Source organism: Streptomyces sp. 4N124 (genome assembly GCF_052245395.1).
In the GTDB taxonomy this organism is placed as follows: domain Bacteria; phylum Actinomycetota; class Actinomycetes; order Streptomycetales; family Streptomycetaceae; genus Streptomyces.
Map to the genome: position 1 here is coordinate 112,595 of NZ_JBQQBS010000004.1, position 115,343 is coordinate 227,937.

At 71.4% G+C, this 115,343-nt stretch carries 85 protein-coding genes and 2 pseudogenes (2 of these 87 running past the window's edge); 42 read left to right on the top strand and 45 right to left on the bottom strand.

Going from position 1 to position 115,343, the window contains the following annotated elements; genetic code table 11:
* From ACTWQO_RS05695 to ACTWQO_RS05745, 11 genes and pseudogenes are all read right to left on the bottom strand, one after another.
* Positions 1-850 carry the 5' portion of an SMP-30/gluconolactonase/LRE family protein gene (locus ACTWQO_RS05695; protein ID WP_443236104.1) on the bottom strand. Its footprint begins 14 nt before the window's first position, so the window shows 850 of its 864 coding nt (coding positions 1-850); its start codon is at positions 848-850; its stop codon lies off the left edge, out of view.
* Positions 847-1,479, bottom strand: coding sequence for a bifunctional 4-hydroxy-2-oxoglutarate aldolase/2-dehydro-3-deoxy-phosphogluconate aldolase (locus ACTWQO_RS05700; protein WP_443236105.1), 633 nt, complete (start codon positions 1,477-1,479; stop codon positions 847-849). Before ACTWQO_RS05700 ends, ACTWQO_RS05695 begins: the two co-directional genes overlap by 4 nt.
* A 26-nt stretch (positions 1,480-1,505) precedes the next feature.
* Positions 1,506-2,285: a hypothetical protein gene (locus tag ACTWQO_RS05705; RefSeq protein ID WP_443236106.1), complete on the bottom strand. Its 780-nt coding sequence runs from the start codon at positions 2,283-2,285 to the stop codon at positions 1,506-1,508.
* Positions 2,282-3,427 (bottom strand): annotated as a pseudogene (dgoD, locus tag ACTWQO_RS05710) (galactonate dehydratase). The gene ACTWQO_RS05705 and the pseudogene dgoD overlap by 4 nt, the downstream one beginning before the upstream one ends.
* The gene (locus tag ACTWQO_RS05715; protein WP_443236107.1) at positions 3,424-4,155 is read right to left on the bottom strand and encodes a FadR/GntR family transcriptional regulator; all 732 of its coding nucleotides are present in this window, start codon (positions 4,153-4,155) and stop codon (positions 3,424-3,426) included. Before ACTWQO_RS05715 ends, dgoD begins: the two are co-directional and overlap by 4 nt.
* A gap of 34 nt (positions 4,156-4,189) precedes the next feature.
* Complete coding sequence (locus tag ACTWQO_RS05720) at positions 4,190-4,963, bottom strand: SDR family NAD(P)-dependent oxidoreductase (RefSeq protein WP_443236108.1); 774 nt, start codon at positions 4,961-4,963, stop codon at positions 4,190-4,192.
* Between the two features lie 55 nt (positions 4,964-5,018).
* On the bottom strand, positions 5,019-7,082 hold the full coding sequence (locus ACTWQO_RS05725) for an alpha-galactosidase (protein ID WP_443236109.1): 2,064 nt from the start codon (positions 7,080-7,082) through the stop codon (positions 5,019-5,021).
* Positions 7,079-7,927 (bottom strand): carbohydrate ABC transporter permease, encoded by an 849-nt coding sequence (locus ACTWQO_RS05730; protein WP_443236110.1) that lies wholly within the window; start codon positions 7,925-7,927, stop codon positions 7,079-7,081. Before ACTWQO_RS05730 ends, ACTWQO_RS05725 begins: the two co-directional genes overlap by 4 nt.
* Positions 7,927-8,862: a carbohydrate ABC transporter permease gene (locus ACTWQO_RS05735; protein WP_443236111.1), complete on the bottom strand. Its 936-nt coding sequence runs from the start codon at positions 8,860-8,862 to the stop codon at positions 7,927-7,929. The genes ACTWQO_RS05730 and ACTWQO_RS05735 overlap by 1 nt, the downstream gene beginning before the upstream one ends.
* 1 nt (position 8,863) lies before the next feature.
* Positions 8,864-10,153 (bottom strand): ABC transporter substrate-binding protein, encoded by a 1,290-nt coding sequence (locus ACTWQO_RS05740; protein ID WP_443236112.1) that lies wholly within the window; start codon positions 10,151-10,153, stop codon positions 8,864-8,866.
* A 29-nt stretch (positions 10,154-10,182) separates the two neighbouring features.
* Positions 10,183-12,204, bottom strand: coding sequence for a glycoside hydrolase family 27 protein (locus tag ACTWQO_RS05745; RefSeq protein WP_443236113.1), 2,022 nt, complete (start codon positions 12,202-12,204; stop codon positions 10,183-10,185).
* Positions 12,205-12,468: 264 nt separating this feature from the next.
* Here ACTWQO_RS05745 and ACTWQO_RS05750 point away from each other — a divergent pair, with 264 nt between their 5' ends.
* The 8 genes from ACTWQO_RS05750 to ACTWQO_RS05785 all read left to right on the top strand — a co-directional run bounded on the left by ACTWQO_RS05750 (position 12,469) and on the right by ACTWQO_RS05785 (position 20,907).
* A complete protein-coding gene (locus tag ACTWQO_RS05750) occupies positions 12,469-12,651 on the top strand; it encodes a hypothetical protein (protein WP_443236114.1) in 183 nt (60 codons plus the stop codon).
* A gap of 43 nt (positions 12,652-12,694) precedes the next feature.
* Entirely contained in the window at positions 12,695-13,933 is a 1,239-nt protein-coding gene (locus ACTWQO_RS05755; protein ID WP_443236115.1) for an ROK family protein, read from the top strand.
* 25 nt (positions 13,934-13,958) lie between these two features.
* Positions 13,959-14,765, top strand: a complete 807-nt coding sequence (locus tag ACTWQO_RS05760; protein WP_443236116.1) for an ABC transporter permease — start codon at positions 13,959-13,961, stop codon at positions 14,763-14,765.
* On the top strand, positions 14,762-15,574 hold the full coding sequence (locus ACTWQO_RS05765) for an ABC transporter ATP-binding protein (protein ID WP_443236117.1): 813 nt from the start codon (positions 14,762-14,764) through the stop codon (positions 15,572-15,574). Before ACTWQO_RS05760 ends, ACTWQO_RS05765 begins: the two co-directional genes overlap by 4 nt.
* Positions 15,575-15,615: 41 nt before the next feature.
* Entirely contained in the window at positions 15,616-16,599 is a 984-nt protein-coding gene (locus ACTWQO_RS05770) for an aliphatic sulfonate ABC transporter substrate-binding protein (protein WP_443236118.1), read from the top strand.
* The gene (locus tag ACTWQO_RS05775; RefSeq protein ID WP_443236119.1) at positions 16,596-18,047 is read left to right on the top strand and encodes a sulfatase-like hydrolase/transferase; all 1,452 of its coding nucleotides are present in this window, start codon (positions 16,596-16,598) and stop codon (positions 18,045-18,047) included. The genes ACTWQO_RS05770 and ACTWQO_RS05775 overlap by 4 nt, the downstream gene beginning before the upstream one ends.
* A 25-nt stretch (positions 18,048-18,072) precedes the next feature.
* Positions 18,073-20,367, top strand: coding sequence for a family 43 glycosylhydrolase (locus ACTWQO_RS05780; RefSeq protein ID WP_443236120.1), 2,295 nt, complete (start codon positions 18,073-18,075; stop codon positions 20,365-20,367).
* Positions 20,368-20,439: 72 nt separating this feature from the next.
* The gene (locus ACTWQO_RS05785) at positions 20,440-20,907 is read left to right on the top strand and encodes a DUF6069 family protein (RefSeq protein WP_443236121.1); all 468 of its coding nucleotides are present in this window, start codon (positions 20,440-20,442) and stop codon (positions 20,905-20,907) included.
* A gap of 69 nt (positions 20,908-20,976) precedes the next feature.
* Here the strand turns inward: ACTWQO_RS05785 and ACTWQO_RS05790 are convergent, their stop codons facing one another.
* The 4 genes from ACTWQO_RS05790 to ACTWQO_RS05805 form a co-directional block, all read right to left on the bottom strand.
* Positions 20,977-21,678, bottom strand: coding sequence for a lysostaphin resistance A-like protein (locus ACTWQO_RS05790; RefSeq protein WP_443236122.1), 702 nt, complete (start codon positions 21,676-21,678; stop codon positions 20,977-20,979).
* Between the two features lie 41 nt (positions 21,679-21,719).
* A complete protein-coding gene (locus ACTWQO_RS05795; protein ID WP_443236123.1) occupies positions 21,720-22,526 on the bottom strand; it encodes an SAM-dependent methyltransferase in 807 nt (268 codons plus the stop codon).
* 83 nt (positions 22,527-22,609) lie between these two features.
* Positions 22,610-22,861 (bottom strand): DUF397 domain-containing protein, encoded by a 252-nt coding sequence (locus ACTWQO_RS05800; RefSeq protein WP_155059665.1) that lies wholly within the window; start codon positions 22,859-22,861, stop codon positions 22,610-22,612.
* Complete coding sequence (locus ACTWQO_RS05805) at positions 22,858-23,733, bottom strand: helix-turn-helix domain-containing protein (RefSeq protein WP_443236124.1); 876 nt, start codon at positions 23,731-23,733, stop codon at positions 22,858-22,860. Before ACTWQO_RS05805 ends, ACTWQO_RS05800 begins: the two co-directional genes overlap by 4 nt.
* 269 nt (positions 23,734-24,002) lie before the next feature.
* Here ACTWQO_RS05805 and ACTWQO_RS05810 point away from each other — a divergent pair, with 269 nt between their 5' ends.
* From ACTWQO_RS05810 to ACTWQO_RS05825, 4 genes are all read left to right on the top strand, one after another.
* Positions 24,003-24,443 (top strand): ATP-binding protein, encoded by a 441-nt coding sequence (locus tag ACTWQO_RS05810; RefSeq protein WP_443236125.1) that lies wholly within the window; start codon positions 24,003-24,005, stop codon positions 24,441-24,443.
* A 48-nt stretch (positions 24,444-24,491) separates the two neighbouring features.
* Positions 24,492-25,199 carry a class E sortase gene (locus ACTWQO_RS05815; protein ID WP_443236126.1) on the top strand — a complete coding sequence of 236 codons (708 nt, stop codon included), beginning with the start codon at positions 24,492-24,494 and terminating at the stop codon, positions 25,197-25,199.
* A 73-nt stretch (positions 25,200-25,272) separates the two neighbouring features.
* Positions 25,273-26,256 carry a S1C family serine protease gene (locus ACTWQO_RS05820; RefSeq protein ID WP_443236127.1) on the top strand — a complete coding sequence of 328 codons (984 nt, stop codon included), beginning with the start codon at positions 25,273-25,275 and terminating at the stop codon, positions 26,254-26,256.
* A gap of 86 nt (positions 26,257-26,342) precedes the next feature.
* On the top strand, positions 26,343-26,840 hold the full coding sequence (locus ACTWQO_RS05825; RefSeq protein ID WP_443236128.1) for an AMIN-like domain-containing (lipo)protein: 498 nt from the start codon (positions 26,343-26,345) through the stop codon (positions 26,838-26,840).
* Positions 26,841-26,858: 18 nt separating this feature from the next.
* On the opposite strand, the gene ACTWQO_RS05830 is transcribed toward ACTWQO_RS05825, so the two are convergent.
* Together ACTWQO_RS05830 and ACTWQO_RS05835 are read right to left on the bottom strand one after the other, a co-directional pair.
* Positions 26,859-27,314, bottom strand: a complete 456-nt coding sequence (locus ACTWQO_RS05830) for a (2Fe-2S)-binding protein (RefSeq protein ID WP_443236129.1) — start codon at positions 27,312-27,314, stop codon at positions 26,859-26,861.
* Between the two features lie 10 nt (positions 27,315-27,324).
* The gene (locus ACTWQO_RS05835; RefSeq protein ID WP_443236233.1) at positions 27,325-29,391 is read right to left on the bottom strand and encodes a molybdopterin cofactor-binding domain-containing protein; all 2,067 of its coding nucleotides are present in this window, start codon (positions 29,389-29,391) and stop codon (positions 27,325-27,327) included.
* A gap of 325 nt (positions 29,392-29,716) precedes the next feature.
* Here ACTWQO_RS05835 and ACTWQO_RS05840 point away from each other — a divergent pair, with 325 nt between their 5' ends.
* Positions 29,717-31,249 carry a carboxylesterase/lipase family protein gene (locus ACTWQO_RS05840; protein WP_443236130.1) on the top strand — a complete coding sequence of 511 codons (1,533 nt, stop codon included), beginning with the start codon at positions 29,717-29,719 and terminating at the stop codon, positions 31,247-31,249.
* A gap of 12 nt (positions 31,250-31,261) precedes the next feature.
* On the opposite strand, the gene ACTWQO_RS05845 is transcribed toward ACTWQO_RS05840, so the two are convergent.
* Positions 31,262-32,779 (bottom strand): serine/threonine-protein kinase, encoded by a 1,518-nt coding sequence (locus ACTWQO_RS05845; RefSeq protein WP_443236131.1) that lies wholly within the window; start codon positions 32,777-32,779, stop codon positions 31,262-31,264.
* 209 nt (positions 32,780-32,988) lie between these two features.
* Between ACTWQO_RS05845 and ACTWQO_RS05850 the strand changes: the two genes are divergently transcribed.
* The 3 genes from ACTWQO_RS05850 to ACTWQO_RS05860 all read left to right on the top strand — a co-directional run bounded on the left by ACTWQO_RS05850 (position 32,989) and on the right by ACTWQO_RS05860 (position 38,537).
* Positions 32,989-34,599, top strand: a complete 1,611-nt coding sequence (locus ACTWQO_RS05850) for a flavin monoamine oxidase family protein (protein WP_443236132.1) — start codon at positions 32,989-32,991, stop codon at positions 34,597-34,599.
* Positions 34,596-35,237 carry a Rid family hydrolase gene (locus tag ACTWQO_RS05855; protein ID WP_443236133.1) on the top strand — a complete coding sequence of 214 codons (642 nt, stop codon included), beginning with the start codon at positions 34,596-34,598 and terminating at the stop codon, positions 35,235-35,237. The genes ACTWQO_RS05850 and ACTWQO_RS05855 overlap by 4 nt, the downstream gene beginning before the upstream one ends.
* A 117-nt stretch (positions 35,238-35,354) precedes the next feature.
* Positions 35,355-38,537 (top strand): amidohydrolase family protein, encoded by a 3,183-nt coding sequence (locus tag ACTWQO_RS05860; RefSeq protein ID WP_443236134.1) that lies wholly within the window; start codon positions 35,355-35,357, stop codon positions 38,535-38,537.
* On the opposite strand, the gene ACTWQO_RS05865 is transcribed toward ACTWQO_RS05860, so the two are convergent.
* Positions 38,538-39,257 carry an FAD binding domain-containing protein gene (locus tag ACTWQO_RS05865; RefSeq protein ID WP_443236135.1) on the bottom strand — a complete coding sequence of 240 codons (720 nt, stop codon included), beginning with the start codon at positions 39,255-39,257 and terminating at the stop codon, positions 38,538-38,540. It abuts the gene before it with no gap.
* 123 nt (positions 39,258-39,380) lie between these two features.
* Positions 39,381-40,286 (bottom strand): MurR/RpiR family transcriptional regulator, encoded by a 906-nt coding sequence (locus tag ACTWQO_RS05870; RefSeq protein ID WP_443236136.1) that lies wholly within the window; start codon positions 40,284-40,286, stop codon positions 39,381-39,383.
* 118 nt (positions 40,287-40,404) lie between these two features.
* On the opposite strand from ACTWQO_RS05870, the gene ACTWQO_RS05875 reads away from it, so the two are divergent.
* The 9 genes from ACTWQO_RS05875 (at position 40,405) to ACTWQO_RS05915 (ending at position 49,061) form a co-directional block, all read left to right on the top strand.
* Entirely contained in the window at positions 40,405-41,562 is a 1,158-nt protein-coding gene (locus tag ACTWQO_RS05875; protein WP_443236137.1) for a C45 family autoproteolytic acyltransferase/hydolase, read from the top strand.
* 70 nt (positions 41,563-41,632) lie between these two features.
* Complete coding sequence (locus ACTWQO_RS05880) at positions 41,633-43,276, top strand: ABC transporter substrate-binding protein (protein WP_443236138.1); 1,644 nt, start codon at positions 41,633-41,635, stop codon at positions 43,274-43,276.
* A gap of 5 nt (positions 43,277-43,281) precedes the next feature.
* Complete coding sequence (locus ACTWQO_RS05885; protein ID WP_443236139.1) at positions 43,282-44,235, top strand: ABC transporter permease; 954 nt, start codon at positions 43,282-43,284, stop codon at positions 44,233-44,235.
* Positions 44,232-45,083 carry an ABC transporter permease gene (locus ACTWQO_RS05890; protein WP_443236140.1) on the top strand — a complete coding sequence of 284 codons (852 nt, stop codon included), beginning with the start codon at positions 44,232-44,234 and terminating at the stop codon, positions 45,081-45,083. Before ACTWQO_RS05885 ends, ACTWQO_RS05890 begins: the two co-directional genes overlap by 4 nt.
* A gap of 6 nt (positions 45,084-45,089) precedes the next feature.
* Positions 45,090-46,112: an ABC transporter ATP-binding protein gene (locus tag ACTWQO_RS05895; protein ID WP_443236141.1), complete on the top strand. Its 1,023-nt coding sequence runs from the start codon at positions 45,090-45,092 to the stop codon at positions 46,110-46,112.
* Between the two features lie 5 nt (positions 46,113-46,117).
* The gene (locus ACTWQO_RS05900; RefSeq protein WP_443236234.1) at positions 46,118-46,918 is read left to right on the top strand and encodes an ABC transporter ATP-binding protein; all 801 of its coding nucleotides are present in this window, start codon (positions 46,118-46,120) and stop codon (positions 46,916-46,918) included.
* 181 nt (positions 46,919-47,099) lie between these two features.
* On the top strand, positions 47,100-47,732 hold the full coding sequence (locus tag ACTWQO_RS05905; RefSeq protein WP_443236142.1) for a hypothetical protein: 633 nt from the start codon (positions 47,100-47,102) through the stop codon (positions 47,730-47,732).
* A gap of 120 nt (positions 47,733-47,852) precedes the next feature.
* Positions 47,853-48,542, top strand: a complete 690-nt coding sequence (locus ACTWQO_RS05910) for a class F sortase (protein WP_443236143.1) — start codon at positions 47,853-47,855, stop codon at positions 48,540-48,542.
* A 105-nt stretch (positions 48,543-48,647) separates the two neighbouring features.
* The gene (locus ACTWQO_RS05915; RefSeq protein WP_443236144.1) at positions 48,648-49,061 is read left to right on the top strand and encodes a VOC family protein; all 414 of its coding nucleotides are present in this window, start codon (positions 48,648-48,650) and stop codon (positions 49,059-49,061) included.
* Positions 49,062-49,172: 111 nt separating this feature from the next.
* Here the strand turns inward: ACTWQO_RS05915 and ACTWQO_RS05920 are convergent, their stop codons facing one another.
* Together ACTWQO_RS05920 and ACTWQO_RS05925 are read right to left on the bottom strand one after the other, a co-directional pair.
* On the bottom strand, positions 49,173-49,841 hold the full coding sequence (locus tag ACTWQO_RS05920) for a DUF4328 domain-containing protein (RefSeq protein ID WP_443236145.1): 669 nt from the start codon (positions 49,839-49,841) through the stop codon (positions 49,173-49,175).
* A gap of 96 nt (positions 49,842-49,937) precedes the next feature.
* Positions 49,938-51,383 (bottom strand): glyceraldehyde-3-phosphate dehydrogenase, encoded by a 1,446-nt coding sequence (locus tag ACTWQO_RS05925; protein WP_443236235.1) that lies wholly within the window; start codon positions 51,381-51,383, stop codon positions 49,938-49,940.
* A gap of 220 nt (positions 51,384-51,603) precedes the next feature.
* Between ACTWQO_RS05925 and ACTWQO_RS05930 the strand changes: the two genes are divergently transcribed.
* Positions 51,604-52,740: a GNAT family N-acetyltransferase gene (locus ACTWQO_RS05930; protein WP_443236146.1), complete on the top strand. Its 1,137-nt coding sequence runs from the start codon at positions 51,604-51,606 to the stop codon at positions 52,738-52,740.
* Between the two features lie 32 nt (positions 52,741-52,772).
* On the top strand, positions 52,773-53,990 hold the full coding sequence (locus tag ACTWQO_RS05935; RefSeq protein ID WP_443236147.1) for a DegT/DnrJ/EryC1/StrS family aminotransferase: 1,218 nt from the start codon (positions 52,773-52,775) through the stop codon (positions 53,988-53,990).
* Between the two features lie 3 nt (positions 53,991-53,993).
* Here ACTWQO_RS05935 and ACTWQO_RS05940 read toward each other — a convergent pair whose 3' ends face one another.
* Positions 53,994-55,061 (bottom strand): glycerophosphodiester phosphodiesterase family protein, encoded by a 1,068-nt coding sequence (locus tag ACTWQO_RS05940; RefSeq protein ID WP_443236148.1) that lies wholly within the window; start codon positions 55,059-55,061, stop codon positions 53,994-53,996.
* A gap of 106 nt (positions 55,062-55,167) precedes the next feature.
* Positions 55,168-57,396, bottom strand: a complete 2,229-nt coding sequence (locus ACTWQO_RS05945) for a heavy metal translocating P-type ATPase (protein ID WP_443236149.1) — start codon at positions 57,394-57,396, stop codon at positions 55,168-55,170.
* Between the two features lie 154 nt (positions 57,397-57,550).
* On the opposite strand from ACTWQO_RS05945, the gene ACTWQO_RS05950 reads away from it, so the two are divergent.
* On the top strand, positions 57,551-58,483 hold the full coding sequence (locus ACTWQO_RS05950; protein WP_443236150.1) for a hypothetical protein: 933 nt from the start codon (positions 57,551-57,553) through the stop codon (positions 58,481-58,483).
* A 50-nt stretch (positions 58,484-58,533) separates the two neighbouring features.
* Here ACTWQO_RS05950 and ACTWQO_RS05955 read toward each other — a convergent pair whose 3' ends face one another.
* The 4 genes from ACTWQO_RS05955 to ACTWQO_RS05970 all read right to left on the bottom strand — a co-directional run bounded on the left by ACTWQO_RS05955 (position 58,534) and on the right by ACTWQO_RS05970 (position 64,535).
* Entirely contained in the window at positions 58,534-59,595 is a 1,062-nt protein-coding gene (locus ACTWQO_RS05955; RefSeq protein ID WP_443236151.1) for an iron-siderophore ABC transporter substrate-binding protein, read from the bottom strand.
* Positions 59,595-61,406 (bottom strand): ABC transporter ATP-binding protein, encoded by a 1,812-nt coding sequence (locus tag ACTWQO_RS05960; RefSeq protein WP_443236152.1) that lies wholly within the window; start codon positions 61,404-61,406, stop codon positions 59,595-59,597. The genes ACTWQO_RS05955 and ACTWQO_RS05960 overlap by 1 nt, the downstream gene beginning before the upstream one ends.
* Positions 61,403-63,097: an ABC transporter ATP-binding protein gene (locus ACTWQO_RS05965; RefSeq protein ID WP_443236153.1), complete on the bottom strand. Its 1,695-nt coding sequence runs from the start codon at positions 63,095-63,097 to the stop codon at positions 61,403-61,405. The genes ACTWQO_RS05960 and ACTWQO_RS05965 overlap by 4 nt, the downstream gene beginning before the upstream one ends.
* A gap of 70 nt (positions 63,098-63,167) precedes the next feature.
* Positions 63,168-64,535, bottom strand: coding sequence for a lysine N(6)-hydroxylase/L-ornithine N(5)-oxygenase family protein (locus ACTWQO_RS05970; RefSeq protein ID WP_443236154.1), 1,368 nt, complete (start codon positions 64,533-64,535; stop codon positions 63,168-63,170).
* An 85-nt stretch (positions 64,536-64,620) separates the two neighbouring features.
* Between ACTWQO_RS05970 and ACTWQO_RS05975 the strand changes: the two genes are divergently transcribed.
* On the top strand, positions 64,621-65,568 hold the full coding sequence (locus ACTWQO_RS05975) for a methionyl-tRNA formyltransferase (protein ID WP_443236155.1): 948 nt from the start codon (positions 64,621-64,623) through the stop codon (positions 65,566-65,568).
* A 13-nt stretch (positions 65,569-65,581) separates the two neighbouring features.
* Here ACTWQO_RS05975 and ACTWQO_RS05980 read toward each other — a convergent pair whose 3' ends face one another.
* From ACTWQO_RS05980 to ACTWQO_RS05990, 3 genes are read right to left on the bottom strand one after another with little or no spacing between them, the layout of a single operon-like run.
* On the bottom strand, positions 65,582-66,418 hold the full coding sequence (locus tag ACTWQO_RS05980; protein WP_443236236.1) for an ABC transporter ATP-binding protein: 837 nt from the start codon (positions 66,416-66,418) through the stop codon (positions 65,582-65,584).
* 49 nt (positions 66,419-66,467) lie between these two features.
* A complete protein-coding gene (locus ACTWQO_RS05985; protein WP_443236156.1) occupies positions 66,468-67,550 on the bottom strand; it encodes a FecCD family ABC transporter permease in 1,083 nt (360 codons plus the stop codon).
* Positions 67,551-67,552: 2 nt separating this feature from the next.
* Positions 67,553-68,578 (bottom strand): FecCD family ABC transporter permease, encoded by a 1,026-nt coding sequence (locus ACTWQO_RS05990; protein ID WP_443236237.1) that lies wholly within the window; start codon positions 68,576-68,578, stop codon positions 67,553-67,555.
* A gap of 186 nt (positions 68,579-68,764) precedes the next feature.
* On the opposite strand from ACTWQO_RS05990, the gene ACTWQO_RS05995 reads away from it, so the two are divergent.
* Positions 68,765-90,625 carry a non-ribosomal peptide synthase/polyketide synthase gene (locus ACTWQO_RS05995; protein WP_443236157.1) on the top strand — a complete coding sequence of 7,287 codons (21,861 nt, stop codon included), beginning with the start codon at positions 68,765-68,767 and terminating at the stop codon, positions 90,623-90,625.
* Between the two features lie 35 nt (positions 90,626-90,660).
* Positions 90,661-90,870 (top strand): MbtH family protein, encoded by a 210-nt coding sequence (locus tag ACTWQO_RS06000; RefSeq protein WP_210571459.1) that lies wholly within the window; start codon positions 90,661-90,663, stop codon positions 90,868-90,870.
* Between the two features lie 2 nt (positions 90,871-90,872).
* Here the strand turns inward: ACTWQO_RS06000 and ACTWQO_RS06005 are convergent, their stop codons facing one another.
* Positions 90,873-92,708, bottom strand: coding sequence for a glycoside hydrolase family 15 protein (locus ACTWQO_RS06005; RefSeq protein ID WP_443236158.1), 1,836 nt, complete (start codon positions 92,706-92,708; stop codon positions 90,873-90,875).
* A gap of 226 nt (positions 92,709-92,934) precedes the next feature.
* Positions 92,935-93,714 (bottom strand): DeoR/GlpR family DNA-binding transcription regulator, encoded by a 780-nt coding sequence (locus ACTWQO_RS06010; protein WP_443236159.1) that lies wholly within the window; start codon positions 93,712-93,714, stop codon positions 92,935-92,937.
* A 124-nt stretch (positions 93,715-93,838) separates the two neighbouring features.
* On the opposite strand from ACTWQO_RS06010, the gene ACTWQO_RS06015 reads away from it, so the two are divergent.
* Together ACTWQO_RS06015 and ACTWQO_RS06020 are read left to right on the top strand one after the other, a co-directional pair.
* On the top strand, positions 93,839-94,720 hold the full coding sequence (locus ACTWQO_RS06015; protein WP_443236160.1) for an SIS domain-containing protein: 882 nt from the start codon (positions 93,839-93,841) through the stop codon (positions 94,718-94,720).
* A 12-nt stretch (positions 94,721-94,732) separates the two neighbouring features.
* Positions 94,733-95,587: a class II fructose-bisphosphate aldolase gene (locus tag ACTWQO_RS06020; RefSeq protein WP_443236161.1), complete on the top strand. Its 855-nt coding sequence runs from the start codon at positions 94,733-94,735 to the stop codon at positions 95,585-95,587.
* Here the strand turns inward: ACTWQO_RS06020 and ACTWQO_RS06025 are convergent.
* Together ACTWQO_RS06025 and ACTWQO_RS06030 are read right to left on the bottom strand one after the other, a co-directional pair.
* The gene (locus ACTWQO_RS06025; RefSeq protein WP_443236162.1) at positions 95,562-96,332 is read right to left on the bottom strand and encodes a class I SAM-dependent methyltransferase; all 771 of its coding nucleotides are present in this window, start codon (positions 96,330-96,332) and stop codon (positions 95,562-95,564) included. The genes ACTWQO_RS06020 and ACTWQO_RS06025 overlap by 26 nt on opposite strands.
* Before the next feature lie 5 nt (positions 96,333-96,337).
* Complete coding sequence (locus tag ACTWQO_RS06030) at positions 96,338-97,471, bottom strand: methyltransferase (protein ID WP_443236238.1); 1,134 nt, start codon at positions 97,469-97,471, stop codon at positions 96,338-96,340.
* A 164-nt stretch (positions 97,472-97,635) separates the two neighbouring features.
* On the opposite strand from ACTWQO_RS06030, the gene ACTWQO_RS06035 reads away from it, so the two are divergent.
* Complete coding sequence (locus ACTWQO_RS06035; RefSeq protein WP_443236163.1) at positions 97,636-98,277, top strand: alpha-ketoglutarate-dependent dioxygenase AlkB family protein; 642 nt, start codon at positions 97,636-97,638, stop codon at positions 98,275-98,277.
* Positions 98,278-98,313: 36 nt separating this feature from the next.
* The gene (locus ACTWQO_RS06040; RefSeq protein ID WP_443236164.1) at positions 98,314-99,558 is read left to right on the top strand and encodes an ROK family protein; all 1,245 of its coding nucleotides are present in this window, start codon (positions 98,314-98,316) and stop codon (positions 99,556-99,558) included.
* 10 nt (positions 99,559-99,568) lie between these two features.
* Here the strand turns inward: ACTWQO_RS06040 and ACTWQO_RS06045 are convergent, their stop codons facing one another.
* The gene (locus tag ACTWQO_RS06045; protein ID WP_443236165.1) at positions 99,569-100,408 is read right to left on the bottom strand and encodes a helix-turn-helix transcriptional regulator; all 840 of its coding nucleotides are present in this window, start codon (positions 100,406-100,408) and stop codon (positions 99,569-99,571) included.
* A gap of 101 nt (positions 100,409-100,509) precedes the next feature.
* Between ACTWQO_RS06045 and ACTWQO_RS06050 the strand changes: the two genes are divergently transcribed.
* Positions 100,510-101,217, top strand: a complete 708-nt coding sequence (locus tag ACTWQO_RS06050) for an SDR family oxidoreductase (protein ID WP_443236166.1) — start codon at positions 100,510-100,512, stop codon at positions 101,215-101,217.
* Between the two features lie 18 nt (positions 101,218-101,235).
* Here ACTWQO_RS06050 and ilvY read toward each other — a convergent pair.
* Positions 101,236-102,083 (bottom strand): annotated as a pseudogene (ilvY, locus tag ACTWQO_RS06055) (HTH-type transcriptional activator IlvY).
* Between the two features lie 88 nt (positions 102,084-102,171).
* Here ilvY and ACTWQO_RS06060 point away from each other — a divergent pair.
* The gene (locus tag ACTWQO_RS06060; protein WP_443236167.1) at positions 102,172-103,641 is read left to right on the top strand and encodes a ketol-acid reductoisomerase; all 1,470 of its coding nucleotides are present in this window, start codon (positions 102,172-102,174) and stop codon (positions 103,639-103,641) included.
* Here the strand turns inward: ACTWQO_RS06060 and ACTWQO_RS06065 are convergent.
* Genes ACTWQO_RS06065 through ACTWQO_RS06080 form a run of 4 tightly spaced genes read right to left on the bottom strand, consistent with a single transcriptional unit; the run spans position 103,638 to position 106,107 of the window.
* Positions 103,638-104,027 (bottom strand): tautomerase family protein, encoded by a 390-nt coding sequence (locus ACTWQO_RS06065; protein ID WP_443236168.1) that lies wholly within the window; start codon positions 104,025-104,027, stop codon positions 103,638-103,640. The genes ACTWQO_RS06060 and ACTWQO_RS06065 overlap by 4 nt on opposite strands.
* Before the next feature lies 1 nt (position 104,028).
* Positions 104,029-104,949 carry a phosphotriesterase family protein gene (locus tag ACTWQO_RS06070; RefSeq protein ID WP_443236169.1) on the bottom strand — a complete coding sequence of 307 codons (921 nt, stop codon included), beginning with the start codon at positions 104,947-104,949 and terminating at the stop codon, positions 104,029-104,031.
* Positions 104,946-105,530, bottom strand: coding sequence for a DUF4865 family protein (locus ACTWQO_RS06075; protein WP_443236170.1), 585 nt, complete (start codon positions 105,528-105,530; stop codon positions 104,946-104,948). The genes ACTWQO_RS06070 and ACTWQO_RS06075 overlap by 4 nt, the downstream gene beginning before the upstream one ends.
* 10 nt (positions 105,531-105,540) lie before the next feature.
* The gene (locus ACTWQO_RS06080) at positions 105,541-106,107 is read right to left on the bottom strand and encodes a TetR/AcrR family transcriptional regulator (RefSeq protein ID WP_443236171.1); all 567 of its coding nucleotides are present in this window, start codon (positions 106,105-106,107) and stop codon (positions 105,541-105,543) included.
* Between the two features lie 178 nt (positions 106,108-106,285).
* Here ACTWQO_RS06080 and ACTWQO_RS06085 point away from each other — a divergent pair, with 178 nt between their 5' ends.
* From ACTWQO_RS06085 to ACTWQO_RS06095, 3 genes are read left to right on the top strand one after another with little or no spacing between them, the layout of a single operon-like run.
* A complete protein-coding gene (locus ACTWQO_RS06085; RefSeq protein ID WP_443236172.1) occupies positions 106,286-106,579 on the top strand; it encodes an SHOCT domain-containing protein in 294 nt (97 codons plus the stop codon).
* Positions 106,576-107,325 (top strand): ABC transporter ATP-binding protein, encoded by a 750-nt coding sequence (locus tag ACTWQO_RS06090; protein WP_443236173.1) that lies wholly within the window; start codon positions 106,576-106,578, stop codon positions 107,323-107,325. Before ACTWQO_RS06085 ends, ACTWQO_RS06090 begins: the two co-directional genes overlap by 4 nt.
* On the top strand, positions 107,322-109,883 hold the full coding sequence (locus ACTWQO_RS06095; protein ID WP_443236174.1) for an ABC transporter permease: 2,562 nt from the start codon (positions 107,322-107,324) through the stop codon (positions 109,881-109,883). The genes ACTWQO_RS06090 and ACTWQO_RS06095 overlap by 4 nt, the downstream gene beginning before the upstream one ends.
* Before the next feature lie 301 nt (positions 109,884-110,184).
* On the opposite strand, the gene ACTWQO_RS06100 is transcribed toward ACTWQO_RS06095, so the two are convergent.
* Together ACTWQO_RS06100 and ACTWQO_RS06105 are read right to left on the bottom strand one after the other, a co-directional pair.
* Positions 110,185-110,694, bottom strand: a complete 510-nt coding sequence (locus ACTWQO_RS06100; RefSeq protein WP_443236175.1) for an ATP-binding protein — start codon at positions 110,692-110,694, stop codon at positions 110,185-110,187.
* 182 nt (positions 110,695-110,876) lie between these two features.
* Positions 110,877-111,200: a hypothetical protein gene (locus tag ACTWQO_RS06105; RefSeq protein WP_443236176.1), complete on the bottom strand. Its 324-nt coding sequence runs from the start codon at positions 111,198-111,200 to the stop codon at positions 110,877-110,879.
* A gap of 367 nt (positions 111,201-111,567) precedes the next feature.
* Between ACTWQO_RS06105 and ACTWQO_RS06110 the strand changes: the two genes are divergently transcribed.
* Positions 111,568-112,692 carry a PLP-dependent cysteine synthase family protein gene (locus ACTWQO_RS06110; protein WP_443236239.1) on the top strand — a complete coding sequence of 375 codons (1,125 nt, stop codon included), beginning with the start codon at positions 111,568-111,570 and terminating at the stop codon, positions 112,690-112,692.
* A gap of 197 nt (positions 112,693-112,889) precedes the next feature.
* Here the strand turns inward: ACTWQO_RS06110 and ACTWQO_RS06115 are convergent, their stop codons facing one another.
* Together ACTWQO_RS06115 and ACTWQO_RS06120 are read right to left on the bottom strand one after the other, a co-directional pair.
* A complete protein-coding gene (locus tag ACTWQO_RS06115; protein ID WP_443236177.1) occupies positions 112,890-113,363 on the bottom strand; it encodes an SRPBCC family protein in 474 nt (157 codons plus the stop codon).
* Between the two features lie 97 nt (positions 113,364-113,460).
* Positions 113,461-114,291 (bottom strand): DeoR/GlpR family DNA-binding transcription regulator, encoded by an 831-nt coding sequence (locus ACTWQO_RS06120; RefSeq protein ID WP_443236178.1) that lies wholly within the window; start codon positions 114,289-114,291, stop codon positions 113,461-113,463.
* A gap of 293 nt (positions 114,292-114,584) precedes the next feature.
* Between ACTWQO_RS06120 and ACTWQO_RS06125 the strand changes: the two genes are divergently transcribed.
* On the top strand, positions 114,585-115,343 hold the 5' end (the start) of the coding sequence (locus ACTWQO_RS06125) for a hypothetical protein (protein WP_443236179.1). The gene runs 1,584 nt beyond the window's last position; the window shows 759 of its 2,343 coding nt (coding positions 1-759); it begins with the start codon at positions 114,585-114,587; its stop codon lies beyond the right edge, outside the window.

The following is a 115,343-nucleotide window of genomic DNA, read 5'->3' on the forward strand; positions in this document are numbered from 1 at the left end:
CCCGACGGTAGGAGGCCGCCGGTGTTCCCGGCACGTCGACGCGGGCGGTGAACAACGCGCCGTCCAGGGGGCCGGAAGCGGTGAGCCCCACCCGGGCCGTGGTGATGTGGAGGGTGTCCGACTCCAGGCACACACCGGCGGGCTGTCGTGCGGGCAGCCGCAGCACACGGTCGGGGCGGCCGTCGGGCAGATACCGGCGTACGGTCCCGGTGCCCCACACCGCGACCCACACGGCACCCTCGACGTCGACCACCATGCCGTCGGGACTGCCCTCGTCCAGCACGGCGAAGGTCTCAGCTGCTCCGAGACCGCCCGTCACCGGGTCGACCGTATGCCGCCGGACGATGCCCCGCGCGCTGTCGGCCAGGTACATGGTGGTGCCGTCGGCCGTGAACGCCGGTCCGTTCGGCACGGTGAGGCCGTCGAGGACGCGGACCACCGTGCCGTCGTGGTCGACGCGGTAGAGCGAGCCGGTGCCGTCGTCGGCGTCGTAGGACATGCTGCCCGCCCAGAACCGGCCGGAGGGGTCGGCGGTGGCGTCGTTCATGCGCATCGGCAGGGGAGCGCCCGACTCGGGCCGCGCGAGCCACCGTGTCGACCCGTCGGGGGCGATGAGGCAGATGCCGGTGCCCGCGGCGGCGATCCAGGTGCCGGGGGAGTCGGACACGGGGGCCACCGCCCCCAGGGGAACGGGCAGTTGGGCCAGCTGCTTCAGCGGAGCGGTGGGGTCTTCGGGGGCGGTGAGCAGGCGGCCCGCGAGGATGTCCACGAGCACGAGGGCGCCACCGGTCCAGCGGATGCCCTCGCCGAGTTCCAGGCGGTCGGGGCGGCGGACGGCGACTTCGGTCACGGCGTGGCCTTCTGTACGGCGGCACGGAAGACGCGGGCGCGCTCCCGCAGGGCGCTCACACTTCCGCCGTCGGCGGCGTCGCCGACCAGGGGTGAGCCGACGCCCACCGCGGTCGCTCCGGCCGCCAGATACGCGCGGGCGGCCGCCTCGTCGACGCCTCCCACCGGCACGAACAGCTCGTGCGGGAACGGTCCGCGCAGGGCCTTGAGATAGCCGGGCCCGCCGGCTTCGGCGGCCGGGAAGATCTTCAGCGCGGCGGCGTCATAAGCGCGCGCGGCCACGATCTCGGTCGGGGTCATCACACCGGCGAGCACCGGCATGCCCAACTCCCGTGCCGTGCACACTCCTTCGCCCAGCGCGGGGGTCACGGCGAAATCCGCGCCGGCCCGGTGCGCGGCGCGGGCGTCGTCGGCGGTCAGGACGGTACCGGCGCCGAGGGGGCGGTCGGGGCCCAGGGCCTGCCGGGCGCGTTCGATGACGGTGAGGGCGTCCTTGGCGGTCAGCGACACCTCGATCAGCTCGATGCCCTCCGCGGCCAGGGCCAGTACGGTGCTGAGCGCGGCTTCGGGGTCGTCTCCGCGCACGATGGCGACGAGGCGGTGGGTGGTCAGGGCCGCTCGCAGATCCATGAACGGGTGCTCCAATTCCAGGTGATTCAGGGACAGTCGCAGTCCGGGGTGAGCGTCAGCCGCCAGCGCACCTCACCCGAGGCCGGTACGCGCCCGGCGTCCCCCGGGCCCGCTTCGGCGAGGTCGAAGACGCGGCCGATCATCGGCTCGACGCCCGTGCTGCGGTAGGGGTGTTCGGCGGGAAAGCCGCCGAGGTTGCGCCACAGGGCGATCGACACCGGCTGTCCGTCGGCTTCCAGGGCGAACGCCAGGCGGTCCGCGTCATCGTGGACGCAGCAGCGGGAGGCGTCGACGACCGCCCCGACCGCGGTGCCGTCGTCCGGACCGAGCCGGTCCAGACGCACATCCCCTGCGACGGGCCAACTGCCCGTCACACAAGGGCCCGCATCCGGGTAGAGGCGGGTCCGCGCTCCCTCGGCCATGTGCACCGTGGCCCGCCGGGAGAGATCGAGCAGCGCGTGGGCGGCCCAGACGAAGCGGAAGCCCGAGTCGGCTGTCAGGACGTAGTCGACCTCCGCTCCCGCGCGCATCGTCCGGGTCAGACGGAAGCGCTCGCAGTCGACGCTCTCCGTGCCCTTCCCGTCGCTCGTCCACGGGCGTGACCAGGCGTCCCCGTGATCGGGAGTGCCCCGCACCGTCGGCACGCACTCCTCCAGCCCGCCCGCGTCGACGAAGGCGTCACCCGGCGACACGTCCTCGCGGGCCGCGCCCTCCCGGCGCCACAGCCACTCACGGCCACCGGCACGCAGCGAGGTCCAACGACCGCCGTGGGCCGGATCGGTGACGACCGTCAAAGGAACCGTCACCACTCCGCGAACGACCCGTCGGCATGCCGCCACACCGGATTGCGCCAGGCGTGACCGCTGCGGTCGGCGGCGCGCACGGCAGCCTCGTCGACCGTGATGCCCAGGCCGGGTGCGTCGCCGCGGGGCGCGTGCCCGGCCACGAAGCGGAACGGCTCGGGATCGACGACGTAGGAGAGCAGGTCGGCGTCCTTGTTGTAGTGGATGCCCCGACTCTGCTCCTGGATCAGGAAGTTGGGCGTGGCGAACGCGATCTGCAGGCCGGCCGCCAGCGCGATCGGGCCGAGCGGACAGTGCGGGGCGAGCTGGGCGCCGTACGTCTAGGCGAGCGAGGCGATGCGATGCACCTCGGAGATGCCGCCGGCGTGCGACAGGTCCGGCTGTGCGACGGCGACCCCCGCCTGGAGGACGGGCAGGAACTCGGCGCGCCCGTAAAGGCGTTCGCCGGTGGCCACCGGTACGTCGGTTCCCGCGACGAGGCCGGGCAGCAGATGGCTCTGTTCGGGAACCACCGGCTCCTCCACGAACAGTGGGTGCAGCGGCCCGAGTCGAGCCAGCACGCGCCGGGCTCCGGCGGCGGTCAGCCGGCCGTGGAAGTCGACGGCGACATCGCGGTCAGGGCCGAGCGCCTCGCGGGCTGCGGCGACGCGGGCGACGACCGCCGCGGTCTCGGCGGCGGTCGGCACCGGCGAGACGGCTCCGGCGGCATTCATCTTCACCGCGGTGAAACCGGCCTCCACCTGGGCGGCGATCTGCTCGGTGAGTTCGGCGGGCTCGTCGCCGCCGACCCACGCGTAGACCCGGACCCGGTCGCGCACGGGGCCGCCGAGGAGGGCGTGCACCGGGGCGCCGTACGTCTTGCCCGCGATGTCCCACAGGGCCTGGTCGAGGCCGGCGACCGCGCTCGACAGCACCGGCCCGCCCCGGTAGAAGCCGCCCTTGGTGAGCACCTGCCAGTGGTCCTGGATGCGCAGCGGATCCTGGCCGACGAGGTACTCGGCCAGCACGTCGACGGCGGCCCGGACGACCTCCGCGCGTCCCTCGACGACGGGTTCGCCCCAGCCGACCACGCCGTCGTCGGTCTCCACGCGGCAGAACAGCCAGCGCGGCGGGACCAGGAACGTTTCGATGCGAGTGATCTTCAACGGGGGCCTTCCGTCTCGTCGGAGCGGTCGACCCGGTCCAGGTCGCGTACTGCCTGATCGAGCAGCGCCCGCATGGCGGCCTCGGCGGCCTGCGGCTCCCGGTCGCGTACGGCGTCCAGGACGGCGCGGTGCGCCGGCACCGGATCCTCGCCGTGCGGGGAGCTGTGCACGATGCGGTCGCGGTGGGCGAGGCCGGACTCGATCACCATCTCCATGCGTTCGAGCAGTTCGTTGTGGGTGGCGGTGAGCAGGGCACGATGGAAGGCGAGGTCGGCCTCGACGGCATGGGCGGCGTCGGTACCCTGCCGTCCCATCGCGTCCACGGCCGCGTCCAGGGCGGCGAGGTCGGCGTCGGTGCGCCGCTGCGCCGCGAGCCGGACGGCGGCCGGTTCGATGATGGCGCGCACCTCCGCCAGGTTGCGCAGCAGCGCCTGGTCGGCCTCGCTGGTGCGGCCGCCCTCGAACTGCCAGCGCAGGACGTCGGCGTCGAGCAGGTTCCAGTCGGCCCGGGCCCGGACGAAGGTGCCGCGTTTCTGGCGGGCGTCGACCATCCCCTTCGCGGCGAGCACCTTGAGCGACTCGCGCAGCGCGGTGAGGCTCACGTCCAGCTCGCTCTGCAGCGCCGCCAGATCGAGCGTGGCGCCCTCGGGGATCTCACCGCCCAGGATGCGGCGGGCGAGGGCTTCCACCGTCTGGCCGTGCACGCCGCGGCGGGCGTAGGGCGTCATGTCGTACAGCCTTTCTTCTCATGCGACGAGAGCGTCATGCGGACGCCTTGACGACGCTCCAGCCGCCGTCCACGAGGAGACTGGTCCCGGTGATGTACGAGGCTTCCTCGGCGCTGAGGAAGGCGATGGCCGCGGCGACCTCCTCGGGGGTGCCGAAGCGCCGGGCCGCCGTCTCGGCGACGCTGCGCTCGCGCTCCTCGGGCGGCACCCTGTCCCAGGCGCCGGTGAGGATCGGACCCGGCACGACCGCGTTGACCCGCACCTCGGGCCCGTACTCCACGGCGAGCTGCCCGCACAGCGACAGCAGGGCGCCCTTGGAGGCGGCGTAGGCGGGATGCCCGGGGATGCCCCGGTGCGCGTGGACGGAGGAGGTCAGCACCACCGCGCCGCGCCGGGCCCGTAGATCCGGCAGGACCGCCCTAAAGCCCAGGAAGCCGCCGGTGAGGTTGACGTCGAGCTGCCGCCGCCACGACGGCAGGGTCAGCTCGTGCGCGGGCCGCACGTCGACGGTGAAGGCGTTGCTGACCAGGACGTCCACGGGCCCGAAGGCGTGGGCCGCGACCACGATCCGCGTCCAGTCGTCCTCCGCCGCCACATCGGCTCTCACGAACCGCGCCCGGCCGCCGTCCTTGGCGATCCGCTCGGCCACCGCCTTGCCAGGCTCCTCCGCGATGTCGGCGACCACGACAGCGGCTCCCTCCTGCGCGAGGCGTACGGCGGTGGCGGCTCCGATGCCGGAGGCCGCACCGGTGACGACGGCCGTGCGGCCGGTGAACCGGGCGCCGGTCCGGCGTGCGGGCTGGTCCATCGTGGGTTTCGACTCCTTCACCGGGAGGACGGGCCGTACGGGAAACATATGCGCCTCACTCACGCATCAGCACCACGAGGTCGGCGTCGTGATCGGCGCTCCATGCGAACGGCAGCCCGTGGTGGAGCAGATGAGCTCCGCTGTACGTCGTCCCCGTCGCCGTGTCCCGGAAGCGCGCCGCCGGGTCCAGCGCCCGCAGCCGGAGCCGGTCGGGGCGGCCGGGGACGAGCGGGGCACCGTCGAGGCGGCCGGTACTCAGCGCGGCGACGACCGTGCGGTCGGCCGCGTCGAACTGCACGCCGAAGGTGCTGTCTTCGGGGGAGCCGAGCAGCCTTGCCTCCCCGTGGTGTGTGACATGGCACACCTCCTTGTAGCGGACGATCCACCGCCTGGCCTCGGCCCGCTGCTCCGGAGTCCACCTCCGCAGGTCGGCCCCGACACCCAGCACGCCGCACATCGCGTTCACGAACCGGAAGGCCAGACTGCGCGGGCGCGGATCGAACACGCCGGGTGCGTCGGTGACCCAGGAGCTCATGACGTGCGGCGCGTGGGCGTGCAGGAAGCCGTACTGGATGGACAGCCGGTCCAGCGGGGCGGTGTTGTCGCTGGGCCAGACCACGTCCGTGCGGGCCAGCGTCGCGTGGTCGACGCGGGCGCCGCCGCCCGCGCAGCCCTCCACGGTGACGTCGGGGTGGGCGGCGCGCAGATGGTCCAGGACGCGCAGATAGCCGGCGGCGTGCTCCGCGTCCAGATCGACGGGACCGGAGCCGGGGCGGCCGCGCTCGGTGGGCGGCCGGTTCATGTCCCACTTCAGATAGCTGATGTCGTAGTCGCCGAACAGCCGGTCGAGCGTGCCGATCACGAAATCCTGGACGTCGGTCCGCCCGAGGTCGAGCAGCAACTGGTTGCGGACGAGCGTGGCCGGGCGGCCGTCGATCCGGTAGACCCAGTCGGGGTGCTCGGCGTACAGCCGGCTGCCGGGACTGACCGCCTCGGGCTCCACCCACAGGCCGAAGTCCAGGCCCAGCCCACGGACGTCGGCCACGAACCGGTCGAAGCCGGCCGGGAAGGCCTCCGGGTCCGGATACCAGTCGCCCAGCCCGCCGGTGTCGTCACCGCGGCCCGTGAACCATCCGTCGTCCACGACGAACAACTCGGCTCCGATCTCCGCGGCGGCCTTGGCCAGCTCCAGCTGACCGGCCGCGTCGACGTCGAAGCCGGTGGCCTCCCAGGAGTTGTAGAGCACCTTGCGGGGACGGTTGAGCCGCTCCCCGGCCAGCCGTCGCTCGTAGCCGTGCCAGACGCGGGACAGCCCGTCGAGTCCGTCGGGACTGAACGCGCAGGCCAGACGAGGGGTGACGAGGGTTTCGCCGGCAGCCAGGACCACGGCGCCCTCGTGGGGGACCCGGCCCGCCCGGACACGCACGATGCCGCCGGGTTCCGTGTCCGCGGTGATGTGCCAGTTGCCCGGCCAGTCGAGAGCGACACCGTAGGCCGCCGCCGAGTCTCCGTCCTGGACGGCGAGCCAGGGAGCGTACGCGTGCCCGGGCACGCCCTGCGTGCTGCCGATGGTGAACGTGCCCCGCTGAAGGTCGAGTCGGGTGCGCTGGAACTCCTGCGACCACTGACCCGCGAGGTAGGTCAGCCGTGCCGTGCCGCCGACGGGGATGTTCACGGCGGCCGAGTCGAACCGCTCCAGGCGCAGCTCTTCCGTGGCGGTGAGCTCGGTCCAGCGCAGGATCACGTCGGTGCCCGGCACGGTCTCGTAGCACAGGACCGCACGGAGGCCGACGACGTGGTCCGTGAAGGCGAGCCGCAGCGTCCCCTCACTCTCCTCCGCCCCGGCGAAGTCCCACCACACGCCCCGCTCCTCGCCCGATCGCGAGGCCACGAGCTCGGAACCGGTGAACGGCCTGAGTCCGTACGGCAGATACTCGGCGGGCGCGGCGTCGGCGGGCGTGATGAAGTGCGTGCGCCGCGACCAGTCCAGGGCGGAGGGGCCGTGCTCCACGCCGTGCGGTCCCCAGGCGTCGAGTTCGGCCCATGGGCCGTCGGGGGAGAGCCGTACGGCGTACGTGGTGTGGTCGGTGCGCAGGATCCAGCGCTCGTACGACGTCACTTCACCGCTCCCAGGTTGAGGCCGGCCACGAAGTGGCGCTGGAACCGCAGGAACACGGCCACGGTGGGCGCCGCGGCGATGACGGACCCGGCCGCGATCACGTTCCACATCGACACGTACTGCCCCTGAAGTCCGATGAGGGCGGCGGTGATCGGCATCTTGGTGTCGCTGCGCAGGACAGTGATCGCCCAGAGCAGGTCGTTGAAGATCCACGTGAACGACAGCGCGCTCAGTGCGGCCAGGGCCGGTCTCGTCAAGGGCAGGATGATCCGCCAGAAGATCTGCCAGGGCCCGGCGCCGTCCACGACCGCGGCCTGCTGGATCTCCGCGGGTATCGCCCGCATGAACCCGTGCAGGACGAAGACGTAGAAGCCGACGCCGAAGCCGATCTGCACGCCGATCAGCGCGGGCAGGGTGTCGTAGACGCCCATCAGCTCGCTGAGCTTGGACACCGGGATGAGCAGGATCTGCGGCGGGAGCAGGTTGCCGCCGAGCATGAGCAGCAACAGGGAACGCCGGAAGGGCAGTTCGTAGCGGCTGAGGGCGAACGCGGCCATGGCGGCCAGCGCCAGCGTCACGAGGACGCACGGCACGGTGACGACGAGGCTGTTGATCAGGGCGCGCTGCTGGCCGCCGTCGACCCAGGCCTGACGGAAGTTGTCGAGGGTGAAGGAGCGGGGCCAACTGCCCAGGCCGTGGGCTGCGACGTCGTCGAAGGAGCGCAGGCTGGTCACCAGGACCAGGGCGATGGGCAGCAGCCACAGGATCGCCAACGCACCGGCGGACAGGTGGAATCCGGCGGTCGCGGCACGCCTGCGGCGCAGGGCCGTGGAGGTGGCGGACATCAGTCGGCCTCCCGGAACGCGCGGACGAGATAGGAGCAGATGACGCCGAAGGCCAGCACGAAGATGACGACCGCCAGCGCCGAGCCGTAACCCAGGCGCAGAGACTGGAAGGCGGTGGAGTACATGTACGTGCTCAGCAGCTCGGACGAGTGGTAGGGGCCGCCGCGGGTCAGTGACCACACGACGTCGAAGGAGCGCAGCGAGTCGATGACGATGACGGACAGAACGACCGCGTTGACACTGCGCAGTTGGGGGAGAGTGACATGCCGGAAGCGCTGCCACGCACCGGCACCGTCGACCTTGGCCGCCTCGTACAGCGCCGGGTCGATGCCCTTGAGGCCGGCGAGGTACAGCACCATGACGTAGCCGATCTGCCGCCACAGTGCGGGCACGATCACGGCGTAGAGGGCGGTGTCCTGGTCGGCGAGCCAGGCGTGGCGCAGGCTGTCGAGGCCGACGGATCCGAGGAGTTGGTTGAGGACGCCGTCCGGTTGATAGATCGCCTGCCATACGAGGGCGGTGGCGACCAGCGAGAAGACGACGGGCAGGAACAGGGCGGCCCGGTAGAAGCCGACGCCGCGCCGCTCCTGCTGCAGCAGCAGCGCGGCGGCCAGGCCGAGCAGGGCGGACAGGCCGCCGAAGAGCACCAGCCACAGCACCGTGTGCCAGGCCGCGCTGCGGAAGACCTCGTCGTGCGCCATCTCCCGGAAGTTGTCCAGGCCGACGAACTGCGGCGCCGAGACGCCGTCCCAGCTGGTGAGCGCGAGGTAGAAGCCCTGGAGGGCGGGCCAGAACACCCACAGCGCCTCGGCGAGCAGCGGTACGAGCACGAACGCGAGCACCAGCGGGGGAGTGCGGCGCGGGCCCCGGCCCCGACCGCCACGGGACGGCGCCGGGACCGGGAGTTTGCGGTGGGGAGCGGTCAGGACGGCCATGTCAGGCGGTCCAGATCTTCTCGGCGTCCCGCTGCCAGTCGGTGAGGATGCTCCCGATGTCCTTCGGCTTGGCGAGGAACTTGGTCAGCGCGTTGTCCGCGGTGGGCTGGAGGGCGTCGCTGGAGTCCCGGTTGAAGAACTGGGTGATCTCGGCGGCCTCCTCCACGTGCTTGCGGCCCTTCTTCACCAGCGCCGTGCCGGCGTCCTTCGCGTCCGGGTGGCACGGCAGGACGGTGCCGGAGGAGCCTTTGATGTAGATCTCCTGGGCTTCGGCGGTGGCGACGTAACTCAGCAGGTCGGACACCTGCTCACGGCGGCCGGTGCGGGCGCTGGCGAAGCAGCCGTCCGTGGGCGCCTCTTCGGCGAGCGGAACCTTCGAGTCGATGACCGGGAAGCGGAAGAAGTCGATGTCGTCGAGGGCGTCCTTGGGCGCCGCGTCGGCGAAGAAGGTGCCGATCAGCATCATGCCGCTGCGGCCGTTGAGCAGGGAGGTCGTGGCGTCCTGGAAGGGGATGGCGGTGCCGTCCGGGTCGAAGTACGGCAGCACCTCCTGCCAGCGGTCGAAGACCTTGCGCACCTCCGGGTCGTCGAACCGGTGCTTCCCGGCGAGCAGTTGGCGGTGATACTCGGCGCCGTTGATGCGGATGTCGAGATAGTCGAACCAGGCCGAGGCGACCCAGGGGGTGTTGCCGCCCGCACCGAGTCCGATCGGCGCGACGCCCTTGCTCTTGAGCTTGTCGCACAGGTCGAGGAAGTCGTCCCAGCTCTCCGGCTCGCTCACGCCCCACTTGGCGAAGTTCGACTTCCGGTAGAACATGCCCCACCAGTAGTAGGTCATGGGCACGAAGACCTTCTTGCCGGAGCTCGCCGTGCACAGGGAGTTCAGCGCCTTCGAGTACTTCTTCAGATCGGGCGACGAGGCCCAGACGTCGTCGAGGTCGAGCAGCAGGTTCTTCTTGGCGTACGCGTCCGCGACCGAGCCCGGGTACCAGGTGTAGATGTCGGGCGGGTTGGCGGAGGTGAGGTACGTCGGCAGCTGGGTGCGGAAGGTCTCCGCGGCGACTGTGTTGAGGGTGGCCTTCCCGTTGCCCTGCTTGCCGTAGGCGGCGACGAGGTCTTCCATCGCGGCCTTGGCCTGCGGGGCGGAGAGGTTGGACTGGAGGGTCACCGCGCCTTTCGAGGAGCTGTTGCCCGAGGATGTCGAGGTGACACAGCCGCTGAGCAGTGCCGTCGTCCCGGCGGCACCGAGTCCGGCGAGGAACCGGCGTCGACTGGGCTGGTGATGCGTCATGAAGGACTCCGTGGCGGATACGTGCTGATTCATCGGAACTGGGTTCGGTGGACGTAGCCGTCGACTCCGCGGAACACCGCGTCGACCGTGCCGTCCGGCCCGCCCACCGCTCCCAGCGCGCCGTCGAACGCGGCGCTCGGGAACTCCTGCCGCTTGCTCCAGCCCTGCCAGGCACCGTTGTCGTACCGCTGCTGCCAGAGCGTGTAGTCCCCGGCCCGCGCGTACAGCACCACGGCGCCACCCACGGCGACCAGCGTCGGGCTGCCGCTGACGGTTCCGCCGAGCGAGGCCCACGGCGACCAGGCACCCGCCGTGTCCCGGGACCGCGTCCACACGTCGTCCGCCGCCGTGCGCACGGCGACATGGACGCGCCCCTGGGAGTCGACGACGGCGGACGGACGGCCGTACGTCGTGCGGTCGCCGGGCGCACCGAGGGACGACCAGGCGGACGAGGGCCCGCGCTGCACGATCTGTCCGTCGGCTCCCCGGGCGAACAGCGTCCAGTGGCCGGGGTCGGTGAAGGCCACCGACGGTGCGTCGGTCAGCCGGCCGCCGAGGCTCTGCCAGGCGCCCCAGCGCCCGTCGGTGAAGACCCGCCGGTAGGCCCGGGAGTCCGCGCCACGCACGAACACGTCGATACGGCCGCCTGCGGAGGCGTACGCGGCGGGCTGGCCCAGGATCCGGCCGCCGAGGTCCTTCCTTCTGCCGTCTGCCAGTTGGACGAGGGAGCCGTCCGGCCCACGGAAGAAGGTGTCACCGTCCGGCAGCACGGCCGGGCTCGCCGTGGCCTTCACATCCAGACTCGTACCGGGCAGGTCCTCCGCGCCGGTCAGCTTCAGGAATGCCGTGCCGTGCGCGGGAACCTCGACCGTGTACGACGTGGTGTGCGTCCCGCGATCCGCACGCGCCCGAAGGTCACGCACCCGCACCGAGCCGCCGAGCCCCGCGTCGGCGAACCGCACGGTGCGCTCGGCGGGTTGATCGGAACGGTTGAGCAGCACGACCGCCCGCTGCCCGCGTCCGTTCAGGACCTTGCTGTACACGTCGCCGACCGAGTCGGTCGCCACCCGTACGCCCTGAATGCCCAGTGGATCCTGGTCGACGGCGATGATCTCCGGGTTGCGCAGCGTCTTGATCATCGAGTCCGACAGGGTGCGCGGGTCGGAGCCGAGGACGAGGGGCGAGCCCATCTCGGCCCACATCACGAACTGGGTCGTGGACTCCTCCTGCGTCAGCTCGTACGACCCGTCGGTCATCCGGCGCATCGGGATGAGGTAGTCGGGGTCGTTGTAGTGGCCGGGGCCCTGCGCCTCGGGGTGCCAGGCGTTGGCGTCCATGTTGCGCAGCACGTTGGGCCACTGTCCGGGGCTCGGGGTGCCCCAGGCGATGTCGGTGCCGGTGCGCCAGGAGTCCGCGATCGTCGGCGCGAACACGTAGGTGTTGTGCGCGTCCTGCTCGGGGGTGTGGGGCAGACCCCAGTCGTCGGTGAGCGGGTTGCACAGGTTCAGCAGCATCTTGCGGCCGGATTTGGCCACCGCGTCGCTGAACTCCTTGAAGGCGGGGCCGGGATCGAGCTTCGCGCCGATCCCGCACAGGAAGTCGACCTTGATCGCGTCGACCTTCCAGCTCGCGAACTGCCGCGCGTCCTGCTCGTAGTATCCGCGGCTGCCCAGGCCGCAGCTCTTGCCGCCGTCGTAGGTGCCGGCGTCGGTGTAGATGCCGGCCCGCAGACCGCGCTGGTGCAGATAGGAGACCAGGGCGGGAATGCCGGACGGGAAGCGCTCCGGGTGCGCGGCCAGCCGTCCCTGGGCGTCGCGCGGGTTGTCGGCCTGCCAGCCGCCGTCGAGCCACACGATGTCGTAGCCGCTGTCCCGCAGACCGCTGCTGACCAGCCTGTCGGCGACCGCGCGGACCTCGTTCTCGGTGGGCGCGCCCAGCCCGTAGTAGGTGTTCCAGCCCATGTAGGGCGTCGGTGCGAGGCCGCTGTCGTAGTAGTCGGGCGCGCCCTGGTCCTCGGCGGTCCGCGCGTCGGCCGTGGGGGCGGCGGTCACGGCCAGCACCGTGGCCACGGCGACCGTGACGGCTCGGCGCGGGAGTCTGTGACCTGCGGCCTTGCGACCATCGGGGTGTGAAGTCACGTGCCTCTCCGGGTGGTTGGGAAGCGTCCTGGCGAAGACTGTGGCGCGTGGCCGAAACGCTGTCAATATTAATTACTAATTTATCTAAAGAGGCCTCGCTTGCAGGGCCCTGCTCTTGGGGAACATCGCTGTCTCGCCAGGAGTTGGACGGGTGACAGTCGAAACGGGGAGGGTGAGATGAGCCAGGAACAGATGAACGCGGACGCGGCCGCTGCCGAGACGGCGCGCCGGGCGCGGTTCGGCACACTGCCGGAGCGGGTTCGGTTGGAGGACACGGTCGAGGAGCGCCCCGCCACGGCGCCGGATCCGGCGCGAGACGCGTACAACGAGGACGAGTGGCTCGTCCGCTACGCCCTCTGATTTCTTTTTTCCGGACTGTTGACGAAAAACGCGGGCCGTCCGCATGCTGTGGTCCATGCCACAGCATCACGACGGCCCGCTGGCACGGCTGCGCCGGGGGCACGAAGAACTCGTACTCGATCTGCTGCGCAGGCACGGTCCGCTCAGCCGGGCCGAGTTGGGCGGACACAGTGGGCTGTCCCGGACGACGCTGTACGACATCATCGCCGCGCTCGTCGACAGCGGAGCCGTCGTGGCGTCGGCTCCCGCTCCCGCCGAGCGCAGGCGGGGACGGCCGGTCGAGAAACTGACGCTCCGCCCCGAGGCGGGGCAGGCGATCGGCATCGACTTCGCCCGGCGTGCGGTGCATGTCGCCGCGGTCAACGTCGCCCATGAGGTGATCGGTTCGGCGAGCGAGCCGCACGCACCTGGCCTTCCCTGGGAGGAGCGGGTGGACCTCGCCGAGCGGCTGGTGGGTTCGCTGGCCGGCGGCTCGCTGCGGCTCGGCGCGCTGAGTGCGATCGGCGTGGGTGTGGTCGGGCCTGTCGAGGATGTGGCGGCCGGTCCCCCGGACGCGCCGGTTGAGGCCCACCCCGAACAGCCCGACACCGCCCCCGGCCCTCAATCCCCCCGCACCGACCTCGCCCTCCTCCTCCGTAAACGCTTCGGCGTCCCCGTCCTCGTCGACAACAACACCCGCCTCGCCGCGCTCGCCGAGGCGACCTGGGGAGCGGCCGCCGGCGACCAGGACGTGCTCTATCTGCGGCTGTCGCACGGCGTCGGCGGCGGGCTCGTCGTGGGTGGCTCACTGCACCGGGGCGCGCACGGGCTGTCCGGCGAGTTCGGGCACATCACCGTCGAGCCGGACGGGCGCCGATGTTCGTGCGGCGGGCGAGGGTGTCTGGAGACGGTGGCCTCCGTCGGCGCCGTACTCGACGCGTACGGCAGGGCGGACGACCTGCCCGCGCTGCTCGCGGCCCTCCCCGCCGACCCCGCCGCGCGGCGTGCGCTGGACGCGGCCGGCTCCCGTGTCGGCACCGTACTGGCCGCCGTGTGCAACGCGATCGGACCCGGCGTCATCGTGCTCGGCGGCGCACTGGCCGCGGCCGGCGACGTCCTGTTCGAGTCCGTCGAGCGGGCGTTGACCGCCGACCTCATGCCGATCTCACGGCACCGCGTCGACCTGCGCCCCGCCACGCTCGGCGAGTCCGGCGGCGCGCTCGGCGCCATCGCCCTGGTCCTGCACGAGTCGCCCCTGCTCGCCCGCTACCCCGCACCCCCGGATCCCCTGGAGGACACATGACACCCCTCGACCGGGCGAGGCCGCCATGGCCGTGATCACCGCGCCCGACAAGACCCCCACGACGTCCGCGCCCCGCCGCGGCAGGCGGACCGTCCCCGCACTCCTGCTCAACCTGATCGCCCTGGTCGTCGGCGTCGCCGTCTGGGCCGTGGCCGCCTCGACCGGCCTCGTGGACGTCCCCGGCCCGCTGTCCGTGGGCTCCAGGGCCGTCGACCTGCTGAAGGACGGCACCCTCGTCGAGGACGCGCTGGCCAGTCTGCGCCGGGTGTTCCTCGGATTCGCGCTCGGCACCCTGCTCGCCGTTCCGGTCGGGTTCCTGATGGGCTGGTACCCGGTGGCCCGCGGCCTGCTCGAACCGTACGTCCAGTTCTTCCGCACCGTCCCACCGCTGGCGATCATCCCGCTGGCCATCGTGCTGATGGGCATCGGCGAGACACCGAAGATCTTCGTCATCTTCCTGGCGGCGTTCCTCTCCAGCGTGGTGGCCGCCTTCCAGGGCGTGATCGGCGTGGACCGAACACTGATCAACGCCGCCCGTGTGCTCGGCGCCCGGGACCGGGTCATCTTCCTCAAGGTCGTGATCCCGGCGGCCACCCCGTTCCTGCTCGTCGGCATGCGGATCGGCCTCGGTGCCGCCTGGGCGACCGTCGTGGCCGCCGAACTCATCGCCGCCGACAAGGGATTGGGCTACGAGATGATGCACGCCCAGACCTACTACGACATCCCCACGATCTTCGTCGGCCTGGTCACCATCGGCGTGATCGGGCTCCTCATGGACCGGCTGCTGCTGCTCGCCGAACGGCGTCTGACCGGATGGCAGGAGCGGCGATGAGCACGGACCTCCACAAGGCGACCGCACAGGGCGCCACCGCACAGGCCAAGATCGCCTTCCGGGACGTCGTCCGGACGTTCCCCATGAAGGGCGGCGACTTCACTGCCCTCGACCAGGTCTCGCTGGACGTGGGAGACCGGGAGTTCGTCACGGTCGTCGGGCCGTCCGGCTGCGGCAAGTCGACGCTGCTCAACCTGGCCGGGGGACTGGACGAACCGACGGCGGGTCAGGTCCTCGTGGACGGCGCGCCCGTCACCGGGCCCGGTCCCGAACGCGGTGTGATCTTCCAGCAGTACGCGCTCTTTCCCTGGCTCACGGTCCGCGGCAATGTCGAGTTCGGGCTCAAACTCACCTCCCTGCCGGCTTCCGAGCGCAAGCGGCGCGTCGAGCAGGCGATCGACCTGGTCGGGCTCTCCGACTTCGCCGACGCCCTGCCCAAGACGCTCTCCGGCGGGATGAAGCAGCGGTGCGCGATCGCTCGCGCGTACGCGGTCGACCCCGAAGTGCTGCTCATGGACGAGCCGTTCGGAGCGCTGGACGCACTGACCCGGGTGCAGCTCCAGGACCAGCTGCTTGAGACGTGGACGCGACAGAAACGCACGGTCATGTTCGTCACGCACGATGTCGACGAAGCCGTCTATCTGGCGCGCCGCGTCGTCGTCATGGCTGCCCGGCCGGGCCGGATCCACCGCATCGTCGACGTGGATCTGCCGTATCCGCGGACCGAGGAACTGCGGCTGTCGCCGGAGTTCGCCCGGATCCGCAACGAGGTCTGGCACTCCGTCTACCACCAGGCACCGGCTGCCTGAACTCCCGTATCACTCAAGGACGTTCAAAGGAATCGCATGTCATGAGCATGACCCGACGTGGCTTCATATCCGCACTCTCCGTCACCTCACTCTCGCTTTCCGTGTCCGCATGTGGCTCGTCCGACTCCGACTCCGGCAGCGGTGCGGGCATCCGGTTCGGCTACATCGCCGACTACAACGGGGCGAGCCTGCTGGCCATCGCCGACGAGCGGGGGCTGTGGAAGAGGCACGGCATCTCGGCCTCGTACAAGACCTTCGTCAACGGGCCGATCCAGATCCAGGCGCTCGGCACCGGAAATCTCGACTACGGCTATATCGGCCCGGGTGCCATGTGGCTGCCCGCGTCCGGCAAGTCGAAGATCGTCGCGATCAACACGCTGACGTATGCGGACCGGGTCATCGCCAAGCCCGGCATCACCTCCCTCACCGGCCTGAAGGGCAAGAAGGTCGGCGTGCCCGAGGGGACGTCCGGCGAGATGGTGCTCAATCTGGCGCTGCAGCAGGCCGGGATGACGATGGACGACATCGACAAGGTGGTGATGGACGCGCCCACCGTCGTCTCCGCGTTCGCGTCCGGACAGATCGACGGCGCCGGGATCTGGTATCCGCTCATCGCCACCATCAAGGAGAAGGTGCCCGGCCTGGTCGAGGTGGCGAGCACCCGTGAGATCGGCGGCAGCTTCCCCACCGCCTTCGTCGCCGGGAACGAGGTCGAGCCCGCGACCAACGAGAAGGTCGTCAAGGTGCTGCAGGAGGCCAACGACTGGCGGGCCGCGCACCCCGAGGAGTCGGTCTCCCTCGCCGCGAAGCTGCTGAAGGTCCCCGAGGACAAGGTCAAGGCGGATGCCGACAACGTGGAGACGATGACGACCGCCGACCTCGTCGCCAAGACGAAGGACGGGACCGTCGGCAAGTGGCTCGACGGCATGAGCGACTTCTTCGCCCGCACCGGACAGCTGGGGCAGGCGCCCGCCGCCGACACCTTCTACACGGCCGACGTCTACACGAAGGCGGCCACCCGGTGAACGTCCTGTTCCTGATGACCGACCAGCACCGCGTCGACACGCTGGGCTGTTACGGCAACCCGCACATCAACACCCCCCACCTCGACCGGCTCGCGGCCACCGGCACCCGTTTCGACCGCTTCTACACGCCCACCGCCATCTGCGCCCCGGCCCGTGCCAGCCTGCTCACCGGCCAGGCCCCGTTCCGGCACCGGCTGCTCGCCAACTACGAACGCAACGTGGGCTACCTGGAGGACCTGCGCGAGGACGCCTTCACCTACCCCGCCGCCCTCGCCGAACGCGACCACCAGCTCGGCCTGATCGGCAAGTGGCACGTCGGCACCCACCGAAGCGCCGCCTCGTACGGCTTCGACGGCCCCGACCTGCCCGGCTGGCACAACCCCGTCGACCACCCCGACTACCTCGCCTACCTGGAGGAGCGGAACCTGCCGCCGTACCGCATCACCGAGCCGGTACGCGGCACCACCCCCAACGGCAACCCCGGCAACCTGCTGGCCGCCCGCCTCCAACAGCCCGTCGAAGCCACCTTCGAGCACTACCTCGCCACCCGCGCCATCGAGCAGCTGGAGAAGTACGCGGCGGACGGGCGCCCGTTCTTCCTGGCCACCCACTTCTTCGGCCCGCACCTGCCCTACCTGCTGCCGGACGCCTACTACGACCTGTACGACCCCGAACTCGTCGAACTCCCGCCCTCGATCGCCGAGACCTTCGAGGGCAAACCCCCGGTGCAGCGCAACTACAGCGCCCACTGGGCCTTCGACACCATGCCGCTGGAGGCCACCCGCAAGCTGATCGCCGTCTACTGGGGCTACGTCACCCTCATCGACGCACAGATCGGCCGGATCCTCACCCGCCTCGACGAACTCGGCCTCACCGACGACACATCCGTCTTCTTCACCGCGGACCACGGCGAGTTCACCGGCGCCCACCGGCTGCACGACAAGGGCCCGGCGATGTACGAGGACATCTACCGCATCCCCGGGATCATCCGGGTCCCCGGCCAACCACCCCAAGTACGGCAGGAGTTCGTCACCCTCACCGACTGCACCGCGACCATCCTCGACCTCGCGGGCTGCGACACCTCACCCGCCACCGACAGCCGCAGCCTGCTGCCCCTGGTGCGCGGCGAACACCCGCAGTGGCCCGCCGAGTTGCTCGCGGAGTTCCACGGCCACCACTTCCCCTACCCGCAGCGCATGCTCCGCGACGACCGCTACAAGCTCGTCGTCAACCCGGAGTCGGTCAACGAGCTCTACGACCTGCGCGCCGACCCGCACGAACTCGTCAACCGGTACGACCGTCCCGAACTGGCCGATGTGCGCCGCCGCTTGATGCGCCGCCTCTACGACCTGCTCCGCGAGCGCGGCGACAACTTCTATCACTGGATGACATCGATGGTCGACATCGGCGCCTTGGACCACGACCCGACCCTGAGCTCCTTCGAATAGCTTCGAGCAGAGAGGTCACTCCCGCATGAGTCGCAGACGCAAAACCCTCGCCACGCTGTCCGGCGTGCTCCTCGCCGCGCTCCTGTCGCCCACCGGCAACGCGACAACCCAGCCGCCCACCTATCAGAACCCCGTGACCGCCGATGTCGTCGACACCTTCCCCGACCCCGTGATGATCCGCGGCAAGGACGGCTACTGGTACGCCTACGGCACCCAGAACCCGGTCTTCCAGAGCAAGGGCGAGACCGGTGAACGCATGCTGCCGATCCTGCGGTCGGCGGACATGACGCACTGGGAGTACGCCGGTGAGGTGTTCACGCCCGAGACCCAGCCGGCCTGGCACGAGGGCTCCCGGCTGTGGGCACCCGACATCCGCTACACCGACGGCCGCTACCACCTCTTCTACTCGGTGCCGGGCCAGGACACCGTCGGCGTGGCCACCGCGCCCACGCCCACCGGACCGTGGACCGACCGGGGCGCCGTCCTGCCCGCCGCGAGCGGCTGCGCCACCGGCGACATCGACCAGGCCCAGTTCACGGACGTGGGCGGACAGCCGTATCTCTACTGGGGCAGCTACGACACGATCTGCGTGGCGCGGATGAACGGCGACCGCACGCGGATCGAGGGCCCGGTCACCCAGGTCGCCCAAGGACGCCGTATGGAGGGCGGGTTCGTCGTCCGGCGGGGCGGCTACTACTACCTCTTCTACTCGGACGCGGGGTGCTGCGACGGCGCCTACAGCGGCTACCAGGTCAAGGTCGGCCGCGCCACCAGTCCCACCGGCCCCTTCACCGACGACCGGGGCGTCGACCTGATGGCACCCACCAGCAAGGGGGGAGTGGTGCTCGGCGCGAGCGGCAACCGGTGGATCGGGCCGGGACACAACGCCCTGCAGACCGATCTGTCGGGCCAGGACTGGCTCGTCTACCACGCCATCCCGGCGGACGATCCGGACCTGAAGCCCGTGCCCGGCATCGACCGCACGCTCAGCAAGCGACCCATGCTCATCGACCGGCTCGACTGGATCGACGGCTGGCCGGTCGTGCGGGCCGGCGCCGGCCCGTCGGAGGGTGCCGAGCGGGCGCCGGTCACCACCTGGGACGTCGGCAGCACCTTCAACGACGGCTCGCTGTCCGGCTGGCACGGCGAGGGCGGCTGGGTGACAAGGACCGAACAGGACGCGGGCGGTTTCGTCACCCCCACCGGCGGCACCTCCGCCCGCCTGGTGTCGGACCGCACCGCCCCCGCGGCCCTGCGCGCCGAGGCCGACCTGCGTGTGACGTCCGCGTTCGGAGCCGCCGGGCTCCTCGTGGACTACGTGGACCCGGACAACCATGTCGTCGCCTGGCTGGACAAGGACCGGAACGCGCTGGTCACCGACGTACGGATGAAAGGCGTCAGCGTCGGCGAGCAGGTGACGGCCCTCCCGTCCGGTTTCCGGTGGAGCGCCTGGCGCAACGTCGCCGCCGAGATCCGCGGCACCCGGCTGACCGTCGAGGTCAGCGCCGACCGGCTGCGCGACGCCGTGGCCACGCAGACGCGCACCCTGCCCGCGGCGGCGGCACGTGCGGGCAAGGTCGGCATCGCCGCCCGCGGTACGGGTGCGCAGGCCGACAACGTGGGCGCCGCCCGCCTCCACACACCCGTCACCGCCCGCGTGCCCGCCCCGAGCCCGGGACGCCAACTGCCCGCCCACAGCGATGAGTTCGACGGTTCCTCCCTGTCGCCCGAGTGGACCTGGGTCCGCGGCCCGGCCGCCGGAGCCGCGACCGGCGACGGGGTGCTGTCCTGGCCGACCCAGAACGCCGAGCTCTACCTCGGCACCAACACCGCCTCCGTGCTCACCCGGCCCGCACCTCCCGGCGACTTCACCGTGGAGACCAAGCTCCGGCTCACCTCCGGACCGGCCAACCAGCAGGCGGGCCTCGTGCTGTACGGAAGCGACGACCGGTACGTCAAACTCGTGCACTCCGTGCTGCCGTTGAGCCACACCGGCGGCAAGGTCACCCACGTCACCGAGTTCGGCAAGGAGGGCGCACGCCCCACCACCACGCCGCCGACACCGGTGGCGTACGGCCCGATGTTCGGCGGTCCTGCCGCGGACACGGTGTGGATGCGCCTGTCGTACCACGCCGACTCCGCCCACGACGAGCACGAGGTGCGGGCCGCCACGAGCACGGACGGGCGGCACTGGACCTGGACCGGGGTGTGGACGCTGCCCGACGAGCAGCCGCTCAGGATCGGCCTGGTCTCCCTGAACACGGCCGGAGCCACCGCACGCTTCGACTACGTACGCACTTCGCAGAACTTGCCCCGGTGACCGCTTAGTTCTGCGGTGTCGCGCGGTCTAACTCCATGAAAGGCATACCGAACCCGAACAGGAGACCTTCCCATGAGCGTGACCGCGCCCCAGACCCAGACCCTCGCCCAGTCCCCGTCCACGACCCGCTCTGCCGACACACGCCCCGTGTGGCTGGTGGGTGTCCTGGCGACCCTCGCGGGCGCCGTCGTGACAGAGGTGTTCGGCCTCGTCTGCCGGGCGGCGGGCGTCCCGATGGACGCGGCCAGTCCCGGCGCGAAGGAGGCCGCGGAGATCCCGGTGGGCGGCTTCGCCGGCGGCGTGCTGTTCTGGGCGGTCGCCGGGATCGTCCTGGCTGTGGTCCTGGCCCGCTGGGCCAAGCGTCCCGCCCGTACGTTCGTGGTGATCACGGTCGCGCTCACGGCGCTGTCCCTTGTCGGCCCCGCAGCCGCCCCGCACACGGCCACCTCCACCCAGATCGTCCTGGCCGTGTCGCACGTCGTGGCCGCTGCCGTGATCATTCCCCTGCTTGCGCGGCGCCTTGCCCGCCGGTCTCGGTGACTCGGCCGAGGCCGAGCCCGAAGCCGCCCGACCAGCCCTGCCCTCAGGAATCCGCCGAGGGCAGGGCTGTCAGCCGTCGAGCCACCACCGTGCCGCCGCCCAAGCGAGCGCGTAGCTGAAGCCGTTGACCGACCAGTGCAGGGCGACGGGCGCCAGGAGACTGCCCGAGCGACGGCGCAACTCGCACAGGACGACCCCCGCGACGGCGGTGACGGCGATGGCCACGGCGACGGTTGCCGCCACGGCTGCCGAGCCCTCCCCGAACGCCGCGCCGACAGCGGCATTGGAACGGTTGAGGCCGCGGGAAGGCAGCAGATGCCAGAGCCCGAACAGCAGCGATGACACCGTCGTGGCCCACACGGTGCCGCGGCGGCGCCGGATCATGGCCCACAGCACGCCACGAAACGCGGCCTCCTCCAGCAGCACGGTGCCGAACGGCACCCGTACCAGCACGCCCCACAGCAGCCGTCCCACGGACAGATCGGCCGCCCGGGCGTCCCGGAACGCCTCCCGGCCCGCCGGAACCGCCAGGGCGACCAGCAGGACCAGGAGCACGACTCCCGCCAGGACAGGGGCCCATCGCAGTCCCCGGCGGATCCCCGCCTTGTCCAGTCCCAGCTCGGCCGGGGTGAGACCGTCCCAGCGGGCGATCATCAGCAGGACGGCCGTGGCGGTCACGCAGGTGATCACGTACATGACGGGATTCCGCGCGAGCCAGTTGTTGAGCAGGTTCGCGACGGCCAGGACGGCGACGGCACACACGATCGGCATCGGCTACAGAATCCACCACAGCCGTGCCGCTCGCCGCACAGTTACGGCTTGATGCCCACCCCGGTCCACAGGCTGACCTCGGCGTCCGAGGCACTGGGCTCGTCGTCCGGGCGCCAGCGGTGGCCGACCGTGATGCCGGGTTCCAGCAGGTCGAGGCCGTCGAAGAAGCGGGCGACGTCCTTCTGGGCGCGGAACTGCACCGGCGTGCCGGCATTGGTGTAGATGTCGGTGACCTTCTGCCAGGTGTCCGGATCGAAGTCGGGTGTGCAGTGGCTCAGGGCCAGCGCGCTGCCCGAGGGGAGAGCGGCCAGCAGACGGTTCACGATGCCGTACGGGTCCTGGGCGTCCGTGACGAAGTGCATCAGGGCGTTGAGGGACAGTGCCACGGGCCGGTCCAGATCGAGGACCTCGGCCAGCTCGGGGGCGCTCAGCAGCGCGTCCGGGCTGTTGACGTCGGCCTCGATGTAGGTGGTGCGGCCCTGGGGCGTGCTGCGCATCAGGCGCTCGGCGTACTTGAGGACGAGGGGATCGTTGTCGGCGTAGACGACGCGGGCCTCGGGGACCGCGGACTGGGCCACCTGGTGCAGGTTCGGCTCGGTGGGGATGCCGGTGCCGATGTCCAGCCACTGGCGGATGCCGTGCTCCTGGGCGAGGACACGGGTGGCGCGGTGCATGAAGGCGCGGTTCTCGCGGGCGCAGACGAAGATGCCGGGGTAGGCCGCCGCCACGGTCTCGGCCGCCTTCTTGTCCACCTCGAAGTGGTCCTTGCCGCCGAGGTAGTAGTCGTACATCCGGGCAGAGTGGGGCCTGCTGGTGTCGATGTCCCGGGCGGCGTGGGGGTTGGTCATCCTGTCCCTTTCGGAGTTGTGCGTGGGGGCGTCGGGCAGGTCGTGGCCGGGGCGGCTCGGGTCCTTCCCGCTGGTGAGAGGGTTCAGCCGGCGGCCAGATGGTCGGCGAGGCCGCGCTTGACTCCCGCGACGAACGCGGCGATCTCGGCCGGGGTGTAGATCAGCGCGGGACCGGCGGGATCGGTCGACTGCCGCAGCGCCACGCGGCCGTCGGCGAGTTGCTTCGTCTGCACGCACTGGCCCCCGTTGGGGCCGCTCCACGGAGACTCCCAGCCCTGCTCGCCGAGGTCCGACGCGGGCATTCCGTTGTAGACGTGACCATCGATGGTCGTCATGAGTACTCCTTGCGCATGCGGTTCAGGAGTGCCCTGCTGTCCGCGTCGGACGTCAGCAGGGACATGCGGTTGTGCGCCTCGAGATGCGCCGCGACATCGGAGCGCTGGTCCAGGTACATGGCACCGGACAGGATCTCCGTGTAGACGATGTCGGGCAGTTCCGGCTCCTCGAACCGGAAATACGTGTACGGGGCGCACACCCCGACATGGGCACCGGCGGCGAAGGGCACGACATCGACGCTGACGTGCTCCCACTCCGAGACCTCCAGGAGCCGGTCGATCTGCTCCCGCATGACCTCGGGGCCGCCGACCACCCGGTGCAGTACGGCTTCCTCCATGACCACCCACAGCGTGGGTGCGTCGGGTCTCTCCAGCAGGCCCTGGCGACGTAACCGCAGGTCCACTCTGCGCTGCAGGTCCTCGTCGCCGGCGCCCGGGAAACCCCCGCTCAGCACTTCTCGTGCGTACCGGCCCGTCTGCAGCAGCCCGGTGACGTAGTGCGGCTCATAGGTGCGCAAGGTCTTGGCGCCGGTCTCCAGACTCACGTAGGCGCTGAACCAGTTGGGCAGCACATCGCGGTACGCATGCCACCAGCCGGGCTCGTTGGCCCGCTCGGCGAGGACGACGAACTCGTCGATCTCCTGCCGGTCGGCCCCGTAGGTCTCGAGCAGCTTCTCCACGTAGAGCGGCTTGAGAGCGACCTCGGCCTTCTCCAGCCTGCGGATGGTCAGCGGCTTCACACGCAGGGCCTTCGCGGCGTCCTCCAGCGACGCGCCGGCCCCCAGCCGGCGCTCTTGCAGCCGTCGGCCGAGGATCATGCGGAGAACGGTGGGGGCACCCGTGGCGCCCGTGCCCGAACGACCTTCGCTCACGCCCTACCTCCTGAGGGACTGTCACCAGTTCGAGTCTGACAGTGACTTGATGATGCGGCCAGACCGATACCGGCTGACTGAAATTATCAGGGAGCCGGTTGCAGCTTGAACCAGGGTGCGAGCATAGTTACTTGTGTGATCCGTCTCGCCACCCGCGAGGCGCTTCACCGCCGATCTCCCATGTCCCCCAGGGGAGTTGGTACACGCCGCTACCCACGGCGACCTTCCTCCGCTCCTCGCGGCGCCCGCCCCCCACGGAAGGCGAACCCGTGTCCCCCAACACGACCTCTTCCCCCCAGTCCTTAGCCGCCGTCGGCCCGGACCGGACCCACTGGCTCGAACTCCCGGCGCACCGCTCCAGCGTCGGAGTGGCCCGCCGCGCGATGAGCGAGCGGCTGACCGCGTGGGAACTTCCGGGCGAGCTGTGCGCGGACGCCGTCCTGCTCCTGTCCGAGCTGGCCACCAATGCCGTACGGCACACCCTCAGTACACGCTTCCTGTGCGGCGTCGGGCTCATCGAGGACGGGTGCCTCCGTGTCGAGGTGCACGACCGCAACCACGTCCGCCAAGGTCTGCCCCCGTGCGCGCCCGGCCCCGACGACGAGGGGGGCCGCGGACTGTTCCTGGTGGATCAGCTGGCCGAGACCTGGGGAGTCGATCGGTCCGGACTCACCGGTGGCAACGCGGTGTGGGCGACGTTGCGGGCCTGAGCGCGCGGCGGGAACGACTGGCCGGCCCTCGTTCGTTTCCCGGGTGCCATGGCCCGCTCCCGAGTTCGTCCCGCCTTCCTGACCGGCGTCGGCATCGCCGTGATCCTCGGCTGCTCCGGCGGCGGGGGCACGACCGGCGAGTCCACGCGGGCCAAGGAGACGACGCCCTCTGCGACGAAGTCGGCGCAGCCCTCATCGCCGTCCCCTTCGGACCGGCCCACCGCCCCCAAGACCGGTAACCAGCGTCAGAGCGCGTGGCTGACCATCGAGGCCATCGGCCTCAAGAACCTGCGTGTCGTCCCGTACGAGGGCACGACGGACGACTGGCCGGGCACACGCATCCAGAACCGCGGCTTCGCCGCCAGCCCGTACGGCCAGCGGGGCGGGGTCGGCCCCGGCGACATCGGCAACTACCTCGTCACGGCCCACCGCCTCTCCGCCGGCGGCCCACTGCGCCTGCTCCCGAGCCTTGACGAAGGGGAGCGGGTCTTCGTCACATCGGCCGGAACGCGGTACGAGTACGAGATCACCGACACGCGGGAAACCTCCTTCCGTTCCGCGCGCTCCCTCGCCGAACAGCGTGCAGCCGTGCCGGGCCTCCCCGGTGAGCGCCCCACTCAGGCCATGATCACCATCTCCACCTGCCTGACACCCGAGGACAACGCGGCCGGGAACTACTGGCGCGACGACAGGGGCAACCCCGAGCACCGCGTCGACAAGATCGGCGTGCTGACTTCGGCGCAGTCGGCGGAGTGAGGTGGGGTCCCCTTTCCGGGGGGCAGGGTGTAAGCATGTAATCAATCCTGTGGACCAGCGGAAGGATCCGCTCGTGGCCGAGACAGTCTCCGAGCCCGACCGCTCCGGCATGGAGCAGTCCGCGCTCGACGCCTACTCCCTGACCGTCACCTCGGTCGCCGCCGAACTCACGCCGAAGGTGGCGGCCGTGAACGTCGCGCACCGCAGGTTCAGAGGGCGCTTCGTGGTCGGCACCGGCTCCGCGGTGGTGTTCACCGACGACGGCTTCCTGCTCACCAACGCCCATGTCGTCGGGCACTCCGACGCCGGTACGGCGTCCTTCGCCGACGGCACGACCACCCCCTTCCACGTCATCGGCGCCGATCCGCTGTCCGACCTCGCGGTGATCCGCGCCGACGGTCCGACTCCGTCCCCGGCCAGGCTCGGCGAGGCCAACGGGCTGCGCGTCGGGCAGCTGGTGGTGGCCGTCGGCAACCCGCTCGGACTGGCCGGCAGCGTCACCGCCGGTGTGGTCAGTGCCCTGGGGCGGTCGCTGCCCACGAGCGCCGGGGCCGCCACCCGCATCATCGACGACGTCGTCCAGACCGACGCCACGCTCTACCCGGGCAGTTCGGGCGGCGCACTCGCCACCGCCGACGGGAGGGTCGTCGGCATCAGCACCGCGATCGCCGAGGTCGGCCTCGGCCTCGCCATCCCGATCAACGCGAACAGCCGCCAGATCGTGGCTGCCCTGCTCTCGGACGGGAGGGTCCGCCGCGCCTGTCTCGGTGTCGCCGGGACCCCCGCACCGCTGCCACCGTCGCTACGGCAGCGGACCGGCCGGCGCACCGGCCTGCGTATCGTCGAGGTCGTACCCGCCTCTCCCGCCGCCCGCTCCGGGCTGCGCACCGGTGACCTGCTGATCACCGCCGGCGGTGAGCCGGTGACCAGTGCGCAGACGCTCCAGCGCCTGATGCTGGAGGACGCCATCGGGCGCCCGCTCGCGCTGACCGCACTGCGCGGCGGCGCCCTCGTGGACGTCATCGCCATGCCCGTGGAACTGCCCGCGGACGACTGAGGGGAGCGGCACAACCCTGGGCCCCACTCGGGTGTCACCACTGATGAGAATCCTCTGTCCCCTCAAGAGAAAGATCGGGGGGCGTCATGTTCAACCGTCCAAGAGGTACCGCCATAGCCGTGGGCGTCCTGCTCACCGCCGCCGGCACCACGATTCCCGCCTCGGCCTCCGCCCAGGCACCGCCCGTCGCGCTCGTCGTCAACGCACGATGGGGCGGGCACTGCACCTACGACCGGCTGGTCATCGACGTCCGGGGCACCATGCCCCCGGTCACCGTGAAGCCGGTGAAGGAACTCCGGTACGACGGCTCCGGGAAGAAGGTCCCGCTCGCCGGGAAGTACTTCCTCGAGATCAAGCTCTCTCCCGCGGCCGCCCACAACGAGGCGGGCCAGTCGGTCTACCGCGGACCCAAGCTGCTGAAGATCCATCTGCCCAAGCTCAAGGGGCTCGCCCTGACCGGTGACTTCGAAGCCGTGGTCACCTTCGGAGCCGCCTTCAACTCCAAGCCCGTCTACAAGACCTTCAAACTGCACTCCCCGGAGCGCTTCGTCCTCGACATCAGGCACGCCAACCGGTGTGCCTGACCACGGCGCCGGCCGCGGTCAGTCCTCGGCGGCAGCCTTCTTGATCGCTTCACGGATCCGGGAGTAGGTGCCGCAGCGGCAGACGTTCTCGATCCGGTCGATGTCCGCGTCGCTCGGATCGGTCGTCCGCTTGAGCAGGGCGGCCGCGGTCATGATCTGGCCCGGCTGGCAGAAGCCGCACTGCGCCACGTCCATGTCGAGCCAGGCCTGCTGGACGGGGTGCAGCCGGTCACCGTCCGCCAGGCCCTCGATGGTGGTGACCTCACGCTGCGCGCAGTCGGCCACGGGGACGACGCAGGGCTGGATCTCCGCGCCGTCGAGATGGCTGGTGCAGGCACGGCAGACACCGACCCCGCAGCCGTACTTGGGGCCGGTCACCTCCAGCAGATCGCGCAGCACCCACAACAGCGGCATGTCGGCCGGTGCCTCGACGGTGACCGGCTTGCCGTTGAGGACGAAGGAGTAGGACGGCATCGGCACCTTCTCAGAAGTTGATCGGGAAGCGGCGGGGCCGGGTCCCGGTCGCGCGGGCGTAGGCGTTGGCGACGGCGCCGGCCGCGGCCGGGACACCGAGTTCGCCGGCTCCGCCGGGCTCCCGGCGGGAGGGCAGGATGTGCGCCTCGAAGTGGAGAGGGGCGTCCTGCTGGCGTGCGTAGCGGAAGTCGGCGAAGCTGTCCTCGCGGACGGCGCCCCGGTCGATGTGCAGTCCGGCCCGCAGCACGGTGGAGATGCCGTCGATCGCGGTTCCCATGAGCTGGGCCTCGAGGCCGCGCGGGTTGACGGCCGTACCGACGTCGGCCGCCATGACGACCTTGGTCACCCGGGGCTGCTTCGGATCGGTGGCGTCGATCTCGACCAGACAGGCCACACAGGAGCCGTACTCCTCGTGCACGGCCACACCCTGGGCCCGGCCGTCCGGCAGGGCCCTGCCCCATTTCCCGGCGGCGGCGACCTTGTCCAGTACGGCTTTGACGGACTTGCTCCTGAGTGTCGTACGACGGAAGGCGACCGGATCCTTGCCCAGGCTCCTGGCGATCTCGTCGACGACGATCTCCTCCGCGGTCCGCGTCGTCCCGGAGTCCACCGAGCGCCAGGCGCCCAGCGGCATCGCCAGCTCCACCGAGCCCGAATCCCCTGAAATACGCCCGAAGTTGTAGAGGCCGCTGTCGCTGGGGAGCGGGGCCGCGGCGCCCTGCGTGGAAAGTCCGTCGTACGACTCGCTCACCGACGCCGTCGCATGGGCGAAGGCCACCACCCGGCCCCGTGCGTGGCTGGCGCGGATCCGGTGGTGGGAGGCCGGGCGCATCCTGCCGTGCCGGATGTCGTCGGCGCGGCTCCACATCAGCTTCACCGGCCGGCGGGCGGCCTTCGAGATCAGGGCCGCCTCGATCGCGAAGTCGTAGTTCAGCCGCCGCCCGAACGAGCCGCCGCCCCGCAGGACATGGACCTTGACCTTCGACGCCGGCAGGCCGACGGCGGAGGCGATGCTGTCCCGTGCGTCCATGGGGGTCTGGGAGGAGAACCAGAGCTCGGCGCGATCGGCCCGCACATCGGCCACCGTGGTCAGTACCTCCATCGGCGCATGGCTGACGAAGGCGAACTCGAACTCGCCCGCCACCTGCGCCGATCCCCGGGGCGGAGCCCCGAGCGCGGGGACGGCGGCCCGCAGCCGGGCGCGGATCGCGGCGTCGGACAGCCGGGCCAGCGGACCAGGAGCCCAGGTGATGCGCAGGGCGTCCCTGGCCTTGAAGGCGTGATGGAAGGAGTCCGCCACGACGGCGACACCGGTGTCGACCTTGACGACCTTCAGGACACCCGGCATCGCCCGCGCCACCCGCGAGTCCACCGAGACGACCTTCCCCCCGATCGTCGGCGGCCGGGCCACCACGGTCGGCTTCGCTCCGGCCACCGACAGGTCTCCGGTGTACTTCGCCTTGCCTGTGACGATGTCCCGCGCGTCGATCCGGGTCGCCGGCCGCCCGATCACCCGGTGCCGGGACGCCGGTTTTGGCTTGCTGGAGACCGCCGGCCGACGGATTCCGGCCGCGCTCGCGGTCAGGGAGCCGTACGTGGCCGTACGTCCGTCCGGCGCGATGACCATGGTGTTCCACGTACGCAGGGTGCGGGCCGGAAGGCCCCAGCGCCGGGCCGCCGCGGTCACCAGCCGGGCCCGTGCGGTGGCGGCCAGGTTGCGCGCGGGGCCGTACAGCGAACTGACCGAGTTCGAACCGCCCGTGTACTGATTGCCCTTGCTGCGGGCGTCGGCGAGCGGGATGCGCACATCCACCAGCCGGGCGTCCAGTTCCTCGGCGATCATCATGGCGACCGCGGTGGTGATGCCCTGGCCGACCTCGACCCGCGGCAGCCGTACGACCACCTTGTTCGCCTCGGTGACCTCCAGGACGAGCATCTCCTCGTCGGTGCCCCGCACGACGACGTCGGATGCCCCGCGCGCGCCCTGAGCCCTCGGCTCCGCACCTTCGGCCCGGGGCGCGTCGCAGCCGAGGGGAGCCGCGACGGTCAGCGTGGACGCGGCGAGCGAATAGACCATGAACCCCCGGCGCGACACCCCCCGCCGATCCGGCCCGTCCTTGGACGTGTCGGCGCCCATGGCGGAAGTCTCGATACCGTCCAACGAACACTCCTCTCCGTGCGCTCGCCCCCTTGCCCTGATATGAGGGTCCGGATCGCCTGGAGGTTGCATGGCACGGCAGTTGAAACCACGGCCCGCGCGCTGGGCGGGCAGGGCGGGCCGGACGAATTGAATTTCGTGCCCGCGGGCCCTTCCTCGGTTCGCGAAGCGAAGTATTGTTCACAGGCCAGAAACACTTCCGGCTGCTCCAGAAGCCGGACGGAGGTCCCTCGAGGAGTCGGCTATGAGCAGTGGCGAGTTTCCGGAGGCCATGACCGCGGCGGGTGCGGTCCGCGGTCGCCGTGAGGAGGGCCTCGCGGTCTTCCGTGGCATCCCGTACGCGCAGCCGCCGGTGGGCGCGGCGCGCTTCGCGGCGCCCAGGCCGGCGGACCGCTGGGACGGGGTGCGGGAGGCGTTCGTTTTCGGGCCGCCTCCGCCGCAGGAGCCGATGGGGCCCGTGCCCGTCGCCGCCGTGGACCCCGCCGCCGGGGACGAGTGGCTGACGGTGAATGTCTGGACGCCCGACGCGGATCCCGCGGCCCGCCGGCCGGTGATGGTGTGGATCTACGGCGGTGCCTACAAGATGGGCTCCGCCGACGATCCCGCCTACGACGGCAGCCGCCTTGCCCGCGACGGTGACCTCGTCGTGGTCACGCTCAACTACCGCGTCGGCATCGAGGGATTCCTCGAGATCGAGGGCACCCCCGCGAACCGGGGGCTGCTGGACCAGGTCGCCGCCCTGGAGTGGGTGCGCGAGAACGTCGCCGCGTTCGGCGGCGACCCCGGCCAGGTCACCGTCTTCGGCGAGTCGGCCGGCGCCGGATCCATCGCCGCGCTGATGACCATGGACCGGTCCCGCGGCCTGTTCCACCGGGCGATCGCCCAGAGCGTGCCCGGCACCTACTTCTCAGCCGCGCTCGCCCGGGACATCGCCGAGGCCCTGGCCGGTGAACTGGGGCTGCGTCCGACGGTCGCCGACCTGTCCGGCGTGGACCCGCGCAAGCTGCCCGAGGCCGGGGCCGCGCTGACCGCCCGCATGCGCGAGTACGTGCACCGGTGGGGCTCCGTCGCCCTCACCCCCACACCCTTCTCGCCGGTGGTCGACGGTGACGTTCTGCCCACCACACCGTGGGAGGCGCTGGCGAGCGGTGCCGCGCGCGACGTGGAGCTGATCACCGGGCACAACCGGGACGAGTTCCGCCTCTTCCTCCTGCTCGGCGGGATGCTCGGCCGGGTCGACGAGGGGCTGGCGTCCATGGCTCTCGGCATGTTCGGGCCGACGCCGGACGCCGAGCGGGACTACCGCGCCGCGTTCCCGGAGGCCTCCGCGGAGTACCTCTTCGAACTCGTCCAGTCCGACTGGCTGTTCCGCATGCCCTCACTGCACCTGGCCCAGGCACAGGCCGCGGGCGGCGGCCGGGCCCACCTGTACGAACTGACCTGGCCGGCCCCGGCGAACGGCGGCGCCCTGGGCGCCTGCCACGGCCTCGACGTGCCGCTGACCTTCGGCATCTACGGCGGCCTCGGCCAGCTGCTCATCGGGACCGCGCCGACCCCCGAGACCGAGGCCCTCTCCGCCCGCTTCCGCTCCGCGTGGACCGACTTCGCCACCACGGGCGACCCGGGCTGGCCCGCGTACGACCCCCAGCAGCGCCTCGTGCAGCTTCTCGACGTCGAGGCGCAGGTCACCGCCTACCCGGAGGAGGCCTCCCGGCGCCTGTGGGAGCAGCACACGTTCGCCGCGCTGCCCCTGACGACACCGTCGGCCGACCGGTAGTGAGGCCGCCCGTCAGCCGGAGGCGCGGGTGCAGCGGCCCGTAGGGCTCGTCGCCGGCGGTCGGCACTGGAGAGCGAAGTCGGCCGGGCTGGTGCTCAGATAGCGGCCCATGCAGGTGTTCGGCGTCGTCCGCCCGCGCTCGGCGCAGAAGGACAGTGCCGCCCGGCCGTCGGCGAACGGGCCCGGGGCGTAGAACACCCAGTAGCCCGGGCGGAGCGAGGCGAAGTCGTCACTGCGCACGTAGACGGCCTCGGGCACCGACTCGCGGATCACGGCGAGGCGTTGATCGCGGGCCGCGGTGCCCGTCGAGACCGGTTCGGAGTGGAGCTGGGCGACCCAGCCGCCGTCGCCGGCCGGTCTGGAGGACGGCGCGGACTCGGGCGGCGCGGCTGACGGTGTGCGTTCGGGCGTCTCAGTAGGGCTGGGACTGGTGCGGGCGTCCGGAGCGGAGGGCGTGCTCGCGGTGGCGTCGCGCTCCGCGCCCGCCTTCTTCTCCTTGTCGCCGGAGCCGGAGCCGGGCAGGGCGAGGGCGAGAGCCACCGCCGCACCGACGGCCACGACGGCGGCCACGGCGACGAGGACCGGAGTACGGCGGCGGCCCGACAGCTGAGGGCGGGTGGGGTCCTGCGGTGCGGGCGTCACCACAGGCGCCGGCGGCGGAGGCGGAGTTGGAGTAGTGGTCGGCGTCGGTGCCGCGACGAGTGTCGGCTGCGCCCAGTGCGGTGCGGTACCGGACTCGACCTGCGCCAGCATCGCGTCCAGCTGCTCGGCGCGGGGGCGTGCCGCCGGGTCGCGTACCAGGAGGGACTGGAGCACGGGGGCGAGTGGGCCGGAGCGCACGGGCGGGGGCACCGGGTCCTCGAGCACCGCGGCCAGCGTGCCGAGCGTGCTCGTGCGGCGCAGCGGACTCACGCCCTCCACGCACACGTACAGGACCAGCCCCAGGGACCACAGATCGGACGCCGGGTCGTTGTCGCGCCCGCGGAGGCACTCGGGAGCGATGTACTCGGGCGAGCCGACGAATTCGCCCGTGGCCGTCAGCGCGGTCGCCCCCTGGAGGGCGGCGATGCCGAAGTCGGTGAGCACGGCGGTGCCGTCGGGGGAGAGGAGGATGTTCGCGGGTTTGACGTCCCGGTGCCGGATGCCGGCCGCGTGCGCGGTGCGCAGGCCGGAGAGCACCTGACGGCCGATGCACGCCGCCTCCACCGGGACCAACGGGCCGTCGGCCAGCCGCTGTTGGAGCGAAATGCCCGGCACCAGCTCCATCACGATCCACGGGTGGGGGTCCGCCTCGATGATCTGATGGACCGTCACCACATGCGGGCTGTTGAGCCGCGCCAGTGCCCGCGCCTCGCGCATGACCCGCTCGCGTACGACGGGAGAGTTCTCGGCGTCCGGGCGTACGGCCTTGAGGGCGACCTCGCGATGCAGCACGGTGTCCCGGGCCCGCCATACCGTGCCCATCCCCCCGCTGCCGAGCCGCCCGAGCAGTTCGAAGCGTCCGTCGACCATGTCCCCTGGTGCGTTCACCCGCCAAAGGTTAAGGCAGTGGCCGGCTCCCGATCGCGTCCACCCCACTCGCATGCTCATGCCACGGATACGTCATTGGTATGGAGCCGTAACACCCCTGACGGACGCTCATGGGGTTCCTCCGGTCTCAGCGACAACTCGCCCCCCACGTGACCGGGTTGATCGGACGATGACGCGTCCGGACAGCGGGCGCGGATGTGGAGGAGTGGATGGCTGAACAGAGATCCGCGGCATCCAGGCGCGACTTCCTGCGTTCCGTGGGGGTCGCCGGGGGCGCGGGGGTGCTCTACTCGGCGATGGGCGCGCTGGGACTCGCGCCGGTGCCGGACGTACGGGCAGCGGAGTACCGGGCACCCAGCGGGAGCGACTTCGCACTCAGTGGCCACAGCGCCAAGAAGGTCCTGGTGCTCGGCGGTGGCATCGCCGGCCTGGCCACCGCGTTCGAACTGCGCAAGGCGGGATACGACTGCCGGATCCTGGAGGCGAAGGACCGGCCCGGCGGCCGCAACTGGACCGTGCGCGGCGGCACCACCCTGACCGATCTGGACGGCCGGAAACAGACAGCGTCGTTCTCCAAGGGCCAGTACATGAACGCGGGGCCCGCCCGGCTGCCCCAGTCGCATGTCACGCTCGAGTACTGCCGTGAACTCGGCGTCCCCGTCGAGGTGTTCACCAACCAGAACGCCAACGCGTACATCTACCACGAGAACAGCGCCGCCCTCGCCGGACAGCCGATCCGCTGGCGCACCGCGAAGGCCGACGTCTTCGGCTACGTCTCCGAACTCCTCGCCAAGGCCACCGACCAGGGCGCCCTCGACGCGCGGCTCACCGCCACCGACAAGGAGCGGCTGATCGCCTTCCTGCAGAACTTCGGTGCCATCAAGGGCAAGGCGGACGGCTTCGCCTACACGGGCACCGACCGGCGCGGTTACTCCGTAGAGCCGGGGGCCGCGTTCGAGGCGGGCACAGTCCTGGGGTCGGTGCCCTCGCTGTCGGACGTCATCGCGAGCGGTGTCGGGCAGCGCTTCTCCTTCGAGTTCGGCTATGACCAGGCCATGCTCATGTTCCAGCCCGTGGGCGGCATGGACGCCATCCCCCACGCCCTCGCCGAGGCGATCGGACGGGACCGGATCACGTACGGCGCCGAGGTGCTGGAGGTGAAGAACCTGGCGGACGGCGCCGACGTCACCTACAAGGACGCGCAGGGCCGTACCCGCACCCGTCACGCCGACTTCGTGGTGGCCGCCGTGCCGCCCATGGTCATGGCCCGCATCAAGCACAACCTCGGCGCCGACGTCACCGCCGCGCTGAAATACCCGAGTCCGACACCCGTCGGCAAGATCGGCCTGGAGTACCGCAGCCGCTGGTGGGAGACCGACGAGCACATCTACGGAGGGATCACGCCCACCGATACGGACCTGGCCACCATCTGGTATCCGTCCCACGGCCACTTCGGCCGCCGCGGCACCCTCATCGGCTACTACAATTTCGGCGCGAACGCCCTCGCGTACAGCGCCCTGCCGCACAAAGAACGCGTCGCGCGGGCGGTGAGCCGCGGTGTGAAGATCCACGGCGAGAAGTACCGCACCGAACTCGACCGCTCCTTCAGCGTGGCCTGGCACCGCACCCCGCACATCGAGGCCGGCTGGGTGGGCTGGCCCTCGCAGAACGGACCCGAGTACCGGCTTCTCAACCAGCCCGCAGGACACGTGTACTTCGCCGGCGACTGGCTCAGCCACGTCATCGCCTGGCAGCACGGCGCGTTCACCTCGGCCCGCAAGGTCGTGACCGACATCCACGAGAGGGTGATGGCCGCATGAAGCGGCGTACGAAGGCAGTCATCGGTACGGCGCTGACCGCGTCGCTCCTCACCGGCGGCACCGCGCTCGCCGACGCCCGGGGCTGGTGGCCCGGCGCCAAGGAGGTGCGCGTCATGCTGCCCGAGGGCCAGTCCAACCCGGCCATCGCGAACGGCGTTGCGATGGGCGGGGAGGTGGCCGTGTACCAGAGCAGCGGTCTCGGGCCCTCCGCGCTCAACCCCTCGGCGCCGCAAGGCACCCCGGAGTACTACACCGACCCGTCCCTCACCGAGGGCGCCGAAGGGGTCACGATCACCGAGGCACAGGCGCTCGTCGTGCTGCGCAACATCAAGACCAACCTGGCGGCCGCGGGCCTCACTCCGGCCGACGTCATCACGATGAAGTGCTATCTGATGAAGCCGCCCGGCACCGAGACCGCCGATTACGCGGGCTGGAACCGCGCCTACCGGCAGTATTTCGCCAACATCGACCTGACGACACATCAGGTCGTGCCGGTGCCCATGGGCACATCCGCCCCGAAGCAGCCGCTCCTCGCCAACAAGGCGCGCCCGGCGCGCGCCACGATGGAGGTGGCCTCCCTCGCCGTCAAGGGCTGGCTGGTGGAGGTCGAGGTCACCGCGGCGTACCGGAAACGCTGAGGAGTGAAGATCGGCTGAGATACGTCGGGGCGGGGTCCGCAAGCGGGCACCGCCCCGTACGTTGCCCTCAGCGGTCTCTCTTGTCCGGCACACCAACTCCGTGCACTGGGAGCTCTCTTGGACACCGAAGGCACCTCGGACGCCCCCCGTTCCGGCCCGCTCTCCCGTCGTAGATTCCTTCAAGCCACCGCCACCGCCACCGCCACGGCCACCGCGCTCGCCACCGTCACCGCGACCGCCGCGTCCGGTACGACGACCCTCACCTTCACCGCGGCAACAGGCGGTTCCGCGACCCTCGCCCCCTCCGGGGACCGGCTGATCGCCGAGGTCCAGAACGTTCTCTGGTCCGTCCCCCGCGACGGAGGCCCCGCCGTCGCACTCACCCCGCCCGGCCTCGAACCCACGCGCCCGCAGTACTCGCCCGACGGCAGCCGTCTCGTCGTGTGCGCCTACCGAGGCGGCGGCTTCCACCTCTGGACACTGCGTCCCGACGGCACCGGGCTGCGCCGGCTCACCGACGGGCCGTGGGACGACCGGGGTCCGGCCTGGTCGCCGGACGGCACCCGGATCGCGTTCGCCTCCGAGCGCGGCGGCGACACCGTGACCGGCGCCCCGTACCGCATCTGGGTCGTGGACGTGCGCACGGGCGCGCTGACCCGGCTCACCGGCCGCCCCGGCCAGGAGGGTCCCGGACAGGGCGCCCGCTGGGAGGACTTCGACCCCACCTGGTCGCCGGACGGCGAGCGGGTGCTCTTCGTCCGTGCGGCCGTCACCGAGACGGGCACCCTCCGCGCGACCACCGTCGCGTCGGTGGCCGCCGACGGCTCGGGCCCGGTCACCACCGAGCACACCGACGACTCCGGTGCCCAGCTGATGACCCCCGCCGTCTCGCCCACCGGACGGCTGACCTACCTGCGCACCACCGCATCGCCCGCGGCCTCCTGCACCCTGATCGTCGACGGCGAACCGGTCGCCCTCGCCGGCGACGTCCTCCCGGCGCCGCCCCGCTGGACGGACGGCGAGCGCCTGCTGCTGAACATCGACGGCCACTTCCGCCTGGTCGACCCGGCTACCCCGGGCGACGGCGAGGAGATCCCGTTCACGGCCACGCTGCCCGTGGACCGGCCCCGCTACCGCGGAAAGTCGTACGACTTCGGCGGCGCCGGCAGCCGTCCCGTCCGCGCGCTGCACCTGCCCGCCCTGTCCCCGGACGGCCGCTCCGTCGCCTTCGCCGCCCTGAACGCGCTGTGGACCGCCGACACCACGGGCGGTCGCGCACCGCGCAAGGTCCTCCAAGTCCCCGCCACGCGCTATGTGCTGGCGCCGACATGGACGCCCGACGGCAGGGCGCTGGTGTGCTGCGATGACCGCGACGGCCTGCTCGCCGTGCGGCGCCACGACCTCGGCTCCGGCGAGGAGACCGTGCTCGCCCAGGGTGGCCGGGTCTTCCCGGCGCTCTCACCGGACGGGACGCGGCTGGCCTGCCTGGACATGTCCGGCAACCTCGTGGTGCGCGACCTGCCCGACGGCGCCGAACGGGTCCTCGCCGCTCCCCTCGGCGCGGGCGGACTGCCCGGCCGCCCCAGCTGGTCGCCGGACGGCCGGTACGTGGCTCTGTGCGACCGCAACCGCCTCAACCAGCGCTTCCGTGAGGGCTACAACCTCATCCGGGTCGTCGACACCACCACCGGGACCGCCGTCCTGCACGCCCTCGCCCCGCACACCTCGCTCGCGGACCGCTACGACTCCGGGCCCGTCTGGTCCCCGGACGGCCGCTGGATGGCCGTGGTCGCGGAGTCGGCGCTGTGGCTGCTGCCGGTCCGGCCCGACGGCACCCCCGACGGTGAGCCGCGCCAACTCACCACCGAGCCCGCCGACCACCCTTCCTGGTCCGCCGACGCCCGCACCCTCCTCCACCTCTCCGCGGGCACCCTGCGTCTGATCGACATCGGCACCGGCAAGTCCCGTACCGTGCGCGTCCCGCTGGACTACCGCAGACCGCGCCCGGCCGACACGGTCGTGCGCGCGGGCCGCCTCTGGGACGGCACCGGGTCCGAAGTGCGCGAGGACATCGATGTCGTGATCCGCGACGGCCGTATCGCGGAGGTTTCACCGCACCGCGGCGGCCGCCCGGCCGCACGCCACATCGACGCGAGCGACCGCACCGTGATCCCGGGCCTGTGGGACGCGCACACCCACCCCTGGCAGTCGACTTACGGTGGTCGCCAGACCGCCCTCCAAGTCGCCTACGGCGTCACGACGGCCGTCTCGCTGGGAGGCTTCGCCTACGAGCAGGCCCGCATCCGGGAAGCGGTCGCCGCCGGGGCCCTCGCCGGACCCAGGCTGCTGGCCACCGGCGAACTCCTGGACGGGCCGCGTGTCGCCTACAGCATGGGCCGGGCCCACGGCACCCCCGAGGGCCTGCGCCGTTCACTGGCACGCGGGGCCGCGCTGGACTGGGATTTCGTGAAGACGTACGTAAGAGCCCCGGGCTGGGTGATGAAGGAGGCCGCCGACTTCGGGCACCACCGGCTCGGCGTGCGCAGTGGCAGCCATCTGTGCACGCCGGGTGTGCAGTTGGGACAGGACCTGACGACCCATCTGCAGGCCACGCAGCGGCTGGAGTTCGGGCACGCGACCTCCGCCGCAGGGCGTGCGTACCAGGACGTCGTGGAGATCTACACCCGCGCCGGCTTCCACCTCGTGGCCACACCGTTCACGGCCGCGCCCCTGCTCGGCGCCGACCCCGCGCTCGCGGACGACCCGCGCGTCACCGCTCTGATGCCGCCGTGGGACACCGCGCTGGTAGGGCAGCAGGCCGGGGTGCCACCGACCGAGGCCCAACTGGCGACGCTGTCCCGGGAGATGGACGTCTACCGGCGCATCCTGGCGGGCGGCGGCATGATCGCGCTGGGCACGGACCAGCCGCTCGTCCCGGTCGGGCTGCATCTGCACCTGGCCCTGCGCGCACTGCACCGCTCCGGCCTGTCGCCGGCCGACGCGCTGCGCACCGCAACCCTGCTGCCCGCACGGGTCTTCGGCGCCGACGACGATCTGGGCACGGTGGAGGAGGGCAAGCTCGCCGACCTCACCCTCGTCGACGGCGACCCGTTCACCGACTTCGCCACCCTGATCCGCACGGTCGCGGTCCTGCGCGGCGGCATCCTGTTCGAACAGGCTGACCTGGTCGAGGCCTTCGAGTCCGCGCAGTCGTACCGGGCGTCGGCTGCCCAGGACTGGCTGGAGGTCAGCCGCCAGATGCGGCGTGAAGGGTGCTGCGACCCGGAGAGCGGGGCCTGATCACCCGCTGACGGAGCGGGTCAGCAGTTCGGTGGCGTGCCGGCGGACCGTCTCCCAGGCGGTGGAGTCGAGTGTGCCGAGGTCGGTGCGGTGCAGGGCGTCGAGCGCGTCCGCGCTGTCTTCGGCACACGCGACACTGCCGCTGAGGACTTCGTAGCCGTCGCGGACGGCGACGCGCAGTCGGTTGCCGCCGTCGTCGGCGTGCAGGGCGGAGGCGACGACGAACGGAGGCGGTCCGCCCGCTTCGGCCTCCAGTTTGCGATAGCCGCTGATGATCGGTGCACTCCAGCGCAGGCCGACCAGCAGATGGTGTTTGGCCAGCACGTCGGAGAGGTCGGTCTCGAAGAGCCCCTCCGGTTCCAATACCACCGCGCGGGCGTCCAGTACGACTGCCGCGGGCAGCAGACAGCGCAGCGTGCTGCCGACCAGGTTGCCGCCGACCGTGGCCGCCCGGCGCACCGCTCCGGTTCCGACACCGGCCGCCGCCCGGTGCAGCACCTCCGGCACACGGTCGTCGATCTGATGCAGCACGACGGCCGCGCCCAACTCCTCGGCCCCGATCGTGTTGGCCTCCGGCAGTTCGCGCAGCGACACGGCCAGTTCGGGGAAGCCGTCCCGCTGCCAGGTGGCCCACACCAGCGTCGCCCCGCCTATCGGCACCGCCCCGTCGGCCAGGCACTCCTGCACTTCGGGTATGGACGTAGGCAGACGCAACTGCACGGCGACCGACCTGCTTTCCCGGAAAGTTGGCGGCGGGGGAGGCGTCAGGACACCTCGGCCACATGATCACTTCTATGGCGCATTCTTACCCACATACGCGGGGCGCATACAGGGCTCAACGCGTCACCGCGTGCGCCCCCCTGGGTTGAGCAACTGGCCGCGCAGAGCGTCGAGCTGGTGGGCGTGCTCGACGGCGGACGTCTCGTCGAGCGTGGTGAGGGCGAGCAGGAGGACGTCCGCGATGACGAGGCCGGTCAGCGCTTCATTGGTGCTTCCGGTCGGGGTGTAGGGGGCGAGCAGGACCGAGTCGACGCGGTCCCCGAAGGCCTCGCTCAGTTCGTCGGTCACGAAGACGACCCGGGCGCCGACCGCGCGGGCCCGTTCGACCAGCACGGTGAGTTCGGACAGCGGCCGCCCCGGCTGGAAGATCACGACGGCATCGCCCTGGCCGAGGGCGAGCAGCGCGTCGGCGAGGGCGAAGCCGGTGTCTCCGACGAAGCGGGCCCGGCGGCCGATGCGGCCGAGGGAGCGGGCCAGGTGGCGTGCCGCCAGTTCGCAGGCGGCCACTCCGTAGCAGAGCACCTCGCGGGCCTCGGCCAGGACCGTGACCGCTCGTTCCAGAGCCTTGGTGTCGGCGAGCCGGCGGCACTGGTCGACGCGTTCCTGGGTCTCGTCGAAGACGTCGTTCCAGATCTTGTCGAGGTCCTTGCCGACATGGGCGATGCGCTGGGCGAGCCGGACGTCGGGGGCCTGGGCGGCGGTGAAGTCGGCGGCCAACTCCCGCTTGAGCGCGGGCAGTCCGGCGTATCCCAGGCGCTGGAGGGCGCGTACGACGGTGGCGTTGCTGGTGCCGCTGGCGGTGCCCAGCTCCTGGGTGCTGGCGAACATCACCTGTTCCACCGGGGCGCTCACCAGATACTGCGCGACGGTCCGCTCGGAGGCGGACAGCTCCTCCCACAGCTCGCGGACGGTGGCCCGCAGGCGCGTCAGGCCTCCGGGGGCCGCACTGCCTGCCTGTGAAATTTCCATTACGACTCTTGACTCCCGTGGCATCGACGTTACGCTCTGAACAACTCGTTCCAAGAACATGAACACCTGGAATGAATGTTACGGCACTCGGTCTGTCGGTCCTCCTAGGAGCCTCTCAATGAAACGCAGCCTTCCGGTCGTTGACATCTCCGGGACCCCGTCCCAGAGGGGCCGGCAGTACGGAGAGGCCGTGGCGCCCCAGCTGGGCGCAGCCCTCGACTACTACGCGGAGGCCTTCGGTGTGTCCTCCGGCCTGACCTGGCCGCAGGTCACCGCGCGTGCCGCCCGCTGGCTGGAGCCCGTCCGTGACTACGCGCCCCACCTGCTGGAGGAGATGCAGGGCATCGCCGACGGTGCCGGCGTCGACCTGCTCGACGTGCTCGCGCTGAACGCACGCGGCGAGGTCATCTACGACGACTCCTTCGCGCGGATGCGGGAAGGGCGTACGACCGTAGCGGAGGAGGAGCCCGCCGAGGGCTGCACCTCGTTCGCCGCGTACGGCCCGGCGAGCGGTGACGGCCATGTGTGGGCGGGCCAGAACTGGGACTGGCGGGCGGGAGTCGGCGACACCGTCGTCATGCTCCGGATCGTCCAGCCGCCGAAACCCACCGTGATCATGCAGGTGGAGGCCGGGCAGATCGGCCGCCAGGGCGCCAACTCCGCGGGCATCGCCCTCAACGCCAACGGCCTCGGCGGACGCTTCGACGACGCCGTGGGACTGCCGCAGACCGTGATCCGGCGCAGCGTCCTGGACCAGTCGAGCATCACGGACGCGCTGGAGGTGCTCTGCCAGACCCGTGCGCACATCGCCAGCAACGCCCTGCTGACCTGCCGTGAAGGCTTCGCCGTCGACATCGAGACCACCCCGGCAGGCCACGGCTGGATGTACCCGACGGACGGACTGCTCGTACACGGCAACCACTACCAGGCCGGCGTCCCCGTCGCCCTCGCCGCGGACTACCGGCCGCTTTCCCCCGACTCGCTCGTCCGCGTCCCCCGCGCCGAGGACGGCCTGCGTCTGCTGCGCGAGGCCACCGGTCCGGACGAGTCCCGCAAGCTGATCAAGCAGGCGATGTCGGACCACCTCGGCTTCCCCGAGTCCCTCTGCACCCACGCCGACCCACGCAAACCCGAGGTCAGGCACTGGTCCACACTCGTGTCCTCCTGTGTGGACCTCACCGCGGGCGACTACCACGTCACGGCCGGCACCCCCTGCGACCGCGAGTACCAGCACCTGCCCTGGAACCTCTACGACGGCCCCCACGCCCCGAACTGATCCGGTCTTCCGCACCCCCCACATGCCGAAGCTCCCCGCCCTCCGCCCAGCCCCGCCCAGGAGCCCCGCCATGAAACTCTCGACCTGTCTCGCCGCCGTCGGCCTCGCCGGAGCGATGACCCTGACCGCCGCGTGCAGCGGCGCCGACACCGGGTCCGCCGAGGGCACCGCCAACGTCGACGTCTCGAAGCTGAAGCTCACCCCGACCACCGCGGCGGCCAACGGCGCCGTCGACTCGGTGAACTGGCTGCTCGAGGACGAGCCCGAGTCCCTCGACCTCGACACCCAGGGCGGCAGCGCCGGCCGCACCGTCCTGAGCAACGTCTGCGAACGTCTCTACCAGCTCCAGCCGGACATGTCCGTGCGCCCCTCCCTCGTGGCCAAGGAGACCAGGCCGGACGCCAAGACCCTCGTCCTGACCCTGCGCGACGACGTCACCTTCCACGACGGCTCCGCGATGACCGCCGACGACGTCCTCTACAGCCTGCGGCGCCACGCCGAGCCGGAGATGGAGCAGTCCGACGAGTTCGCGAACGTGAGCCGGATGACCAAGACCGGCGACCATGAGATCACCGTCGCGTTCAAGCAGCCCGACGCCCTGTTCACCAAGGCGCTCGCGGGCGACGCCGGGCTCGTCTTCGACCGCGAGCAGGTCGAGAAGGCGGGCGACGACTTCGGCACCCCCGGTCAGGGCGACGCCTGCTCGGGACCGTACGAGCTGACTGCCTGGAAGTCCGGCGACTCGATCACCCTCACCCGCTCCGACGACTACTGGGGCGAGCAGCCGCTGACCAAGCAGGTCGTCTTCCGCTGGGCCGCGGACAGCGCGATGGTCAACGCGCTGAGCACCGGCGCCGCCGACGGCGCCTACCTCGACACCGTCTCCTCGGCCGCAGCCCTGCGCGGCAAGTCCGGCCTCGACCAGCACTACGGACCCAGCACCGCCGCCCTCGCCCTCATCCCCACCGAACGCGGCGGGCTGGCCGACCCCGACGTCCGCAAGGCCCTCTCCCTGGCCCTCGACCGTGAGGGCATCGCCAAGTCCGGCTACGGCGGACTCGTCGAACCGTGGGCCACCGCCGTCGGCTCCGGGGCCTGGGGCTACGAGAAGGCCGCCTTCCAGGCCGCCCAGAAGCAGCTCACCGGAGCCCCCGTCAAGCCCGACGCGGAGGACCTGGCCGAGGCGAAGGACCTCGTCAAGAACGCCAAGTCCGCGCCCGACACCCCCATCGTGATCGGCACCGACAGCACCCAGGGCCGCCTCGTCATCGCCAACGCCGTACGCGCCGCCCTGACCCAGATCGGCCTCAAGGCCCAGATCAAGACGGTCCCCTCCGCCACGTACGGAGAGTTCTACGGCGACAAGGAGGCCCGCGCGGACATCGACGTCCTGGTGGCCGACTGGTACATCTCCAAGAGCGATCCGGCCGGCTTCTACGACAACGGCGTCTCCGACAGCTCCAACAACTGGGTCGGATTCAGCAGCGCAGACTTCGACGGCAAGATCGAAGAGGCGTTGCGCACGATCGACGACAGCAAGCGCGCCGCGCTCGTCATCGACGCCCAGCGGCTGTTCAGCGAGGCCGCGGTGTGGATCCCCGTCGCTCAGATGCCGGCCGTCCTCGTCCTGAACGACGAGCTGACGGGCCCGCCGGCCTCCATGGCGTACCTCTACTCGCCGTGGGCCGCGCAGCTCGGCGCGAAGAAGGGCTGACAACCATGATCGGCGCCTTTGGACGGCGGATCGCGGGACTGGTGGCCACCCTGCTGGCGGCATCCTTCGTGATCTTCGCCGCCGTGTACGCGGCCCCCGGCGACCCCGCCGTCTTCCTGGCCGGCGGACGCGACAAGCTCACCCCGGAGCGGCTCGCCACGGTCCGGGAGCAGTACCACCTCGACGAGCCCCTGGTCGTCCAGTACGGCCGCTGGCTCTGGGACTGTGCGCACCTCGACCTCGGCCGCTCCTTCCAGTACAGCGACCAGGTCACCGACCTGCTCGGAGCGCGCTTTCCCACCACGCTCGCCCTCGTCGGCTACGCCACCGTCCTGTTCGTCGTCCTGGGCGTCGGCGCCGGCATCCTCGCCGCCGTCCGGCGCGGCACCTGGGTCGACTCGGCCGTGGTCGGCGGCACCACCCTCGCCGCGTCCGTGCCGTCCTTCGTCGGCGGCATCGCCCTGGTCGCCCTGTTCGGCGTCGAACTCGGCTGGTTCCCGGTGACGGGCGGCGGCGAGGGCTTCGCCGGAACCCTGCACCACCTGACTCTGCCCGCCGTGGCCATGGCCCTCGGCGCGCTCGCCGTCATCAGCCGGGTCACCCGCCAGGCCATGGTGGACGCGGGCACCGCCGAGCATGTGGCGGTGGCCCGGGCGGCAGGGCTGCCCGAACGGGAGATCATCCGCAGGCATGTCCTGCGCAACGCGCTGGGCCCGATCGTCACGATGTGCGGCCTGGTCACCGCGGGCATGCTCGCCGGCACCGTCGCCATCGAGACCGTCTTCGGGATCAGCGGCATCGGCTCCCTGCTGGTCGGCGCCATCAACAGCCACGACTTCCCGGTCGCCCAGGCGGTGCTGCTGCTGATGGTCACCTCGTACATCGTCGTCACCACCGTCGTGGACCTCGCGCACCCCCTGCTCGACCCGCGCCTCAAGAGCATGAGGAGCCCCGCATGACCGCCGTCCCCGCCGGCGTCCTTCTCCCTCTGCGGAAGCGCCCGCGCCGCCCCCTCGGCGTGGTCGTCTCCAGCGCCTTCCTCGGGCTGGTCGTACTCGCCGCCGTCCTCGCCCCCCTGCTCGCGCCGTACGCACCGGACGCCGTAGACCTGTCGTCGTCGCTGGTCGGCACGACCGGCGCCCACCCCCTCGGCACCGACGCCTCCGGCCAGGACCTGCTCTCCCGCGTCCTCTACGGAGCCCGTACGAGCCTGATCGCGCCGCTGCTGCTGCTCCTGCTGGCCGCCGTCCTTGGCGTCACCCTCGGCACGGTCGCGGCCTGGCGGGGCGGCTGGGTGGACACGCTGGTCTCCCGGATCACCGACGTCATGTACGCGTTCCCGGGCCTGCTGTTCGTCGTGCTGATCATCGCCGTGTTCGGCACCGGCATGACGACGTCCGTGATCGGGCTCGGGCTGGCCTTCGCCCCGACGATCGCGAAGTACACCCGCAGCGTCGCCCTGGCCGAACGGTCCAAGTCCTACATCGACGCCTACCGCGTCCAGGGCATGAGCGGCGCCCGGATCTGCGTGGCCCACCTCGTGCCCAACCTCGCCCGCTCGATCGCCGGCTATCTGGTGGTGCTGTTCGGCGAGTCCCTGATGAGCCTCGCCACCCTCAGCTACCTCGGCTTCGGCGCCCAGCCGCCCAGCTCCGACTGGGGGCTCATGGTGCAGGAGGGGCAGGCCGCGATCGTCCAGGGTGCCCTGCTCCCCGCGCTCGTGCCGGGCACCGCCATCGCCGCCGTCGTGGTGGCCTTCAACGTGGTCGGCGTCTGGGCCGCCGACCGGCTCGGCGCCAGGAGGTAGCCCGCCATGCTGCTCGACATCGAGAACCTGACCGTGCTGCTGCCCGGCGCCGCCCGGCCCCTGCTCGCGGATGTGTCCCTGCAGGTCCGCAGCGGAGAGGTCGTCGGCCTCGTCGGCGAGTCCGGCTCCGGCAAGTCCACCACCGCCAAGGCCGTGCTGAACATCCTCCCCGACGAAGCGCGGGCAGAGGGCCGCGTCCTCGTCGACGGCACCGACGCCCTGTCCCTGACCGGCGCACGGCTTCGCGAGCATCGCTCCCGCACGGTCGCCATGGTCCACCAGGACCCGCGCTCCGCACTGAACCCCGTACGCCGCATCGGGGACTTCCTGACCGAACGGCTCGCCCGCACCGGAACCACGGACGCGCGCGCCGCCCGCAGCAGAGCCGTCGAACTCCTCGACGCCGTGGGCCTGCCGGACCCCGAACGACACATCCGGCAACATCCCCACGAACTGTCCGGCGGCATGCTGCAACGCGTCGTCATAGCCGGCGCCCTCGCCACCGAGCCCGCGCTGCTGCTGGCCGACGAGGCCACCAGCGCGCTCGACGTCACCACGCAGGCCGACATCCTCGCCCTGCTGCGCACCCTGCGCGAGCAGCGCGACCTGGGGCTGCTGTTCATCACCCACGACCTGCACCTGGCCGCCGCCTACTGCGACCGCGTGTACGTCATGTACGCGGGCCGCGTCGCCGAGGAGCAGGACGCGCACCGCCTCTTCTCCGACGCCAGCCACCCCTACACCCGCGGGCTGCTGGCGTGCTCACCCGAGCTGGGCGAGACGATCCGACTCCTGGCCCCGATCCCCGGCCGGCCGCCCTCGCTCGCGGACACGTTCCCCGGCTGCCCCTTCGCCCCCCGGTGCGCACACGCCGAACCGGCCTGCGACACCTGGCAGCCGGAGCCGCTCCCGGTCCCGGGCGGCGGCGTGGCAGCGTGCCGCCGTCTGCCCGACCTGCCGGACCTCGACGTCCCTGCCCCGTCCGACCAGCTCGATCCGGCCGCGCAGGCCACCGGGAGTACACGGTGAAGGAAATCTCCACGCCCCTGCTCGTCGTCGACGCCGTGCGCAAGACCTACCGGCTGCCGGACGGCGGCCGGCTCACCGCCGCCGACCAGGTCTCCTTCACCGTTCCCCGCGGCGGCTCCGTCGGCATCGTGGGGGAGTCCGGGTCGGGCAAGAGCACCGTCGCCCGGATGCTCGTAGGCCTGACCCGGCCCGACTCCGGCACGATCACGGTGAACGGAAAGGACCGCACACCCGGCCGCGGACTACGCACCCGCCGTGACCGGCTGGCCCGGGCACGCGAGATCCAGATGGTCTTCCAGGACCCCTACGTCTCACTCGACCCGCGGCTCACGGCCCGCCAGTGCCTGCGCATCGCGCTCGGGCTGCACGGCCACCCCTCGACGGACACCCATGTCGCCGCCCTGCTCGACCAGGTCGGCCTGGGCACCCGCGAGGCGGACGCCAAGCCGCACGAACTCTCCGGCGGCCAGCGCCAGCGCCTCGCCATCGCCCGGGCACTCGCCGTCGAACCACAGATCCTGGTCCTCGACGAAGCGGTCGCCGCTCTCGACGTGTCGATCCAGGCCCAGATCCTCCAGCTCCTCGGCGACATCCGACGGGACACGGGCGTGGCCCTCGTCTTCGTCAGCCATGACCTGGCCGTCGTGCACCACATCACCGACGAGACCGTGGTGATGCGCCGGGGCGTCGTGGTCGAGCAGGGCCCGACCCCGACTGTGCTGAGCGCCCCCGAGCACGCCTACACCCGGCGGCTCCTCGCCTCGGTGCCCCGCCAGGGCTGGGACCCGGCCGAAGCCCGGCTGTAAGGGCCCGGCGGCCGGTGGGCGGAGGCGCGCCCGGGATGCCGCCGTCCGGGGTGCGGGAGTAACCCGAGTGATCGCCCCGAATGGTGGGACGGTCCGGTTCGGCTGACGGTGGATCACGTCAAGGCCGGGTCACCCAGCTGGCGAAACGCCGGCTGCCCGGGTGTGACGGAAGGATTCACAGATGCGCTCTGCACGCATGCTGGTCGCGACAGCCGCGGCCACGGCCGCGCTCGCGATCGCCGCACCCGCCTACGCCGACTCGACGGGTGAGTGGGACCACGACGACTCCTCCTACGGCAAGGAGAAGGACCACGACGAAGACTCTTCCTACGGCAAGAAGCACGACAAGGACAGCAGGCACGACATGCCGCGCGGCGGGATGCACACGGGTGGCGGAGCGCTGGCCCTGGTGAACCAGGACGACTGGGGCACGACCAGGGACCCCAAGCACGACCCGGACACCTACCGGGACGACCACGGCCGGAGCGACGAGGACTCCTGGGGCCACCGGAAGGACGGTGAGCACGACCACGGCTCGGACCACAGCGATCACGGCCGCGAGTCGGGACACGGCGATCACAACGATCATGGCCGGGAGTCGGGGCACGACGAGCACGACCACGACGCAGGGCGCGGCGAGCACCACGAGGAGTCCGGGAAGTCCGACCACCACAAGCCGCGTGGCGGCGTGCACACCGGCGGCGGCGCGCTCGCCTCGCCGGGCGTGACGGCCGCCGGGCTGGCCATGCTGGGCGTGGCCGGTACCGGCATGTACGCGCTGCGGCGCAAGAAGGCCCCCGAGGGCGCGGCCTGACTGCGCGATGCCGACGACATGACCGCCGAGGCCGCCGCACGTCCCCCTCGCGTCGCGGCGGCCCGGCGCGTCCTTCCCGCGAGATGAGTCCGCTGCCGTGCCCGAGTGAGGTGGTGTCCTATGGCAGCCAGCCCTCCTTCCCCTACCGACGCCGAAACGGCGCCCACGTCGCTGACATCCCGCAGACTCGCGACGATCTTCTGGAGTGGGGTTGCCCTCGTCGTCGTGGCAGTGAGCCTGCTCGGCGGTGAGAACGAGCCGTCCGGCACCGGACACGCGCACCATGCCGCACCGGCCGCCACATCGTCCTCGTACCCGCCCTCGTCCGCGTCCGCGACGCCCCGAGCCGGAAAGCACCTGCCCCGTTCCAGGCCGATCCGTCTGCGCATCCCGAAGATCTCGGTCGACGCGCCCTTCACCCCCCTCGCCATCGGCCGCTCGGGACAGCTCGATGCCCCACCCGCGGACGAGGTCAATCTCGTGGGCTGGTACGCCAAGGGGGTGTCCCCGGGGGAGGCGGGCACGTCGATCATCGCCGGGCATGTGGACACGGCGACGTCTCCGGCCGTGTTCGCGGAACTCGGCGAGCTGGAGAAGGGCGACCGGTTCCGGGTGAAGCGAGACGACCGGCGCATCGCGACGTTCGTGGTCGACAGCGTGGAGACCTTCGAGAAGGACAGCTTCCCCGACGAGCGGGTGTACGCCGACACCCCGCAGGCCCAGGTCCGCCTCATCACCTGCGCCGGGGACTACGACCGCAGCGCCAAGGACTACACGGAGAACCTCGTCGTCTTCGCCCACCTCGTCTGACGTCGGCCCGTGTTTGCCCCATGTGGGCCTGCGGGACGGGCCGTTGTCAGTGCCGCGCGCTAGCGTCCTAGGCATCGGCTTTCAGCCACATTTCCGGGAGGATCCATGGCCTCGCGCCTCAACCCGTACCTCAGCTTCGACGGCGACGCCAGGCAGGCGTTGGAGTTCTACAAGGAGGTCTTCGGCGGCACGCTGAAGCTCAACACCTACGGCGAGTTCGGGCAGTCGGACGCGCCGAACGCCGACAAGATCATGCACGGCATGCTGGAGACCTCGGGCGGCTTCACCCTGATGGGCGCCGACGCCCCGCCCGGGATGCCGAACAACCCGGGCAACAACTTCTCTGTGAGTCTGAGCGGCGACGACGACGCCGAGCTGCGCGGGTACTGGGAGAAGCTGTCCGACGGCGGCACCGTGTCCGTGCCGTTCGAGAAGCAGATGTGGGGCGACATCTTCGGGATGTGCACGGACCGCTTCGGCATCCCGTGGATGGTCGACATCGTCCAGCAGAGCAGCTGACCGATCGGCCGGCAGAGCAGCGACCGCAGCCGCCCGCCGACGGCCCCCTCTGTAGGGGGCAGTCGGCGGGCGTACCTGTGGGCCGGCTCCCGTGCCGACTCGAGCCTCGGCTCACTGGAGCGCGGCGACTCCGGCAGCCAGGCGGTCTTCCTGCGCCGAGGTGAGGGCACGGACCATCAGCGCACCGGCCACGGCCGCACCCACCACGGCCGCGTCGGCCGCCAGCAGCAGCCCGACATCGGAGTAGGCACGCGCGATGACCTCGTCCGTGGAGTCCTTGTACATCAGCCCCACTCCGCTGACCACCCCGATCAGCCACAGTGCCCACCACCAGTTCACGACCCGCGGCAGCGGCCGCTCCGGGGCGCCGGTGCGGTGAATGTCGGCGACGAGGCCGCGGGGGATCCAGAGGTTCACGATGGGGACGATCCAGCCGAGGTAGACCCACGGCCAGGAGTAGCGGGGCCGCTGTCCCGAAAAGGCGTAGGCGTTGTCCCGGACGCGCCACAGCCAGCTGATGAAGGCGATGGCGCAGACCACCGTGGCCGCGTCTCCCAGGGAACTGACGATGTGGTAGGCGTCCTCGAGGCCGGTCAGCGGACGGTGTACGCCGTCGCCCTGGTCCGGTGGTCCGGAAGACGGCTGTCCCGCCGCCGCGAGCCGGATCTGCCAGACGGCTCGGGCCGTCCAGGCCACACCGACGAGGACGAGGGCGGCGACGGCACAAAGGGCGGTTCCGCGGACCGGGCGCAGGGCCGACTGGGCTATCTGATCTTTCACCCGGTCATCCTGCCGTGCGGGCAGCCGCGCCCGCCAGATACCCAGGGTGACAGTGCCGTGCGCAACCGGACACGGCACTGTCACGAAGACGGGTGGTCAGACCGCCATGGCCGGGTAGGTCGGGTACTCCACCCCGGAGACGTGCTGGACGACGCGGATGACCTGGCAGGAGTAGCCGAACTCGTTGTCGTACCAGAGGTAGAGGATCGCGTTGTCGCCGTCGACCTTCGTGGCGCCGGCGTCGACGATCGAGGCGTGGCGGGAGCCGATGAAGTCGCTGGAGACGGCGTCGGGGGCGCTGGTGAAGTCGATCTGGCGCCGCAGGGGCGAGGTGAGCGACACGTCGCGGAGGTGGTCGAGGACCTCCTCGCGGGTGGTCTCGCGGCCGAGCCGCAGGCTGAGGATGGCGATCGAGACGTCCGGGACCGGGACCCGGATCGAGCTGCCGGTGATCGGGGCCTTGAGGTCGGGCAGTGCCTTGGCGACGGCGGAGGCGGCACCCGTCTCGGTGATCACCATGTTGAGCGGCGCGGAGCGGCCACGCCGGTCGGCCTTGTGGTAATTGTCCAGCAGGTTCTGGTCGTTGGTGAACGAGTGGACGGTCTCCACGTGGCCGCGCAGCACGCCGTACTCGTCGGCCATCGCCTTCAGCGGCGGGACGATCGCGTTGGTGGTGCAGGAGGCGCAGGACAGGATCTGCTCGTCCGGCTTGATCGTGTCGTGATTGACGCCGTGCACGATGTTGGGGACGTCGCCCTTGCCCGGCGCGGTCAGCACGACCTTGTCGATGCCGGGACGCAGATGCTGGGACAGGCCCTCGCGGTCGCGCCACTTGCCGGTGTTGTCGATGAGGATGGCGTCCTTGATGCCGTACGCCGTGTAGTCGACCTCGGACGGGTCGCTCGCGTAGATCACCTTGATCTCGTTGCCGTTGGCGATGATCGTGCTGTTCGCCTCGTCGACGGTGATCGTGCCCTGGAACTGGCCGTGGATGGAGTCACGGCGCAGCAGCGAGGCGCGCTTGACGATGTCCTGCTCGCCGCCCTGACGTACGACCACGGCACGCAGCCGCAGACCGTTGCCGGAGCCGGCCTTCTCGATCAGCAGCCGGGCGACGAGACGGCCGATGCGGCCGAAGCCGTAGAGGACGACGTCACGCGGCTCACGGCGTTCGATCTTGTTGGCGCCCGTCGCGCCGGCGACGGCCTCGGCGGTGAACTCGGCCACCGACAGTCCCCGGTCGTCGGCCCGGTACGTCTCCGCCAGCATGCCGAGGTCGATCTGCGAGGGGCCGAGATCGAGCGCGGTGATGGCGTGCAGGAACGGGAGGGTGTCCGTGACCGACAGTTCCTCGCCGGCGATCTGCCGGGCGAAGCGGTGTGTCTTGAGGATGCTCACCACCGACTTGTTCACCAGGGAGCGGCTGTGCAGCAGGACGGTCACGTCCCGCTCGCGGTGCAGCTTCCCGATGATCGGGATCATCGACTCCGCGATCTCCTCGCGGTTCTTCCAGTTGGTGAACGAGTCCTCGTTGACAGTCACAGGATCCATCTCTTTCGAGCTAGGTAGCGCTCAGATGGTAACGGCACGCACATTCGATCAACGGAGGCGGGTCGACAGGTATCCGGTACGTACCGTTCCTTTGCAGTGGGCACGCTTGACAGCGTGCGTGGTGTTTCGCGACGTTTGATCCCTGCCGAGCAGTTCGAGGGGGGCAGGGCGCGGAGACCGCGTCAGGGGGAGCTGGGGGGAGGGATCGCCCGTGCGATCCACGAAGAAGCACCAGGGCATCACCATTCACCGACCCGAAGAGCTGAGCACCTCGCTGCGCCGGGCCTGGCACGAGGCGATGGACGAGTCGCCCGACTACGCCAACCCGTTCCTGGCGCCGGAGTTCGCGGCCGGGATCGGCACCCACCGCGGCCGGGCGCAGGTGGCCATCCTGCACGAGGGCAGGGCACCGGTCGGGTTCTTCCCGTACGAGCGCAACGCCTTCGGCGTCGGCCGCGCCATCGGCCTCGGTCTCTCCGACTGCCAGGCCCTGGTGCACCGGCCCGGGGTCGGCTGGGACATGCAGGAACTGCTGCGGGCCTGCGGGCTGTCCGTCTTCGAGTTCGACCATCTCGTCGACGAGCAGAAGCCGTTCGGCAGGTTCGTCACCGGGACGTTCGCCTCACCCGTGGTCGATCTGAAGCCCGGCGACGGCACCTACGCGGAGTGGCTGCGCGCCACGTACCCCGGGATGGCGAAGACGACGCTGAAGAAGGAACGCCGGCTGGGGCGCGACGTCGGCGAGGTGCGCTTCGTCTTCGACGAGCGCGACCCCCGGATGCTGCACCGCCTCATGGAGTGGAAGTCCGCCCAATACCGGAGGACGGGACGGATGGACCGGTTCGCCCGGCCGTGGATCGTGGACCTGGTGGACCACTTCTTCGAGGTGCGCGAGGAGCACTTCACCGGGGTGCTGTCCGTGCTGTACGCCGGCGACCGGCCGGTGGCCGCGCACTTCGGGCCGAGATCGCGCACCGTGTTCGCCGCCTGGTTCACCACGTACGACCCTGAACTCCGCTACTACTCGCCCGGCTTGATGATGCACCTGCGCATGGCGCACGCCGCGGGCCGGAACGGCGTGCGGGTCATGGATTTCGGGCGGGGCGACAAGGAGTACAAGGACTGGCTGAAGACCCGTGAGCTGCGCGTGGGCGAAGGATTCGCCACCCGGCCCCATCCGGTGGCGGCGGCACACCGGCTGTGGCGCAGACCGGTGCGCGGCCTGCGGAACACCGTCCTCGCCCATCCCGGGCTGCGCGAGCCCGCCGACCGGTTACTGAAGTCGGTCGGCACGCTCCGGACGTCGGGCCGGGCGGGCCTCGGGAAACCGGCACCCCGCACCCGCTGAGCACACCCTTTCCTCGACGGAGGCAGGTGACGATGCCGTACGGATCGCGGCTCGCCGCGATGATGACACGGCGACTCGGACGCGCATGCGTCTACACGCCCTCGGCACGGCTGGCCCTCTTTCTGGCACTGCGGCGCTGGTGCCGCCCGGGTGGACGGGTGCTGATGTCACCGGTGAACGACGACGTGATCCTCTTCGTCGTCCTGGCGGCCGGACTGCGCCCGGTGCAGGCTCCCGTCTCCGTGTGGGACGGCAACATCGACCCGGCCGCCGTACCGGAGTCGACCTGGCGGAACATCGACGCCGTCCTGACCACCAATCTGTACGGCATGCCGGACCGGGTCGTCGAACTGCGGCGGCGCTGCGGGCAGTTGGGGATCCCGCTGATCGAGGACGCGGCGCACGCGATCGGCACGCATGTGGACGGGCAGCGGATCGGCACCTTCGGTCAGGCGTCCGCGTTCAGCCTGTCCAAGCATGTCGCGGCGACGGCCGGAGGATTCCTCGCCGTCGAGGACGCGCGCACCCGTCGGGAGCTGGAGCTGCTGCGCGACGACCTCCTGGTGCCGGGCCGCCTGCGCGCCGACCTGGCCGTCACGTTGCGACCGCTCGCGCGTTCCTCCGTCCGTGCCCTGCATCTGGTGCGTCCGGTGTGGCGGGCGATGCGGCGTCTCGGACTGCTGGAGCGCGAGAAGTTCCGTATGGCCCTGCATGCGCCGCGGCTGACCGGCTGCGCACGCCAGGCGCCGAGCCTGGCCGCGTACGAGCCCTGGGTCCGCGTCGACCTGCACGGCTTCCGGGACCGGCACGGGGCCTTCGTCCGGGGGCAGTTGGTGCTGCGGCTGGCCCGGCTCGACGACGACCTCACCCGGCGCAGGGCCGGTGTCTCGCTGCTGTCGGGAACCGCCTGGGCGTCCCGGGCGGTGCGCGACAGCGCGGCACACGACGGACCTCCACCCCTGTTCCGCGTCCCGTTCCTGGTCCATGAGCGCGACGCCCTCGTGGAACGCCTGGTGCGCCACGGCATGGTCTGCGGCTACGTCTACGACCCACCGCTCGACGACTACGCGGGCGCGGAGTTCGTCGAACCGTCCCCCGACCCGTCGGCCGCCCGCTGGTTCGCCTCCCATGTCCTCCCGGTCGATCCGCTCCTGGCCCGCAGGATCACGGGAGCCCTGACGAGGGAACGGGCGACAGCCGCGACTCCCGTGATGCGGGACCGGGAACACACCCCGGTCCCGCCGCCGTGACGATCAGCGGGGCCCGTACGCCTTGGGCAGCCGCATCCCGCGCTCGGCCATGATCTCCCGTACCCGGTCGGGGTAGTTGGTGATGATGCCGTCGATGCCGAAGTCCATCAGCGCTTCCACGGTCGCCGGGTCGTCGCAGGTCCACGGGACGACCTTCAGGCCCCGGGCGTGCGCCGCGTCGACCATGGCCTGGTCGGCGTAGAAGCGGAAGCCCGGGTCGCCGACCTTGCCGCTCTGCGGGAAGCCGTAGTTGGGGGAGAGGGTGGTGACTCCGGCGATGCTGTCGGCGGCCTTCACGAAGTCGCCGTCGTAGTCGTCGGCGTCGATCCCGCCGAGCCAGGGGGAGGCGCCGTCCTTGCCGACCTGGAGGAAGTCGTAGTTGGTCAGGGCCACCAGCGGCCACCTCGGCGCGAGCTTATGCATCGCCTTGAGGGCGCCCCAGTCGAAGGACTGGATGGTGACCTGGCGCTCGATGCCGGAGCGGTGGATCTCCTCGTAGACCCGGCGCACGAACAGCTCGCGCGGCGCGGTCTGTTCGGGGGCGCCCGCCTCGACCTTCGTCTCGACGTTCAGGGTGACCTGCCGGGCCTTGTAGCGCTTGACCAGGTTCAGGACGTCCCGGAGCTCGACCATCTTCTGGCCCTTGATCTGCTCCTGCTCGGGGAAGCCGGGCAGCTGCTGGTAGCCGCAGTCCATGGTCCTGATCTGGGCCAGCGTCAGGTCCTTGATGTACTTGCCGACGTACGGGTACATCGGGTCGCCCGGCGTGAGCGGCGCGGTGTCCTTGCACTTCTGGGCGCTGACCTGCCGGTCGTGGGTGACGACGACCTTCTTGTCCTTGGTGATCTGGGTGTCCAGCTCCAGCGTGGACACACCGAGGCGCAGGGCCTTGCCGAAGCCTTCCAGGGACGACTCGGTCGTCATGCCGATGCCACCGCGATGGGCCTGGAGGTCGAAGGACGGCTTGTGGTGCGGCCCCCCGGAGGTGTGCGCCGTCGTCGCGTGAGCGGCCGCCGGGAAGGCGAGCGCCGGCACCAGGGCCAGGCCGGCGAGGACATGCCTTGAGGACATCGAAACCTCACTCTTGTTCGGTTCGGGGGGGGCGACCCGAAGACGCTAATGCGGCCCCGGGGAGCCTACGACGACCTGGGTGTGAGGGGGCTGTGAACGCTGGGCGTCATCCGAGGGGGCGGAAGGCCCGCAGGCGCAGGGAGTTGGCGACGACGAACACCGACGACAACGCCATGGTCCCGCCGGCGATCATCGGATTGAGCAGTCCGGCCGCGGCGAGCGGCAGGGCGGCCAGGTTGTAGGCGAAGGCCCAGAACAGGTTGGACCGGATGGTGCCCAGGGTCCGTCGGGCCAGCCGCACGGCGTCGGCAGCGGCCCGCAGATCGCCTCGTACGAGCGTCAGGTCGCTCGCCTCGATCGCCGCATCGGTGCCGGTGCCCATCGCCAGCCCCAGGTCGGCCTGGGCGAGCGCGGCCGCGTCGTTGACGCCGTCACCGACCATGGCGACGGAACGGCCCTCGTCCTGAAGGCGCTTGACGACGGCGGCCTTGTCCTGCGGCAGCACCTCGGCGAAGACGTCCTCGGGAGCGATGCCTACCTGGCGTGCGACGGACTCGGCCACGGTCCGGTTGTCGCCGGTCAGCAGGATCGGGGTCAGACCGAGGGCGCGCAGCCGCTCGATCGCCTCCGGGCTGGTCTCCTTGACCGCGTCGGCGACTTCGAGGACCGCCCGCGCCTCCCCGTCCCAGGCGACGGCGATCGCGGTGCGCCCGGCCGCCTCGGCCTCGGACTTGGCCCGCTTCAGCTCCTCGGGCAGCTCCAGCGCCCAGTCGGCGAGCAGCCGTTCACGCCCGACGAGAACGGCGTGACCGTCGACGACGCCCTGCACACCCAGGCCGGGTACGTTCGCGAAGTCCTCGGGCGTGGGCAGCGCGCCCAGCTTCTCCAGCGCCCCGTCGGCCACGGCGCGGGCGATCGGGTGCTCCGAGGCGTGCTCCAACGCGCCTGCCAGCCGCAGCACTTCGGACTCGTCGGCCCCTTCGGCCGCGTGCACGGCGAGCAGCGTCATCCGGCCGGTGGTGACCGTGCCCGTCTTGTCGAGCAGGACCGTGTCGACCTTGCGTGTGGACTCCAGCACCTCAGGACCCTTGATCAGGATCCCGAGCTGGGCGCCGCGCCCCGTGCCGACCAGCAGCGCGGTCGGGGTGGCGAGACCCAGGGCGCACGGGCAGGCGATGATCAGGACCGCGACAGCGGCGGTGAACGCGGCCGTCAGCCCGGCGCCATTGCCCAGCCAGAAGCCGAGGGTGCCCAGGGCGAGCGCGATCACGACCGGCACGAACACTGCGGAGATCCGGTCCGCGAGCCGCTGCGCGGCGGCCTTCCCGTTCTGCGCGTCCTCCACCAGCCTGGCCATCCGGGCGAGCTGGGTGTCCGCGCCGACCCGCACGGCCTCGACGACCAGCCGCCCGCCCGCGTTGACCGTGGCGCCGGTGACCGGATCGCCCTGGCCCACCTCGACCGGCACGGACTCACCGGTGAGCATGGAGGCGTCGACGGCGGAAGAGCCCTCGACGACCGTCCCGTCAGTGGCGATCTTCTCGCCGGGACGCACCAGGAAGCGGTCGCCGACCTTCAACTCGGCGACGGGGACGGTCTGTTCGCGGCCATCCCGGCCCAGCACGGTGACGTCCTTCGCACCCAGCTCCAGCAGCGCCCTGAGCGCGGCTCCCGCCTTGCGCTTGGAGCGGGCCTCGAAGTAGCGCCCGGCCAGGATGAACATGGTGACGCCGGCCGCGGCCTCCAGGTAGATGTTCCCGGCGCCGTCACCACGGGCGATGGTCAGCTCGAAGGGATGCGTCATCCCCGGTGTGCCCGCGGTCCCGAAGAACAGCGCCCACAGCGACCACAGGAACGCCGCCGACGTACCGACCGAGATCAGCGTGTCCATGGTGGCCGCACCGTGGCGCGCATTGGTCAGCGCCGCCTGGTGGAAGGGCCATCCGGCGTACGTCACGACGGGCGCCGCCAGTGTCAGGGAGAGCCACTGCCAGTTCTCGAACTGCAGGGCGGGAATCATGGCCATCGCGATCACGGGGACGGCGAGCGCGACCGAGGTGAGCAGCCGCTGCCGGAGGGACCGGAGCTCATGGTCGGCCTGCTCGGGCTCGGGGTCGGCCCGCGCGGGCTCCTGCGCGGTGTACCCCGTCGCCTCGACCGTGGCTATCAGATCCGGGACGGAGACCTCACCGGCGTAGCTGACCTTGGCCTTCTCGGTGGCGTAGTTGACGGTGGCCGTGACCCCGTCCATGCGGTTGAGCTTCTTCTCGACGCGTGCCGCGCACGAGGCGCAGGTCATGCCGCCGATGACGAGTTCGACCTGGTTACTGGCCATCATCGCTCCTGGACTGCATACGGGACCGGGGTATCCTTCTTTCGTGGTCATGTATACCCCTGAGGGGTATCAAGAGCAAGCGTGTCGAAGACTTGACTTCATACCCCCTGGGGGTATGGTCGGTCGCATAGAGATCCGGAGATCGGAGAACACCATGCGCACCGCACTGAAGCTCACCGCATTCGCCGCCGCGCTGGCCGCCACCTTCGGCACCGCCTACGGCGTGGGCCAGGGCGTCGCCCCGGTCGTAGAGGACCGCCCGCCCGCACGGCACGACACGCACACCGAAGCGGCAGCGGAGGGAGGGGACGACCACGGCGGGCATGAAGCGGCACCGGCCGGCGGACTGCAGATCTCCGAGGGCGGCTACGCACTCGACCTGAAGACCCCGCGCGTCACCGCGGGGGAGCGGAGCGAGCTGCGGTTCACGATCCGGGACGCCGGCGGCGACGCCGTCACCGCCTACCGGCGCGAGCACGAAAAGGAACTGCACCTCATCGTGGCCTCACGCGACCTGATCACCTACCGCCATCTGCACCCCACCCGCGCCGCCGACGGCACCTGGAGCATCCCCGTCGAACTGCCCCGCGCGGGCGGCTACCGCGTCTTCGCCGACTTCACCCCGGCGCAGAAGGGCGCAAAGAACCTCACCCTCGGCGCGGACCTGGCGGCAGCGGGCCCCTACGAGCCGAAGCAGCTGCCCGCGCCCAGCGACACCGCGAGGATCAACGGCTACGAGGTCGAGCTCTCCGGCGGCCTGCGCCCGGGCGCCGAAAGCGAGCTGAAGCTGACGGTGTCCCGCAACGGCAGGCCGGTCACCGACCTCCAGCCCTACCTGGGTGCCTACGGCCATCTGGTCGCCCTGCGCTCCGGCGACCTCGCCTACCTTCACGTGCACCCCAACAGCACGACGAAGCCGGGCCCCGACATCTCCTTCTCGGCCACGGCACCGAGCAGCGGGACCTACCGGCTGTTCCTCGACTTCAAGCACGCGGGCACCGTCCACACCGCGGCCTTCACGGTCCGCGCAGGACAGACGACCGCGGAAGAGCCCGCGCACGAAGAAGCAGAAGGGCACGGGCACTGAGACGGAGGCCGGTCGACTGCGACCGGCCTCCGCACATGTCCGGGCCGAGGTCAGGACGTCGGCTCGGTCACCTTCGTCGAGGTCTCGCCGTCGACCGCCGCGGCGAGCTGCGGCACCAGACGCTCGAGCATGTAGGGCAGGCTCAGCACCGACACGAAGGAGACCGAGTTGCCGTAGTCGCTGCTCTCCTTGACGAAGACCTCGCGGTCCTCCTTCGCCACCGTCAGATCGGCGTACAGCGAGTTCTTGCGCAGCTCGGTCTTGTCCTTGGCGGTGTCGGAGACGATCCAGACGACGGCGTCAGTGTCCAGCAGGTCGGTGCGCTCCTTGCTGATGTTGGCACCGAACTCGTCACCGATGACCTTGTCCAGGTCCTTGGGCAGGGTGAATCCGAGGTCCGTGAGCAGACGCGAGCGCGGGTCCTGGCTGCCGAAGACGAAGATGCCCTCGTACGGCGTCGCCATCACGGAGCTGGACTTGGCGAACTCCGGGTGTTCGTCGGTCGCCTTCTTGAAGTCGGCCTCGACGCCCGCGACGAGGTCCTTGGCCTTGGTCTCCTGGCCGAGCGCCTTGCCGATGATCTCCGTCTGGTTCTGCCACGGCACGCCGAAGTCGTTGTACTCCTTGGGCTGGGCGACCACCGGGGCGAACTTCGACAGGGTGTCGTACTGCGCCTTGGTCAGACCGCCGTAGACGGCGAGGATCAGATCCGGCCTGAGCGCGGCGATCTTCTCCGTCTGCGGGCCGGTGCCGGTGTCCTTGAGGACGGTCGGGGCCGCCGCGCTGCCCAGCTTGTCGGTGGCCCAGGGGCCGATCGCGCCCTTGTAGCCGCCGAGCCACTCGGTGGTGCCGACGGGCACCTTGCCCAGCGCGAGCACCGCGTCCTGGTCGGTGAGACCGACCGTGACGATCCGCTTCGGCTCGGACTTGATGGTCGTACTGCCGTACTTGTGCGGGATGGTCACCGGGAAGGCGGTGCTCGATGACTCGGTGGCTTCCGAGCCCGCCGTGTCGGAGCCGTCGTCGGATCCGCAGGCCGTGACGGTGACGAAGAGGAGCAGCGCGGAGGCGAGTGCCGCGGCGAGCCGGGTGCCTCTGAGAGAGCCGAGCATCAGTGGTCCTTCTTGGTTGTGTCGGTGCTGGGACGGGGCGTGGGGGGCTCGTCGACGGGTGCGCGGGTGCCGGACCACGCCTGCCACAGCGAGGCGTAGGGGCCGGCGGTGGCGCACAGTTCGTCGTGGGTTCCGCTCTGCACGATCCGGCCGCCGACCATGACGACGATCCGGTCCGCGTCGGCGGCCTGGGTGAGGCGGTGGGCGACGACGAGCGCGGTGCGGTGCTCGATCGCCCGGTCCGCCGCCTTCTCCAGCAGGCGGGCGCCGGTGCTGCCCGCCTCGGCCGTGGCCTCGTCGAGCACGGCCACCGGCGGATCGGCCAGGACCAGCCGGGCCAGGGCCAGTTGCTGCACCTGGGCGGCGGTGAGGCGGTGTCCGCCCTCACCGACGACGGTGGCCAGACCCTCCGGCAGCGCCTCGGCCCAGTCCAGCGCGTCCACCTCCGCGAGTGCCGCGCGCAGTTCCTGATCCGTGGCGTCGGCGCGTGCCAGGCGCAGATCGTCGGCGAGCGGCCCGGCGAAGACATGCGTCTCCTGGGTCACCAGGGCCACGGGCAGGCCGTCGGTGGGAGCGTTCAGCCGTACCGAACCGGCGGTCGGCCGGTGCACGCCCGCGATCAGCTTGGCCAGCGTCGTCTTGCCCGCGCCGCTCGCGCCGACGAGGGCGACGCGTTCGCCTGCCGCGAGGGTGAGGTGCACGTCGTGCAGGACGGGGCGGCCTGGCTCGTACGCGTGATGGACGCCCGTCACCGTCACCGCACCGGACCCGGGACGGTCGTACGGACTCGGTGCTATGGCTGATGCCTCGGCCGCCGGCCCGTCCGCGACCCCGACCAGCCGGGCGAGCGCCGCCGTCGCCGACTGGGCGTCGTCCAGCAGGACGAGGGCCGAGTTGATGGGGGTGAACAGACTGTGGAAGTAGAGCGCTGCGGCCGTGGCGGTGCCGATGGAGACGGAGTCGCCGCGCACCAGCAGGAAGCCGGTGACGAGGACGGCGGCGAGACCGGTGTACTCGGCGATGTGCAGCCGGTTGTAGAAGTCCAGCACCAGCCGCACTCCGCGCATGGTCAGCGCGACCGCGGCCGAGGAGCGTTTGGTCACGTGCGCGGTGTGCTGCTCCTCCATCCGGAACGCCCGTACGGTTCGGGCGCCCGCGATGGTGTCCAGGAGCTGCTGTTGCTGGGACCCCATGGCGATGCGCTGCTCGGCGTACAGGGGGACGGCATGGCGTACGTACCAGCGTGCGGTCCCGGCCTGGATGGGCACGGCGAGCAGGGCCGCGAGCAGGAACCGCCAGTCCAGCGCCGCCATCGCGGCCAGCGTCAGCACGATGGCCAGCAGAGAGCGGGCCAGTTCGGGCAGCGCGTTGCGCACCGCCTCGCCGACCACCGACACGTCCCGGGTGACCCGGGCGTTGAGGTCTCCGGAGCCTGCCTTCTCCACCTGTTCCAGGGGCAGTCGCAGGGCCCGCTCGACGAACCGCTCGCGCAACTGCGCCAGTACCGTCTCGCCGAGCCGGGAGACCAGCGACAGACCGAGCGCGGTGGCGCCGCCCTGCACGACGGCGACCAGCACCAGCAGGACGACGGGGAGGGTGAGGTCGTCGGCCGGGCGGTGCTCGGCGACCACGTCCACGATGCGGCCCAGCAACGGCTGGATGAGCAGTCCCACGCCAGTCGCCGCGATCATCACGGCGAAAGCGGTGAGCATCAGGCGGCGGTGCGGACGGACGAGTTCACGGACCGCGGCCCGGGTGCGGACGGGTGTCGCCGTGGGCAGCAGTTCGCGGGTGAGGGTCGGGTCGGTCATGCCAGCACCGCCGCTCGGTAGGACTCATGACGGCGTATCAGATCGGCGTGCGGCGCCGTGTCGGAGACCCGTCCGTCCTCCAGCAGCACGACCCGGTCGGTGACCGACAGGAGCCCGGGGCTGGTGGTCACCAGGATCGTCGTACGGCCCTTGCGGATCTCCCGGATTCCGGTGGCGATGCCCGCCTCGGTGACCGCGTCCACCGCGGTGGTCGGATCGTGGACGACCAGGACAGGCCGGTCGGCGGCCAAGGCGCGGGCCAGGGCGACCCGTTGGCGCTGCCCGCCGGACAGGGAGCGGCCGCGTTCGCTGACCGCCGTGTGCTCGCCGTCGGGCAGGGACTGGGCGACCTGCGCCACTCCGGCCGCCGCCATCGCCGGCTCCGGATCGGCACCGTCCGGGGCGGACGCCGTGACGTTGTCGTGGACGGTGCCCTCGAAGAGGTCGGCGTCGTGCTCGGCCACCAGCATCGCCGTACGCAACTGAGCCGGGTCCAGGTCCCGCAGGGGTACGCCGTCCAGCTCGACCGTGCCCGAGTCCGGGTCGGTCTGCCGGGCCAGGGCGCGCATCAGGTCCGTGGCCTGGGCGGGGTCGGTCGTGACCACGCCGAGCAGCTCGCCGGGCGCGACGTCCAGGTCGACGTCGCGCAGCCCACCGAGGCTGACGCCGCTGAGCCGGACCGCGCCGCGCACCGGCTGGGGGAGGGTTCCCTCACCGGCGTCGACGGTGTGCGGGGCGGCGAGCACCTCCGCGATCCGGGAGGCGGAGGCGCGGCCCTGGGCGAGCTCGGCGTTGACCCACGCGAGCACCTCCAACGGGCCGAGCAGGAAGAGCGCGAGCCCGACCGCCGACACCAACTGGCCCAGACTGATGTCGCCGTGGGCCGCGAGCCGGCCGCCGACGAGGGCGACGGCGGCGATCAGACAGCCCGTCAGGGTCAGCACCATGCCGCTCTGGAACGCCTGCGCGCGGGCCGCCTTCAACGTGGCCTGGAGGGAGTCGCGGCTGGTGGTGCGGTAGCGGGCGATGGCGGTCGACTCGCCGCCGATGCCCTTGAGGATCCTGAGGCCGGCCACCAGGTCGGCGGCGACGGCCGAGGCGTGCGCGGCCCGTTCCTGCTCGGCCTCGCTGCGGGACTCCAGCGGCTTGCTGAGCAGGTGGCCGAGCCACAGCAGCACCGGCGTGCCGAGCAGTACGACCAGACCGAGCGTCACCGACGCCCGCAGCAGGACGACGGCGCAGGCAAGGATGCCGGCCAGGGCCGAAATCCCCGCCATCAGCGCCATGTTGACGGCGCCGACCCGCTTGGCGTCCTCGGTGGCGACATTGGCGAGCGCGCCGGGCAGCCGGCCCGCCTCCGCCCCGCCGCGTGGATGAAGGACGCGTCCTACGAGGGTGATGCGCAGGTTGTGTTCGGCCTGCGCGGCGGCCCGGTCGCCGGACCAGGCGCCGTAGCGGTAGCTGAGCGCGAGTCCCGTGTAGACCACGGCGAGGACGGCGAGCCACCGCAGCAGGGCGCCGGTGTCGGAGTCCGTGACGGCGCGGTCGATGACCACACCGATGAGGACCGGCACCAGCGCCTCGCCCGCCTGGTGTCCCGAGCCGAGGAGCGCGCCGAGCGAGACATCGCGCCGCTGCCCCTTGATCGACCGTCTCAGGACGTCCCGTCCCGACGGATTTGAAGGACCCACCCGCACCCCTCCGGGATCGGACAACCGTTGAATCGCTCGACAGGCTGAAAACTGTCGACAGGCTGCAAACTTAGGTGAGGCTACTCTGACTTGATAAATCTTGCCCAGTGGCGTCGTCCGCGTCGCCGCGCCGGTGAGTGATCAGGGAATCGAGGATCTCGCCGGAGCGTACGGCGGTCGTGGACAGCAGGGTGGACGTGAGGCCGTGCGTGTGCTCGGTCGCGCCCTGCAGATAGATACCGGCGGTGACCTCGGGCGCGGCCTCCACGCGGTGGTCGCGTCCGACGCGTACGGCGTCGTTGTCGTCCCGCAGGCAGAGCTTCGCGGTCCGGCCCAGCAGGGGGTCGAGCTCCCTCGGGCGGTAGCCGGTCGCATGGACCAGGATGTCGCAGGCGATCACCTCCCGTTCTCCGGTGGGGAGGTACTCGACGGTGACCTCAAGCCGGTCGGGCAGTTGCCGCACGTCCCGGATGCGGGACACGTTCCGCAGCTGGAGGCGCTCGCGGCCCTGGACCTTCTCGCGGTACATGGTGGCGTACAGGGACTCGATCAAGTCCATGTCGACCACTGAGTAGTTGGTGCTGCGGTGGTAGTCGTACAGGGACTGCTTCACCTCGGGCCGCGCCTGGAAGTACACGTCCACGGCCTCTGGGTCGAAGATCCGGTTGGCGAACGGGCTGTCGTCGGCGGGTGTGTAGCCGTACTTGGCGAAGACCGCGCAGATCTCCGAGTCGGGGAACGAGCGGTGCAGGTAGTCGACCGCTTCGGCGCCGCTCTGTCCCGCGCCGAGGACCAGGATGCGGTGCACCGATCCGCCCCGGCCGGTCAACTCGCGGGTGCGCGGGATCAGTTCGCTGTTGTGCCAGATGCGGTCCGAGAGGGCTATGTCGGGCGGCACATGGGGTTCCAGGCCCACGGCCACCGAGATGTTGCGGGTGCGGCGGACCACCGTGCGCTGTGGATCGCCGGGGACGCGGCTGACCACGTCGAACCAGCGGACCTCGCCGCCCTCGGCGGTGACCGGTTCCACGGAGAGGACTTCGGCGTCGTACGTGACCAGGTCCGCGACCCGGGCGGCCGCCCACTCGAAGTACTCGTGGAACTCGATCCGCAGCGGGAACAGGGTCTTCGCGTTGAGGAAGTCGACCAGCCTGCCGCGCTCCCGAAGGAAGCACAGGAAGCTGAAGTCGCTCGTGGGATTGCGCATGGTGACCAGGTCCTTCAGGAAGGACACCTGCATGGTCGCGTCGTCGATGAGCATTCCGCGGTGCCAGCCGAAGCTGGTCTGGCGTTCCAGGAATCCGGCGCGGATCCGTTCCTGTGGGGCGGCTCGGACGTTGTGTTCCCCGATTGCTATGGCCAGTGCGAGATTTGACGGTCCGAAACCTATTCCGAGCACGTCGTGGACGGCGTCAGGTTCGTCGTGCAGTGCGTTCACCGCAACTTCCCTTCCCCTAGGCGCCACCGATGTTAAATAAGGTTAGCCTTACCTTGCAATGGTGTGTCCTACGAGAGGATCGACTATGCGGGTCGTCATGTTCGGCTATCAGACCTGGGGGCACCGCACGCTCCAGGCTCTGCTGGAGTCCGATCACGAGGTGGTCATGGCCGTCACCCACCCCAGGAGCGACCACGTATACGAGAAAATCTGGGACGATTCGGTGGCCGAACTCGCCGAGAAGCACGACATCCCCGTGCTGCTGCGCAACCGCCCCGACGACCCCGAACTCCGCGCCGCCCTGCGGGACGTGGAGCCCGATCTGATCGTCGCCAACAACTGGCGCACGGTGCTCCCGCCGGAGATCTTCGACCTCCCCACGCACGGCACTCTCAACGTCCACGACTCGCTGCTGCCGGCCTACGCGGGCTTCTCCCCGCTGATCTGGGCGCTCATCAACGGCGAACGCGAGGTCGGCGTCACCGCGCACCGCATGAACGCCGAACTCGACGCGGGCGACGTCCTGTTGCAGCGGGCGATCCCGGTGGGCCCGCGCGACACGGTCACCGATCTCTTCCACCGCACCGTCGACCTGATCACTCCCGTGGTCCACGAGTCGCTGGACCTGATCGCCTCCGGCCGGGCCCACTGGATTCCGCAGGACCGCAGCAGGGCCAGCTTCTTCCACAAGCGCTCGATGGAGGACAGCCGCATCGACTGGACCTGGCCCGCGGAGGCCCTGGACCGGCTGGTGCGCGCCCAGTCCGACCCGTACCCCAACGCCTTCACCCACCACCGCGGCGAACGCATCCGCATCGTCGAGGCGGAGGTTTCCCAGGGCTGCTACGGCGGCACGCCCGGGCGGATCTTCATCCCCGAGGGAGACGGCGTGGTCGTGGTGGCCGGTGCCGAGGCGCGGACCGGCAAGCTGCACGGACTCCTGGTCAAGCGGGTCCGGACGGAGGACGGGACGGAGCTTGCCGCGTCGGAGTACTTCCGCACGATGGGCGGGTATCTGACCGCGCGGCCCTGACGGCGTCCGCGTCTCAGTCCGCCGCCTGGGCCATCGGCTGCAGCGGCGCGCCCTGGTGATGGCGTCCCATCGGGATCACCATCGGCGTGCCGCTGACCGGGTCCAGGGTGATGCGGCAGTCCAGGTCGAAGACGTCCGCCACCGTCTCCGCCGTGATGACCTCGGCCGGAGTGCCCTCGGCGGCGATCCGGCCGTTCTTCATGGCGACCACGTGATCGGCGTAGCGGCAGGCCTGGTTGAGGTCGTGCAGGACCATCACGACGGTGCGGTTCTCACGCCGGTTGAGGTCCGTGATCAGGTCCAGGACGTCGATCTGGTGGGCCAGGTCCAGGTAGGTCGTGGGCTCGTCGAGGAGGAGGACGGGGGTGCCCTGCGCCACGGCCATCGCGATCCAGGCCCGTTGGCGCTGACCGCCGGACAACTCGTCGACGGGGCGGTCCGCCAGGTCCGTCATACCGGTCGCCGTCAGCGCCTCCTGCACGGCCTGCTCGTCCGCCTTCGACCACTGCCGCCACCAGGTCTGGTGCGGTGAACGGCCCCGGTTCACCAGGTCGATGACCGTCAGGCCCTCCGGCGCCACCGGGCTCTGCGGCAGGATGCCCAGGCGCTGCGCCAGTTCCCGCGTCGGTATGGACTGCAGCGCCCTGCCGTCCAGATGGACCGCACCTTCACGGGGTGCCAGCAGCCGGGCCAGGGCGCGCAGCAGCGTCGACTTGCCGCAGGCGTTGGCGCCGACGACGGCGGTGATCCGGCCGGGCGGCACGGCCAGGTCGAGGCCGTCCACCACCAGGCGGTTGTCGTACGCCAGGCGCAGCCCGCTCGCCCTCAGGTCCGGGTCGGCCAAGGGCAGCGCGTCGGCCGGCCCGGCATCGGTCGGCATACGGTCGGTCGACATGGGATCAGCCTCCTGAACCCGCGCGGTTGGCGCGGACGAGCAACCAGAGCAGAACGGGCGCGCCGAGCACGCCCGTGACGATTCCGACCGGCAACTCCGTGCCGGAGATCAGCGTACGGGCGATCAGGTCGCCGCCTAGGACCACCAGCGCCCCGGTCAGTCCCGAGGCCACGGTGGGCGGCCAAGCGGTGCCCGCGAGCCGCTGGGCGATCTGCGGTGCGGCGAGCGCCACGAACGCGATCGGGCCCGCGGCCGCGGTGGCGAAAGCGATCAGACCGACTCCGCTGAGCAGGATGGCCAGACGCACCGGTTGGACCCGCGTGCCCAGGCCGGTGGCCACGTCGTCGCCCAACTGGAGGGTACGCAGCAGCCGGCCGAGCAGCAGCGCCGTCGGCAGCAGGACCGCCAGCGCGACGGCGAGGGGGCCGACCTGGGACCACGTACGGCCGTTGAGGTTGCCCACCAGCCAGCCGAGCGCGGCCTGGGCCTGGAACCGGCCGCCCTTGGCCACGAGATAGTCGGTGGCGCTCGTGCAGATCCAGGCCACGCCGATGCCGACGAGGATGATCCGGTAGCCGGTGGTGCCGCCGCGCCAGGCGAGGACGTACACCAGCAGCGCCGTGGTCAGCGCGCCGAGCAGTCCGAGCGCCTGCGTGCCCAGGCCTCCGTCCCAGCCCAGCACGATGCCCGCGACCACGAAGGTGCCCGCCCCCTGGGTGAGGCCGATCATGTCGGGGCTGGCCAGCGGATTGCGGGTCATCGTCTGGAACAGCCCGCCGGAGACACCGAACGCGATGCCGGCCAGCAGTCCGACCAGGGCGCGGGGCAGCCGCAGTTCCTGGACGACGAGCACGGTGCCGGGATCCCCGGAGCCGACCAGGGCCCGCACGACGTCGGTGAAGGCGATCGGGTAGTCGCCGATCGTCAGGCTCCAGCAGAAGAGGAAGAAGGTGCCGACACCGAGCACGACGCTCAGCGCCACCAGACGGGGGCGGATGATGCCGGACAGCGGTGGCACGGTCAGGCGGTAGGTCCGGACCGGTGCGGAACGGGATTTCGCCGTAAGGGACTTGAAGGTCGTCGTCATCCTCATGCCTCCGCGAGCTTGCGCCGTCTGACCAGGGCGATGAAGAACGGTCCGCCGATGAAGGCGACGACGATCCCGGCCTGTACCTCGGTGGGCCGGGCGATCATCCGGCCGATGATGTCCGCCGCGAGGAGCAGGCTCGGCGCGAGCACCGCGGACAGCGGCAGCAGCCAGCGGTGGTCCGGGCCGATGCCCGCCGACTGGGCCAGCACACGGGCGACATGGGGGACGACCAGACCGATGAAGACGACCGGGCCGATGGCCGCCACCGCCGCTCCGGTCAGCAGGGTGATCGCGGTCACGCCGCCGAGCCGGATGAGGCCGATCCGCCGTCCCAGGGAGGCCGCCACGTCCTCGCCGAGGGCCAGGCTGTTGAGGGCGGGCGCGGCGGCGAGAGCGAGTACGGCACCGACGGCCAGGAAGGGCAGGATCCGCACCACGGTCGCCCCGTCCTGGTCGGCCATCGAGCCGGCGGTGAAGAAGCGGTAGCGGTCGAGCGCGTCCGGGTCGGTCAACGCGATCGCGCTGGTGAGGGAGTTGAGCAGCGCGGTCACCGCGACCCCGGCGAGCGCCAGCTTGACCGGGGTCAGACCGGAGCGACCGAGCCTGCCGAGCAGGAAGACCAGGACGCTCGCCACGAGCGCACCGGCGAAGGCGAACCAGACGTACCCGTAGAACGAGCCGAGCCCCAGCACACCGACGGCCAGCACGATGGCGAAGGACGCACCCGCGGTGACCCCCAGGATTCCGGGGTCGGCCAGCGGATTGCGGGTCAGGGCCTGCATCAGTGCCCCGGCCAGTCCGAGCGCCGCCCCCGCGGTGAGTCCCAGCGCGGTTCGGGGCACCCGCGCCGACCAGATGACGTTGTCCACGAACCGGCTCGGCGCGTCACCGAACAGCGCGCGCACCACCTGGTCCGGCGGAATGCTGGCGGCGCCGAGGGCGAGCGAAAGCAGACAGAGCGCGAGCAGCACCACGCCCAGCAATGCGACGAGGAGAACAGGGCGAACCCTTCTGCCCCGCGTCACCGTGCGGTCTCCAACGGGCAACTCCCTTAGGTTAGGCAGGCCTTAATCCTAGTGGCCGGTAACAGGTCGGCCCAGACAGGGGTCTTTTGGTTAGGTAATCCTTACCTTAGTATCGCCGTGGTCCTCCGGCTGAGCCGGTTCCACACTCTGGAGGCGCGGTCACCAGTGTCCGGTTTCGAAGAACGTGTGTCCGGTACCGACGACGAAACAGCGGCCGCATTCTGGCGGCGGCAACTCGATCCCCTCCCGCTGGAGACCCCCCTCCCCGCCGATTTTCCTTACCCCGCACGGCCCGACGCGGAACGCCGAACCCTGAGCCGCGCGCTGGACGTCACGGCCGACACATCGACACTCCTGGCCGCCTATGTCGCCCTGCTGCACCGCTACGGAGGCGGGCACGACATCACCCTCGGGTATGAGGGCCTGCCGCTCCGGATCACTCTGGGCGGCGGCACGCCCTTCGCGGAGCTCGTACGACGGGTGACCGAGGCGGCCGAGCAGGCGCGGGCCCACCGCGTCGAACTCACCACGCTGATCGACCGGCTGCGACCGGAGCCCACCCGGGGCGGCGGACTGTTCTTCAACACGGCATACGGCGGCATGCGCGAGGGTTCCCTCGACGTGGCGCTCGACGTCCGCGCGGGAGACGTCCTGGTGACGTACCGGCCGGATCTCTTCGAGGCCGGGACCGCCCGGCGCATGGCGGATCACTACGCCACCCTGCTCGCCGACGGCCTCGCCCGGCCGCACAGCCCCGTCGGCGAACTGGCGCTGCTCGGCGCCGAGGAGACCCACCGCGTCCTGCGGGAGTGGAACGACACCGAGCACGACGTCCCGCCGCGCACCTGGCCGGAGATGTTCGCCGAGCAGGTCCGTACCCGCCCGGACGACATCGCGCTGATCTTCGAGGACACCGAGCTCACCTACGCCGAACTCGACGAGCGCGCGGCCCGGTTGGCCCACGCCCTGATCGCGCGGGGCGCCGGACCCGAGCGCGTGGTGGCCCTCGCGGTGCCCCGCTCGGCCGAACTCGTCGTCGCGGAAGTCGCCGTCCTGAAGTCCGGTGCCGCCTATCTGCCCGTGGACACCGACTACCCGGCCGACCGCATCGCCTACATGCTGGCCGACGCCACACCGGTCTGCCTGGTCACCACGGCCGAGGTCGAGGAGGACATCCCGCCCTGCGACGGCATGGACGTCGTGGTCCTCGACGCGCCGGAGACCGTACGGGAGTTGGCCGGGCGCCCGGCACAGGGACCGGACCACGGCACGCTGTCCGTGACCAACTCCGCCTACGTGATCTACACCTCCGGCTCCACCGGCCGCCCCAAGGGCGTGGTCCTCACCCACGCGGGCGTCGCCAAGCTGATCGCCACGCAGACCGAACGGTTCGGGATCGGTCCGCACAGCCGGGTGCTCCAGTTCGCCTCGCCCAGCTTCGACGTGGCGTTCTGGGACCTGTGCCTCGGCCTGCTGTCCGGCGGCCGGCTCGTCGTCGTACCGAGCGAGCTGCGGGTGCCCGGCGCGCCGCTCGCCGACTACGCCCACGCTCACGGCATCACCTTCATGATCCTCCCGCCGGCGCTGCTCGCCGCCATGCCCGAGGACGTCGAACTGCCGCCCGCCACGCTGCTCGCGGGCACCGAACGGGTCTCGCCCGAGCTGGTCGGCCGCTATGCCCGCGGCCGGATGATGTTCAACGCGTACGGCCCCACCGAGGCGACCACCAACTCCACCCTCGGCCTGTGCGACCCCGACATCCCGGCCGGCTCCATCGTGCCCATCGGCATCCCCGACCCGGGCACCCGGGCCTACGTCCTCGACGCCCGCCTGACGCCCGTCCCGCCCGGAGTCCCCGGCGAGCTGTACCTGGGCGGCGCCGGGCTCGCCCGCGGCTACCTCGGACGGCCCGACCTGACCGCGGAACGCTTCGTCGCCGACCCGTTCGGGGCACCGGGCGAACGCCTCTACCGCACCGGCGACCTGGTGCGCTGGAAGGCCGACGGACGCCTGGAGTTCCTCGGCCGAGCCGACTCGCAGGTGAAGATCCGCGGCTTCCGCATCGAACCCGGCGAGATCGAGTCCGTCCTGCGCGCCCATCCGACCGTGGACCAGGCCGCGGTGGTGGTCCGCGAGGACCGCCCCGGCGACCGGCGGCTGGCCGCGTACGTCGTCCCCGCGCTGGACGGTGCCACGGTCCCCGACACGACCGAGCAGGTACGGGAGTGGAAGGACCTCCACGAACTCCTGTACGCGGCGGCCGGATCCGAGGGCAACCACGACCACGGTGTGCGCGAGAACTTCGCGGGCTGGAACAGCATGTACGACGGGCTGCCCATCCCCGTCGAGGAGATGCGCGAGTGGCGTGCGGCGACCGTCGCCCGGATCGAGGAACTGGCGCCCCGCCGGGTCCTCGAGATCGGCGTCGGCAGCGGCCTGATCCTCAGCCGTGTCGCGCCGGGCTGTGCGGAGTACTGGGGCACCGACCTCTCCGAAGAGGCCGTACGCGCCCTGCGGACCCAGGTCGAGGCCGTACCGGAACTCGCCGACCGGGTCCGCCTCAGCGCCCGGCCCGCCCATGACGTCAGCGGACTGCCCGAGGGCCACTTCGACACCGTCGTCCTCAACTCCGTCGCCCAGTACTTCCCGAGCGCCGACTACCTCACGGACGTCATCCGCGCCGTAGACACGCTGCTCGCACCCGGCGGCAGCCTCTTCATCGGCGACGTCCGCAACGCCCGCCTGCTGCGCTGCCTGCGCACGGCAGTCGAGACCCGGCGCGCGGACGACCCGCAGGACAAGCAGGCCCTGCGGGCGGCCGTGGAGCGGTCGATCAGCTGGGAGGGCGAACTCCTCCTGGACCCCGACTACTTCGCCGCCCTGGAAGGCTTTGACGCCGAGATCCAGGTCAAGCGGGGCGCCCACCACAATGAGCTGACGCGGTACCGGTACGACGTGGTGCTGCGCCGACGGGCCCAGGTCCCGGCGCAGGCCGACCTCGACGAGATCGCGTGGAGCGGGCAGGCGGCACTCGAAGCCCGGCTGTCCGAGGGCGGCGCCACCCCGCTGAGGGTCACCGCCGTCCCCAACGCCCGCCTCGTCGAGGACCTGGCCGCGCTGTCCGCCCTCGACGACAGCAGCCGTACCGCCGATGCCTCGGACCCCGAGGTCTTCCACGCGCTCGGCGCCCGGTACGGCCACCGGACCGCCATCACCTGGAACGGTGCCGCCGACGACGGCAGCCTGGACGTCGTGTTCGCCCCGGGCGACCTACCGGGCGGCACCCTGTACCGGCCGTCCGGCACCGCCCCGTACGCCAACCGCCCCGCGCCCTTCCGCGAGGTCAACTCCCTGATGAGGGTGCTGCGTTCGTACGTCGCGGAGAAGCTGCCCGAGTACATGGTCCCCGCGGCCGTCGTCCCCCTCGACCGCCTCCCGGTCACGCCCAGCGGAAAGCTCGACGCCGGCGCGCTCCCGATCCCCGACTACGGGGCCGCCAGCGCCGGCCGTCCGCCCCGGGACGCCCGCGAGGAACTCCTGTGCGCGGCCTACGCCGACGTGCTCGGCCTGCGCTCGGCCACCATCGACGACGACTTCTTCGCCCTCGGCGGCGACAGCATCACCGCCATCCAACTTCTCGTCCACGCCCGCCGGGCCGGACTGCGGCTCAGCTCCCGCGACGTCTTCCGGCACCGCACGGTCGCCGCACTCGCCGAGGCGGCGGGAGAGGTCGTACAGCAGAGCACCGACGACCACGCCCCGCTCGTCCACCTCACCGCCGACGAACTCGCCGAACTCCAGGGCGAGTTCCCGGTCACCGTGGAGGAACTGCTGCCGCTGGGCCCGCTCCAGCAGGGTTTCTACTTCCACTCCCTCCTCGACGGCGCCGACCGTGACGCATACGTCGTCCAGCAGGCCCTCGAACTGTCGGGACCGGTGGACGGCGAGCAGCTGCGCCGGGCCGCCCAGCGCGTCCTGGACCGGCACGCCCCGCTGCGCGCCTGCTTCCGCCGGTGCGGCGACGGGCAGCCCGTGCAGATCGTCGCCGGTGGGCTGGAGGTGCCCTGGCGCGAAGTGGACCTCTCCGCCCAGGCCGCCGACGTCCGGGAACAGCTCGCCGACGCGGTCGCCGCCGACGAGCGTGCCCGTCGTTTCGACCTCGCCCGTCCGCCCCTGATGCGCTGCGCACTCGTACGGCTCGACGGGGACCGCAGCCGACTTCTGCTGACGTTCCATCACATCGTGGCCGACGGCTGGTCGTTGCCGGTGCTGCACCGCGAGCTGATGGCCTGCTACGGGGACACTCCGGCCGTGCTGTCGCAACCGGCGCCGTACCAGGCCTATCTGCGCCGCCTGGCCGCCGCCGACCGGGATGCCGCGCGTGCGGCCTGGCGCACCGCGCTCGCCGGAGTCGAGGAGCCCACCCGGCTCGTCGAGACGCCCGCCGACGGGGCGCCCGTCGAGCCCGCGCAGATCCGCGTCGAGCTCTCCGAGCAGGCGACCGCGCGACTGGCGGCCCGCGCCCGGGAACACGGGGTGACGCTCGGCACCGTCGTCCAGGGCGCCTGGGGCCTGCTCGTCGGACGGCTGACCGCCCGGCAGGACGTGGTGTTCGGCACCACCGTCTCCGGCCGCGATGCGGAGGTCGAGGGCATCGAGTCCATGGTCGGCCTGTTCATCAACACCCTGCCGACCCGCTTCCGTTGGGACCCCGCCGACACCCTCGCCGACCTGCTCGCCCGTCTGCAGGACGAGCAGGCCCGGCTGCTGGACCACCAGCACCTCGGCCTCGCCGAACTCCAGCGCCTCGCCGGGCTCTCGGGCGCGGGCGACCTCTTCGACACCCTCGTCGTCTTCGAGAACTACCCGCACGCGAACGGTCTCGCCGACCCGAGCGGCACCCTGCGGCTCACGGGCCACGAGTTCCACGACGCCGTCCACTATCCGCTCGCCCTGATCGTCAAGCCCGGCCGCCGGCTCGACCTGCGCCTCAAGTACCATGCGGGCCGGCTCGACTCCGAGGCCGTACGCCGGATCGCGGACCGGCTCTCCAACATCCTGCACTCCGTGGCCACGGACCCGCGACAGACGGCCGCCGGTCTGGAACTCCTGTCGGCCGAGGAACTCTCCGACGCCGACCAGACGGGCGAGCACCGTCAGGTGCCCGACACGACGCTCGCGGCGGCCTTCGAGGCGCAGGCGGCCCGCACCCCGCAGGCCCTCGCGGTCGTCTACGAGGGCGAGACCCTCAGCTACCGCGAACTCGACGCTCGCGCAGGTGGGTTGGCGTGTCGGCTCGCCGCACTGGGCGCCGGACCGGGCACGGTCGTCGCCGTCGCCGTACCGCGCTCGGCCGAGCTGATGGTCGCGCTGCTCGGCGTGCTGAAGGCCGGGGCCGCCTATCTGCCGGTCGACGTGGACTATCCCGCCGACCGGGTGGCCCACATGCTCACCGACTCCGGCGCCACGACGGTCGTCACCGTGACCGGCACCCGACTCCCCGACGTCCCCGGCCTCGAAGGCCTGCTGCTCGACGGCCCGGCGAGGGATGTGCCCGATGCCCGCCCGACCCCGGCACACCCCGATGTCTCGGGCCTCGAAGGCCTGCTGCTCGACGGCCCGGCGGGGGATGTGCCCGACGCCCGCCCGACCCTGGCGCAACCCGACGTCCCCGGCCTTGAAGCCCTGCCGCCCGACGCCCCGGCCGGGCACGCGCCCGACGTCCGCCCGACCCCGGCGCACCCCGACGACCCGGCGTACCTGATCTACACGTCGGGCTCCACCGGCCGGCCCAAGGGCGTCGTCGTCACCCACCGGGCCATCGTCAACCGGCTCGCGTGGATGCAGGGCCAGTACGGTCTGACCGCCACCGACCGGGTGCTCCAGAAGACCCCGGCCAGCTTCGACGTCAGCGTCTGGGAGTTCTTCTGGGCGCTGTGCGAGGGCGCGACCGTGGTCCTCGCCCGCCCGGATGGGCACCGCGACCCGTCCTACCTCGCCGGGCTGATCCGGGAACAGGGCATCACCACCTTGCACTTCGTGCCCTCGATGCTGGAGGCATTCCTCCAGTCCGAGGAGATCACCGCTGATCCGGCCTGGGCCGCGACCCTGCGGCGCGTCTTCAGCAGCGGCGAGGCCCTGCCCGGTGCCGCCGCCGCCCGCTGGTGGGAGCTGACCGGGGTGCCGCTGCACAACCTGTACGGCCCCACCGAGGCCGCGGTCGACGTGACGTACCACGCGTACGACGGCGCACCCGGCATCACCGTGCCCATCGGCCGCCCGGTGTGGAACACGGGCCTGCGTGTCCTCGACTCCTGCCTGCACCCGGTGCCTGACGGAGTGCCGGGCGAGCTGTACTTGACGGGCGTCCAACTCGCCCGCGGCTACCACTCCAGGCCCGGCCTGACCGCCGAGCGGTTCGTCGCCGATCCGTACGGCGAGCCCGGTACGCGCATGTACCGCACCGGCGACCTCGTGCGCCGCCGCGCCGACGGCGTGATCGAGTACCTGGGTCGCACCGACCGCCAGGTCAAGATCCGCGGCAACCGCATCGAACTCGGCGAGATCGAGGCCGCGTTGGCCCGTCACCCCGCCGTCGCCCAGTCCGCCGTCACCGTCACCGGCGGTGCGCTGGTCGCCTACGTCGTCCCGCCCCGGGATGCCCAACCCCTGCCCGCCGACCTCCAGGCCGCCCTCTCCGCCGAACTTCCCGCGCCCATGGTGCCCGGCGCCTACGTCGTCCTCGACGCCCTCCCGCTCACCCCCAGCGGCAAGCTCGACCGAGCCGCGCTGCCCGCGCCACAGGCGGTACGGGCGGAGGCGCGCGGCCCGCGCAACGCGAACGAACGTGTGCTCACCGAGATCTTCGCCGCCGTGCTGAAGCTCGACGAGGTCGGCATCGACGACGACTTCTTCATGCTGGGCGGCGACAGCATCACCTCCATCGGCGTCTCCAGCCGCGCCCGCCGGGCGGGCCTGGACCTGGGCCCGCGGGACGTCTTCGAGCACCGCACGCCCGCCGCCCTCGCCGCGGCGGCCACACCGGTCACCGCCGCGCGGGAGCTGCGCTCGTCCTTCGCCCTCGCCGCCGAGGAGACCGAGCACGTCCACCGCCTCAGCCCGTACCCCGTCGAGGACATCTGGCCGCTGGCCCCGCTCCAGGAAGGCCTGTTCTTCCACTCCACGTACGACGACAGCGTCCTCGACGTCTACACCGTCCACGAGTCCTTCGACCTCGCCACGCCCCTGGACACCGACCGGCTGCGCACCGCCGTACGCGTGCTGCTGGAGCGCAACCCCAGTCTGCGCGCCGGATTCACCAGCGAAGGACTGCGCCAGCCGGTGCAGTTCATCGTCCGCGATCCCGACATCCCGCTCGAAGAGGTCGACCTGTCCGGGCTCACCGCCGCCGAACAGGACGTACGGCTGCGGGAGTTGACGGACGCGGAGCGCACCCGCCGCTTCGACCTGACCCGGCCCCTGCTCTTCAGGATGCTGCTCGTCCGCCTCGGCGCCGAGCGCGGAGACCGGCTGATCGTCGGCCGGCACCTCCTGCTGTGGGACGGCTGGTCCGCCTGGCTCTTCCTCGACCAGCTCTTCGCCCTGTACGAGTCCGGAGGCGACGCGAGCGCCTTGCCCGCCCCCGGTTCCTACCGGGACTACCTGACGTGGCTGGAGGTCCAGGACACCGCCGTCGCCACCGACGCCTGGCGGACCGCCCTCGCCGGACTCGACGAACCCACCCTGCTCGCCGCCACCGACCAGGGCCTCGCGCCCGACATCCCGGAGGGCCTGGACGCCCTGCTTCCTGATGAGGTGGGCGAGCGGCTGCGCGAGATCGGACGGCGGCACGGGCTGACCCTCAACACCGTCCTCAACGCGGCCTGGGGCCTGACCCTGGCGAGCGCCACCGGACGTACCGACGTGGTCTTCGGCACCACCGTCGCGGGCCGGCCGAGCGAGGTGCCGGAGATCGAGAACGTCATCGGCATGTTCCTCAACACCGTCCCCGCCCGGATCGCCTACAACCCCGCCGAACCGGTGCTCGGGCTGCTGCGCCGCATCCAGAACGAGCGGCTGGACGTGATGCCGTACGAGTACCTCGGCCTGGGTGTGCTGCAGGCCGAGACCGGGCACCGGCGGCTGTTCGACACGCTCTTCGTGCTGCGCAACAGCGACACCGAGGAGCAGCTCGCCGAGCTGAGTGACCGGCACGGCGCCACGGCCGTCGCCAATGTCGACGCCACCCACTATCCCGTCAACCTCGTGGTCACGCCGGGCCGCTCCATCCAGGTCACCCTGACCCATCGGGCCGATGTCGTGGCCCGTCCCCAGGCCCAGAACCTGCTCGACCGCTTCACCCTGCTCCTGGACCGGCTCACCCAGGATCTCGATGCCGCGGTCGGCGGGCTCGACCCCCTGCTCCCCGCAGAACACCGGGAGTTGGAGCGCGAGCGAGCCGAAGGCCGGGTGCCCGACCCCGACGACACCATCGCCGACCTGCTGGCGGACCAGGCCGCGGCCACCCCCTATGCCACGGCCGTCGTCTTCGGCGACCACACGCTCACCTACGCCGAACTGGACACCCGCATCAACCGCATGGCCCATCTGCTGCTCGCCCGCGGCGCAGGGCCCGAGCGGGTCGTCGCCCTCGGCCTGCCCCGCTCCCTGGAGATGGTCGTCGCGCTCTTCGCGGTGCTGCGCACGGGCGCCGCGTATCTGCCGCTGGAGCTGGACTACCCGGACGACCGGCTCACGGCGATGCTCGACGACGCCCGCCCGGCCATGCTGCTGTCGAACGCCGAGGTCTCCGCCCGACTGACCTCCTCCGACACTCCGCGGGTACTACTGGACGATCCGGCGATCGCCGCCGAACTTGCCGCCTGCCCGGGCGACTTGGCCCGCCGGACCTTCAGCCTGGAACACCCGGCGTACGTCATCTACACCTCCGGCTCGACCGGCCGCCCCAAGGGCGTCGTCACGCCTTACCGCGGGCTGACCAACATGCAGCTCAACCACCAGCGGGAGATCTTCGAACCGGCCATCGCCTCGGCGGGCGGACGGCGGCTGCGCATCGCCCACACCGTGTCGTTCGCCTTCGACATGTCGTGGGAGGAACTGCTCTGGCTGGTCGAGGGACATGAGGTGCACATCTGCGACGAGGAGCTGCGGCGCGACGCCGAGGCCCTGGTCGCGTACTGCGAGACCCATCGGGTCGACGTCGTGAACGTCACCCCGACCTACGCCCATCTCCTCATCGAGCAGGGCCTGTTGGAGGGACACCGCCCGCCGCTCGTCCTGCTCGGCGGCGAGGCCGTCTCGGAGACCGTGTGGAACCGGCTCCGCGACACGGAGGGAACGTACGGCTACAACCTCTACGGACCCACCGAGTACACCATCAACACGCTCGGCGGCGGCACCCTCGACAGCGCCACCCCCACCGTCGGCCGGCCGATCCGCGGCACCCGCGCCCACATCCTGGACGCCTGGCTGCGCCCGGTGCCCGAAGGAGTGCCCGGCGAGCTGTACATCGCCGGAATCGGCCTGGCCCGCGGCTACCTCGACCGGCCCGCGCTGACCGCGGAACGGTTCGTCGCCGACCCGTTCGGCGAACCGGGCGAGCGCATGTACCGCACCGGAGACCTGGTACGCCGCAGCCCCGACGGCAACCTCGACTTCCTCGGCCGCACCGACGACCAGGTCAAGATCCGCGGCTACCGGGTCGAACTCGGCGAGATCGAGACCGCGCTCGCCCGGCACCCGCAAGTCGCCCACGCCGCCGTGCTCGTCCGCGACGACCGGCTCGTCGGCTATGTCGTCCCCGCCCAGCTCACCGGCGACGACCGGGACACCGCCGAGCGGGACCAGGTCGGCGAGTGGCAGGAGATCTACTCCGACGAGTACGAGGAGATCAGCACCGCCGTCTTCACCGAGGACTACGCCGGCTGGGACTCCTCGTACGACGGCCGGCCCATCCCCTTCGAGGAGATGCACGAGTGGCGCGAGGCCACCGTCGCGCGGATCCGCTCGCTGCGTCCCCGCCGGATCCTGGAGATCGGCGTCGGCTCCGGCCTGCTCCTGTCCAGGCTGGCCCCCGACGCGGAGGCCTACTGGGCCACCGACTTCGCCGCCCCCGTCATCCGCAAGATCGGCGAAGAGCTGCGCCAGGACCCGGAACTGGCCGCCAAGGTCACCCTCCGCGCCCAGCCCGCCGACGACTTCACCGGCCTGCCCGACGACGGCTACTTCGACACGATCGTCATCAACTCCGTCATCCAGTACTTCCCGAGCGTCGACTACCTGACCTCGGTGATCCAGGGCGCCATGCGCCTACTGGCGCCCGGCGGCGCCCTCTTCGTCGGTGACGTCCGCAACCTGAGGCTCGCCCGCACCTTCCAGACGGAGATCCAACAGGCCAAGGGGGTCCCGGAGGACGGCCTGGAACGGGCCGTCGAGCGCGGCCTGCGCCTGGAGAAGGAACTCCTCGTCGACCCCGACTACTTCAGCACCCTCGGCCACGGCATCGACCTGCGCACCAAGCGCGCCCGCCACCACAACGAACTCACCCGCCACCGCTACGACGCCGTCTTGTACGCCGACGAGCCGGACCTGCGACTGCACGAGATCCCGGTGATCGAGTACAGCGCCGCCCTTGACCTGGCGGACGTCGCCGACACGGCCGAACCCCTGCGCCTCACCCGCATCCCCGACGCTCGCGTGGGAGCCGCAGGGGGAGTGGACCCGGAGACGCTGCACGACCTCGGCCGGTGCGTACTGACCACCTGGTCCCGCGAACCCGGCACCTACGACGCCGTGTTCCTGCCCCGCGCTGAAGCGGTACCCCGCGTCACCGCCGGGCTGTACCGGCCGGGCGGCGGGACCGCCCCGTACGCCAACGAGCCGACCGCCGCGCGCGGCGCCAACAGCCTGATCCGGCGGCTGCGCGACGACCTCAAGCAGCAACTGCCCGACTACATGGTCCCGGCCGCGTTCGTCACCCTCGACCGGCTGCCCATGAACGACAACGGCAAGCTGGACGTGCGTGCCCTGCCGGACGCCGAACCGGCCGTAGCGCTCGGCACCGGCCGCGGACCGCGCACCCCGCAGGAGGAGGTGCTCTGCCGGCTTTTCGCCGAGGTGCTCGGCCTGCCCGAAGTCGGCGCCGAGGACGGCTTCTTCGACCTGGGCGGCCACTCCCTGCTGGCCACCCGGCTGATCAGCCGGGCCCGCACGGAGCTGGGCGCCGAGCTGGCCATCCGCGACCTGTTCGAGGCACCCACCGCCGAACTGCTCGCGCTCCGCGCGGATGCCGGACGCCCCGCCCGCCCGGCCGTCGCCCCGGCAGCCCGCCCCGAGCGCATCCCGCTGTCCGCCGCCCAGCGCAGGCTGTGGCTCGTCGAGCGGATCACCGGCAGCGGTGTCGCCTACAACTTCCCCCTGGTCTTCAGGCTCCACGGCGACCTCGACCTCGATGCCCTCCGAGCGGCCGTACGGGACGTGGCGGGCCGCCACGAGGCCCTGCGCACGGTGTTCCCCGAGCACGCGGGCGAGCCGTACCAGCTGATCGTCCCGGCGGCCGACGCCGAACCGGCCTTCTCCGTGACCGACTGCACCGAGAACGAACTGCCCGCCCTGATCGAGACGGCCCAGCGCCGCCCCTTCGACCTCGGCCGGGAACTGCCCCTGCGCTGCGAGGTGTTGCGGCTCGGCCCGGCCGACCACGTCGTGGCCGTCGTACTCCACCACATCACCACCGACGAGTGGTCCGACCGCCCGTTCCTCGCCGACCTCACCACCGCATACCGGGCACGGAGGCAAGGGCAGGCTCCAGCTTGGGAGTCGCTGCCGGTCCAGTACGCCGACTACACCCTGTGGCAGCAGGATCTGCTCGGCCGGATCGGTGAGACCCAGCTCGCCCACTGGACCGACACCCTGCGCGGCCTGCCCGAAGAACTGCATCTGCCCCTCGACCGGCCTCGCCCGGACGAACCCACCGGGCGCGGCGGCAAGGTCCGGCTGGAGCTGCCCGCCGACATGGACCGGGCGCTGCGCGAACTGTCCGCCGCGACCGGCACCAGCATGTTCATGCTCTTCCAGGCAGCCACCGCCGCGCTGCTGCACCGTCTCGGCGCAGGCGACGACATCCCGCTCGGAGCGCCGATCGCGGGCCGCACAGATGACGCGCTGAACGACCTGGTCGGATTCTTCGTCAACACGCTCGTGCTGCGTACGGACCTGTCCGGCGAGCCGACCTTCCGTCAACTCATCAGCCAGGTACGCGAGTCGGCGCTTGAGGCGTTCGAGTACCAGGATCTCCCCTTCGACCAGGTCGTGGAGGCCGTCAACCCGCCCCGGACGGCCGGACGCAACCCGCTCTTCCAGGTCATGCTCGGCTACCACTACCGCCCCGACGGCGACCCCGACGTGCTCGGCATGCCGACCGACTGGTTCGACATGGACACCGGCATGGCCAAGTTCGACCTCCACTTCACCTTCGTCGACGAGTCGGACCGCCTGACGCTGCTGCTGGAGTACGCGGCCGACCTGTGCGACGCGGGAACAGCCGAGCAGTTGGCGGGGCGTCTGGTGCGGTTGCTGGAGCAGGTGGCGGCCGATCCGGATGTGCCGGTGCGGGACGTGGAGGTGTTGGGGGAGTCGGATCGGCGGTCGGTCGTCGAGGTGTGGAACGACACGGCGCATGAGGTGAGGGCGAGCAGCCTTCCCGAGTTGTTCCGGGCTCAGGTGGCTCGTACGCCGGATGCGGTGGCTCTTGTCTTCGGTGAGCAGCGGCTGACGTATGCGGAGTTGGACGCGCGGGTCGAGCGCACCGCCCGTGTGCTGGCGGGGATGGGGGCGGGGCCGGAGCGCACGGTGGCGGTCGCGCTGCCGCGCTCCGTCGAGCTGGTCGTCGCGTTGCTGGCCGTGCAGCGTGCGGGGGCCGCCTATCTGCCGCTGGATGCCGATTATCCGCAGGAGCGGCTGGAGTTCATGCTGGCGGATGCTCGTCCGGTGTGTGTGGTCCGGGACGGGTTGCCGGAGGGGCCGGACGGTGAACTGCCCTCTGCCTACGATCCGTTGAGTCCCGCGTATGTGATCTACACGTCGGGTTCGACCGGTCGTCCCAAGGGCGTTGTCGTCCCGCATGCGGGCATCGTGAATCGTCTGTTGTGGATGCAGGGCGAGTACGGGCTGACCGCGGACGACCGGGTGTTGCAGAAGACGCCGTCCAGCTTCGACGTCTCGGTGTGGGAGTTCTTCTGGCCTCTGATCACCGGTGCCACGCTGGTGGTTGCCAAACCCGACGGGCACAAGGATCCCGCCTACCTGGCTGAGTTGATCCAGAAGCAGGGCATCACGACCGTGCACTTCGTGCCCTCGATGCTCCAGATGTTCTTGGAGGAACCCACTGCCGTGGCCTGCACCGGGCTGCGCCGAGTGCTGTGCAGCGGGGAGGCCCTTCCAGCGGCGGTCGTGGAGCGTTTCCGTGCTCTGCTGCCGGCCGAGTTGCACAACCTGTACGGGCCGACGGAGGCGTCCGTCGATGTCACCGCCGTCGAGGTGACGGACCGTGTCTCGATCGGCCGTCCGGTGTGGAACACCCGGGTGTACGTCCTCGACGCGGCCCTGCGTCCGGTTCCGCCCGGTGTGGCGGGTGAGCTGTATCTGGCGGGCGTCCAGTTGGCGCGCGGCTACCTGGACCGGCCGGGGCTGACCGCGGAGCGGTTCACGGCGGATCCGTTCGGCGGAGCGGGCTCTCGGATGTACCGCACGGGCGACCTGGCCCGCTGGACCCCCGACGGCACGCTCGAATACCTCGGCCGTACCGACGACCAGGTCAAGATCCGCGGCTTCCGCATCGAACTCGGTGAGATCGCCGACGTGTTGATGCGTCACGACGGCCTCGCCCATGCCGCCGTCGTCGCACACGGCCAACGGCTCGTGGCGTACGTCGTACCCGCCGCCGGACACACCCCCGACAGCGGCGAACTGCGTCGGCATACGGCCGCCACGTTGCCCGATCACATGGTCCCCGCGGCCTTCGTCACCCTGGACGCACTGCCGCTCACCCCGAACGGCAAGCTGGACCGCAGGGCCCTGCCCGCCCCCGACTTCACGACCGGGACGAGCGACGGCCGGCCGCGCACCCCGCACGAGGAGATCCTCTGCGGGCTGTTCGCGGACGTGCTGGGTCTCGAACGGGTCGGGGTCGACGACGACTTCTTCATGCTCGGGGGTCACTCACTCCTCGCCATGAGGCTGGTCAGCCGGGTCCGCACGGCGCTGGGCGCCGAACTGACGGTCCGTACCGTCTTCGAGGCGCCCACACCTGCCCGGCTCGGCGAGCGCGTGGCGGGTTCCGCGGGACGCGTCATGGCACGACCGGCACTCGCTCAGCTCGACCGGCCGGAGCCGCTGCCCCTGTCCTTCGCCCAGCAACGGCTCTGGCTGCTGCACCGGATCGAGGGCCCGGGCGCCACGTACAACATCCCGGCGGCCTGGCGGCTGACCGGCGATCTGGACCGCGACGCCCTTGCCGCCGCCGTCCAGGATCTCGCCGTCCGCCACGAGAGCCTGCGCACGGTCTTCGCGGACCATGAGGGAGTCGCCCGCCAGCTCGTCCTGGACGCTGCCGAGGTCGCGGTGCCGGTGCACCACGAGCAGGTGTCCGAGGCCGACCTCCCCGACCGACTGGCCGAGGCCGCCGGGCGTGGCTTCGAGATCGACCGCGAACTCCCGCTGCGCGTCCACGTCTTCGAGCTGACGCAGCAGGAGTACGTCCTGCTGCTGGTCCTGCACCACATCGCCGGCGACGAGTGGTCGGACGGCCCGCTGTGGCGGGACCTCGCCATCGCCTACCGCGCCCGCAGCGAGGGCCGTGAGCCGGAGTGGGCGCCGCTGCCGGTGCAGTACGCCGACTACACCCTGTGGCACCACCGGCTGCTCGGCGACGACACCGACCCCGGCAGTCTCCAGGCACGACAAATCGCCTACTGGAAGCAGGCGTTGGCCGGACTCCCCGAAGAGCTGAGGCTCCCGACCGACCGGCCACGCCCACAAGAGGGCAGCCACGAGGGCGGAGCCGTCGGACTGAGCCTCGACAGCGAGCTGGAGCGGGCCCTGCGCGGCCTCGCGCACCGGCGTGGCGTCAGTTTGTTCATGCTCTTCCAGGCGGCCACCGCCGCTCTGCTGCACCGTCTCGGCGCCGGCGACGACATCCCGCTCGGCGCACCCATCTCGGGCCGCGCCGACGAACGCCTGGAAGACCTGGTCGGGTTCTTCGTCAACTCCCTGGTCCTGCGCACCGATCTCTCCGGCACACCCACCTTCGCCGACCTGCTCGACCGGGTACGCGACACCGACCTGGCCGCCTATGAACACCAGGACCTGCCGTTCGAACGGCTCGTGGAAGCCATCAACCCGGCCCGCTCACTGGCCAGGCACCCGCTCTTCCAGGTCATGGTCGTCTACCTCGGCGACCCCGGCAGCACTCCCGAATTTCCCGGCCTGTCCGCACGCCGCGAACCGCTCCGCCAGGAGAGCGCCAAGTTCGACCTGAGCTTCGACTTCATCGAGCAGTCGGACGGGTCCGGTATCCAGGGCTGGATCGAGTACAGCTCCGACCTGTTCGACCACGACACGGTCGAACTGCTGGCGGGGCGTCTGGTGCGGTTGCTGGAGCAGGTGGCGGCCGATCCGGATGTGCCGGTGCGGGACGTGGAGGTGTTGGGGGAGTCGGAGCGGCGGTCGGTCGTCGAGGTGTGGAACGACACGGCGCACGAGGTGGGGGCGAGCAGCCTTCCCGAGTTGTTCCGGGCTCAGGTGGCTCGTACGCCGGATGCGGTGGCTCTTGTCTTCGGTGAGCAGCGGCTGACGTATGCGGAGTTGGACGCGCGGGTCGAGCGCACCGCGCGTGTGCTGGCCGGGATGGGCGCCGGTCCCGAGCGGACCGTCGCGGTAGCCCTGCCCCGTTCGGTCGATCTGGTGGTCGCCCTGCTCGCGACGCATCGCGCCGGAGCGGCCTATCTGCCACTGGACGTCGAATATCCGCAGGAGCGGCTGGAGTTCATGCTGGCGGATGCTCGTCCGGTGTGTGTGGTCCGGGACGGGTTGCCGGAGGGGCCGGACGGTGAACTGCCCTCTGCCTACGATCCGTTGACTCCCGCCTACGTCATCTACACGTCTGGTTCGACCGGTCGTCCCAAGGGCGTTGTCGTCCCGCATGCGGGCATCGTCAACCGTCTCCTGTGGATGCAGGGCGAGTACGGACTGACCGGCGACGACCGGGTGTTGCAGAAGACGCCGTCCAGCTTCGACGTCTCGGTGTGGGAGTTCTTCTGGCCCCTCATCACCGGCGCCACGCTGGTCGTCGCCAAACCCGAAGGTCACAAGGACCCTGCCTACTTGGCCGAGTTGATCCAGGAACAGGGCATCACCACCGCCCACTTCGTACCCTCGATGCTCCGCGCCTTCCTGGACGAGCCCACCACCGCCAACTGCACCAGCCTGCGCCGCGTCCTGTGCAGTGGCGAGGCACTCTCGTCCGACCTCGCCGCCCGCTTCCACACCACTCTGCCGCCGACCGAGCTGCACAACCTGTACGGCCCGACGGAGGCGTCCGTCGACGCCACCGCCATCGAGGTGACCGATCGCGTCTCCATCGGCCGCCCGGTGTGGAACACCCGCGTGTACGTCCTCGACGCGGCCCTGCGTCCCGTTCCGCCCGGCGTTGCGGGTGAGCTGTATCTGGCGGGCGTCCAGTTGGCGCGCGGCTATCTGGACCGGCCGGGCCTGACCGCGGACCGTTTCGTCGCCGACCCGTACGGCGGTCCGGGTTCCCGCATGTACCGCACAGGCGACCTGGCCCGCTGGACCCCCGACGACACGCTCGAATACCTCGGCCGCACCGACGACCAGGTCAAGATCCGAGGCTTCCGCATCGAACTCGGCGAGATCGAGTCCGCCCTCGCCCGCCACGACACCGTCGCCCATGTCAGTGTCGTGGCCCGCGAGCAACAGCTGGTCGCGTATGTCGTCCCGGCCCCGGGCCGTACTCCGGATTCCGCCGCGCTGCGGGCGCACGTCGCCGCCGCGCTGCCCGATCACATGGTCCCCGCGGCCTTCGTCACCCTGGACGCGCTGCCGCTCACCCCGAACGGCAAGCTCGACCGCCGAGCCCTGCCCGCCCCCGACTTCGAGGCCGAGACCACCGACACCCTCCCGCGCACGCCGCGCGAGGAACTCCTGTGCGGTCTCTTCGCTGACGTGCTGAATCTGCGCCGCGTCGGAGTGGACGACGACTTCTTCACGCTGGGCGGGGACAGCATCGTCGCCATGCAGCTGGTCGCCCGTGCGCGGGCGGCCGGGCTGGTGGTCAGCCCGCGGGACGTCTTCCGCCACAAGACCGCCGCCGGGCTGGCCGCCGCCGCCCGAGAACTCGACGGCGACGGCGGGGCAGCGTCGTCGGACGCCTCACTGCTCGAACTCACCGACGAGGAGCGGGCCGAGGTCGCCGGGTTCGGTGCGGCGGAGGTGCTGCCGCTGTCGCCGCTCCAGGCGGGGCTGCTGTTCCATGCCGCGTTCGACTCCGGGGACGCGGGGCCGGACGTCTACACCGTGCAGGTGGCGTACGACATCGACGGCCCGCTGGACGCCGTACGGCTGCGGAGGGCCGGGCAGGCGCTGCTCGACCGGCACGGGAACCTGAGGGCCGGCTTCCGGTACCTGTCCTCGGGGCGTCCGGTCGCCGTCGTACCGCATACGGCCGTACTGCCGTGGCGGCATGTGGATCTGAGCGAGTTGGACGCCGCCGTCCGTGAGGAACGGTGGACCTCCTTGCTGGCGCAGGAGCGGCGCCGGTTCGAGCCCGCCGAGCCGCCGCTGCTGCGGCTGATGCTGGTCGAGGTCGGGCCCGAGCGGTACCGGTTCGTGCTGTCGCACCAGCACCTGCTGCTCGACGGGTGGTCGGTGCCGCGGCTGTTGGGCGAGCTGTCCCGGCTGTACGCGGGGGCCGAACTCCCGGCCCCGGTGCCGTACAAGGACTATCTGGCCTGGCTCGGCCGGCAGGATGCCGCCGCATCCTCGGCGGCGTGGGCGGAGGCGCTCGACGGTCTGGCGGAGCCCACGCATCTGGTGCCCGCCGACCCCGGCAGGGCCCCGGCCGTTCCCGAGACGCTCACCACGCTGCTGACGCCGGAGGCGACCGACGCGCTGACCGCGTTCGCCCGTTCGCGCGGCCTGACCGTCAACACGCTGGTCCAGGGCGCCTGGAGCGTCGTCCTGTCCCGGCTCACCGGGCGCGACGACGTGGTGTTCGGAGCGACCGTCTCCGGACGGCCACCGGAGCTGAGCGGCGTGGAGTCGATGATCGGGCTGTTCATCAACACCGTTCCCGTACGGGTCCGGATCGACGAGCGCGAGACGTTGGCGGCGTTCCTCGACCGGCTCCAGGACGAGCAGTCGAGGCTCATCGCCCACCAGCACCTCGGGCTCGCCGACATCCAACGGGGCGCCGGAATGGGGGAGTTGTTCGACACGCTCGTGGTCTTCGAGTCGTACCCCGACGGGGGCGGAGCCGGACTCGGGGCCGAGGAGGGGCTGCGGACCGAGGTCCGCGACCACCGGGACTCGACGCACTATCCCTTCGCCTGGGCCGTCGAGCCCGCCGAACGGCTGCGACTGACCGCCGAGTACCGCACCGACCTGTTCGACACCGCGACGGCCGAACGGCTCTCCGCGGCGATGGTCCGGCTGCTCGACGCGATGACCGCCGATGCGGATCAGGCGGTGGGCCACGTCGACATCCTCACTCCCGAGGAGCGGCACACCCTCCTGGAGACCTGGAACGACACCGCCCTCCCGGTCCCCCCGACCACCGTGCCCGGGCTCTTCGAGGCCCAGGCCGCCGCCACCCCGGACGCCGTCGCCGTGGTCGCGGGCCCCGTCACGCTGACCTTCGCCGAACTCAACGACCACGCAAACCGCTTGGCCCGGCTGCTGGCCGAGCACGGCGCCGGACCCGAGCGGATCGTCGCCCTGGCGCTGCCCCGCACCGCGGACTTCCTCGTCGCGATGCTCGCCGTGCTCAAGTCGGGCGCGGCCTATCTGCCGATCGACGCGGACCTGCCCGCCGAGCGTGTCCTCGCCATGCTGGACGACGCCGGGGCCCGGCTCGTCCTCACCACCGAGGCACTCGCCGCGGGACTGCCGGACCGCGAGGGCGTCGCACGGCTGGCGCTCGACGCGGAGGAGACCGTCGTACGACTGGCCGCGCACGCCGGCCGCGGCAACCCGTCCGGCCCCGACCCGGACCACCCCGCCTATGTCATCTACACCTCGGGCTCCACCGGCCGCCCCAAGGGCGTCGTGGTCTGCCACCGCAGCGTGGCCAACCTCTTCCACAGCCACCGCCGCACCCTGCACGACCTCGCCAAGGCGGGCACCGGGCGTCGGCATCTGCGCGTCGGGCACTTCTGGTCGTTCTCCTTCGACGCCTCCTGGCAGCCGCAGCTGTGGCTGCTCGACGGGCACGCGCTGCACATCTTCGACGACGAGACGCGCCGCGACCCCGAACTGACCGCCGCGGCCATCCGCGCCCAGGGCATCGACTTCATCGAGGTGACGCCGTCGTTCCTGGCCCAGATGGCGGAGTACGGGCTGATCAAGGACGGTGAGTGCCCGCTGGCGGTGGTGGGCGTGGGCGGGGAGGCCGTGCCGGACGCGCTGTGGAGCGAGCTGGCCGCACTGCCCGGCACGGAGGCCTTCAACCTGTACGGGCCGACGGAGGCGACCGTCGACGCGCTCGCCGCCCGGATCGGAGACAGCGAGCGGCCGGTCGTCGGGCGCCCGGTCGGCAACACACGGGCGTATGTGCTCGACGGCCGGCTGCGGCCCGTGCCACCGGGCGTCACCGGCGAGCTGTACCTCGCGGGGGCGGGCCTGGCGCGCGGCTACCTCGGGCGCCCCGGGCTGACCGCCGAGCGGTTCACCGCGGACCCGTTCGGCGCACCCGGCTCCCTCATGTACCGCACGGGTGACCTGGCCCGCTGGACGGCCGAGGGCACGCTCGAATACCTCGGCCGCGCCGACGACCAGGTCAAGATCCGCGGCTTCCGTATCGAACTCGCCGAGATCGAGGCCGTGTTGGACCGGCACGACGCGGTCGGCCAGGTCGTGGTCGTCGCCCGCGAGGACCGGCCGAGGACCAAGCAACTGGTCGCGTACGTCGTCCCGGCCGGCGGTGTGCCGAGCCCCGACCCGGCCGAACTGCGGGCCCACGCCGTGGCGGCGCTGCCCGACTACATGGTCCCGGCCGCCGTCGTGGTCCTCGACGAACTGCCGCTGCTGTCCAACGGCAAGCTCGACCGCAGGGCGCTCCCGGCCCCCGAGTTCACGCGCGTGACCGGCGGCCGGGAGCCCGCGAACGACATAGAGCGTGTGCTCTGCGCCCGCTTCGCCGAGGTGCTCGGCCTGCCGGGGGTCGGGGCCGACGACGACTTCTTCGCCCTCGGCGGGGACAGCATCGTCGCGATGCAGCTGGTCAGCCGGGTCCGCGCGGCCGGCCTGCGAATCACTCCACGGCAGGTCTTCCAGCACCGCACGGTCGGCGCGCTGGCCGCCGTGGCGGTGGAACTGGACGCCGCGCAGCTCACGCGGCCCGCCCACGACGACGGCTCCGGCACGGTGCCGCTGACGCCGATCATGCATGCGCTGCGGGAACTGGGCGGTCCGATCGCCGGCTACCACCAGGCCGCGTTCGTACAGACTCCCGCCGCCCTGGACGAGGCCGGGCTGTACGCCGTGCTCCAGGCCGTCACCGACTGGCACGACCTGCTACGGGCCCGGCTGGAGCGGACCGGACGGTGGTCGCTGCACGTGCCGCCGCCGGGCAGCATGCCCGCAGCTTCCTGGGTGGTCCGCGCCGACGTCCGGGGCGCTGACGAGGCGGCGCTCCGGGAAACGGTCGCCGAACACGCCCGTGCCGCGCAGAGCCGCCTCGACCCGGACGCCGGCCGGATGATCCAGGGCGTCTGGTTCGACGCCGGGCCGGACGCGCCCGGACGGTTGCTGCTGCTGATCCACCACCTGGTCGTGGACGGTGTGTCCTGGCGCGTGCTGCTGCCCGACCTCGCCGCCGCCTGGCGCGACGTCAGCGAGGGCAGGACGCCCGCGCCGGCACCGGTCGACCTGTCGTTCCGGCGCTGGTCCGAACTGCTCGCCGCACGTGCCGTCGACCCCGCCCGTGAGGACGAACTGCCGCTGTGGACCTCGGTGCTGGCCGACGAGGAACCCCTCCCGCTGCTGCGGCCCCTCGACCCGGAACGGGATGTCACCGCCGCCTCCCGGCACCTGTCCCTCACCCTGCCCGCGGACCGTACGGCACCCCTGCTCAGCAGGGTGCCCGCCGCCTTCGGGGCGAGCGTCAACGACGTCCTGCTGACCGCCCTCGCCCTCGCCGTCGCCGAATGGCGCGGGTCGGCGTCCGGTGGTGCGGTCCTCGTGGATCTCGAAGGGCACGGGCGAGAGGAGGAACTGGCGGGCGAGGCCGATCTCTCGCGCACGGTGGGCTGGTTCACCACCGTCGTGCCGGTCCGGCTGGACACCGGCACTCTGGACCTCGCCGACGCGCTCGCCGGAGGACCCGCTCTCGACACGGCCCTGGCGCGCGTCCGCGAGCACCTGGCCACCGCGCCGACGGGCGGCATCGGCCACGGCCTGCTCCGGCACCTCAACCCCGAGACCGGACCGGTGCTGGCCGAACTCGCGCGTCCGCAGATCGAGTTCAACTACATGGGGCGCTTCGGCGTCCCCGAGGCCACGGACTGGTCGTACGCCCCCGAGGCCGACGCGGCGGACCTGGAAGCCGACCCCGGCATGCCGCTGTCCCACGCCCTGACCGTCAACGCCCTGACCGAGGACCGGCCGGAAGGCCCCGAACTGACCGCCCACTGGACCTACGCACCCGGAGTACTGCCCGAGGAGGCCGTACGGGACCTGGCCGAAGGCTGGTTCCGGGCGCTGGAGGCTCTGGTGGACCGGGCCACCGCATAGCTGAAGGCAACTCACCTACAACGGAAGGAACCGGCATGACCAACCCCTTCGAGAACCCCGACGGCGTCTACTCCGTGCTCGTCAACGACGAGGGCCAGCACAGCCTGTGGCCCGACTTCGTCGACGTACCGGCCGGCTGGAGTGTCGTCCACGGTCCGGCACCCCGGCAGGAGTGCCTGGACCACATCGAGGCCAACTGGACGGACATGCGCCCCAAGAGCCTGGTGCGGCGCATGGACGGCTGAGGTCAGCCGAGAGCGCGGTCGAGATTGAAGGCCGCGCTGATCAGCGCGAGGTGGGTGAACGCCTGCGGGAAGTTGCCCTGTTGCTCGCCGGTGTGGCTGATCTCCTCGGCGTACAGGCCGAGATGGTTGGCGTACGTGAGCATCTTCTCGAAGGCCAGGCGTGCTTCGTCGATCCGGCCGGCGTGGACCATGGCCTCGACGTACCAGAACGAGCAGATCGAGAACGTGCCCTCGTCGCCGCGCAGTCCGTCCGGGCTGGCCTGCGGGTCGTAGCGGTAGACGAGGGAGTCCGAGACCAGGTCGTGGGTGAGGGCGTCGAGCGTGGACAGCCACTTCGGGTCGGTCGGGGCGATGAACTTCGTCAGCGGCATCATCAGTACGGCCGCGTCCAGTACGTCGCTGTCCTCGTACTGCACGAACGCCTGCCGTGTCTCGGACCAGCCGCGCTTCATGATCCGCCGGTAGATCCTGTCCCGGTGCCCGCGCCAGCGGACCAGGTCGGCGGGCAGACCGCGCCGGTTGGCCATGCGGATGGCCCGTTCGATCGCGACCCAGCACATCAGGCGTGAGTACAGGAAGTTCTTGCGGCCGCCGCGGGTCTCCCAGATGCCCTCGTCGGGCTGGTCCCAGTTCTCGCAGACCCAGTCCACCAGGGCGCACACGTCGTCCCACTGGTCGCTGGAGATGGGCTTCGCCCACTTGTCGTAGAGGTAGATCGAGTCGATGAGCGCGCCGTAGATGTCGAGCTGGAGCTGCTCGGCCGCGCCGTTGCCGATCCGCACCGGCGCGGACCCCAAGTGCCCTTCGAGGTGGCCGAGTTCCTGCTCGGTGAGGTCGGTGCGCCCGTCGATGCCGTACATGATCTGCAGCGGGCCGGAGGGTTTGCCGTCGCCCGGACTGACGTGCCGGGTCACGAACTTCATGAACGCCTCGGCCTCGCCGGTGAAGCCCAGCCGCAGCAGGGCGTACACGCAGAAGGCGGCGTCGCGCACCCACACATACCGGTAGTCCCAGTTGCGTTCGCCGCCGATCTGCTCGGGCAGGCTCGTCGTCGGCGCGGCCACGATCGCCCCGGTCGGCGCATAGGTGAGCAGCTTCAGGGTGAGCGCGGAGCGGTGCACCATCTCCCGCCAGCGGCCCCGGTACTGGGACTGGGAAAGCCAGCGCCGCCAGTAGGCCACCGTGACGTCGAACTGGCTCTCAGCCTCGGTGCGCGCGCACCCGCGCGGATGCACGGTGCCGCCGACCTGGTCCAGCGCGAACACCGCCGACTCGCCCTCGGCGAGCTTGAAGTCGGCGCGCGCGTCCAGGCCTTCGGCTTCCAGCGGCACGGTCGCGGTCAGCCCCAGCGACAGGCCGTCGGAGGCGAACACCGCCACGTCGCCCTCCATGCGCACGGTGTGCGGGACGCGGCCGTAGTCGAAGCGGGGCGCCACCCGTGCGCGGAACGGGATGGAGCCGCGTACGCACAACACCCGTCGGATCAGCCGGTGCCGGGCGACCTCCTCGGCCTCGTGGCCGATCGGCATGAAGTCCTGCACCTCACCGACGCCTTCCTCGGTGAAGAACCTGGTGATCAGGACGTTCGTGTCCGGGAAGTAGAACTGCTTGGTCCGGGCCGGCACCGAGGCGGCGAGCTCGAAGGCGCCGCCCCGCTCCGTGTCCAGGATCGCCGCGAAGATGCTGGGTGCGTCGAAGGACGGGCAGCAGTACCAGTCGATGGTCCCGTCGGTCCCCACCAGGGCGACGCTGCGCAGATCGCCGATCAGCCCGTGCTCGGCGATCGGCAGATACCGCGAAGCCCCCGGTACGCCCTGATCGCTCGGTGTCCCGTCCATCACAGCCTCCCTGGCCCGGCCCCGTACCGCAGCCTCCCTGGCCCGGCTCGCACCGCGTCACAGTCAGCCTAGGCGTTTCGCTGGAGGCGCGGTGACAAAGCCACAGGCCGGTGAGGGCTGGTCGCGCAGTTCCCCGCGCCCCTTACGGGGCGCGATACCGCACCGGGGTTGGTTCAGGCCGCTGAGGTCCGTCCGGTGCGTCCCGGCGGCACAATCGGCCACGGCGTCAGACGGCGATCACCTGGATTCCGGCCTCCTCGAACCGCTGCACCGTCTCCGGCCCGGCCGCCGTGTCCGTGACCAGCGTGTCCACCGCGTCGGCGGCGCAGATCCGGGCGAATGCCCGGCGCCCCAGCTTGCTGGAGTCGGCGGCGACGACCACGCGCTCGGCCCGCTCGCACAGCAGCCGGTTGATCGCGGCCTCCGCCTCGTCGTGCGCCGCGGCGCCGTGGGTGACGTCGAAGGAGACGACGCCGAGCACGGCCACATCGATCGTGATCTGGCTGAGGACTCCGTCAGCGAGCGGCCCGATGAGCTCGTACGACTGCGCCCGCGCGACCCCGCCGGTCACCACGATCTTGAACTGGGGCCGGACGGCCAGCTCGTTGGCGATGTTGAGGGCGTTGGTGACGACGGTCAGCGCGGGGGAGCCGGACGCGAGATCGCTGCGTACGGCCAGCGCGCGGGCCACCTCCGTGGTGGTCGTGCCGCCGGTCAGCCCGACCGCCTCACCCGGCGCGACGAGATCGGCGACCGCCTTGGCGATCCGCTGCTTCTCGGAGGCGTGCCGGGCGGTCTTGTAGCGCAGCGGAAGTTCGTACGACACGCCGTGTACGACCGCGCCACCCCGGGTGCGTACGAGCATCTGCTGCTCGGCCAGCTGGTCGAAGTCGCGCCGGATCGTCGCCGCCGACACCGCCAGCTCGGCCGCCGCCTCTTCGACCTCCAGCCGGCCGCGCTCGACGAGCAGCTCCAGCAGCGCCTTCCAGCGGGCGTCCCGCGACATCCGCACCCTCCGTCCCTCGATCTTCCGGCGACCTTAGCGCACGCCCATCTCGCGGGATTGCTTGATTGTGCTCGAAAACTGGCTATATCTTGCAAGAACAATCAAAGTGCGGGAGGGGTACTGCATGACCCATGTCGAGGACGAGCTGACCAGCCAGCCCGAGTGCTGGACGCGGGCCGCGGCGGAGGCCGGCCGGCACGGCGGAGTGCTTCCGGCGCCGGGTGAGCGGGTCGCGATCGTCGGGTGCGGCACGTCGTACTTCATGGCGCAGGCGGCGGCGGCGCTACGGGAAGGCGCGGGACAGGGCGAGACGGACGCGTTCGCCGCCTCGGAGTTCCCGTACGGCCGCTCGTACGACCGTGTGGTCGCCCTCACCCGCTCCGGCACCACGACCGAAGTCCTGGAACTGCTCGGGCAGTTGAGAGGCCGCACGCGCACGACCGCCGTCACCGCCGACCCCGGCACGCCCGTCATGACGGCCGCCGACGACGTCGCAGTCCTGGACTTCGCGGACGAACGGTCCGTCGTGCAGACCCGGTTCGCGACCACCGCGCTGACCCTGTTCCGCGCCCACCTGGGCCTGCACACCGACTCCGTCGTGGCCGACGCCCGCACCGCGCTCGCCACCCCGCTGCCCGAAGGGCTCGTCGACTGCACGCAGTTCACCTTCCTGGGCCGCGGCTGGACCGTGGGACTGGCCAACGAGGCTGGACTGAAGATGCGCGAGGCCTCCTTGGCGTGGACCGAGGCCTATCCGGCTATGGAGTACCGGCACGGCCCCATCAGCATCACTACCCAGGGCACCGCCACCTGGATGCTCGGGGAACCGCCCGAGGGCCTGGCCGGACAGGTGCGGGCCACCGGCGGATTGTGGGTGGCCGGAGATCTCGACCCGCTCGCCGAACTGGTCCGCGCCCAGCGGCTCGCGGTCGCCGTCGCCGCGGCGCGCGGCCTCGACCCGGACCGGCCCCGACACCTCACCCGCTCGGTGATCCTCGCCGACTGAAGGGACGTACCCGTGCCCCTCACCACCACCGGCGAACTCGTCCCCCGGGCCGCCGCAGCCCACTCCGCGGTCGCCGCCTTCAACATCATCACGCTGGAACACGTCGAGGCCGTCATCGCCGGCGCGGAATCCGTGGACGCTCCCGTCGTCCTCCAAATCAGCGAGAACGCGGTCAAGTTCCGCTACGGCCGCCTGCTTCCCCTCGCCCGCGCCGCCGTCGCCGCCGCCGAACGCGCCGCCGTACCCGTCGCGTTGCACCTCGATCACGTCCAGAGCGACGACCTGCTGCGGCAGGCGCCGGGCGCCGGCTTCAGCTCCGTGATGTACGACGCGTCGCGGCTGCCGTACGAGGAGAACTTGGCGGCGACCAGGGCCGCCGTCGACTGGGCGCACGCCCAAGGGCTGTGGATCGAGGCCGAGTTGGGAGAGGTGGGCGGCAAGGACGGAGCGCCGCCGCTCGACGCCCACGCCCCCGGCGCTCGTACCGACCCCGCTCGGGCCCGTGCCTTCGTCACCGACTCGGGAGTCGACGCCCTCGCGGTGGCCATCGGCACCTCGCACGCCATGACGACCCGCACGGCCACCCTCGACCACGCCCTTCTCAAACGCCTCGCCGCCGTCCTGGACGTCCCGCTGGTCCTGCACGGTTCCAGCGGCGTACCCGACCCCGAACTCACCGCGGCCGTCGCGGGCGGCATCGCCAAGGTGAACATCGGCACCGCCCTCAACCTCGCCATGACCGGCGCGATACGGGAGTACCTGGCCGCCCACCCCGAGGCCGTCGACTCGCGGAAGTACCTGAGTGTGGGGCGGGAGGCGATGGTACGGACGGTCGCGGAGATCATCCGGGTGCTGGGCGGGCGGTGAGCAGCGGCTGGTAGAACGAAGCGTGCCACGTGACGTCCGTGAAACCGGACGTGGTCAGCAGGTCGGTCAACTGCCCGCGGGTCAGCGCCCAGTAGGTGGTTCGACGCACGCGCACGCTCCAGCCGTCGCCTGCCGGGACGAGCTGGAAGTGTTCCAGGTCGTAGCGCTCGCCGTCCTCGTGCCAGTGCCACAGCTGAAAGGTGATCACCTCACCGTCCCCGGTGTGCGAGACCTGGGGAGGGGTCGCTGTGGGCTTGGTCCGCCGGGCCTCGTCGTAGTCCCGGACGGTGAGCACCAGCAACCCGTCCGCACGCAGCACCCGGCGGATGCCCGTCAGCGCCGCCTCGACGTCCCGCGCCGACAGCAGATGCGGCAACGCGTTGTCCGCACAGACGACGACGTCGAACGCGGACGGCGTGAACGGCAGCCGCCGCATGTCCGCGACGGCCACCGGAAGGCGTACGCCACGAGCGGCGGCTGCGGCGACCGCGCGTGCGGCCGCCACGGGACTCAGGTCGCTGCCGACGACCTGATGGCCCAGCCGCGCCAGCCCGATCGCCTGGGTACCGATTCCGCAGGAGCAGTCGAGGACCCTGCGCGGTCCGGCTCCCGGACGCGGCCGGATCAGCTCGTCCAGCACCGTCCCCTGCCGCGCCATGCTCGCGTCCCAGTCCGGGAAGATCAGGTGGTAGTCGGGGGCCAACTCGTCGTAGAAGTCCCGCACCGAATCGTCGGACCCACCCACGGCGTCTACTCCTTGACGGTTCGCAGCACCACGAACTTCGGGTCGCTGGCGACCAGTTCACTGTTGCCGAACAACCGCCGCAGCTTCAGGTGGTAGCCCAGGTGCCGATTGCCGATCACCCACAGCTCACCCCCGGGCCGCAGCGCGCGCCACGCCTCGCTGAACATCCGCCATGCCGTCGCGTCGGTCGTCGCCTGGTGGGAGTGGAACGGCGGATTGTTGAGCACGAGGTCGACGCTGCCTGCGGGCACCCCCACCAGCCCGTCCCCGACCCGGAACTCGGCATGCCCCGGCACGCCGTTCGCCTTGTACGTCGCCTCCGCCGAGGCCACGGCCTGGAACGACTCGTCCGTGAACAGCACCTCTGCCTCGGGATCGGCCAGCGCGATCGCCGTACCGACGACACCGTTGCCGCAGCCCAGATCGACCACGCGTGCCCTACCGGCGTCGTACGGCAGATGCTTCAGGAAGAAGCGCGTGCCGATGTCGAGCCGTTCGGCGCAGAACACGCCGGCGTGGTTGACGACGGTGGCGCCGGAGGCCGGGCCGATGTCGTCGGGGAGCGTGTAGGTGTGCGGCCAGGGGTTGGCGGGCGGCTCCTGGGCGGCCTTGGGTGTGCAGAAGATGAGCCGGGCCTTCTTCTCCGCCAGCGAGGTGCGGGTCGCACCGAGGATCCGCTCGAACAGCCTCAGCGTGGAGGTGTGGATCTCCTTCACCATGCCGGTACCGACGACGACCGTGCCCTCATGCACCGCGGGCGCCAGCCGCAGCAGCTGGTCCTCCAGGAGCGCCAGGCTCTTCGGCACCCGGACGAGGAGGACGTCGACCCGGGCGGGCGCCGGATCCTGGGTGGTGAGGAGGGTGACCGCGCCCGGCTCGACGTCGTTGCGCGCGAGGTTCGCGCGGGTCGCCTCCTGGCCCAGATACGAGTCCGTGATCTGCACCGGCCGATGCGCCGCGAGCGCCGTGACCAGGGCGCCCCAGCGGTCGCCGAGAACCACGACCGTGCCGGACAGCGGGACCTCCTCGTCCGCGAGATGCCTCACCAGATAGTCGTCGGAGGCATCCCACGCGCGCAGCCTCTCGCGCGGGTCCTCGGGGAATCGGGCCAGCGCGAGCTCGCCCCAGGGCGTCGTCATACGGTCGTTCATCGTGCGACCAGACTAAGCGCCCTGGTGAAGTGAGCTGCGGTTGGGCAGCGCCCCGAAGGGGCGCGGGGAACTGCGCGACCAGCCACAACGCGCCCGCAGGCGAAAGACGGCCTGTCACGCACTCCCGCGGAGCGCTCCGGCAGGATGGACGCATGGACGCCGAGCTGTTCCCCAGGGGCCGTACGGAGGTCGCGCCCGGCGCGGTGCACGTGCCGGACTGGCTGGACGCGGAGCGCCAGCGCGAGCTGCTGGAGGCCTGCCGCGAGTGGGCCCGTCCGCCCGCCGGTCTCCGCACGGTCCGCACACCCGGCGGCGGCACGATGACCGCCCGGCAGGTCTGCCTGGGCTGGCACTGGTATCCGTACGGCTATGCCCGCACGGTCGTCGACGGGGACGGTGCGCCCGTGAAGCCGTTCCCGGAGTGGCTGGGCGAGTGGGGGCGGCGGGCGGTGCGGGACGCCTTGGGCGAACCGACTGTGGTGTGTGACATTGCACTGATCAACTTCTACGACGCCGACGCCCGCATGGGCATGCACCGCGACAGCGACGAGAAATCCGACGCGCCGGTGGTGTCGTTCAGTCTCGGCGACACCTGCGTGTTCCGCTTCGGCAACACCGAGACCCGGGCCCGGCCGTACACGGACGTCGAACTGCGCAGTGGGGATCTGTTCGTGTTCGGGGGACCGTCCCGGCTCGCCTACCACGGGGTGCCTCGGGTGTTCCCGGGCACGGCACCGCCCGAGTTGGGGCTGACCGGGCGGTTGAACGTCACGCTCAGAGTCAGCGGCCTGTAGCCCGCTCGACCTGCGGATCATGGGAGACTCGCCGTCATGAGCGGGAAGGCGGACCCCCGGCCGGCGGGGGAAGGGACCACCTCGAGGACGCGGTTGGACCGGGGGCGCGGTGCGCTCGGGCCCGCGCTGGAGCTGGTGCACACCGGGCGGGCGCCGACCCGGGCCGTGCTCACCGCGGAGCTGGGGGTGACCCGGGCGACGGCGGGCGCGGTGGCCGCCGAGCTGGAGGCGCTGGGGCTGATCCGGGTCGACGCCCGGCCCGGCGCCGCGGCCGGTTCGCAGGGGCGGCCCTCGCACCGGCTGTCCGTCGCCGAGGACGGGCCCGTCGTCCTCGCCGCACAGGTGCACGCCGACGGATTCCGGGCGGCACTGGTCGGGCTCGGCGGCCGGATCGTCGCCACCGCGCCGGGCTGCGAGACCGTCGACGCCGACCCCGCGAAGGTCCTCGGATCCGTGGTGGAGGCGGGCGCCGACCTGCTGCGCACGACCGGGCGGCGCTGCGTGGGGGCCGGGCTCGCCGTGCCGTCCGCGGTCGCCGAACCGGACGGTCTGGCCCTGAACCCGCTGCACCTGGCCTGGCCCGTGGGCGCGCCCGTCCGCCGGATCTTCGCGGAGTGCGTACGCGCCGCAGGGATCACCGGACCGGCGTTCGCGGGCAACGACGTCAACCTCGCCGCGCTCGCCGAACACCGGCACGGCGCGGGCCGCGGCGCCCGCGACCTGCTGTGCGTGGCCACCGGGCACCGGGGCGTCGGCGGCGCGCTCGTCCTCGACGGGCGCCTGCATACGGGCAGTTCGGGCCTCGCCCTGGAGGTCGGCCACCTCACCGTCAACCCGGAGGGCCGCCCCTGCCACTGCGGCAGCCGCGGCTGTCTCGACGTCGAGGCCGACCCGCTGGCCTTCCTCACCGCGGCGGGACGCGAACCCGGCCCCGAGGTGTCGCTGGTGCAGCAGTCCGACGACCTGATCCGCAACCGGTACGACGACCTGTCCGTCCGCAGGGCCACAGAGGAGCTGATCGACCGGCTCGGCCTCGGTCTCGCGGGCCTGGTGAACATCCTCAACCCGGACCGCATCATCCTGGGCGGACTGCACCGCACCCTGCTCGACGCCGACCCGGAGCGGCTGCGAGCCGTCGTCGCCGACCGCAGTCTGTGGGGGCAGAGCGGCAGCGTCCCGATCCTGGCGTGCACCCTCGACCACAACAGCCTGGTCGGTGCGGCGGAGCTGGCGTGGCAGCCGGTGCTGGACGATCCGCTGGGGGCCCTGGCCCACGCGTGACCGGGTACCTCTAGCCCACGAGTGACTGGGTGCCGAGGACGGAGAGCAGCTCCAGCTTCTCGGCGGCCTCGGTGCCCGGTTCGGCCGAGTACACGAGGATGTGCAGATCGTTGCCCTCGACCCGGAGCAGATCGCAGTCCAGCGTCAGCAGGCCCACCTGAGGATGCTCGATCGTCTTGCGCGATGCCTCGAGCCGGCCGACGACACCCGCGTCCCACAGCTCGGCGAACCTCTCGCTGCCCGCACGCAACTCCGCGATCAGTCGCCGCAGTTGACGGTCGGCGGGATACCGGGCAGCCGTCGCCCGCAGTTCGGCGACCATGCCGATCTCGAACGCGCGCCGCTCGTCCGGGGTGTGCCGGACCCGGGTGGGAGCGCCGAGGAAGTTGCGCCACACCCCGTTGCGTTCGAAGCCGCGCCAACCGGAGGGATCGCCCATCAGCGCCGCGTACATCGGGTTGGCCATCAGCAGCGTCATGGCCGCGTCGGAGACGCCGACAGGGGTGTCCACCAGCCGGTCCAGCAGCCGCTGGACGCTCGGCGTGATGTAGGCGGGCACGGTTTCGGGACCCGGAGGCACCAGCCCGGCCAGCCGGAACAGGTACGTCCGCTCGTCCCCCGTCAGCCGCAGCGCCCGGGCCAGGGCTTCGACGATCTGTCCGGACGGGTTGACCGCCCGCCCCTGTTCGAGGCGGGTGACGTAGTCGACCGAGATCCCCGCCAGCAGGGCCAGTTCCTCGCGACGCAGCCCGGCCGCGCGCCGCTGACCACCGGCCGGCAGCCCGGCGGTCTCCGGGGCGACCCGGTCCCGCCAGCGCCGCAGGGCCCGCCCGAGTTCCGTCGTCGTCATGTCCCCAGTCAACCGCGCCGGCCGCGACGGTGCCTGGTACTGGGAGTCCCAGGAAGAAGGGTCCGCTGGCTGTCCACCCGGTCGAGCGGGAAGGTGGAGCCATGACCACAACACTCATCACCGGAGCGAACAAGGGACTGGGCTTCGAGACCGCCCGCCGGCTCGTCGCAGCAGGTCACACCGTCTACGTCGGCGCCCGGGACGCCGAGCGGGGCCGCCGCGCCGCCGAACAGCTCGGCGCCCGGTTCGTCCAGCTCGACGTCACCGACGACGCCTCCGTCCAGGCCGCCGCGAAGACCATCGAGGCCGAGGGCGGGCTCGACGTACTGGTCAACAACGCCGGCATCGAAGTGCGGGGCGAGAACAACAGCATCCCCGCCGCCGCGGACACCACCGCCGACGAGATGCGAACGGTGTTCGAGACGAACGTCTTCGGCGTCGTCCGCGTCATCCACGCCTTCCTGCCGCTGCTCCAGCGGTCCGCGGCCCCCGTCGTGGTGAACCTCAGCAGCGGCCTGGCCTCACTGTCCCGGCTCTCCGACCCGGACGCACCGGCCCACTTCTACCAGGCCGTCGCCTACCCGACCTCGAAGACGGCCGTCAACATGATCACCGTGCAGTACGCGAAGGCCTTCCCGACCATGCGGATCAACGCCGTCGAACCCGGCTTCACCTCGACGGACCTCAACGGGCGCACCGGCACCCAGACCGCCGAGCAGGGCGCCGAGATCATCGTCCGCATGGCGCAGGTGGGCCCGGACGGTCCGACCGGCGGCTACTTCGACGTGGACGGTCCGATTCCCTGGTAGGCCACATCGGCCGACCGCTCAATCCGTCAGGCTCCACAAGGCCGCCACCAACGGCCGCCGCAGATCCGCCCGCCGCACGCACAACCCGATCGGGAACGGCTCCGGCGGCGGATCAGCGGGCAGCACGACAGCCGCTCGCGCACCGCACTGTGCTCCAGTACGAGACGGGGGACCACGCCCGTGCCGCAGCCCAGGGCGACCAGCGTCAGCAGCCCCTCGTGTCCATCGGGTTCACAGGCCACGTCGGGTGTCGTCCCACGGGCGCGGAACCAGCGGTCGGCGGCCTCGCGGACCAGCCCTCTGTGGGGCAGGACGAAGGGCCCGTCGAGCCCCGGGTCCGGTCGGTCCCGCGCGGTGACCAGGACCAGCTCGGTCACCGCGACCGTCCGGCTCACCAGCGGCTCCGGCAGCCTGGCCGGAATCCCCGCGACCGCCACGTCCACCTCGCCCTCGTCGAGCCGGGCCAGCGCGGCGGCCGCGTCACCGGTCCGCAGATCGAGCCGCACCTGAGGGTGGGCCGCACGGAAGGGCGCCAACAGATCGGGCAGCAGTGCCTGGCAAGCGGTCACCGTGGCGAACACGGCCAGGCGGCCGGTCAGTTCGGCCGGGTCGGGATGCTCCTCCCGGTAGGAGCGCCACAACTCCAGCGCTTGGAGGGCGTATTCACGGAACCGGTGCCCCTCCGCCGTCAGCGCCACCCCGCGCGGCCCCCGGTCGAACAGCCGGTGCCCGAGATCGGCCTCCAGCCGCTGCACGGTCCGTGTCAGCGTCGCCGGACTGACATGGCAGTCGAGGCTCGTCCGGCCGAAGTTCAGCGTCTGCGCCAGATGCAGGAAGAGCCGCAGCTCCCGATGGTCGTCCCGCACCCCGCCACCTGGACCTTTCGCTTCACGCAACACGGCGCTGCACAAGTTGCGCTTGCCGCAACGCTCGCCGTGAGCCTACAACTCCTCCATGACCTCGACCACGTACACCTCCCGCGTCTTCCCACTCGAAACCATGGACGTCCCCAGCGGCACGGAGACCATCCTGCGCGGCGGCCGGCACCTCTTCCCGCTGCTGCCGCAGGCCTTCGCGGACGTGCGCCGCATCGGCGTCATCGGCTGGGGCCCGCAGGGCCGCGCCCAGGCCCTCAACCTGAGGGACTCGCTGGCCGGTACGGACATCCGGGTCGCCGTGGGACTGCGCCCCGGCTCCCGCTCGGCCGCCGACGCCCGCGCTCACGGCTTCACCGAGGACGACGGCACGCTCGGCGACTGGCTCGCGGTCACCGCCGACAGCGATCTGGTGATCCTGCTGATCGCGGACGCCGCGCTCGCCGCCCATCACCCGGAGATCTTCAGCGCGTTGCAGCCGGGCGCCGCGATCGGCCTCTCGCACGGCTTCCTCCTCGGCCACCTCCGCGCAACCGGCGGCGACTTCCCGCCCGGACACCCGGTGATCGCCGTGTGCCCCAAGGGCATGGGCGACTCCGTGCGGCGCCTGTACCAGCAGGGCGCGGAGATCAACGGCGCCGGGATCAACAGCAGTTTCGCCGTGCACGCCGACCCCGACGGACGGGCCACGGACCTCGCGCTCGGCTGGGCCGTGGCGCTCGGCTCGCCGTACACCTTCCGCACCACCCTGGACAGCGAGTACCTCTCCGACATCGTCGGCGAACGCGCCATCCTCCTAGGCGCCGTCCACGGCATCGTCGAGAGCCTCTACACCCGCTGCCGCCTCGCCGGGGACGACGAGGTGACGGCGTACGAACGGTCCTGCGAGAACGTCACCGGCCCGATTGCCCGCACGATTTCACGCGCCGGGCTGCGCGCGGTGCGCGAGGGGCTGGACGCGACCGGACGGGATGTCTTCGACCGCGCGTACACGGCGACGTACGCACCGGCCCGCGAGGTCATCGCGGAGATCTACGACGAGGTCGCCGACGGCACCGAGCTGCGCAGCGTGATCCTGGCCGAACGGCGGCTCGGCGCCCGCCCGATGAGCGAGATCGGCGGCTCGCCGATGTGGGCGGCGGGGGAGCGGGTGCGGCCCCGGCGGGCCGAACGCGGCCTGCCCGTGGACCCGTTCACCGCCGGCGTCTTCGTCGCCACCATGACCGCGCAGATCGACGAGTTCGCCGAGCGCGGCCACCCCTGGTCCGAGATCGTCAACGAGTCGGTCATCGAGGCCGTCGACTCGCTGCTCCCGTACATGCACGCCAGGGACGTCGCCCACATGGTCGACAACTGCTCCCGCACGGCCCGACTCGGCGCCCGGCGCTGGGGCCCACGCTTCCAGGCCGCCTACGAGCAGATCGCCTACCCGGCCGCGCAACTCCCGTCGGATACGGCCCTGTTGACGGCCTTCGACACCCACCCCGTCCACGAGGCCCTGGCCGCGGCGGCGAAGCTCCGGCCGTCGGTGGACATCGCTGTGGCCTAGTCCTGTTCGGCGTACTGCGCCACCCCGTGCCCCAGCGACCAGTCGATCGACGCGTTCTCGGTCAGGGTGACGAACACGTTCCGCGGCTCGGTGCCCGCGTAGGCGTGGGCGAGTTCGGCGATCCGCCGGTACAGTGCCTGCTTCTGCGCGGGTGTGCGTCCGGCGCGCAGTGTGATGGCGACGTAGACGATGCCGTCGTCGCGATGGACGCCGAGATAGTCGCCGTAGCGCAGTGTGCTCGTGGTCCCGTCATGGCCGACCAGGACCTGGAAACGGTCGTCGGACGGGATGCCGATGGTCTCCACGAGGGCGTCATGCACGGCGCGGCCGAGCGCGTCGAGGCGGTCGGGGTCGGCGCCGAGGGCGTCGATGCGGACGAGGGGCATGTCAGCGGTACTCCTTCGATGATGGCCGGGCGAAGGCGCGGGCCGGGTTGTCCGTCAGGATCCGGCCCACCAACTCGGCGCCCAGCGCGACTTCCAGCCGCTGCCGCACGCGGCGCAGCAGATACGGCATACCGGGGCCGCCGTTGACCGAGCGGGCGGCGGCCGTCGTCGTGTCGCCGCCGAGGAGAACGCGGTCGCCGAAGCCGGCGTCGGCGAGAGCCCGTACGGCGTCCGGCATGTGCCAGTCCGTGGTGTGGTGGGCGCGTGACGGCCCGTCAAAGGCGAGGTAGCAGCCGGCGGACGCTGCCTCGCGGTGCACGACGAGGTCGGGGGAGCGGTTGAGATGGCCGAGAACCACCCGCCCCGGCGGCACCGCCAACTCGCCGCACAGCAGGTCCAGTACGTCGAGCGCCCCCGTGCCCAGCTCCAGATGCACGGCGATGGCCGCACCGGTCGCATGATGCGCCTCGGCCGCCGCGCCCATCGCCCAGCGGGTGTGCGCATCCAGCGCGTGAAACCCGCCCGCGACCTTGATGAACCCGGCGCGCACGCCCGACGTCCCGATGCCCTCCGTCAGTTCGGCCACGAAGACGTCGGCGAGTCTTCCGCGCAACTCGGCGAGCGTCCTGTCGTCGTAGTGGACGGCCTGGTGCAGCCCGGTCGCGGCGACGACATGCACCCCCGACTCGCGGGAGAGCGAGGGCAGATCGGCGGCCCGCCGCCCCATGCCGTACGGCGTCCACTGCACGACGGCCGATCCACCGATCGCGCGGAACGCCTCCAACTCGGCCCGCGCGGCCGAGGCGTCGTTCAGCTCCTGGCCGGGCAACTGCGGGCTGTGCAGAAACAGGTGATCGTGCGCGTCGACGACCCCAAGCTCCTCCGGGCGCACATCCCCGAGAACCGTACGAACCGCGGTCACCACTGCCGCCCCCGCGGCAACTCGCCCCGTCCAGGCGCCGACAGATGCAGCACCTCGTAGACCTCGCCCTCGGCCTTCGGCGTGTCGTGCTCCCAGAGCGAGAAGTGGACGAGCTCCCACGCGCGCGTGTCGACAACGGCCGCTGCCAGGACCGCGCCGTCCTGACCGGCCAACCGCTCGGTCTCGCCCACCGCGTCCGCCATGAACGCGGCCAACTCCACACCGTCCGGCACCGTTCGGCGCCGCCGCACGGCGGACACGGCGGGGGAGCCGGCGGCACCGCCCTCCTCGTAGGCGAGCCCGGTCCATTGGTGGACCCGTGGCCGGCCGAAGTCGTCGACCGGCCCCTGGAAGGCGCCACCCCACAGGAAGCTGTTCATGCCCCGCAGGGTGTTCCACAGATAGAACGGCCCGTACTGGTTGACCGGCGAACCGTGCACCCCCCGCTCGCGCATCAGGTAGGCCTTGATGCCGAGGCCCGCCCAGTCGTCGAGCAGATGCCCGACGCGGGCTACCCGGGAGCGGATGACGCCCATGTCGTAGTCGGCGGGCAGGGTGAACTCGTACTGCATCGCGTGCATCGACGTCTCCTCAGCGGGTCTCGTCGCGCGCGAGCAGCGACAACAGCCCTCGTACGCCCGCGTCGAACGCCGCGGGCGACCCGGACGCGCGGGCCAGGACGTAACCACCCTGAACGGTCGCGACGACGGCCGCCGCGATCTCCTCGCCGTCCAGCGAGGGCGCGAACTGGCCCTGTTCCTGGCCCTCTTCGACGATCCCGGCGATCCGCTCACGGAGCCAGTCGAGCGTCTGGTCGACCGGCGCGCGCAGCTCGGCGTCGGCCATGACGTCCGGATCCATCGTCAGCCGGCCGATCGGGCAGCCGCGCAGCACATCGCGCTCGCGCCGCAGATACGCCTCGATCCGCTCGTACGGCGTCCCCTGCCCGCCGAGTACTCCCTCGGCGGTAGCCCGCATCTCCTCGGCCGTCCGCCGGATCGCGGCCAGCGCGAGGTCCGGCTTCCCCTTGAAGTGGTGGTACATGCTGCCCTGTCCGGCGCCCGCGCGCTCCAGGATCGCCTTGGGGCTGGTGCCCACATAACCGCGCTCCCACAGCAGCTCGCGGGTGGACTCGATCAGTCGCTCCGGGGTGCTCATGCACCCACTGTACATACTAGTAGTTACAGAGTCGAGGCGTGTGGGGGAGCAGCACGAGAGAGCCCCCGTACTCCCGGGGAGGTACGTGCACTGCCGCTGGCCGTACGACGACCCGGACCCCTCCCCGGAGCCAGTCTCGAGACATCACCGGAAGACCCCTCTAGGGAGATGAACCGAGATGCAGACCCTGGCGAACTGGGACGGCGGACCCGGCCCGTGGATCCTGTTCTTCCCGCTGATCTGGGCGGCCGTCGTCGTCGGCGCCGTCACGCTCCTGCGCCGCACCGTCTGGCGAGGCCGACGCGGACCGTGGCGCCCGATGGACGACCACCGCCCGTCCGGCGACTCGCCGATCGCCATGCTCGGCCGGCGCTTCGCCTCCGGCGAGATCGACGAGGACGAGTACTGGCGCCGGCTCTCCGTCCTGGACGAGCAGTTCGGCCGCCACGCGGACAAGGGCGGTGCGGCATGACGGTCACGACCGAAGTGCGCACGGCCGCACGAGTCGTCGACGCGGTGAAGGTGTACGGCGGTGGCGACACCGCCGTACGCGCCCTGGACGGCGTGAGCGTCGGCTTCCCGGCCGGCCGCTTCACCGCGATCATGGGCCCCTCGGGCTCCGGCAAGTCCACCCTCATGCACTGCGCGGCCGGCCTCGACACCCTCACCTCCGGAGCCGCCTTCATCGGCGACACCGAGCTGGGCTCCCTCGACGACCGCCGCCTCACTCTCCTGCGCCGCGACCGCGTGGGCTTCGTGTTCCAGGCGTTCAACCTGGTGCCGACGCTCACCGTGGCCGAGAACATCAGGCTGCCGCTGGACCTGGCGGGCACCAAGGGCGACCCGGAGTGGATCGACGCGCTGATCGACGTCGTCGGCCTGCGCGACCGGCTGCACCACCGGCCCTCCGAGCTCTCCGGCGGCCAGCAGCAACGTGTCGCCGTGGCCCGGGCGTTCGCCGGACAACCGGACGTCGTCTTCGCCGACGAACCGACCGGCAACCTCGACTCCCGCTCCGGCGAGGAGGTCCTGGGCCTGCTCGGCCGCACTGTACGGCAGACGGGCCGCACGGTCGTCATGGTCACCCACGATCCGGCCGCCGCAGCCCACGCCGACGAGGTCGTCTTCCTCGCCGACGGACGCCTGGTCGACCGTATGGAATCGCCGACCGCCGACAAGATCCTGGACCGACTGAAAGCCTTCGAGGTGCCCTCATGAACGCCTCAGTACGCCTGAGCGTGTCCTCCCTGCGCGCCCACAAGCGCCGCTTCGCCGGGACGTTCCTCGCGGTGTTCCTCGGCGTTGCCTTCCTGGCCGGGACGCTCGTCATGGGCGACACGCTGCGCGCCAGCTTCGACACGATGTTCGGCAACGCGACGAGCGGCACCGACGCCGTGGTCCGCAGCGCCGACGCCATCACCACACCCGGCGAGAGCGAGGGCGTGCGGGAGCCGGTCGCCGCCGACCTGGTGGACAGTGTCGAGCGGGTGCCGGGCGTGGCGGCGGCCGTCCCCGACATCCAGGGCGCCGGCCAACTCGTAGGCAAGGACGGCGACCCCGTCGGAGGCGCGGGCCCGCCCACCCTCGCCGGGAACTGGATCACCGACCCGGACCTCAACTCGTACGAACTCGCCGAAGGCCGCGCCCCGGAGAAGTCCGGCGAGGTCGTCGTCAACCGCGGCGCCGCCGAGCGCGGCGACCTGAAGATCGGCGACACGACGGTCCTGCGCACACCCGACCCCGTACAGGTGACGATCGTCGGCCTCGCGACCTTCGGCGGCGAGGACGGCATGGCGCAGGTGACCTACACCGGCATGACGCGCGCCGACGCCGAGAAGTACCTCACGGCCAGGCCCGGTGAGGCGTCGAGCATCCTGGTGCGAGCCGGCCCCGGCGTGAGCGAGCGGGAGCTGGTGGACCGCCTGACTCCCGTACTGCCCAGCGGAGTCGAGGCCATCACCGGCCAGGAGTCGGCCGAGGAGAACACGGAGATGATCTCCAGCCAGTTCCTGTCCATCTTCACCACCCTCCTCCTGGTGTTCTCCGGCATCGCCCTGCTCGTCGCGACCTTCTCCATCCACAACACCTTCGCGATCGTCGTGGCCCAACGCACCCGCGAGAACGCCCTGTTGCGCGCGCTCGGCGCCTCCCGCCGCCAGGTGACCGCCTCGACCCTGGTCGAGGCGAGCGTGGTGGCCGTGACCGCTTCGCTGGCAGGTCTTGCGGGCGGAATCGGCATCGCGGCCGCACTGCAGGCGCTGTTCCCGGCGATCGGATTCCCGTTCCCCGAGGGCGACTTGGTCATCAGCGCGCTGTCCATGCTGCTGCCGCTCGCGGTGGGCATCGTGGTCTGCCTGGGCTCCGCCCTGCTGCCCGCGGTACGCGCCGGCCACACGGCACCGCTGGCCGCGCTGCGCGAGACCTCCGTCGACCACTCGGACGCCTCCCGCCTCCGCGCCGTCCTCGGCTCGGGCCTCGCCGCCCTGGCCGTCGCGGTGACGCTCACCGGCGTCCTGATGACCCCGTCCATCTGGCTGGCCGCCACCGGCGCCGTCCTGGCCCTGGTCTCCTTCGTGGTCCTCGGCCCGGTCGCCTCCTCCACGGCTGTACGCATCCTCGGCGGACCGCTCGACCGCCTGCGCGGCGTCACCGGCGGGCTCGCCCGGCGCAACGCCCTGCGCAGCCCCAAGCGGACGGCCGCGACCGCCAGTGCCCTGATGATCGGCGTGGCGGTGGTCTCGCTGTTCACGGTGTTCGGCGCCTCCCTGAAGGCGACCATGGACCAGACCGTGTCACGGTCCTTCGCCGGCGACATCGCCGTGAGCACCCCGTCCCTCGGGGCGGGCGGCAGCGGACTGAGCCCCCGTCTCGCCGGAGCCGTCCAGGACCTTCCCGAGGTCGACACGGCCGTAGGACTCGGCCGTGGCGTCGCCGAAGTCGACGGCAAGGGACGGGCATTGACCGTCACCGACCCGATCGCCCTGGAGCGCACCTTCGACCTCGGCAAGGTCGACGGCTCCCTCCGCGACCTCGGCACCGACGGCATCGCCCTCACCCGCAGCGAGGCCGACAAGCAGAACCTCACGACCGGCGACAAGGCGCAACTCACCTTCACCGACGGCAAGAAGGAGACCTTCACCGTCCGCGCGGTCTATGGCCAGTCCGAAATAGCGGGCGACTACGTCATCACCCGCGCTGCCTGGTCCCCGCACCGCACCCAGGACGCCGACACTCTCGTCGCCGTCTCCTTCAAGGACGGCGTGAGCATGGACGCGGGCAAGGCCGCGGTGCAGAAGGTGGCCGACCAGTACGGCAACCCGGAAGTCCAGACCCGTGACGAGTACGCGCAGTCCGCGGCAGGCGGCATCGACATGATGCTCACCCTCGTCTACGCCCTGCTCGCCCTGGCGGTCCTCATCGCGCTCCTCGGCATTGCCAACACCCTCACCCTGGCGATCCACGAACGCACCCGCGAACTGGGCCTCCTCCGTGCCGTCGGCCAGACCCGCCCCCAACTGCGCGCCATGGTCCGCTGGGAGTCGATCCTCGTCGCCGCCTTCGGCACGGTCGGCGGCCTCACCCTGGGCGCCTTCCTGGGCTGGGTCCTGGTCAAGGCCTCCGACGGCGCAAGCGACAGTGCCTTCGCCTTCGCACTGCCGCCTCTGCAACTGGCGGTGGTGGCCCTGGTGGGTCTCGCGGCGGGAGCCCTGGCAGGCCTACGCCCGGCACGCCGAGCAGCCCGCCTGGACGTACTGAGGGCAATAGCCACCGAGTAACGGCAAGAGCACCCAGCACATCTAAACGCCGGTGGGCCCGCACCACCAACCAACGGCAAGGGCCCACCAACTGCCACTGGTCCGACGCGCCGGCCGCGAGGGAGCCGTAGGGAGCGCGCCGGTGTCGAGACCCCGAACGCGCGGATGCGCGAAGCGCTGAGCACGTTCGGGGTCTCGACACCGGCATTCAGCGCTCCCGGAGGCGACCGAGCAATTCAACACAGCGCGCGACGGCCACAGCCAATCGCCGTCCCCACAACGGCACAGAGCCCTCCCAGCCCGCCGAGCCGCCCCCAGCCCATCAAACGCCCGCGTCCACCGTCCGCTCAACCTCTGCAGGAACAGCCCCCGCCGTCTCCCGCACCACCCGCCGCGGCGGACGAGCCATCCCCGCCCCCGCCTCCACCCGCGCCCCCGCAGACGTCGGCAGCGTGAACCACACGACCTTGCCCGACTCCCCGTCCGGCCTGACCCCCCAGCTCTCGCTGACGGCGGCCACCATCGCCAGCCCCCGCCCACACGTCGCGAGCGAGTCCGCGTCGCCGACCTCGGGAAGCCGCGGGTCGTGGTCGTGCACCGAGACCATGAGCCGGTCGAGCAGCAGCTCGATCTCCACGGTGCACATCTTGTCGGGCTGCGCATGCTGGTGGACGTTGGTCAGCAACTCGGTCACACCGAGCGCGGCCCGGTCGATCAGGGTGTCCAGATGCCAGTAGCGCAACTGTGCCGATACGATTCTGCGGACCTGTCCGATCCGCGACGGCAGGGCTTGGAGCTCCACCGTGCAGTGTCTGCTTGGGTGACTGATCACGGCTGCGACTCCCCGACGTGAGGTGGGAAGAACACGAACGTACGGATCCAGCAGGATGCGTGCGTGAAACTGCCGCCTGCTGTCATGGCCGGCGGGCTGGTTCGCAGCGTTATCGCCGGTAAACCCAGAGTGACGTGAGACCAGCGTGACGCAAGGGACGCCGTACCGCAACTCTTCGTAGCTCAGCGATTACGCCCCGCAGCCCTGTGTACCGCTTCGATGAACCGGCGTGCCGCGGGCGGACCCGGCTCGCCCGGCGCGGGGTCGTGGTCGCCGAGGGTCAGCAGATACCGCTTGCCGTTGAGGTCCGCCAGTGCCCGGTCCTCCGGCGCGAACCAGGGCCGGGACGCGCGCACCGCCTGGACCGGCGCGCTGTCGATCTCGCTGCCGTAACTGGTGAGCAGTTCCAGCCTGCCGCCGCTGATCCGGACCTGTCCGGCCCGGGTGAGCGAGCGCAGCCGCTTCCCGATCCGCACGCCCGTGGCCGTGAACTCCGGCTCCGCCATGCCGTCCCGCCCCCTCGTGCGCATCGGTGCCGGCCGCGATCCCGCAGGGGCCGTGGCCGGCTCGTGTCGTGATCCAGTGTGCGTCCTCATACGGGGCCCGAGTCCCGTTCCGGACCGGCGTCCTGCCCGGGCCCGCCTCCCGTCCGGTGCAGTCTGCCCGCACCCGACGCAGAGCACCAGTGCGCACGTCACGGTCGGCATGGGCGCTTGCGGCACTCGCGCGAATGCGCCCCCCCGTGCCACCCCCAGCGTGGCCTTTGAGGTGCTCAAAGCTGCGTTTATGCAGGTGAGAAGCGTGCGAAACGTGTTTATGATCGGTGCGACGGCCGCGCGAACCGCCGTGGACGACAGCCTGAGGAGCAGCGCCGTGAAGACCTCCGAGCAGACCCCGACCGGCGTGACCCTCGACGTCGACCACAGTGACGCCGCCTACCGCGGCTGGCTGAAAGAGGCCGTGCGCAAGGTCCAGGCCGACGCCAACCGCTCGGCCGACACGCACCTGCTCCGCTTTCCGCTGGCGGAGAAGTGGGGCATCGACCTGTATCTCAAGGACGAGTCCACCCACCCGACCGGCAGCCTCAAGCACCGGCTCGCCCGCTCGCTCTTCCTCTACGGCCTGTGCAACGGCTGGATCCGGCCGGGCCGTCCGGTGATCGAGGCGTCCAGTGGTTCCACGGCTGTCTCCGAGGCGTACTTCGCGGGGCTCATCGGTGTGCCCTTCATCGCCGTCATGCCGCGCACGACCAGCGCCGAGAAGTGCCGCCTCATCGAGTTCCACGGGGGGCAGTGCCACTTCGTGGACGACTCGCGCAAGATGTACGAGGAGTCCGCGCGCCTCGCGGTGGAGACCGGCGGCCACTACATGGACCAGTTCACCTACGCCGAACGGGCCACGGACTGGCGCGGCAACAACAACATCGCCGAATCGATCTTCCGCCAGCTCCAGTTGGAGCGGTTCCCGGAGCCCGCGTGGATCGTCGCCACGGCCGGCACCGGCGGCACCTCCGCGACCCTCGCGCGCTATGTGCACTACATGCAGTACGACACCCGTATCTGTGTCGCCGACCCGGAGAACTCATGCTTCTTCGAGGGCTGGACCACCGGCGATCCGGACGTCACCTGCGACCGCGGCTCCCGTATCGAGGGCATCGGCCGGCCGCGTGTGGAACCGAGCTTCGTGCCCGGCGCCATCGACCGGATGATGAAGGTGCCCGACGCGGCGAGCGTGGCGGCCGTCCGTGCCCTGGAGCAGGCCATCGGCCGCAAGGCGGGCGGCTCGACCGGGACCGGGCTGTGGAGCGCGCTGAAGATCGTCGCCGAGATGGTGGCCGAGGGGCGGCGGGGGAGCGTGGTGACGCTGCTGTGCGACCCGGGCGACCGCTATCTCGACAAGTACTACTCGGACGTATGGCTGGCCGAGCAGGGCCTGGACATCGCGCCGTACACGGCGGCGATCGAGTCGCTGCTGGAGACGGGGATCTGGCCGTCCTGAGCCGGCGTGCCGCCCAGCCGGCCGACACCGCCTTGACTCAGCGTGCCGCCCGCCGCTCGGTCCGGCGCCGTCCTGACTAAGGCTGCTACCAGCGGGTCGATCCGGTGCCACCCTGAGTCAGCGCGTCGCCCAGCCGACCGGCGCCGTGCCGCCTTGTGTCGGCGCGTTGCCGGACGTCGGTCCAGTGCTGCCTTGCGTCAGCGCACCGCCAGCCGCCGGTCCAGTGCCGTGACCGCGTCCCGGAACGCCCGGCCCAGGCCCGTGCGGGCGAGCCTCAGCACCGTGCGGAACGGAGCGGTCCCGTCGGCGGCGAATGTCCACTGCACGCGCGTGCCCGTCCCGGCCGGCGTCAGCCGCCACTCCTCGACCAGGGCACGTGCCCCCGGCGCGTTGGTCTCGTCGACGCGATAGGCGTACACCTCCGGCCCCTTCGCGGCGAGGATCGTCTCCTGGAACCGTGTGCCGCCTCTGAGCCGGATCTCGCGCCCGGCGCCGTCCGCGGTGGGCCGGGCCAGCGTCACCGCCGAGAACCAGTCCACCCAGCCCGGCACATCCTCGGCGAGCGCGGCGAAGACCGCCTCGGGCGGCGCGGAGATCTCCCGCGCGAAGACGAGACGTACCGGCGCGGAGCCGACGAAGTCGAGCCCCACCGGGCGCAGACGGCGAGCCATGGACGACAACCTCCATCAGCGAGGCGGACGTTGACCGGGCAACCTCACCCTAGCTGACGCATCGTCAGCTGTCTGCCTCGCCGAGGGTCGACGCCCGTCAGTCCTCAACGCCCTCGTCGGGCTCGCCCGCCACCACGAGCCGGCGCAGATGCTCCGCCACCTCGTCGCGCGCCTCCGCGGGCAGTCCGGCGTCCGTCACCAGCGTGTCGACCTGCTCCAGCGCGGCGAACGAACTCAGGCCCACCGTCCCCCACTTCGTGTGGTCCGCGACCACCACGACCCGCCGCGCCGACTGCACGAGACGCCGATTGGTCTCGGCCTCCGCGAGGTTCGGCGTCGACAGGCCGGCCTCCACCGATATCCCGTGCACCCCGAGGAACAGCACGTCGAAGTGGAGCGCCGCGATCGCCTGGTCGGCCACCGGGCCCACGAGCGAGTCCGACGGCGTGCGCACCCCTCCGGTCAGCACGACCGTCGCCGCGCCCTGCCGCGGGCCCGAGGTGCGCTGCGCGGCATGGAAGACATCGGCCACCCGCACCGAGTTGGTGACCACCGTCAGGTCCGGCACGTCGAGCAGATGGTGTGCCAGCGCGTACGTCGTCGTACCGCCCGACAATGCGATCGCGCTGCCCGGCGCCACCAGCTGCGCCGCGGTCCGCGCGATGTCCTCCTTGGCCGTCAGCTCCAGGCCCGACTTGGCCTCGAAGCCCGGCTCGTGCGTGCTCGCCTCGACCACCGGGACCGCGCCGCCGTGCACCTTCTCCAGTACGCCCTGCCGTGCGAGCGCGTCCAGATCACGGCGCACGGTCATGTCCGACACGCCGAGCTTGCGGGTCAGCTCGTTCACCCGGACGCCGCCGCGCCGCCGCACCTCGTCCAGGATCAGGGCGCGCCGCTGCTCCGCGAGGAGGTTCTGATTCTCACTCACGTACGCTTCGGTTCCTTCCGTCCAGGGGCCGTCCGACACGCCCCGCACACCCACTCCGACAAGCACATTCTCCCCGGTCCCGTGCGCGGACGACCCATCCTTTCACGGGTCGGCACAGAGCGTGTCACCGGCTGTCCCGTCGCGCGCATGTCACTCGTGTCCCATCCGTTGTCCTTCTGTCACCCGGATCGGGGAGATTCGGTGACAAGAGGTGTGCGGCACCTGCGGAGCGGAGATCCTTACGCCCGCACGGACAGAAGCCGACGGCGCGTCACGGGGGAAGTGCGAGAACAGTGGAACGTGTCTTGTCCGAGGGGGCGGACGGACCCGCCCAGCGGCCCGGGGAACCCGGTATCGCCCTGGAACTGCTGGTCCACGGCGTCGGTGGCGCCACGCCCGAGAAGATGCTGGACGATCCGCGGACGGTGCGGATCACCGGCGACGACACGGCGGCCGTCTTCCGGCGCGCCGACGACGCCGACGCGGAGACCAGCCCCCGCGACCACCGTGACGAACCGGTGCCCGAAGCCTACGTCTGGTCCAACCTCACCTCCGGCAACAGCGCTCGCGCCCTGTGGCTGCTGTTGCTGCCGTTCATGGTGGTCAACCTCGCCCACTGGATGCGGCCCAGGGCCCGGGGCCGCGACCGCACGGTGCGGCTGTACGGGCTGCTGGTGCGGCTCGCCGGACTGACGCTGACGGTGCTGCTCGTCGCGGCCGTATGCGAGGTCGCCCTCGACCTGACGGCATGGCAGTGCGCGGGCAGGCCCGCGTGCGCCGAACGGCACTCCTGGCTGGGCTTCCTGTCACCGGCGGACGGCGGCTGGTGGAGCCTGCCGGGCCGTCGGCTCGCGCTCGCCGCCCTGGTGCCCGCCGCGCTCACCGGCCTGCTGTGGTACCTCTCCCGCCGCACCTGGAGCGCGTACGAGTCCCAGCAGCCGATCTCCCGCACCGTCGAGCCCGACGAGGACACCAGCCGCACCGCCCTGGGCCGGCCCGGCTTCTGGTACGGGCGGCGCCTGGTGGCCCGGCTGCGTGCCGCGCACACCGCG

What these genes read in the sequence shown, in the direction of transcription:
- ACTWQO_RS05720 (WP_443236108.1), bottom strand. Translation starts at nt 4,963, where the DNA reads ATGGACCAGCCCGCACGCCGGACCGGCGCCCGGTTCACCGGCCGCACG.
- ACTWQO_RS05910 (WP_443236143.1), top strand. Translation starts at nt 47,853, where the DNA reads ATGGCAGCCAGCCCTCCTTCCCCTACCGACGCCGAAACGGCGCCCACG.
- ACTWQO_RS05735 (WP_443236111.1), bottom strand. Translation starts at nt 8,862, where the DNA reads ATGGCCGTCCTGACCGCTCCCCACCGCAAACTCCCGGTCCCGGCGCCG.
- ACTWQO_RS06085 (WP_443236172.1), top strand. Translation starts at nt 106,286, where the DNA reads ATGCAGACCCTGGCGAACTGGGACGGCGGACCCGGCCCGTGGATCCTG.
- ACTWQO_RS05700 (WP_443236105.1), bottom strand. Translation starts at nt 1,479, where the DNA reads ATGGATCTGCGAGCGGCCCTGACCACCCACCGCCTCGTCGCCATCGTG.
- ACTWQO_RS05825 (WP_443236128.1), top strand. Translation starts at nt 26,343, where the DNA reads ATGTTCAACCGTCCAAGAGGTACCGCCATAGCCGTGGGCGTCCTGCTC.
- ACTWQO_RS05835 (WP_443236233.1), bottom strand. Translation starts at nt 29,391, where the DNA reads ATGGTCTATTCGCTCGCCGCGTCCACGCTGACCGTCGCGGCTCCCCTC.
- ACTWQO_RS05770 (WP_443236118.1), top strand. Translation starts at nt 15,616, where the DNA reads ATGAGCATGACCCGACGTGGCTTCATATCCGCACTCTCCGTCACCTCA.
- ACTWQO_RS06035 (WP_443236163.1), top strand. Translation starts at nt 97,636, where the DNA reads ATGGACGCCGAGCTGTTCCCCAGGGGCCGTACGGAGGTCGCGCCCGGC.
- ACTWQO_RS05960 (WP_443236152.1), bottom strand. Translation starts at nt 61,406, where the DNA reads ATGACCGACCCGACCCTCACCCGCGAACTGCTGCCCACGGCGACACCC.
- ACTWQO_RS05850 (WP_443236132.1), top strand. Translation starts at nt 32,989, where the DNA reads ATGGCTGAACAGAGATCCGCGGCATCCAGGCGCGACTTCCTGCGTTCC.
- ACTWQO_RS05875 (WP_443236137.1), top strand. Translation starts at nt 40,405, where the DNA reads ATGAAACGCAGCCTTCCGGTCGTTGACATCTCCGGGACCCCGTCCCAG.
- ACTWQO_RS06060 (WP_443236167.1), top strand. Translation starts at nt 102,172, where the DNA reads ATGACCTCGACCACGTACACCTCCCGCGTCTTCCCACTCGAAACCATG.
- ACTWQO_RS06065 (WP_443236168.1), bottom strand. Translation starts at nt 104,027, where the DNA reads ATGCCCCTCGTCCGCATCGACGCCCTCGGCGCCGACCCCGACCGCCTC.
- ACTWQO_RS05800 (WP_155059665.1), bottom strand. Translation starts at nt 22,861, where the DNA reads ATGACGACCATCGATGGTCACGTCTACAACGGAATGCCCGCGTCGGAC.
- ACTWQO_RS05795 (WP_443236123.1), bottom strand. Translation starts at nt 22,526, where the DNA reads ATGACCAACCCCCACGCCGCCCGGGACATCGACACCAGCAGGCCCCAC.
- ACTWQO_RS05945 (WP_443236149.1), bottom strand. Translation starts at nt 57,396, where the DNA reads ATGGCCAGTAACCAGGTCGAACTCGTCATCGGCGGCATGACCTGCGCC.
- ACTWQO_RS06105 (WP_443236176.1), bottom strand. Translation starts at nt 111,200, where the DNA reads ATGGCGGAGCCGGAGTTCACGGCCACGGGCGTGCGGATCGGGAAGCGG.
- ACTWQO_RS06045 (WP_443236165.1), bottom strand. Translation starts at nt 100,408, where the DNA reads ATGACGACGACGGAACTCGGGCGGGCCCTGCGGCGCTGGCGGGACCGG.
- ACTWQO_RS05985 (WP_443236156.1), bottom strand. Translation starts at nt 67,550, where the DNA reads ATGACGACGACCTTCAAGTCCCTTACGGCGAAATCCCGTTCCGCACCG.
- ACTWQO_RS05780 (WP_443236120.1), top strand. Translation starts at nt 18,073, where the DNA reads ATGAGTCGCAGACGCAAAACCCTCGCCACGCTGTCCGGCGTGCTCCTC.
- ACTWQO_RS06015 (WP_443236160.1), top strand. Translation starts at nt 93,839, where the DNA reads ATGACCCATGTCGAGGACGAGCTGACCAGCCAGCCCGAGTGCTGGACG.
- ACTWQO_RS05915 (WP_443236144.1), top strand. Translation starts at nt 48,648, where the DNA reads ATGGCCTCGCGCCTCAACCCGTACCTCAGCTTCGACGGCGACGCCAGG.
- ACTWQO_RS06095 (WP_443236174.1), top strand. Translation starts at nt 107,322, where the DNA reads ATGAACGCCTCAGTACGCCTGAGCGTGTCCTCCCTGCGCGCCCACAAG.
- ACTWQO_RS05755 (WP_443236115.1), top strand. Translation starts at nt 12,695, where the DNA reads ATGCTGTGGTCCATGCCACAGCATCACGACGGCCCGCTGGCACGGCTG.
- ACTWQO_RS06000 (WP_210571459.1), top strand. Translation starts at nt 90,661, where the DNA reads ATGACCAACCCCTTCGAGAACCCCGACGGCGTCTACTCCGTGCTCGTC.
- ACTWQO_RS05815 (WP_443236126.1), top strand. Translation starts at nt 24,492, where the DNA reads ATGGCCCGCTCCCGAGTTCGTCCCGCCTTCCTGACCGGCGTCGGCATC.
- ACTWQO_RS05885 (WP_443236139.1), top strand. Translation starts at nt 43,282, where the DNA reads ATGATCGGCGCCTTTGGACGGCGGATCGCGGGACTGGTGGCCACCCTG.
- ACTWQO_RS06010 (WP_443236159.1), bottom strand. Translation starts at nt 93,714, where the DNA reads ATGTCGCGGGACGCCCGCTGGAAGGCGCTGCTGGAGCTGCTCGTCGAG.
- ACTWQO_RS05790 (WP_443236122.1), bottom strand. Translation starts at nt 21,678, where the DNA reads ATGCCGATCGTGTGTGCCGTCGCCGTCCTGGCCGTCGCGAACCTGCTC.
- ACTWQO_RS05955 (WP_443236151.1), bottom strand. Translation starts at nt 59,595, where the DNA reads ATGCTCGGCTCTCTCAGAGGCACCCGGCTCGCCGCGGCACTCGCCTCC.
- ACTWQO_RS06030 (WP_443236238.1), bottom strand. Translation starts at nt 97,471, where the DNA reads ATGACGACGCCCTGGGGCGAGCTCGCGCTGGCCCGATTCCCCGAGGAC.
- ACTWQO_RS05950 (WP_443236150.1), top strand. Translation starts at nt 57,551, where the DNA reads ATGCGCACCGCACTGAAGCTCACCGCATTCGCCGCCGCGCTGGCCGCC.
- ACTWQO_RS05905 (WP_443236142.1), top strand. Translation starts at nt 47,100, where the DNA reads ATGCGCTCTGCACGCATGCTGGTCGCGACAGCCGCGGCCACGGCCGCG.
- ACTWQO_RS05935 (WP_443236147.1), top strand. Translation starts at nt 52,773, where the DNA reads ATGCCGTACGGATCGCGGCTCGCCGCGATGATGACACGGCGACTCGGA.
- ACTWQO_RS05940 (WP_443236148.1), bottom strand. Translation starts at nt 55,061, where the DNA reads ATGTCCTCAAGGCATGTCCTCGCCGGCCTGGCCCTGGTGCCGGCGCTC.
- ACTWQO_RS05785 (WP_443236121.1), top strand. Translation starts at nt 20,440, where the DNA reads ATGAGCGTGACCGCGCCCCAGACCCAGACCCTCGCCCAGTCCCCGTCC.
- ACTWQO_RS05840 (WP_443236130.1), top strand. Translation starts at nt 29,717, where the DNA reads ATGAGCAGTGGCGAGTTTCCGGAGGCCATGACCGCGGCGGGTGCGGTC.
- ACTWQO_RS06040 (WP_443236164.1), top strand. Translation starts at nt 98,314, where the DNA reads ATGAGCGGGAAGGCGGACCCCCGGCCGGCGGGGGAAGGGACCACCTCG.
- ACTWQO_RS05870 (WP_443236136.1), bottom strand. Translation starts at nt 40,286, where the DNA reads ATGGAAATTTCACAGGCAGGCAGTGCGGCCCCCGGAGGCCTGACGCGC.
- ACTWQO_RS05750 (WP_443236114.1), top strand. Translation starts at nt 12,469, where the DNA reads ATGAGCCAGGAACAGATGAACGCGGACGCGGCCGCTGCCGAGACGGCG.
- ACTWQO_RS05830 (WP_443236129.1), bottom strand. Translation starts at nt 27,314, where the DNA reads ATGCCGTCCTACTCCTTCGTCCTCAACGGCAAGCCGGTCACCGTCGAG.
- ACTWQO_RS05765 (WP_443236117.1), top strand. Translation starts at nt 14,762, where the DNA reads ATGAGCACGGACCTCCACAAGGCGACCGCACAGGGCGCCACCGCACAG.
- ACTWQO_RS05760 (WP_443236116.1), top strand. Translation starts at nt 13,959, where the DNA reads ATGGCCGTGATCACCGCGCCCGACAAGACCCCCACGACGTCCGCGCCC.
- ACTWQO_RS06005 (WP_443236158.1), bottom strand. Translation starts at nt 92,708, where the DNA reads ATGGACGGGACACCGAGCGATCAGGGCGTACCGGGGGCTTCGCGGTAT.
- ACTWQO_RS05895 (WP_443236141.1), top strand. Translation starts at nt 45,090, where the DNA reads ATGCTGCTCGACATCGAGAACCTGACCGTGCTGCTGCCCGGCGCCGCC.
- ACTWQO_RS05890 (WP_443236140.1), top strand. Translation starts at nt 44,232, where the DNA reads ATGACCGCCGTCCCCGCCGGCGTCCTTCTCCCTCTGCGGAAGCGCCCG.
- ACTWQO_RS06050 (WP_443236166.1), top strand. Translation starts at nt 100,510, where the DNA reads ATGACCACAACACTCATCACCGGAGCGAACAAGGGACTGGGCTTCGAG.
- ACTWQO_RS05715 (WP_443236107.1), bottom strand. Translation starts at nt 4,155, where the DNA reads ATGACGCCCTACGCCCGCCGCGGCGTGCACGGCCAGACGGTGGAAGCC.
- ACTWQO_RS05740 (WP_443236112.1), bottom strand. Translation starts at nt 10,153, where the DNA reads ATGACGCATCACCAGCCCAGTCGACGCCGGTTCCTCGCCGGACTCGGT.
- ACTWQO_RS05975 (WP_443236155.1), top strand. Translation starts at nt 64,621, where the DNA reads ATGCGGGTCGTCATGTTCGGCTATCAGACCTGGGGGCACCGCACGCTC.
- ACTWQO_RS05880 (WP_443236138.1), top strand. Translation starts at nt 41,633, where the DNA reads ATGAAACTCTCGACCTGTCTCGCCGCCGTCGGCCTCGCCGGAGCGATG.
- ACTWQO_RS05730 (WP_443236110.1), bottom strand. Translation starts at nt 7,927, where the DNA reads ATGTCCGCCACCTCCACGGCCCTGCGCCGCAGGCGTGCCGCGACCGCC.
- ACTWQO_RS06075 (WP_443236170.1), bottom strand. Translation starts at nt 105,530, where the DNA reads ATGCACGCGATGCAGTACGAGTTCACCCTGCCCGCCGACTACGACATG.
- ACTWQO_RS06115 (WP_443236177.1), bottom strand. Translation starts at nt 113,363, where the DNA reads ATGGCTCGCCGTCTGCGCCCGGTGGGGCTCGACTTCGTCGGCTCCGCG.
- ACTWQO_RS06080 (WP_443236171.1), bottom strand. Translation starts at nt 106,107, where the DNA reads ATGAGCACCCCGGAGCGACTGATCGAGTCCACCCGCGAGCTGCTGTGG.
- ACTWQO_RS05855 (WP_443236133.1), top strand. Translation starts at nt 34,596, where the DNA reads ATGAAGCGGCGTACGAAGGCAGTCATCGGTACGGCGCTGACCGCGTCG.
- ACTWQO_RS06090 (WP_443236173.1), top strand. Translation starts at nt 106,576, where the DNA reads ATGACGGTCACGACCGAAGTGCGCACGGCCGCACGAGTCGTCGACGCG.